At 72.5% G+C, this 115343-nt stretch carries 97 protein-coding genes and 1 pseudogene (1 of these 98 running past the window's edge); 42 read left to right on the plus strand and 56 right to left on the minus strand.

Annotated elements, in window-relative coordinates:
- A partial coding sequence (locus FLV34_RS03435; RefSeq protein ID WP_147942346.1) for an HNH endonuclease signature motif containing protein occupies nucleotides 1–1957 on the plus strand: 1957 nt, incomplete at its 5' end.
- A gap of 395 nt (nucleotides 1958–2352) precedes the next feature.
- A complete protein-coding gene (locus FLV34_RS03440) occupies nucleotides 2353–2883 on the plus strand; it encodes a GNAT family N-acetyltransferase (protein ID WP_147942347.1) in 531 nt (176 codons plus the stop codon).
- 116 nt (nucleotides 2884–2999) lie between these two features.
- Here the strand turns inward: FLV34_RS03440 and FLV34_RS03445 are convergent, their stop codons facing one another.
- Genes FLV34_RS03445 through FLV34_RS03460 form a run of 4 tightly spaced genes read right to left on the minus strand, consistent with a single transcriptional unit; the run spans nucleotide 3000 to nucleotide 8592 of the window.
- On the minus strand, nucleotides 3000–4148 hold the full coding sequence (locus FLV34_RS03445; protein WP_142645355.1) for an acyl-CoA dehydrogenase family protein: 1149 nt from the start codon (nucleotides 4146–4148) through the stop codon (nucleotides 3000–3002).
- 1 nt (nucleotide 4149) lies between these two features.
- Nucleotides 4150–5034: a hydroxymethylglutaryl-CoA lyase gene (locus tag FLV34_RS03450; RefSeq protein ID WP_147942453.1), complete on the minus strand. Its 885-nt coding sequence runs from the start codon at nucleotides 5032–5034 to the stop codon at nucleotides 4150–4152.
- A complete protein-coding gene (locus FLV34_RS03455; protein ID WP_147942452.1) occupies nucleotides 5034–7004 on the minus strand; it encodes a biotin carboxylase N-terminal domain-containing protein in 1971 nt (656 codons plus the stop codon). The genes FLV34_RS03450 and FLV34_RS03455 overlap by 1 nt, the downstream gene beginning before the upstream one ends.
- Nucleotides 7005–7017: 13 nt before the next feature.
- A complete protein-coding gene (locus tag FLV34_RS03460; protein ID WP_147942348.1) occupies nucleotides 7018–8592 on the minus strand; it encodes a carboxyl transferase domain-containing protein in 1575 nt (524 codons plus the stop codon).
- 46 nt (nucleotides 8593–8638) lie between these two features.
- Here FLV34_RS03460 and FLV34_RS03465 point away from each other — a divergent pair, with 46 nt between their 5' ends.
- Nucleotides 8639–9229, plus strand: coding sequence for a TetR/AcrR family transcriptional regulator (locus FLV34_RS03465; RefSeq protein WP_142645357.1), 591 nt, complete (start codon nucleotides 8639–8641; stop codon nucleotides 9227–9229).
- A 366-nt stretch (nucleotides 9230–9595) separates the two neighbouring features.
- Here the strand turns inward: FLV34_RS03465 and FLV34_RS03480 are convergent, their stop codons facing one another.
- Entirely contained in the window at nucleotides 9596–11809 is a 2214-nt protein-coding gene (locus FLV34_RS03480) for a thiamine pyrophosphate-dependent enzyme (protein ID WP_142645358.1), read from the minus strand.
- Nucleotides 11810–12020: 211 nt separating this feature from the next.
- Between FLV34_RS03480 and FLV34_RS03485 the strand changes: the two genes are divergently transcribed.
- Nucleotides 12021–13358 carry a hypothetical protein gene (locus FLV34_RS03485; protein WP_142645359.1) on the plus strand — a complete coding sequence of 446 codons (1338 nt, stop codon included), beginning with the start codon at nucleotides 12021–12023 and terminating at the stop codon, nucleotides 13356–13358.
- A gap of 140 nt (nucleotides 13359–13498) precedes the next feature.
- Here the strand turns inward: FLV34_RS03485 and FLV34_RS03490 are convergent, their stop codons facing one another.
- The gene (locus tag FLV34_RS03490) at nucleotides 13499–14590 is read right to left on the minus strand and encodes a magnesium and cobalt transport protein CorA (protein WP_240970901.1); all 1092 of its coding nucleotides are present in this window, start codon (nucleotides 14588–14590) and stop codon (nucleotides 13499–13501) included.
- 201 nt (nucleotides 14591–14791) lie between these two features.
- Entirely contained in the window at nucleotides 14792–15286 is a 495-nt protein-coding gene (locus FLV34_RS03495) for a GNAT family N-acetyltransferase (protein WP_142645360.1), read from the minus strand.
- 84 nt (nucleotides 15287–15370) lie between these two features.
- Between FLV34_RS03495 and FLV34_RS03500 the strand changes: the two genes are divergently transcribed.
- Both FLV34_RS03500 and FLV34_RS03505 read left to right on the plus strand, forming a co-directional pair.
- A complete protein-coding gene (locus FLV34_RS03500; protein ID WP_142645550.1) occupies nucleotides 15371–16081 on the plus strand; it encodes a M50 family metallopeptidase in 711 nt (236 codons plus the stop codon).
- 41 nt (nucleotides 16082–16122) lie between these two features.
- Nucleotides 16123–16296: a MerR family transcriptional regulator gene (locus FLV34_RS03505; RefSeq protein WP_147942349.1), complete on the plus strand. Its 174-nt coding sequence runs from the start codon at nucleotides 16123–16125 to the stop codon at nucleotides 16294–16296.
- A gap of 29 nt (nucleotides 16297–16325) precedes the next feature.
- On the opposite strand, the gene FLV34_RS03510 is transcribed toward FLV34_RS03505, so the two are convergent.
- Nucleotides 16326–17108, minus strand: coding sequence for a GntR family transcriptional regulator (locus tag FLV34_RS03510; RefSeq protein ID WP_142645361.1), 783 nt, complete (start codon nucleotides 17106–17108; stop codon nucleotides 16326–16328).
- A gap of 86 nt (nucleotides 17109–17194) precedes the next feature.
- Here FLV34_RS03510 and FLV34_RS03515 point away from each other — a divergent pair, with 86 nt between their 5' ends.
- Entirely contained in the window at nucleotides 17195–18478 is a 1284-nt protein-coding gene (locus FLV34_RS03515; RefSeq protein WP_222709401.1) for a hydroxyacid-oxoacid transhydrogenase, read from the plus strand.
- Between the two features lie 236 nt (nucleotides 18479–18714).
- Here the strand turns inward: FLV34_RS03515 and FLV34_RS03520 are convergent, their stop codons facing one another.
- Together FLV34_RS03520 and FLV34_RS03525 are read right to left on the minus strand one after the other, a co-directional pair.
- Nucleotides 18715–22224: an AAA family ATPase gene (locus FLV34_RS03520; RefSeq protein WP_147942351.1), complete on the minus strand. Its 3510-nt coding sequence runs from the start codon at nucleotides 22222–22224 to the stop codon at nucleotides 18715–18717.
- A gap of 115 nt (nucleotides 22225–22339) precedes the next feature.
- The gene (locus FLV34_RS03525; RefSeq protein WP_142645364.1) at nucleotides 22340–23440 is read right to left on the minus strand and encodes an exonuclease SbcCD subunit D; all 1101 of its coding nucleotides are present in this window, start codon (nucleotides 23438–23440) and stop codon (nucleotides 22340–22342) included.
- A 127-nt stretch (nucleotides 23441–23567) separates the two neighbouring features.
- On the opposite strand from FLV34_RS03525, the gene FLV34_RS03530 reads away from it, so the two are divergent.
- Together FLV34_RS03530 and FLV34_RS03535 are read left to right on the plus strand one after the other, a co-directional pair.
- Complete coding sequence (locus FLV34_RS03530; protein WP_147942352.1) at nucleotides 23568–25073, plus strand: S9 family peptidase; 1506 nt, start codon at nucleotides 23568–23570, stop codon at nucleotides 25071–25073.
- 99 nt (nucleotides 25074–25172) lie between these two features.
- Nucleotides 25173–26699 carry an LCP family protein gene (locus FLV34_RS03535; protein WP_142645366.1) on the plus strand — a complete coding sequence of 509 codons (1527 nt, stop codon included), beginning with the start codon at nucleotides 25173–25175 and terminating at the stop codon, nucleotides 26697–26699.
- A 43-nt stretch (nucleotides 26700–26742) separates the two neighbouring features.
- On the opposite strand, the gene FLV34_RS03540 is transcribed toward FLV34_RS03535, so the two are convergent.
- The 7 genes from FLV34_RS03540 to FLV34_RS03580 all read right to left on the minus strand — a co-directional run bounded on the left by FLV34_RS03540 (nucleotide 26743) and on the right by FLV34_RS03580 (nucleotide 36422).
- Nucleotides 26743–27738, minus strand: a complete 996-nt coding sequence (locus FLV34_RS03540) for an enolase C-terminal domain-like protein (RefSeq protein WP_147942353.1) — start codon at nucleotides 27736–27738, stop codon at nucleotides 26743–26745.
- Between the two features lie 107 nt (nucleotides 27739–27845).
- Entirely contained in the window at nucleotides 27846–29201 is a 1356-nt protein-coding gene (locus FLV34_RS03545) for an MFS transporter (RefSeq protein WP_261985641.1), read from the minus strand.
- A gap of 29 nt (nucleotides 29202–29230) precedes the next feature.
- Nucleotides 29231–30364 carry a VWA domain-containing protein gene (locus tag FLV34_RS03550; RefSeq protein WP_147942355.1) on the minus strand — a complete coding sequence of 378 codons (1134 nt, stop codon included), beginning with the start codon at nucleotides 30362–30364 and terminating at the stop codon, nucleotides 29231–29233.
- The gene (locus tag FLV34_RS41270) at nucleotides 30364–32934 is read right to left on the minus strand and encodes a DUF5682 family protein (RefSeq protein WP_222709402.1); all 2571 of its coding nucleotides are present in this window, start codon (nucleotides 32932–32934) and stop codon (nucleotides 30364–30366) included. The genes FLV34_RS03550 and FLV34_RS41270 overlap by 1 nt, the downstream gene beginning before the upstream one ends.
- Nucleotides 32924–33991, minus strand: coding sequence for an AAA family ATPase (locus FLV34_RS03570; RefSeq protein ID WP_142645370.1), 1068 nt, complete (start codon nucleotides 33989–33991; stop codon nucleotides 32924–32926). Before FLV34_RS03570 ends, FLV34_RS41270 begins: the two co-directional genes overlap by 11 nt.
- Nucleotides 33988–35373 (minus strand): DUF5691 domain-containing protein, encoded by a 1386-nt coding sequence (locus FLV34_RS03575; RefSeq protein ID WP_147942356.1) that lies wholly within the window; start codon nucleotides 35371–35373, stop codon nucleotides 33988–33990. Before FLV34_RS03575 ends, FLV34_RS03570 begins: the two co-directional genes overlap by 4 nt.
- On the minus strand, nucleotides 35370–36422 hold the full coding sequence (locus FLV34_RS03580) for an SWIM zinc finger family protein (protein WP_261985656.1): 1053 nt from the start codon (nucleotides 36420–36422) through the stop codon (nucleotides 35370–35372). Before FLV34_RS03580 ends, FLV34_RS03575 begins: the two co-directional genes overlap by 4 nt.
- A 224-nt stretch (nucleotides 36423–36646) precedes the next feature.
- Between FLV34_RS03580 and FLV34_RS03590 the strand changes: the two genes are divergently transcribed.
- From FLV34_RS03590 to FLV34_RS03600, 4 genes and pseudogenes are all read left to right on the plus strand, one after another.
- Nucleotides 36647–37189, plus strand: coding sequence for a DinB family protein (locus FLV34_RS03590; RefSeq protein WP_261985642.1), 543 nt, complete (start codon nucleotides 36647–36649; stop codon nucleotides 37187–37189).
- 459 nt (nucleotides 37190–37648) lie between these two features.
- A pseudogene (locus FLV34_RS42165) lies at nucleotides 37649–38056 on the plus strand (AAA family ATPase); the annotation flags it as partial.
- Nucleotides 38057–38414: 358 nt separating this feature from the next.
- A complete protein-coding gene (locus FLV34_RS41275; protein ID WP_261985643.1) occupies nucleotides 38415–40580 on the plus strand; it encodes a helix-turn-helix transcriptional regulator in 2166 nt (721 codons plus the stop codon).
- 38 nt (nucleotides 40581–40618) lie between these two features.
- Complete coding sequence (locus FLV34_RS03600; protein WP_147942358.1) at nucleotides 40619–42124, plus strand: aldehyde dehydrogenase family protein; 1506 nt, start codon at nucleotides 40619–40621, stop codon at nucleotides 42122–42124.
- A gap of 376 nt (nucleotides 42125–42500) precedes the next feature.
- Here FLV34_RS03600 and FLV34_RS03610 read toward each other — a convergent pair whose 3' ends face one another.
- Nucleotides 42501–45470 (minus strand): AAA family ATPase, encoded by a 2970-nt coding sequence (locus FLV34_RS03610; protein WP_147942359.1) that lies wholly within the window; start codon nucleotides 45468–45470, stop codon nucleotides 42501–42503.
- Nucleotides 45471–45483: 13 nt separating this feature from the next.
- Nucleotides 45484–46152, minus strand: a complete 669-nt coding sequence (locus FLV34_RS03615) for a hypothetical protein (RefSeq protein ID WP_142645376.1) — start codon at nucleotides 46150–46152, stop codon at nucleotides 45484–45486.
- A gap of 436 nt (nucleotides 46153–46588) precedes the next feature.
- On the opposite strand from FLV34_RS03615, the gene FLV34_RS03620 reads away from it, so the two are divergent.
- Together FLV34_RS03620 and FLV34_RS03625 are read left to right on the plus strand one after the other, a co-directional pair.
- On the plus strand, nucleotides 46589–46915 hold the full coding sequence (locus FLV34_RS03620; protein WP_142645377.1) for a carboxymuconolactone decarboxylase family protein: 327 nt from the start codon (nucleotides 46589–46591) through the stop codon (nucleotides 46913–46915).
- Between the two features lie 52 nt (nucleotides 46916–46967).
- Nucleotides 46968–47717, plus strand: a complete 750-nt coding sequence (locus FLV34_RS03625; protein ID WP_147942360.1) for an SDR family oxidoreductase — start codon at nucleotides 46968–46970, stop codon at nucleotides 47715–47717.
- A gap of 1 nt (nucleotide 47718) precedes the next feature.
- On the opposite strand, the gene FLV34_RS03630 is transcribed toward FLV34_RS03625, so the two are convergent.
- Nucleotides 47719–48957 carry a nucleotide sugar dehydrogenase gene (locus FLV34_RS03630; protein ID WP_147942361.1) on the minus strand — a complete coding sequence of 413 codons (1239 nt, stop codon included), beginning with the start codon at nucleotides 48955–48957 and terminating at the stop codon, nucleotides 47719–47721.
- 193 nt (nucleotides 48958–49150) lie between these two features.
- Here FLV34_RS03630 and FLV34_RS03635 point away from each other — a divergent pair, with 193 nt between their 5' ends.
- Nucleotides 49151–50293 carry a glycosyltransferase gene (locus tag FLV34_RS03635; RefSeq protein WP_261985644.1) on the plus strand — a complete coding sequence of 381 codons (1143 nt, stop codon included), beginning with the start codon at nucleotides 49151–49153 and terminating at the stop codon, nucleotides 50291–50293.
- Nucleotides 50290–51411: a hypothetical protein gene (locus tag FLV34_RS03640; RefSeq protein WP_187280531.1), complete on the plus strand. Its 1122-nt coding sequence runs from the start codon at nucleotides 50290–50292 to the stop codon at nucleotides 51409–51411. Before FLV34_RS03635 ends, FLV34_RS03640 begins: the two co-directional genes overlap by 4 nt.
- Nucleotides 51412–51417: 6 nt before the next feature.
- On the opposite strand, the gene FLV34_RS03645 is transcribed toward FLV34_RS03640, so the two are convergent.
- Nucleotides 51418–52638 carry an ABC transporter ATP-binding protein gene (locus FLV34_RS03645; protein WP_142645382.1) on the minus strand — a complete coding sequence of 407 codons (1221 nt, stop codon included), beginning with the start codon at nucleotides 52636–52638 and terminating at the stop codon, nucleotides 51418–51420.
- 136 nt (nucleotides 52639–52774) lie between these two features.
- Here FLV34_RS03645 and FLV34_RS03650 point away from each other — a divergent pair, with 136 nt between their 5' ends.
- A complete protein-coding gene (locus FLV34_RS03650; protein WP_260617063.1) occupies nucleotides 52775–53764 on the plus strand; it encodes a LacI family DNA-binding transcriptional regulator in 990 nt (329 codons plus the stop codon).
- Here the strand turns inward: FLV34_RS03650 and FLV34_RS03655 are convergent.
- Complete coding sequence (locus tag FLV34_RS03655; protein ID WP_142645384.1) at nucleotides 53754–54242, minus strand: glutathione peroxidase; 489 nt, start codon at nucleotides 54240–54242, stop codon at nucleotides 53754–53756. The genes FLV34_RS03650 and FLV34_RS03655 overlap by 11 nt on opposite strands.
- A 318-nt stretch (nucleotides 54243–54560) precedes the next feature.
- Between FLV34_RS03655 and FLV34_RS03660 the strand changes: the two genes are divergently transcribed.
- Entirely contained in the window at nucleotides 54561–55118 is a 558-nt protein-coding gene (locus tag FLV34_RS03660) for a transglycosylase SLT domain-containing protein (protein WP_240970904.1), read from the plus strand.
- Between the two features lie 19 nt (nucleotides 55119–55137).
- Here the strand turns inward: FLV34_RS03660 and FLV34_RS03665 are convergent, their stop codons facing one another.
- Nucleotides 55138–55830: a TetR/AcrR family transcriptional regulator gene (locus tag FLV34_RS03665; protein ID WP_142645385.1), complete on the minus strand. Its 693-nt coding sequence runs from the start codon at nucleotides 55828–55830 to the stop codon at nucleotides 55138–55140.
- 105 nt (nucleotides 55831–55935) lie between these two features.
- Here FLV34_RS03665 and FLV34_RS03670 point away from each other — a divergent pair, with 105 nt between their 5' ends.
- From FLV34_RS03670 to FLV34_RS03680, 3 genes are all read left to right on the plus strand, one after another.
- Nucleotides 55936–57048 (plus strand): ferritin-like domain-containing protein, encoded by a 1113-nt coding sequence (locus tag FLV34_RS03670; protein WP_142645386.1) that lies wholly within the window; start codon nucleotides 55936–55938, stop codon nucleotides 57046–57048.
- Between the two features lie 91 nt (nucleotides 57049–57139).
- Complete coding sequence (locus FLV34_RS03675) at nucleotides 57140–57703, plus strand: hypothetical protein (RefSeq protein ID WP_147942363.1); 564 nt, start codon at nucleotides 57140–57142, stop codon at nucleotides 57701–57703.
- Nucleotides 57703–58677, plus strand: coding sequence for a hypothetical protein (locus FLV34_RS03680; protein ID WP_147942364.1), 975 nt, complete (start codon nucleotides 57703–57705; stop codon nucleotides 58675–58677). The genes FLV34_RS03675 and FLV34_RS03680 overlap by 1 nt, the downstream gene beginning before the upstream one ends.
- A gap of 157 nt (nucleotides 58678–58834) precedes the next feature.
- Here FLV34_RS03680 and FLV34_RS03685 read toward each other — a convergent pair whose 3' ends face one another.
- Genes FLV34_RS03685 through FLV34_RS03695 form a run of 3 tightly spaced genes read right to left on the minus strand, consistent with a single transcriptional unit; the run spans nucleotide 58835 to nucleotide 60417 of the window.
- Nucleotides 58835–59161, minus strand: coding sequence for a DUF202 domain-containing protein (locus FLV34_RS03685; protein WP_142645389.1), 327 nt, complete (start codon nucleotides 59159–59161; stop codon nucleotides 58835–58837).
- Nucleotides 59162–59168: 7 nt separating this feature from the next.
- Entirely contained in the window at nucleotides 59169–59504 is a 336-nt protein-coding gene (locus FLV34_RS03690) for a YidH family protein (RefSeq protein WP_142645390.1), read from the minus strand.
- 52 nt (nucleotides 59505–59556) lie between these two features.
- Nucleotides 59557–60417, minus strand: coding sequence for a helix-turn-helix domain-containing protein (locus FLV34_RS03695; protein WP_147942365.1), 861 nt, complete (start codon nucleotides 60415–60417; stop codon nucleotides 59557–59559).
- A gap of 79 nt (nucleotides 60418–60496) precedes the next feature.
- Between FLV34_RS03695 and FLV34_RS03700 the strand changes: the two genes are divergently transcribed.
- Nucleotides 60497–61969: an MFS transporter gene (locus FLV34_RS03700; protein ID WP_147942366.1), complete on the plus strand. Its 1473-nt coding sequence runs from the start codon at nucleotides 60497–60499 to the stop codon at nucleotides 61967–61969.
- A gap of 27 nt (nucleotides 61970–61996) precedes the next feature.
- On the opposite strand, the gene FLV34_RS03705 is transcribed toward FLV34_RS03700, so the two are convergent.
- Both FLV34_RS03705 and FLV34_RS03710 read right to left on the minus strand, forming a co-directional pair.
- Nucleotides 61997–62362 carry an NAD-glutamate dehydrogenase gene (locus tag FLV34_RS03705; RefSeq protein WP_142645392.1) on the minus strand — a complete coding sequence of 122 codons (366 nt, stop codon included), beginning with the start codon at nucleotides 62360–62362 and terminating at the stop codon, nucleotides 61997–61999.
- 5 nt (nucleotides 62363–62367) lie between these two features.
- Nucleotides 62368–63168, minus strand: a complete 801-nt coding sequence (locus FLV34_RS03710) for a ferritin-like domain-containing protein (RefSeq protein WP_185948912.1) — start codon at nucleotides 63166–63168, stop codon at nucleotides 62368–62370.
- Nucleotides 63169–63327: 159 nt separating this feature from the next.
- Between FLV34_RS03710 and FLV34_RS03715 the strand changes: the two genes are divergently transcribed.
- Nucleotides 63328–63588, plus strand: coding sequence for a ubiquitin carboxyl-terminal hydrolase 14 (locus FLV34_RS03715; RefSeq protein ID WP_142645393.1), 261 nt, complete (start codon nucleotides 63328–63330; stop codon nucleotides 63586–63588).
- An 81-nt stretch (nucleotides 63589–63669) separates the two neighbouring features.
- Here the strand turns inward: FLV34_RS03715 and FLV34_RS03720 are convergent, their stop codons facing one another.
- Nucleotides 63670–65259: a Na+/H+ antiporter gene (locus FLV34_RS03720; protein WP_142645394.1), complete on the minus strand. Its 1590-nt coding sequence runs from the start codon at nucleotides 65257–65259 to the stop codon at nucleotides 63670–63672.
- Between the two features lie 61 nt (nucleotides 65260–65320).
- The gene (locus FLV34_RS03725) at nucleotides 65321–66559 is read right to left on the minus strand and encodes a hypothetical protein (RefSeq protein ID WP_147942367.1); all 1239 of its coding nucleotides are present in this window, start codon (nucleotides 66557–66559) and stop codon (nucleotides 65321–65323) included.
- Nucleotides 66560–66784: 225 nt separating this feature from the next.
- Here FLV34_RS03725 and FLV34_RS03730 point away from each other — a divergent pair, with 225 nt between their 5' ends.
- Nucleotides 66785–68863: an ATP-dependent DNA helicase gene (locus FLV34_RS03730; RefSeq protein WP_147942368.1), complete on the plus strand. Its 2079-nt coding sequence runs from the start codon at nucleotides 66785–66787 to the stop codon at nucleotides 68861–68863.
- Between the two features lie 52 nt (nucleotides 68864–68915).
- A complete protein-coding gene (locus FLV34_RS03735) occupies nucleotides 68916–69170 on the plus strand; it encodes a hypothetical protein (RefSeq protein ID WP_142645397.1) in 255 nt (84 codons plus the stop codon).
- 40 nt (nucleotides 69171–69210) lie between these two features.
- Here FLV34_RS03735 and FLV34_RS03740 read toward each other — a convergent pair whose 3' ends face one another.
- The 9 genes from FLV34_RS03740 to FLV34_RS03780 all read right to left on the minus strand — a co-directional run bounded on the left by FLV34_RS03740 (nucleotide 69211) and on the right by FLV34_RS03780 (nucleotide 77159).
- The gene (locus FLV34_RS03740) at nucleotides 69211–70011 is read right to left on the minus strand and encodes an SGNH/GDSL hydrolase family protein (protein ID WP_142645553.1); all 801 of its coding nucleotides are present in this window, start codon (nucleotides 70009–70011) and stop codon (nucleotides 69211–69213) included.
- 14 nt (nucleotides 70012–70025) lie between these two features.
- Entirely contained in the window at nucleotides 70026–70460 is a 435-nt protein-coding gene (aroQ, locus tag FLV34_RS03745; RefSeq protein WP_079314096.1) for a type II 3-dehydroquinate dehydratase, read from the minus strand.
- Nucleotides 70457–71533, minus strand: coding sequence for a 3-dehydroquinate synthase (gene aroB, locus FLV34_RS03750; protein ID WP_147942369.1), 1077 nt, complete (start codon nucleotides 71531–71533; stop codon nucleotides 70457–70459). Before aroB ends, aroQ begins: the two co-directional genes overlap by 4 nt.
- A complete protein-coding gene (locus FLV34_RS03755) occupies nucleotides 71530–72033 on the minus strand; it encodes a shikimate kinase (RefSeq protein WP_221889855.1) in 504 nt (167 codons plus the stop codon). Before FLV34_RS03755 ends, aroB begins: the two co-directional genes overlap by 4 nt.
- A 23-nt stretch (nucleotides 72034–72056) precedes the next feature.
- A complete protein-coding gene (aroC, locus tag FLV34_RS03760; RefSeq protein WP_205829781.1) occupies nucleotides 72057–73235 on the minus strand; it encodes a chorismate synthase in 1179 nt (392 codons plus the stop codon).
- A gap of 92 nt (nucleotides 73236–73327) precedes the next feature.
- Nucleotides 73328–74038: an A24 family peptidase gene (locus FLV34_RS03765; RefSeq protein ID WP_147942370.1), complete on the minus strand. Its 711-nt coding sequence runs from the start codon at nucleotides 74036–74038 to the stop codon at nucleotides 73328–73330.
- Nucleotides 74039–74426: 388 nt separating this feature from the next.
- Nucleotides 74427–74993, minus strand: coding sequence for an SseB family protein (locus FLV34_RS03770; RefSeq protein WP_147942371.1), 567 nt, complete (start codon nucleotides 74991–74993; stop codon nucleotides 74427–74429).
- Between the two features lie 124 nt (nucleotides 74994–75117).
- Nucleotides 75118–76224, minus strand: coding sequence for a ring-opening amidohydrolase (locus FLV34_RS03775; protein ID WP_147942372.1), 1107 nt, complete (start codon nucleotides 76222–76224; stop codon nucleotides 75118–75120).
- Nucleotides 76224–77159, minus strand: a complete 936-nt coding sequence (locus FLV34_RS03780) for a carbamate kinase (RefSeq protein ID WP_261985645.1) — start codon at nucleotides 77157–77159, stop codon at nucleotides 76224–76226. Before FLV34_RS03780 ends, FLV34_RS03775 begins: the two co-directional genes overlap by 1 nt.
- A 204-nt stretch (nucleotides 77160–77363) precedes the next feature.
- Between FLV34_RS03780 and FLV34_RS03785 the strand changes: the two genes are divergently transcribed.
- Nucleotides 77364–78005, plus strand: coding sequence for a TMEM175 family protein (locus tag FLV34_RS03785; RefSeq protein ID WP_168065610.1), 642 nt, complete (start codon nucleotides 77364–77366; stop codon nucleotides 78003–78005).
- Here FLV34_RS03785 and FLV34_RS03790 read toward each other — a convergent pair.
- From FLV34_RS03790 to FLV34_RS03800, 3 genes are all read right to left on the minus strand, one after another.
- Nucleotides 77989–78369, minus strand: a complete 381-nt coding sequence (locus FLV34_RS03790; RefSeq protein WP_147942373.1) for a type II toxin-antitoxin system death-on-curing family toxin — start codon at nucleotides 78367–78369, stop codon at nucleotides 77989–77991. The two genes, FLV34_RS03785 and FLV34_RS03790, sit on opposite strands and share 17 nt — an antisense overlap.
- Complete coding sequence (locus FLV34_RS03795; protein ID WP_142645405.1) at nucleotides 78366–78569, minus strand: ribbon-helix-helix protein, CopG family; 204 nt, start codon at nucleotides 78567–78569, stop codon at nucleotides 78366–78368. Before FLV34_RS03795 ends, FLV34_RS03790 begins: the two co-directional genes overlap by 4 nt.
- 61 nt (nucleotides 78570–78630) lie before the next feature.
- On the minus strand, nucleotides 78631–79806 hold the full coding sequence (locus tag FLV34_RS03800; protein WP_147942374.1) for a pyridoxal phosphate-dependent aminotransferase: 1176 nt from the start codon (nucleotides 79804–79806) through the stop codon (nucleotides 78631–78633).
- Nucleotides 79807–80296: 490 nt separating this feature from the next.
- Between FLV34_RS03800 and FLV34_RS03805 the strand changes: the two genes are divergently transcribed.
- The 3 genes from FLV34_RS03805 (at nucleotide 80297) to fxsT (ending at nucleotide 88880) form a co-directional block, all read left to right on the plus strand.
- Nucleotides 80297–82603 carry a tetratricopeptide repeat protein gene (locus FLV34_RS03805; protein WP_147942375.1) on the plus strand — a complete coding sequence of 769 codons (2307 nt, stop codon included), beginning with the start codon at nucleotides 80297–80299 and terminating at the stop codon, nucleotides 82601–82603.
- 117 nt (nucleotides 82604–82720) lie between these two features.
- The gene (locus FLV34_RS03810) at nucleotides 82721–84937 is read left to right on the plus strand and encodes an FxsB family cyclophane-forming radical SAM/SPASM peptide maturase (RefSeq protein ID WP_147942376.1); all 2217 of its coding nucleotides are present in this window, start codon (nucleotides 82721–82723) and stop codon (nucleotides 84935–84937) included.
- A gap of 13 nt (nucleotides 84938–84950) precedes the next feature.
- Nucleotides 84951–88880, plus strand: coding sequence for an FxSxx-COOH system tetratricopeptide repeat protein (gene fxsT, locus FLV34_RS03815; protein WP_147942377.1), 3930 nt, complete (start codon nucleotides 84951–84953; stop codon nucleotides 88878–88880).
- Nucleotides 88881–88898: 18 nt separating this feature from the next.
- Here fxsT and FLV34_RS03820 read toward each other — a convergent pair whose 3' ends face one another.
- Nucleotides 88899–89702: an alpha/beta fold hydrolase gene (locus FLV34_RS03820; RefSeq protein ID WP_205829782.1), complete on the minus strand. Its 804-nt coding sequence runs from the start codon at nucleotides 89700–89702 to the stop codon at nucleotides 88899–88901.
- A 264-nt stretch (nucleotides 89703–89966) separates the two neighbouring features.
- Here FLV34_RS03820 and FLV34_RS03825 point away from each other — a divergent pair, with 264 nt between their 5' ends.
- Genes FLV34_RS03825 through FLV34_RS03850 form a run of 6 tightly spaced genes read left to right on the plus strand, consistent with a single transcriptional unit; the run spans nucleotide 89967 to nucleotide 94862 of the window.
- Nucleotides 89967–91652 (plus strand): RyR domain-containing protein, encoded by a 1686-nt coding sequence (locus FLV34_RS03825; RefSeq protein ID WP_147942378.1) that lies wholly within the window; start codon nucleotides 89967–89969, stop codon nucleotides 91650–91652.
- Between the two features lie 4 nt (nucleotides 91653–91656).
- Complete coding sequence (locus FLV34_RS03830) at nucleotides 91657–92142, plus strand: hypothetical protein (protein WP_315985116.1); 486 nt, start codon at nucleotides 91657–91659, stop codon at nucleotides 92140–92142.
- A 31-nt stretch (nucleotides 92143–92173) separates the two neighbouring features.
- A complete protein-coding gene (locus FLV34_RS03835; RefSeq protein WP_142645412.1) occupies nucleotides 92174–93229 on the plus strand; it encodes a DUF418 domain-containing protein in 1056 nt (351 codons plus the stop codon).
- Complete coding sequence (locus FLV34_RS03840; protein ID WP_142645413.1) at nucleotides 93159–93950, plus strand: carbon-nitrogen hydrolase family protein; 792 nt, start codon at nucleotides 93159–93161, stop codon at nucleotides 93948–93950. Before FLV34_RS03835 ends, FLV34_RS03840 begins: the two co-directional genes overlap by 71 nt.
- A gap of 10 nt (nucleotides 93951–93960) precedes the next feature.
- Nucleotides 93961–94419 (plus strand): hypothetical protein, encoded by a 459-nt coding sequence (locus tag FLV34_RS03845; protein ID WP_240970906.1) that lies wholly within the window; start codon nucleotides 93961–93963, stop codon nucleotides 94417–94419.
- Nucleotides 94416–94862, plus strand: a complete 447-nt coding sequence (locus FLV34_RS03850) for a hypothetical protein (protein ID WP_147942379.1) — start codon at nucleotides 94416–94418, stop codon at nucleotides 94860–94862. Before FLV34_RS03845 ends, FLV34_RS03850 begins: the two co-directional genes overlap by 4 nt.
- 68 nt (nucleotides 94863–94930) lie before the next feature.
- Here the strand turns inward: FLV34_RS03850 and FLV34_RS03855 are convergent, their stop codons facing one another.
- From FLV34_RS03855 to FLV34_RS03875, 6 genes are all read right to left on the minus strand, one after another.
- A complete protein-coding gene (locus FLV34_RS03855) occupies nucleotides 94931–96433 on the minus strand; it encodes a carboxyl transferase domain-containing protein (protein WP_147942380.1) in 1503 nt (500 codons plus the stop codon).
- Nucleotides 96430–97611 carry a CaiB/BaiF CoA-transferase family protein gene (locus tag FLV34_RS03860; protein WP_147942381.1) on the minus strand — a complete coding sequence of 394 codons (1182 nt, stop codon included), beginning with the start codon at nucleotides 97609–97611 and terminating at the stop codon, nucleotides 96430–96432. Before FLV34_RS03860 ends, FLV34_RS03855 begins: the two co-directional genes overlap by 4 nt.
- Nucleotides 97612–97750: 139 nt before the next feature.
- Nucleotides 97751–97906 (minus strand): hypothetical protein, encoded by a 156-nt coding sequence (locus FLV34_RS40170; RefSeq protein WP_168065612.1) that lies wholly within the window; start codon nucleotides 97904–97906, stop codon nucleotides 97751–97753.
- Between the two features lie 148 nt (nucleotides 97907–98054).
- Nucleotides 98055–99887: a hydantoinase B/oxoprolinase family protein gene (locus FLV34_RS03865; RefSeq protein WP_142645417.1), complete on the minus strand. Its 1833-nt coding sequence runs from the start codon at nucleotides 99885–99887 to the stop codon at nucleotides 98055–98057.
- Nucleotides 99877–101922, minus strand: coding sequence for a hydantoinase/oxoprolinase family protein (locus FLV34_RS03870; RefSeq protein ID WP_147942382.1), 2046 nt, complete (start codon nucleotides 101920–101922; stop codon nucleotides 99877–99879). The genes FLV34_RS03865 and FLV34_RS03870 overlap by 11 nt, the downstream gene beginning before the upstream one ends.
- Nucleotides 101923–102016: 94 nt before the next feature.
- Nucleotides 102017–102679, minus strand: coding sequence for a DsbA family protein (locus tag FLV34_RS03875; protein WP_142645419.1), 663 nt, complete (start codon nucleotides 102677–102679; stop codon nucleotides 102017–102019).
- A gap of 125 nt (nucleotides 102680–102804) precedes the next feature.
- Here FLV34_RS03875 and FLV34_RS03880 point away from each other — a divergent pair, with 125 nt between their 5' ends.
- A complete protein-coding gene (locus FLV34_RS03880; protein WP_147942383.1) occupies nucleotides 102805–103452 on the plus strand; it encodes a PadR family transcriptional regulator in 648 nt (215 codons plus the stop codon).
- A gap of 138 nt (nucleotides 103453–103590) precedes the next feature.
- Nucleotides 103591–104778, plus strand: coding sequence for an NAD(P)/FAD-dependent oxidoreductase (locus FLV34_RS03885; protein ID WP_147942384.1), 1188 nt, complete (start codon nucleotides 103591–103593; stop codon nucleotides 104776–104778).
- A gap of 192 nt (nucleotides 104779–104970) precedes the next feature.
- On the opposite strand, the gene FLV34_RS03895 is transcribed toward FLV34_RS03885, so the two are convergent.
- A complete protein-coding gene (locus FLV34_RS03895; RefSeq protein ID WP_142645422.1) occupies nucleotides 104971–105657 on the minus strand; it encodes a carbon monoxide dehydrogenase subunit G in 687 nt (228 codons plus the stop codon).
- Nucleotides 105658–106166: 509 nt separating this feature from the next.
- Here FLV34_RS03895 and FLV34_RS03900 point away from each other — a divergent pair.
- Genes FLV34_RS03900 through FLV34_RS03915 form a run of 4 tightly spaced genes read left to right on the plus strand, consistent with a single transcriptional unit; the run spans nucleotide 106167 to nucleotide 109260 of the window.
- The gene (locus FLV34_RS03900) at nucleotides 106167–107630 is read left to right on the plus strand and encodes a cytochrome ubiquinol oxidase subunit I (protein WP_147942386.1); all 1464 of its coding nucleotides are present in this window, start codon (nucleotides 106167–106169) and stop codon (nucleotides 107628–107630) included.
- Between the two features lie 11 nt (nucleotides 107631–107641).
- Complete coding sequence (cydB, locus tag FLV34_RS03905; RefSeq protein ID WP_147942387.1) at nucleotides 107642–108553, plus strand: cytochrome d ubiquinol oxidase subunit II; 912 nt, start codon at nucleotides 107642–107644, stop codon at nucleotides 108551–108553.
- Nucleotides 108554–108610: 57 nt separating this feature from the next.
- Nucleotides 108611–108871, plus strand: coding sequence for a type II toxin-antitoxin system VapB family antitoxin (locus FLV34_RS03910; RefSeq protein ID WP_147942388.1), 261 nt, complete (start codon nucleotides 108611–108613; stop codon nucleotides 108869–108871).
- The gene (locus FLV34_RS03915) at nucleotides 108868–109260 is read left to right on the plus strand and encodes a type II toxin-antitoxin system VapC family toxin (RefSeq protein ID WP_142645426.1); all 393 of its coding nucleotides are present in this window, start codon (nucleotides 108868–108870) and stop codon (nucleotides 109258–109260) included. Before FLV34_RS03910 ends, FLV34_RS03915 begins: the two co-directional genes overlap by 4 nt.
- Before the next feature lie 5 nt (nucleotides 109261–109265).
- Here FLV34_RS03915 and cutA read toward each other — a convergent pair whose 3' ends face one another.
- From cutA to FLV34_RS03945, 6 genes are all read right to left on the minus strand, one after another.
- Entirely contained in the window at nucleotides 109266–111650 is a 2385-nt protein-coding gene (gene cutA, locus FLV34_RS03920) for an aerobic carbon-monoxide dehydrogenase large subunit (protein ID WP_142645427.1), read from the minus strand.
- Nucleotides 111647–112135, minus strand: a complete 489-nt coding sequence (locus FLV34_RS03925) for a (2Fe-2S)-binding protein (protein WP_142645428.1) — start codon at nucleotides 112133–112135, stop codon at nucleotides 111647–111649. Before FLV34_RS03925 ends, cutA begins: the two co-directional genes overlap by 4 nt.
- On the minus strand, nucleotides 112132–113007 hold the full coding sequence (locus tag FLV34_RS03930; protein WP_147942389.1) for a xanthine dehydrogenase family protein subunit M: 876 nt from the start codon (nucleotides 113005–113007) through the stop codon (nucleotides 112132–112134). Before FLV34_RS03930 ends, FLV34_RS03925 begins: the two co-directional genes overlap by 4 nt.
- 27 nt (nucleotides 113008–113034) lie before the next feature.
- On the minus strand, nucleotides 113035–114417 hold the full coding sequence (locus FLV34_RS03935; RefSeq protein ID WP_142645430.1) for a uracil-xanthine permease family protein: 1383 nt from the start codon (nucleotides 114415–114417) through the stop codon (nucleotides 113035–113037).
- Nucleotides 114418–114561: 144 nt separating this feature from the next.
- Nucleotides 114562–114789, minus strand: a complete 228-nt coding sequence (locus FLV34_RS03940) for an RNA-binding S4 domain-containing protein (protein WP_167538717.1) — start codon at nucleotides 114787–114789, stop codon at nucleotides 114562–114564.
- A 9-nt stretch (nucleotides 114790–114798) separates the two neighbouring features.
- Nucleotides 114799–115343, minus strand: the 3' end of a protein-coding gene (locus FLV34_RS03945; protein WP_142645557.1) for a PucR family transcriptional regulator. Its footprint extends 1033 nt past the window's final position; only the last 545 of its 1578 coding nucleotides appear in the window; its start codon lies beyond the right edge, outside the window — the gene reads right to left on this strand; its stop codon occupies nucleotides 114799–114801.

Here is a 115343-nt window from a genome sequence, read left to right on the forward strand (position 1 = left end):
GGCCCAAGAGCTGGCGCTGACCCCGCTTCCCGATGACGTGGACATGTGCCTGGCCGAGGCGGAGGAGTTGCTGTTCGCCCGGGATCGGATCACCAGCGCGCTGGCCGACCGGGTGGGGCGGGTCCACCGAGCAGGTCAGGCCAGGCAGCATGGGCATGCCTCCACCCGCTGCTGGCTACGCACCGCCGCCGGGATGACGGTGGGCGGTGCGGGCCGCCTGCTCACGTTGGGGGCGGAACTGCCGCGCCTCCCTAAGGTGCGGGAGAAGTTCGCTGCGGGTGAGTTGGCGGCGGGGGTGGTGGAGGCCATCTGCGCCGCTGTCGCCGGACTAACCGACGAGCAAGCCGGCCTGGCGGAGCCGATCCTGGTGGACCTGGCCAGCAAAGCGGGGGCGGCGGAAGTCGCCAAGGCCGGCCGCCACCTGCGGGCGGTGCTCGACCCCGATGGGGAAGAACGGGATGAGCGGGCCGATTACGGGAGGCGGTTCCTGCGGGTCCGCCCGGGCAAGGGCGGCGGCGTGGAAGGGGAGTTCTACCTGCCGCGTGAGGCCGGCGCCCGGTTGATGGCGTTGTTGCAGGCGTATGCCAAGCTGAGGGCGCAGGGGGATGACCGCCCGCTGACGGTGCGTCAGGCGGACGCGCTGATCGCCCTGCTGGAGCAGAAGATCGTCACCGAGCTCCTCGTCGTGGTCAGCGCCGAATCCCTCCCCACCGACCCCGACAACACCAACCCAGAAACCACCGACCCCACCGCCGACCCGGCCACCGCCGACGAGGTCAGCGACCACTTCGCAGACCTCGGCGACAGCGCCCCCAGCGACTACGTCCCCGACCCTGCCGGAAGCACTGACGAGCCGGGCCAGGCCGACGACACCGCCGACCATGTCGAAAACGCGCGGGACGCCGGGGGCTTCGGGGAAGGCCGGGACGACACGGGCGATCCGACGCCCGCCGAAGCCGACGAGTTCGACGCTGCCGAGGCAGGTGCCGGTACGGGTAGGGATGCCGGTGAGCGGCGGCCCGGCGAGTGCGAGCCGTCCGACACCGCAAGCACCGCCGTTGCCGAGGGCGACCACATCGCAAGCACCGCCTCCGCCGAGGGCGGAGAGACCGTCAGCACCAGCTCTGCCGAGCGCCACGAGACCGCGCCCGCCACAGGCGGCGACGGCGACCGCGCTGCGGCCCCGTCTGGAGCACCGCACACCACACGGCGCGGGGCAGCATGGCCAGCCGACCGTGGAGGGCATTCGGACACGGCGCCTTCGGACACGGCGTCTTGGGACACGGCGTCTTCGGAGGCGGCGTGGCCGGATCCTCCTCCCGAGGACGCCTCCGCACATCACACCCACGCCGGGCCTCGGCCTGCGAGGGACTGCCGGCATGGCCAGGGCACGCCAGGGACGTCGGAAGGGGCGTCACCTGGAGCAGGGCAGGGTGCGTCGCGGGGTGCGTCGGCGGGCACGATGCCCGGGGCGTCGCTGGGGACGGCGCTGGGAGCGTCGGCAAGCACGCTGCTAGGGGCGTCTCTGGGAGGGGCGTTGGGGATGGTGCCGGGGCTGTTGCTGGCGACCGGGCAGGTGCTGCCCGTCTCCAGCGTGCACCGCCTCGCCCGCACCTCAACCCTGGTCCGGATCGTCATGAACGCCGACGGGCAGGTGCTGGACATGGGGCGCAAGGTCCGCCTGGCCACCCCCGCCCAGCGCCGGGCCATCTACGCCCGCTATGACACCTGCTGGATCGACGGCTGCCCGCTCCCGGCGACCATGTGCCAGATCGACCACGCCGACAACTGGAGCACCGGCGGCCTCACCGACCTGAAACTCCTCGGACCGGCCTGCCAGTTCCACAACCGCGACCGCTACCAGCACCCCGAGCGCTACACCCGCCGCAACGTAGGCGAAGACCGCTGGGCCTTCACCTACAACCGCCTCGGAAGAACCCGACGACCACACGAGTGAGGCCGAAGACACGGGGGTGGGCGATGCGCAGGGAAGCCCGGGCGACGCACGGACCGGCCCGGCGGCTGCGTGCATGACCCTCCAAGCCGCAGGCCGAGGGCGGACGCGAGAGTCGCCGGTGCACTGTCCGCTGGGCTTCACCGTGCGCTGCTGGGCTTCACGCTGCTCGACGGGGCTTCACACTGCTCCCTAGGGCCACACTGCTCCCTAGGGCCACAATGCTCCCCGGGGCTTCACCTGTGCCGTAGTGCCGCATGGGGCTTCACAGGTGGGCTCGGACCGGGTCCGCGTTCCGGCTCGCCATGATCCCTACCCTGGGCAACTGGCTCGGCCGGGTGGGCATCGCGTTCCACCCGCGTTCGACGTCGTCCTATGGGGTTGTTAGCGTGCCGCGCATGTCAGACCTTGGACATGTCCCTTGGCCGCCTGAGCCGATCCGGACCGAGCGGCTCGTGCTCCGTGAGCCCGAGGCGCGGGACCGTACGACGTTCGCCGAGCTGCTCGCCTCGCCGGAGGTGCACACCTACCTCGGCGGTCCCCGCCCGCGTGACGTGCTTGAGCGTGAGCTGCCCGATGTGCCCGAGCGGTGGCCCGGGAGCTTCGTCGTCGAGCTCGACGGGGCGATGATCGGCCACATCCTGCTCAGGAGAGCGACCGAGCACCGTCGCCCGGCCGCCGTGGGGAAGGCCGATCTCGGTTACCTGTTCCTGCCGACCGCTTGGGGGCACGGGTACGCCGCCGAGGCATGCGCGGCGGCGCTTGGCTGGTTCGATGCCACACTTCCCGGCGAGCCGGTGGTGCTCACCACCCAGAGCGCCAACATCGCCTCGATGCGCCTCGCGGCGAAGCTGGGGTTCAGCGAGGTCGAGCGGTTTCATGCCTGGGACGCCGAGCAGTGGCTCGGCATGCGCCTCCCGGCCACCTGACAAGACCCAAGCCGATCAGGACGACGAAGACTCCCCGCCGGTCCCTGGGGACGGCGGGAAGGAATCCAACGCGCGAGCCGCCGAGGCCGGGTGGTCCGGCCACGGCGGGATGGGGTTCAGGCGGGCAGGCCGAGCTCGCGGGCGATGAGCATGCGCTGCACCTCGCTGGTGCCCTCACCGATCTCCAGGATCTTCGCGTCCCGGTAGAAACGGCCGACGGGGAACTCGTTCATGAAGCCGTAGCCGCCGAAGATCTGGGTCGCGTCGCGGGAGTTGTCCATCGCCGCGTTGGACGAGACGAGCTTGGCGATCGCGGCCTCCTTCTTGAACGGCAGGCCGGCCAGCATGCGCTCGGCGGCGTGGTAGTAGGCCAGGCGGGCGGTGTGCACCCGGGCCTCCATGTCTGCGATCTTGAACTGGATGGCCTGGTAGTGGCCGATTTCGTGGCCGAAGGCCCGGCGCTCCCGCACGTACCGCAGCGACTCGTCCACGCAGCCCTGGGCGAGGCCGACCGACAGCGCGGCGATGGCCACCCGGCCCTCGTCGAGCGTCTGGAGGAACTGCGCGTAGCCCCGGCCGCGCTCGCCCAGCAGGTTCTCCTCCGGCACCCGGCAGTCGGTGAACGACAGCTCCCGGGTGTCGGAGGCCGACCACCCGACCTTGGAGTATTTCTTCGACACGGTGAAGCCGGGCGTGCCCGACGGCACGAGGATCGTGGAGATCTCCGGCCTGCCGTCCTCCCGGCGGCCGGTGATCGCCGCCACGGCGACGACGCCGGTGATGTCGGTGCCCGAGTTGGTGATGAACGCCTTCGAGCCGTTGATCACCCATTCGCCGCCGTCGAGGACGGCCGTGGTGCGCATGCCGCCCGGCACGTCGGAGCCGCCGCCGGGCTCGGTCAGGCCGAACGCCCCGAGGATCTCCCCCGTGGCCATCTTCGGCAGCCAGCGCTCCTTCTGGGCGTCCGTGCCGAACCGCAGGATGGGCATCTCGCCCAGCGAGACCGCCGCCTCCAGGGTGATCGCCACCGACGAGTCGACCCTGGCCAGCTCCTCCAGGGCGAGGCACAGCGCGAAGTAGTCGCCGCCCATGCCGCCGTACTCCTCCGGGACGGGCAGGCCGAACAGGCCCATCGCGCCCATCTTGCGGACGATCTCGTACGGGAACTCGCACCGCTCGTAGTAGTCCCCGATGACGGGGGCCACCACCTCGCGGGCGAACTCCTCGACCGACTTGCGCAGCTCGATGTGCTCGTCGTTGAGCATCTCAGATCTCCTTCGCCAGGGCCTGGACGACGCGGGAGGGGCTCGGCCGGCCCAGGATCTCGGCGAGCCAGAGGCTGGTGGCGGTCAGCGACCTGACGTCCACCCCGGTCTCGACGCCGAGACCGTCGAGCATCCACACCAGGTCCTCGGTCGCGAGGTTGCCGGTGGCGCTCTTGGCGTACGGGCAGCCGCCGATGCCGCCCGCGGAGGAGTCCACGACCGTGATCCCCCGCTTGATCGCGGTGAGCGTGTTGGCCAGGGCCTGGCCGTAGGTGTCGTGGAAGTGGACGGCCAGCCGGTCGGTCCCGACCCCCGCCTCGGCGAACGCGTCGAGCAGCGCCTCGACGTGCCGGGGCGTGCCGACGCCGATCGTGTCGCCGAGCGACAGCTCGTAGCAGCCGAGGTCGAGCAGCCGGCGGCCCACCCGGGCGACCTGCTCGGGCGCGACCGGCCCCTCCCAGGGGTCGGCGAAGCACATCGAGACGTACGCCCTGACCCGCATGCCGTGGGCGAGGGCCCGTTCGACGACGGGGGCGAACATCTCGAACTGCGACTCGACGGTCCGGTTGAGGTTGCGCCGGGCGAACGACTCGGTGGCGCTGCCGAAGATCGCGATGTCGGTGACGCCCTGCTCCAAGGCACGGTCGAGCCCCCGCTCGTTGGGGACGAGCACCGGGTAGCGCACCCCGGGCACCCGGGGCAGGCTCTCCAGCAGCTCCCCGGCGTCGGCGAGCTGGGGGATCCACTTGGGGTGGACGAAGCTCGTCGCCTCGATGGTCGTCAGTCCGGCCTCGGCCAGCCGCCCGATGAACTCGCGCTTGACCTCGACGGGAACGATGGCCGACTCGTTCTGCAGGCCGTCGCGCGGGCCGACCTCGTAGATCATCACTCGCACGGCGTCACCTTCGCCACGATCGCGTCCAGCTCCACCGTCTGCCCCGGCCGGACCCGCAGCTCGGCGAGCACGCCGTCGGCCGGCGCCGTCAAGGTGTGTTCCATCTTCATCGCCTCCACGACGACCAGCGGCTGCCCGGCGGTGACCCGGTCGCCCTCCGCCGCCTTCACCAGCAGCACCGTCCCCGGCATCGGGCTGCGTACGGCTCCGTCGCCGGCGAGCGCCCCGCCCTGCCGGTCCTTCGGGTCGCCGGGTTCGTGCCGGGTGACGGACCATGCCCGGCCGCCCTCGGCGAGCCAGACCGTGTCGCGGTCGCGGGCCACGGCGTACTTCCGGGTGACGCCGCCGAGGGTGACCGCCGCCTCATCCGTCGCCTCATCCGTGCCCGTCCACTCCAGCCGGGCCCGGCCAAGTGAACGATCGTTAACTTCGATCTCCGCGTCGCCGGCCGCGCCCCGGACCCGTACGGGCACCCCGAGCCGGTGCACGGTCCAGGCCGGTTCCCCGATCCGCCAGCCGTCCGCGACGTCCCACGGGTCGCCCGAGGCGGAGCGGACCACACCGGAGCGGTCGAAGCCGGAGTGGACGACGAGCGCGGCGGCGGCGAGCACCTCGTCGGGCACCTCGCCGCTCACCAGGCCGCCGAGCCGCCGTTCGACCAGCCCGGTGTCGAGCCGCCCGGCGGCGACCTCCGGGTCGGCCAGCAGCGCGCGCAGGAACCCGATGTTCGTGGTGACCCCGAGGATCACGGTCGAGCCGAGCGCCCGGTCGAGGGCCGCGAGCGCGCCCGCCCGATCGGGGGCCCAGGCGACCGCCTTGGCCAGCATGGGGTCGTAGTCGCTGCCGACCACCGTGCCCTCGGCCGGCCCGGAATCGAACCGGACGCCCTCGCCCGCGGGCTCGCGCAGCCGCAGCACGCGCCCGCCCGTGGGCAGGAAGTCGCGGGCCGGGTCCTCGGCGTACACGCGGGCCTCGACGGCGTGGCCGCGCAGGCGCACCGCGTCCTGCCCGAACGGCAGCGGCTCCCCCGCGGCGATCCGCAGTTGCAGCTCGACCAGGTCGAGGCCGGTGACCATCTCGGTGACCGGGTGCTCGACCTGCAGCCGGGTGTTCATCTCCATGAAGAAGAACTCGCCGGGCCGGTCACCGGGGACGATGAACTCGACCGTCCCGGCGCCGACGTAGCCGACCGACCGGGCGGCCTCCACCGCCGCCGCGCCCATCCGGGCCCGCGTCTGTTCGTCGAGCAGCGGCGAGGGCGCCTCCTCCACGATCTTCTGGTGGCGGCGCTGCAGGCTGCACTCGCGTTCGCCCAGGTGGACGACGTTGCCGTGGCCGTCGGCCATGACCTGGATCTCGATGTGCCGGGGCCGGTCCACGAACCGCTCGATCAGCAGGGTGCCGTCCCCGAAGGCCGCCGTCGCCGTACGGCGGGCCGACTCGACGGCGGCGGGCAGGGCGTCGGCGGACTCGACCCGCAGCATGCCCTTGCCGCCCCCGCCCGCGGACGGCTTGATCAGCACGGGGAAGCCGACGCGCGCGGCGACCTCGGCCAGGTCGTCGTGCGGCTCCGCGCCGCCGGGCACGACCGGCACGCCCGCGCGCGCGACCGTCTCCTTGGCCCGGATCTTGTCGCCCATGGCCTCGATGGCCGCGGCGGGCGGGCCGACGAACACCAGCCCCTCGGCCGCGCAGCGCCGGGCGAACCCGGCGTTCTCGGCGAGGAAGCCGTAGCCGGGATGGACGGCCTCGGCACCGCTCACCCGGACCGCCTCGATGATCCCGTCGATGTCGAGGTAGCCACGCGGGAGCCGTACGGCGAGGTCGGCCTCGCGCACGTGGCGGGCATCGCGGTCGGCGTCGCTGTGCACGGCGACCGCGCGCACGCCCAGGGCCCGCAGCGTACGGATGATCCGGACGGCGATCTCGCCCCGGTTGGCGATCAGCACACTGGTGAACATCACGAGCTCGACCTCACATCCGGAAGACGCCGTAGCCGACGGGTTCGAGGGGGGCGTTCGCGGCGGCGCCGAGCGCCAGGCCGAGGACGGTCCTGGTGTCCGCCGGGTCGATCACCCCGTCGTCCCACAGGCGCGCGGTCGAGTAGTAGGGGTTGCCCTGGTGTTCGTACTGGGCCCGGATCTCGTCGGCGTCGGCGTCGCCGACCATGGTGAGCACGGTGGCGGCCTGCTCGCCGCCCATGACCGAGATGCGGGCGTTCGGCCACATCCACAGGAAGCGGGGCGAGTAGGCGCGGCCGGCCATCGCGTAGTTGCCCGCGCCGAACGAGCCGCCGATGATCACGGTGAACTTCGGCACCCGGGCGCAGGCGACCGCCGTCACCATCTTCGCGCCGTGCTTGGCGATGCCCCCGGCCTCGTACGCCTTGCCGACCATGAAGCCGCTGATGTTCTGCAGGAACACCAACGGGATCGACCGCCGGTCGCACAGCTCGACGAAGTGCGCGCCCTTGAGCGCCGACTCGCTGAACAGGATGCCGTTGTTGGCCACGATCCCCACCGGGTGCCCGTGGATCCGGGCGAACCCGGTGACGAGGGTCGGGCCGTACTCGGCCTTGAACTCCAGGAACCGGCTGCCGTCGACCACCCGGGCGATCACCTCGCGCACGTCGTACGGCCGGCGGGTGTCCTGAGGGACGATGCCGTACAGGTCGCGCGGGTCGTGCAGCGGCGGTTCGGCGGGGGCGACGTCCCAGGGGCGGGGGCCCTTCGGTGCGAGCGTCGACACGATGTCGCGCACGATCTTGAGGGCGTGCGCGTCGTCTTCGGCGAGGTGGTCGGTGACGCCGCTGACGCGGGCGTGCACCTCGCCGCCGCCCAGTTCCTCGGCCGTGACGGTCTCGCCGGTCGCGGCCTTCACCAGCGGCGGCCCGCCCAGGAAGATCGTGCCCTGGCCGCGGACGATCACCGCCTCGTCGCTCATCGCCGGGACGTACGCGCCGCCGGCGGTGCAGGAGCCGAGCACGGCCGCGATCTGCGGGATGCCCCGCGCCGACATGGTGGCCTGGTTGTAGAAGATGCGGCCGAAGTGCTCGCGGTCGGGGAACACCTCGTCCTGTTTGGGCAGGAAGGCGCCGCCCGAGTCGACCAGGTAGACGCACGGCAGGTGGTTGTGGAGGGCGACCTCCTGGGCGCGCAGGTGCTTCTTGACCGTGATCGGGTAGTACGTGCCGCCCTTGACGGTGGCGTCGTTGGCCACGATCACGACCTCGCGCCCGCTCACCCGGCCCACGCCGGTGATGATCCCGGCGGCCGGGGCCTGGTCGTCGTACATGCCGGTGGCCGCGAGCGGGGACAGCTCCAGGAAGCGCCCGCCGGGGTCGAGGAGCGTGTCGACGCGGTCTCTGGGCAGCAGCTTGCCGCGCTGGACGTGCCTGGTCCGAGCCCGCTCGGGGCCGCCGCGCGCCGCCGCCGCGAGCCGTTCCCGCAACTCCGCGACCAGGCGTTCGTTCGCCTCCGCGTTGCGCTTGTACGGCTCGCCGCCCGGGTCGCACCGGCTCTCCAGCACCGGCCAGTCACTCGTGCTCATGCTCGGATGTTAGTCATCATTAACAGACTCCGTCTACCATGGTGCCGTGAAGACCGGGAGGACCGAGAAGACCCCTACCCGCAATCGGCGGGCCGAGATCCTGGAGGCTGCCGCGGACCTCTTCGCGGCGCGTGGCTTCCACGGCGTGTCCATCGAGGACATCGGTGCGGCCGTGGGGGTGTCGGGACCGGCGCTCTACCGGCACTTCAGCGGCAAGGAGGCGCTGCTCACCGAGATGCTGCTCGACATCAGCGAGCGGCTGCGCGAGCAGGGGGCGCGGCTGGCCACCACCGCCGACCCGGACACCGCGGAGGCCGCGCTCGACGCGCTGCTGTCCGGGCACATCGCGTTCGCGCTGACCCATCCCGCGCTCATCCGCGTCCACGAACGCGAGCTCGACAACGTGCCGGAACAGGCCCGCCGGGCCATCCGGCGGCTGCAGCGGCTCTACGTGGAGGAGTGGGTGACCGTGCTGTCCGAGCTGCACCCCGCGTGCCCGCCCGCGCGGCTGCGCGCCGCCACCCACGCGGTCTTCGGCCTGCTCAACTCCACCCCGCGCAGCGCCGGGGAACTCGCCCCCGAGGCCATGGCCGGCCTGCTCCGCGACATGGCCCGCGCCGCGCTGGCACGCCTCTGACCGGACGGAACATTTCTCCAAGACACCCAGGTCCCGCGCCTGCGACGCTCGACGTCCGGCACGGCCCCAGGCAGGGGCCGCGCAGTGAGGAGCGGCAGGAGGGACGATGACGAACAACGCGGACAGCACGGACAACGCGCCGGGGTCCGGCCTGCCGGTGCTGGTCTGGATCCACGGCGGCATGTTCACCAAGGGGTCCGGATCCGTCCCCGGCTATCGCGGCACCTCCTCCGCCCGCGACGGGGTCGTGTGCGTCACGATCAAAAGAACGGCTGGCCGCCGAGACCGGATGGAGCCGCAAGCGCCTCTGGTCGCGGTTCCGCGCCCAGATCGGCCTCACCCCCAAGCGCGTCGCTCGGCTCGCCGTCAGGCGAGCAGCTTGCGGGCGGCGCGTTCGATGTCGGACTCCGACAGCAGTACGGTGCCCGCGGCCGGGCCTAGCGGCACGAAGCTGTCCTGCGAGGTCACCCGGGCGATCGGACCGCGGAAGCCGTTGTCGACGAGTGCCGCGATCACGCTCTCGGACACGCCGCCGCTCTGGCGGGTCTCGTCGGCGATCAGCACACGGCCGGTCAGCTCGGCCGCGCGCATGAGGTCGTCGACCGGCAGCGGCGACAGCCACCGCAGGTCGAGCACCCGGCAGCCCATGTCCTCCGCCGTGAGCCTGACCGCCGCACGCAGGCTCATCCGCAGGCCGTTGCCGTACGTGACGATGGTCAGGTCGCGGCCGTCACCGTACGAGCGGGCGCGGCCCACCGGCACGTGCGTCTCGGCCCAGCGTGCGGGCGGCGCGTACGGCGCGAGCCAGCCGTCGTCGCCCTCCTCGAAGAGGTCACGCGTGTGGTAGAGCGCTATGGGTTCGAGGAACACGCAGACGCTGCCGTCCGTGCGGGCGGCGGCCAGGCAGGTGCGCAGCATCGCGGCCGCGTCGTCGGGCCGGGCCGGGGACGCGACGATCACCCCGGGAATATCGCGCAATGCGGCAATTGAGTTGTCATTGTGAAAATGTCCCCCAAAGCCCTTTTGATAGGCATATGAGGCGACTCGTACGACCAATGGATTGCGATACGCGCCCTGCGAGAAGAACTGCATGGTCGACGCCTCGCCACGAATCTGGTCAAGCGCGTTGTGCAGGTAGGCGAGGTACTGGATCTCCGGCACCGGCAGCAGCCCCGACACCCCTGCCCCGAGCGCGAGACCGAGGATCGCCTGCTCGTCCAGGAGCATGTCGAAGACCCGCTCGGCCCCGAACCTGCGCAGCAGCCCGCGCGTCACGCCGTACACCCCGCCCTTGCGGGCCACGTCCTCGCCGAACACCAGGACACCGGGGTCCACCGCCATCGCGTCGGCCAGCGCGCGGTTGATCGCCTGGGCGACCGTCAGCCTGCCCTCCTGCTCCGGCAGGGTGGTGAAGGCGCGCTCACGCGCCTCGGCGGGCGCGGACCGCACGACCTCGCCGGCCACCGCCTCGGGACGGCGCGGCGCGAGCGGGGCCATCACCTCCGCGGCTGTCGTGAGCCGGGGCCGCCGGGCGCACTCCGACGCCAGCTTCAGCACATGGTCGCGCTCGGCCTCGTAGCGCGCCAGCAGCTCGTCGGGCTCGGCCAGGCCCGCCTCCACGAGCAGCCGCGCCGTACGGACGAGGGGGTCGCGCTCCAGGTCGGCGGCGATCTCCTTGCGGGTGCGGTAGCCGATCTCCACGTCGGAGCCGGCGTGGCCCATCAGGCGCACGGTGCGCAGGTGCAGGAACGCCGGGGCGCGGTTGGCGCGCACGTGCTCGACGGCGCGCCGCGCCACGTCGTAGGTCTCGGCCAGGTCGCAGCCGTCGGCCTGGAAATACTCCAGCAGGGGGTGCCGGGCCTGCGTGACCCACTCCGGCGGCGTCTTCACGCTGATGCCGAGGCCGTTGTCCTCGCACACGAAGAGCACCGGGATCTGCAGCCCGCGGAAGCGGCCGTACGCGGCGGTGTTGAGCCCCGTAAGCGCGGAGGCGTGGTTCATCGAGGCGTCGCCGAAGCTGCAGACGGCGACGGCGTCCCCGGGCCAGGGCGAGGGCAGGCCGAGCATGCGCGCCCGTTCGATCGCGAAGCCGACGCCGACGGCGCGCGGCAGGTGGCTGGCGATCGTGGAGGTCTGCGGGATTACCGCGAGGTCAGGATGGCCGAACACCTTGTGCCGGCCGCCCGCGATCGGCTCCTCGGACGACGCGGCGATACCGAGCAGGACGTCGCGCAGCCCCTCCTCCGCCAGCCGCCCGGCCTGGGCCGAGCGGGTCAGATAGAAGGCGCCGGACCGGTAGTGCAGCAGCGCGGGGTCGTCCACCCGGAGCGCGGCGGCGACGGCGGCGTTGCCCTCGTGCCCCGACGACCCGATCGTGTAGAAGCCCTCGTCGCGCTCACGCATGACGCGGGCGGCGACGTCGAGGAGACGGCTGCCCAGTTGCACCGCGAACAGCTCACGGCACCGCGTGCCCGTCAGGCTCGTGCCCGGCCGTACCGGCAGGTCCGGGTCCCGGGCCGGTCCGGGCGTCAGCGCCCCGACGGCCTCGGCGAAATGGGTCTCCACAGCGTCGCGCACCACACGGACGATTATGTCGCAGGATGCACGCTCCGTCCCGCACAGCGACAAGTCCGTATACAACCGGTTATCGATCATGTGCTGTGACACAAATCGATGACGATAAGTTCTAAGGCTAAACCACGGAGGGTATTCGCCCGTCTACTCATTACGAAAGACGTGGCACCCTCATGCCGCGTTCAACGTTCGACCACCGGAAGGATGGTTCACCGGAATGTTGAAACGCATCCATGCCGTGATCGCGGCAGTGGCCCTGGGAGGGGCGGTCCTCGTCGCGCTCCCGGCCACCGCCGGCGCGGCGACGGCAGCAGGTCCGAGCGACCTGGCCGTCTCCCCCAGCCCCGTCGTCGTCGCCAGTGGCGCCGGCACGACGGCGACCTTCACCTACAAGGCGCCGGACAAGGGCGCGGCGAGGCTGGTCGACCGCGACGGCCGGACCGTCCCGCTCGATCCCGCCCCCGCGGGCTACGGCGCCTACACGGCCAAGTACGGCTTCACCTTCAGCGACGAGCCGGGCGTCTGGACGTTGCAGGTGCGGGCCGGCGGCGGGGTCGCGACCAAGGAGTTCCAGGTCCACTGGACCACCGACCTCGACTTCGACGCCGCACCCGACGTCGTCGACAAGGGCGACCGCATCAAGCTGTCGGGCACGCTGACCTACCGGAACGGCGCCGGCCCGCAGGCGTACGACGGGCAGAAGGTCTACATCGCCTTCAAGCCGGTCGACGGCTCCTACAGCCGGGTCGGCTCGGTGACGACCGACCGCAACGGCCGCTTCTCGCTCGACCAGACGGCCGACAGGACCGGCTGGTGGCGCGCCGAGTTCGAGGGCGCGTCCGACGCCGAGCCCGCGACGAGCGACAGCGACAAGGTCGACGTCAAGGTCAAGGCCAGCCGCACCAGGATCACCGGCTTCGACGCCTCCCCCGAGCCCGTCGACGCCGGTAAGACGCTGCGTCTGCGCGGCAGGCTGGAGATCTCCGGCTTCGCCGGCTGGAGCGGCTACCCGGGCCGGCAGGTGAAGATCCTGTTCAAGCCGGCCGGCGGTTACAGCTGGCAGCACGTCACCACCGACTGGACCGACTCCAACGGCCGCTTCTCGGCGGACGTCAGGGCCAGGATCTCCGGCTGGTGGCGGGCCGAGTTCGAGGGCGCCACCGGGGCGGGCTACTCGGCGAGCGCGACGGACTACGTGACGGTCCGCGTGCCGCGGCCGACGCCTCCGCCGCCCGCGCCCAAGGCCCACACCCGGATCGTCCAGTTCAACGCCTCGCCGGAGCCGGTGAAGTATCACCGATACCTCACCTTCACCGGCCAGCTCCAGGTGTGGGACCACCCCTGGGAGGGCTACGGCCACCAGAAGGTGACCGTGTGGTTCAAGAAGCCCGGCGGCTCCTGGCACTACGCCAAGACGCTGTGGACCAACAGCACCGGCAGGTTCTGGGGCAAGACCACGGCGTCGGCGTCCGGCTACTGGAGGGTCGTCTTCGGCGGCAACGGCGAGGCCGACGGCTCCAAGAGCCGGATCGACTGGGTGCGCGTGAAGCGCTAGACGATCCTGCGTGAGGATCCGTTCAAGGGTCACTGAGCCGGCCCGGGGCGTGCCGTACGCCCCGGGCCGGTTCGCGTGCGCACCCAAGTCACGCGCCCGGGTCACGCGCCCGGGTCACGCGCCCGGGTCACGCGCCCGGGTCAGAGCCAGTCGCGGCGTTTGAAGACCAGATAGAGCGTGACGCAGACGACGCCCATGAGCATGATCGCCATGGGATATCCGAGCAGCCAGTGCAGCTCGGGCATGTGGTCGAAGTTCATCCCGTAGATCGTGCCGACCAGCGTCGGGGCGAACAGGATGGCCGCCCACGCCGAGATCTTCTTGACCTCGTCGCCCTGGGCGATGCTCGCGGCCGTGAGCTTGGTCATCTCCTCGTTCTGCTGCTGGCTGACGAGCGTGGAGTTGACGACGAGGATGTCCTGGAGCATCTGCCGGAAGCCCGCCACCCGCTCGGTGACCGTGATGACGTGGTCGGACACGTCGCGCAGGTAGCGCTGCAGTTCCTCGTTCACGCCATATTTGGGCGAGCCGGCGATGAAGCCGTCGAGCATCGGGACCAGCGGGCTGGTCGCCCGCTGGAACTCGATGACCTCCCGCGACAGGCTGTAGATGCGCCGGGGCGCGGCCGGGTCGCCGCCGAAGACCTGCACCTCGATCTCGTCGATGTCGTTCTGCAGCCCGGCGACCACCGGGGCGTAGCCGTCCACCACCGCGTCGAGGATCGCGTACAGCACGGCCTGCGGCCCCTGCCGGAGCAGGTCGGGGTCCGACTCCATGCGCCTGCGCACCTTGGACAGGTCGGGCGCCTCGCTGTGCCGTACGGTCAGCACGAAGTCGGGGCCGACGAAGACGTGCAGCTCGCCGAAGGCGACCTTCTCGGGCTGGTCGAGATACTGGGCGGCCCGCAGCACCACGAACAGCGTGTCGCCATAGCGGTCGGCCTTGGGCCGCTGGTGGGCGACGATGGCGTCCTCGATGGCGAGCTCGTGCAGGCCGAACTCCTCGGCCGCCTTGATCAGCTCGGTCTCCTCCGGCCGGTAGAGGCCGATCCACGCCATCGCCCCCGGCCGCGAGCGCAGCGAGGCGATCGCGTCGGCCAGCGACGGCGGCGAGTCCACACGCTCGCCGTCCATGTACACGGCGTTGTCGACCACGCTCTGCCGGAACGGCTCCCCCAGGTCCGCGCGGGGATCCATGGAGTGCTCGGGAGCCTGCTCCGGTTTCGCCCTCATCAGCCCGCCCAATCCACTCAATCCGCGCAGTCCACGCATACGCCGCTCAGCCACACGTAGAAGGTAACCGCCCTCGTCGCCCTTACCCAGGCGGACCACGCGGACCGGCTGGTCATCGCGGCGACCCTGCTGTTCCTGCCCGGCGGGCCCGGCCTTCGGGCGGCTCGTCGAGGACGGCCGCACACCGTCTCGGCCGTCGCGCTAGAGGAGCAGTTCGAGTTCGAGTTCGTGGCGGATCGGGATGCCGTCGGCGTGGATGGGGATCGAGGGCTTCAGCCGGCGCGCGGCCTCGACCGCGTCGCGGTGGACCGCCACCAGGTCGAACCCGTACCGCTGGTAGAAGCGCAGGGCGCGGGTGTTCTCGTTCGTGGTGACGAGCCAGAGCCGCCTGACGCCCGCGCGCTCCGCCTCGGCGCGCACCCCGTCCAGCAGCGCCCGCCCGACACCCCGCCCTGCCTCCGTCGCGTCGAGTGTCACGATCTCCCACTCGGCGTCCGACACCGCCCGGTACGTCAGCAGTCCCACGGGCCGCCCCTCCACCCTCGCGAGGAGCGCCCGCTGCGCGGACGCGTCGATGAGTTCGCCGTGGACGGCGACGTGAGGGCCGCCCCACGACTCGGCGAGGATGCTCCCGACGGACTCCGTGTCCGCCGGCACCACCGGATCGACGGTGACGGCTCGCTCGGCGGTGGACATGCCCGGAGTGTACCGATCAACGCCGGCCGGGTGGACAGGTCCGCGGCCGGCGGGCCGCCGCCGTACGATCTCGGGGTGAACCCCCTGAACGCCCTGTGGAACCACCTGACCGCCGTCCAGATCGCGCCCCCGCTCTGGCTGGTCGTACTGACCGGGTTCGCCGCTCTCGTCGTCATCGCCTATCCGGCGTCATGGCACATCTCACGCGGCCTGATCACGATCGCGCACGAGGGGGGCCACGCGCTGGTCGCGGTGCTGACCCGGCGCAAGCTGCGGGGCATCCGCCTTCATTCGGACACTTCGGGCGTGACGCTCACCAGGGGCAGGCCGACGGGCCCCGGCATGATCGCCACAGCCGCGGCGGGATACGTCGCGCCCTCGCTGATCGGGCTCGGATCGGCCTGGCTGGTCTCCGACGGCCGGATCACGATGCTGCTGTGGGCCGTGCTCGCGCTGCTGACCTGCATGCTGCTGATGATCAGGAACTTCTTCGGCGCCGTGACGCTGCTCGCCGTGGGCGGCGCGGTCTTCGCGCTGTCGCGGTTCGCGCCGCCCAATATCCAGTCGGCCTGCGCGTACGCCGCCGCGTGGTTCCTGCTGCTCGGCGGGGTGCGGCCGATCCTGGAGCTGCAGGCCAAGCGCCGCCTCGGCCGTGCCCCGGACTCCGACGCCGACCAGCTCGCCCGGCTGACCCGCGTGCCCGGCACGCTGTGGGTGCTGCTGTTCCTGCTCGTCTCCGCCGCCGCGTTCGTCTACGGCGGCTATCTCCTCACCGCCCGCTGGCTGCCCTTCTGAGCCGTTGACCTTGACGCGACGTCAACGTCTGTAATGAGACCATGCGGATCGGAGAACTCGCCGCGCTGGCCGGGGTGTCCACCCGTACCGTGCGGCACTACCACCACCAGGGCGTGCTGCTCCAGCCGCCGAGACGGGTCAACGGCTATCGCGAGTACGGCCTGCGCGACACCCTCCGCCTCGCCCGGGCCCGCAGGCTGACCGGCACTTCCTGACCTGTCTCGTAAGGCGGCCGACCGGCCCTTTACGTTGTAGATTCGTTTGCTGCGTCGCGGATGAGGGCGATGTCGGCGGGGTCGGCGGGCAGGCCGTTCTCGGCCGCGGCCTGGGCCACAAGGAGCTCGCCGGTGTGCGCCACGTGGGCGCGCATCGCCGCGGCGGCGGCGTCCGGGTCGCCGCCGAGGACGGCGGCGAGGATCGGCTCGTGCTCCGCGGCGACGTCCGCCAGCGAGCGGGAGCGGTCGACCGTGGAGGCGCCCAGCGTCACCGTGGCGTCCCTGAGCCCGGCGACGACCCCGGCGAGCCGCCGGTTGGCCCCCGCGGCGAGGATCGCGTCGTGGAACGCCCGGTCGTGCCGCATGAAGCGCGGCTCGTCGTGTCCGGCCGCGGCGGCGCGCATGGCCTCCAGCTCCTCGCGCAGCGCCCGGGCGAGGCCGGGACCGGCGTCGCGGGCCGCCCGCCTGGTCGCCGGCACCTCCAGCAGCATCCGCAGGTGGAACACCTCGGCGATCTCCCGGGGATCGCGGCGCAGCACCCGGAAACCCCGGCTCCGCTCGAACCGCACCAGGCCGGCCTCCGCCAGCCGGAGCATCGCCTCGCGTACGGGGGTGCGGGAGACGTTGAGCTGCTCGGCCAGCCGATAGACCGAATAGAGCTCTCCGGGCCGCAGCTCCCCCGAGTGGATGGCCTCCCTGACCGCCTCGATGACCTGCTCGGTGAGACTGGACGTGCCGGCGACCGCTCGCACCGTCTGATCACCCTCCGGAGTGGGCCCGCCCGCGTACGGCGGCGCATTGACATGCAGCATGCTACATGCCAGGTTCCCATCGGGAACGCCCCGCAACCGGCATCACGCCCTGCCCGCGTGAGCCCCCGGATGGAAGGCCAGCGATCGTGATCGTCCCGAGCAATCCCGAGTCCGTCTTCACGTACGGCGCGCCCGCCCTCAAGTTCGGCCCCGGCGCGTCCGCCGAGATCGGCTTCGACCTCGGGCAGTACGGCGCGCGCCGCGTGCTGGTGGTGACCGACGCGGGCGTGGCGGCGACGGGCGCTCCGGCACGGATCGCCGAGCAGATCGCCGGGTTCGGCATCCACGCGGAGGTGTACGACGGCGTGCACGTCGAGCCCACGGACGAGAGCCTGCTCGCGGCGATCGGGCACGCCCGCGCGAGCGGCCCCTGGGACGCCTTCGTGGCGGTCGGCGGCGGATCGAGCATCGACACGGCCAAGGCCGTCAACCTGCTGACGACGAATCCGGGCGAGCTGATGGACTACGTCAACGCGCCGATCGGCGCCGGGCGTGCCCCCTCCCGCCCGCTCAAGCCGCTGGTCGCGGTGCCCACGACCACGGGCACCGGCTCGGAGAGCACGACGATCTGCGTGCTCGACGTGCTCGGCCTGAAGGTCAAGACGGGGATCAGCCACGCCCGGCTCCGTCCCGTGCTGGCCGTCGTGGACCCGGATCTCACGATGACGCAGCCGCCCGAGGTGACCGCGGCGGCGGGGATGGACATCCTCTGTCACGCCCTGGAGAGCTACACCGCCCGGCCGTACACCTCATACGAGCGCAGGCGGCCCGAGGAGCGCGTGCCCTACTGCGGGTCGAACCCGGTGGCGGACATGTGGTCGGAGCAGGCGATCCGGCTGCTCGCGGGCTCGTTCCGCACCGCCGTACGGCACGGCGACGACGCGCGGGCGCGGGGCGCGATGGCGCTGGCGGCGACGTTCGCCGGGCTCGGGTTCGGCAATGCGGGCGTGCACATCCCGCACGCCAACGCCTATCCGATCGCGGGCCGGGTGAAGGACTTCCACCCGCGCGGCTACCCCGGCGGCGAGCCGATGGTGCCGCACGGCATGGCCGTGGCGCTGACCGCTCCGGAGGCGTTCCGGTTCACCTTCGACGCGGACCCGGCGCGGCACCTGCGCATGGCCGAACTGCTCGATCCGTCGGCGGCGAAGCCGGACGAGCCGTCGGAGTTCCTGCCCGGCGTGCTGACCACGCTCATGCGCGACGTCGGCATCCCGAACGGCATCGGCGGCGTGGGATACGCGGAGGCCGACGTGCCGGCCCTGGTCGAGGGGGCGATGAAGCAGCAGCGGCTGCTCACCACCGCCCCCAAGCCCGTGCGAGAGGAGGACCTCGCCCGCATCCTCACCCGCTCGCTCGCCCTCTGGTAAGAGGGCCACGCATCGGCCGCCGTCCGGTGCGGGCCGGCTCCGGGGTCGCTCTGCGGTGCGGTGCGCAACCCACGCTCGCTTCACGTGCGAGCGAGCTGTCACAGTCGCCTCGCGGCATGGGCTCCGGCGGCGGGGCTGCGGTTGGGCGGGGCTGCGGTGGCGGGGCTTCTCGGGCAGGGCTTCTCGGGCAGGACTTCTCGGGCAGGACTTCTCGGGCAGGACTTCTTGGACAGGGCTCAGTGGTGCGAGAGGGTGGAACCGGAGCGGCCCTTGACCACGCGGAGCTGCGCGGGGATGCGCACCCGGAGCTCGGCGACGTGGCTGACCACGCCGACTGCCCGGCCGCCCTCGCGCAGGCCGTCGAGGATGTCGAGCACGTCGTCGAGCGTCTCGTCGTCGAGCGTGCCGAAGCCCTCGTCGACGAAGAGGGTGCCGATCTCGGCCCCGCCCGCCTCGTCGGTCACCACGTCGGCCAGGCCCAGCGCCAGGGCGAGCGAGGTGATGAAGCTCTCGCCGCCGGAGAGCGTGGCCGGGTCGCGTTCCACACCGGTCCAGGCGTCGAGCACGCGCAGGCCCAGCCCGCCGCCCGACCGGCCCCGGTCGCCCGCGGACCGGTTCAGGTCGTGCCGCAGCAGATAGCGCCCGCCCGACATGTGGTCGAGCCGCTCGTTCGCGGCGTCGACGACCTGGCGGAGGCGCTCGCCCAGCACGTACGCCGACAGCCTCATGTGCCACCGGTTGTCGCCGGACGTGCCGGTCGCCAGCTCGGCGAGCCGGCGCGCCAGGCGGTGCCGTTCCTCTGCGGGCCGGTAGGCGCGCAGCGCGGCGTCCAGTTCGGCGGCGAGCCCCGTGAGCTGGTCGAGCCTGGCCTTCGCCCGGTCGTGCGCCGAGGTGCGGGCGGTGTGGTCGCGCTCGGCGCGCTCGTGACCGGCTTCCAGCTCCGGCAGGTCGGCGGGGGGCTCGGCCGCCGCCGCGACCAGTTCGGGATCGGCGAGCAGCCCTTCGACCGTGGCCCGTTCGGCGTCCAGGTGTCCCAGCCGCTCGGACATCGCCTCCCGTTCCTCCGGCGTGCGCACGGCGGCCGAGGCGTGCTCCACGCTCGCGAACCCCTCCGCGCGGGCGGCCCTGGCCGCCTCGGCCAGCGCGGTCTCGCTCTCGCGATCGGCGGCGGCCGCCGTGGCCGCAGCCTCGGCGGCCTCCCTGAGCAGATCCGCCTCCTCACGCAGCCGGTCGAGGCGGGCGGCGAGCGAGGGATCCTCGCCCCGGGCGGCGTCGATCACCTCGGCCAGCCTGCGCTCGCCGGCCTCCAGCCCGTCCCGGTGCGCGCGGGCCTCGGCGAGCGCCGCACCGGTGCGCGCGGCCCGCGCGCCCAGCTCCTCCAGCTCGGCCGCGAGCCGGGCGGCCTGGGCGGCCAGTTCCTCTTCGGCGGCGGCCAGGGAACGGGCGCGTTCCAGCTCCGCCTCCGCCGTCGCGAGGTCGCCCTCCAGCCCGGCGGCGAGCCGCTCTCCCTCCGCGAGCAGCGCGTCCCGCCTGGTCCTGGTCTCGGTCAGCAGCCCGGTCAGCTCGGCCGCCCGGTCGCGGGCCGACTCCAGCTCCGCCGCGAGCCGCCCGGCCTCCGCTTCGGCCGCCGCGACCGCCGTCTCGGCCGCGCGCAGCCGCGCCAGCTCGTCGCGGGCGTCGGCGAGGGCGGCGGACGCGTCGTCCTGGGACAGGCCCCCCGCACGCGCCGCGGCGTCGCCGAGCCGCGACGAGAGCGCGGCGACGGTCGTCTCCGCCTCCTCGCGCGCCCGCTGGGCGGCCTCGAACGCCTCCTGCGCCGCCTGCTCGTCGTCCGCGGTCGCGGCCCGTGCGGCGGGCGCGGCGGGGCCGGGGTGTTCGGTGGCGCCGCAGACGGCGCAGGGCGCCCCGGGCACGAGCCCGGCCGCCAGCTCGGCGGCCATCCCGTCGATCCTCGCCTGGCGGACCTCCTGCAGCCGGTCGCGACGCTCCTGGGCCAGGTCGACGGCGGCGCGCCGGTCGTGCTCGGCCTCCTCCAGCTGGGCGGTCAGGGCGTCGCGCAGCCGCGCGGCCTCCAGCCGGTCCCCCGCCATCTGCGCGGCGGCCTCCAGCGCGGGGACGCGCGCGGCCATGTCGCGCAGGCCCCTGAGCCGCTCCTCGGCCCCGGCCAGCAGCTCCGGCAGCTCCGCCTGCGCGGCCCGGGCCCGCGCCTCGTCATCGGCGAGCCGGGCCAGTTCCGCGTCCAGCCGCGCGGCCTGCCCGGTGACCTCCCGCAGGCGCAGCGCGGCGTCCCTGACGGCCGTCAGGCCCGGCAGGCTCGCCGCCGCCGCACGCGCCCCGGCGAGCCGTTCCTCGACGTCGAGCCGCTCGGCCGGCAGGGCCGCCAGCCGCCGCGTCAGCTCCGCCTCCTGCTCGGTCAGCTCCGCCAGCGCGCGTTCGGCGTCGGCGCGCTCGCCTCGCACCTGCCGCAGGCGCTCCTCCTCCGGGAGGATCTGGCTCACCCGGGCGATCTCGTCGCGCCGCTCCCGCTCCAGCACGGCCAGCCGCTCCGGATCCGGCAGCTCGGTCTCGATTCGCTCCGTGTCGATTCGCTCGGTCTCGATTCGTTCCGTGTCGATTCGTTCCGTGTCGAGCCGCACGGCACCTTGCCGCGTGGCCTCCCGCCGGTCCGCGTCCGGTTCCCCGTCGGGCTCCGGACCGAGGCCGGGGAGCACGCGGAGCACGGCGTCGGCGGCCACCCACCGCGCCTTGGCGGCGGTCTCCGTCCGCTGGACGGCCTGCCGGATCAGCGGCGCCACCCGGTCGGCGCGGGCGGCCTCGTCGAGCATCGCCTCCAGGTCCGACCGCTCGTCCGCCGCCGCGTCGAGCTCCTGCCGCCGGGCGAGTGCGGCGGCGTGCCTGCGCTGCCGGTCGGCCAGGGCACGGCCCTCCTCCAGCCGGGCACGGGCCGACAGCAGCGCCTCCTGACTGGCCGCGCGGGCCGTGACCGCGTCGGCGAGCGCGCCGCGGGCGAGGCCGAGCGTCTCCCCCGCCCAGGCCGCGGGATCGCCGGCCTCCTCGGGCAGCGGCAGGTCGTCGCCCGCCGCGCCGCGCATGCGGTCGAGCACCGACTCGACCCGCTGGCCGAGCTCCTGCGCCTCCCGCCACGTGCGCGTGCGATGGTCGGCCAGCCACCGCTCCACGTCGCTGAACACCCGCACGGAGAAGAGCCGTTCCAGCAGCTCCCGTCGCTCCTCGCCGCCTGCCCGCAGGAACTTCGCGAACTCGCCCTGCGGCAGCATCGCGACCTGGCAGAACTGGGCCGCGGTCATGCCCGTCAGCGTGTTCACGAAGTCGCCGGCCTCGTCGCTGCGGGTGCTGCGCACGACCCACTGCCCGCCGGGCTCGGTCAGCTCCTCGACGCGGGCCTTGGCCTTCTCCTCGACCAGGCCGGAACCCCGCAGCTTCGGCCGCATCCAGGCGGGCGAACGGGTGATGCGCAGCCGCCTGCCCCGGATCGTCAGCTCCAGCGTGACCGACGGCCCGCGGTCGGGCGGCGCGTGGTCGCAGCGCAGGCTCCGGGCGCTCTCCCGCTGACCGGGCACCCTGCCGTACAGGGCGTAGCAGACGGCGTCGAGCACGGTCGTCTTGCCGGCGCCGGTCGGCCCGTGGATCAGGAACAGGCCCGCCTCGCCGAGCGCGTCGAAGTCGACCTCCTCGGTGCCGGGGAACGACCCGAACGCGACCATGCGCAGCCGATGCAGCCTCACCGGACCTCCTCGCTCGCCCGCGGGAAGCCCCCGCGTTCCCGAACCTCAACCCGCCCGGCGGACGACGGCCTCGCCCGCCCGGCCGCCGCGCCGTACCTCGCGGCGGGGCGGCCGTTCACGCGCTCTCCTTGATGCGGCACGCCTCGACCGCCTCCTGCAGCAGGCGCCGTTCGTCGTCGTCCGCGGGCTCGCCGCGAACCTCGCGGACGAAGTCGAGCGCCACCTCGATCTCGGCCCGGCCGGCGATCCTCGCCCGGGCCGCGGGCCCCTCGGACGCGCCGTCCGGCTGGAAGACGAGCGCCAGCGTGTGCGGGAAGCGCCGGCGCAGGCGCTCCATCGCCTCGCGCGGACGCACCGGGTCTGTGAGCGTCACCTGCAGCCAGTGGTCCTCGTAGCGCTCGAAGCGCCCGTCGGTAAGCAGGTCGTCGATGCGGCCCCGCACCGTGCTCACCGGCCGGGGCACCGGGGCGGGGACGAACTCCGTCAGACCCGAATCGAGGTCGGCCAGCCAGGAGCCCTTGGTATGGCCTGCCTCGGAGAAGGAGTAGGCGATCGGCGAGCCGCTGTAGCGGACCGTCTCGCTCATCACCTGACGGCCGTGCAGGTGCCCGAGCGCCGCGTAGTCGACCCCCGAGAACGCGCTCACCGGCACGTGCGCGACCCCGCCGACGCTGATGTCCCGCTCGCTGTCGCTGGCCTCTCCCCCGGTGACGAACGCGTGGGCGAGCACGACCTTGCGCGCCGCCGGGTGCGCCCGCACCCGGTCCATCGCGTACGTGATCGCGGCGGTGTGGCTGCGCTCGGCCAGCTCCCACGGCCCCTTGACCAGCTCGGGCTCCAGGTAGGGGATGCCGAAGAACGCCACGTCTTCGATCATCACCGGCTCCCAGGCCCTGGCGGGGTCGGTGCGCAGGTGCACCCGCTCCATGAGGTCGGCGCCGAATCCCAGCCGTACGGCGGAGTCGTGGTTGCCGCTGATGAGCACGGTGTGCACGCCGAGCGCCTTGAGCCTGGCCAGCGCCTCGTTGCACAGCGCGACCGCGTCGACGGGAGGCAGGGCGCGGTCGTAGACGTCGCCGGAGACCACGACGACGTCGACGTGCTCGGCACGCACGGTCTCGACCAGGTGGTCGACGTACGCCGCCTGGGCGCCGAGCAGGCTCTCCCGGTGGAACGACCGGCCGAGGTGCCAGTCGGAGCTGTGCAGGACACGCATGTCGCAGGAAGCTAACAGGTCCCTCCGACAAACGCGGCCCCAACGGCCCCTCTGGTGCATGACGCAAAGAAGGAGTAATGACTTAGCCTAGGTTCGGTATCACGAGTACGCATGGGGGAGCGGCCTCATGAACGTCGGCCGGGGCACTCTCGGAGTGATCGCCGGTGTGCTGATGGTGGCACTCGCCGCGGTCGGTCACTTGCTCTCCCCGCCGGCCTTCGACCCGCCACCTCTGTCCGCTTCGCCCCAGTTTCGCGACTTACCTCCCCAGCCCGCCGCGGAAGTGCGGCCGGTCGCCCGCACCGACAGGTTCCGCACCGAGACGCTCCTCGTGCCGGCGAAGAACGAGACGCTGAAGGCGACGATCAGGGCGCCCCTGTCCCCGGGACGCCATCCCGCGATGGTGTTCGTGCAGGGCTCGGGGTCGGGCGACGGCGGGGAGTTCACCCAGCAGGCCGAGTGGCTGGCCGGCGCGGGCATCGTCACGCTGGCGTACGACAAGCGGACGGTGGGCTACTCCTTCCGCAGCCGCGACTTCGGCCTGCTCGCCGACGACGCCCTGCGCATGCTGCGGGTGCTGCGCGCACGGCCCGACGTCGACCCGGCGCGCGCCGGCCTGTGGGGCGTCAGCGAGGGCGGCTGGGTCGTCCCGATCGCCGCCGCGCGTGATCCGCAGGCCGCGTTCGTGGTGCTGGTCTCCTCCCCGAACGTCTCACCGCTGCGCCAGGTCGCCTGGGCGCTGAACGAGCAGTTGCTGCGCCTGCACGCGCCGACCGGCGTACGCGACCTGCTCACCCGGGCGATGGGCGGGGTCGGCTTCGACTTCCTGCGGTACGACGGGGTGCCCGCCCTGCGCGGGATCACCCAGCCCGTCCTGGCGTTGTACGGCACCGACGACCCGTCCATCCCCTTCGTGGAGAGCACCGAGACGCTCACCGCCGCCCTGACCGAGGGCGGCAACACCGACTACACGATCCGCTTCCTCGCCGGGGCCGACCACGCCATGCGGATCCACGGCGGGCCGTACGTCCCGGACTACCTGCCCACGCTCGCCAACTGGATGAAGGACCTGCCGCGTACGGCCAAGCCCTCGGTGGCGATCGCGGGGGCGACGCCGGTGCAGCGTTTCGAGGCCGCCGACGTGCCTGCCGCGCCGTGGTGGGGCAACAGCACGATCCTGTGGCTCACGCTCTGCCTGGCCGCGGTCGGCTACGTCGCGGCGCCGGTCACCGAGATGGTCGTCCGGCTGCGCGGGCGCGACCTGCGGCTGCAGGCCAGGATGGAGGCCACCGTGCAACTGTGGCCGGCCCTCCGGCGGCGGCTGCGCAGGATGGCCTGGACCGGCCTCGGGGAGCTCGCCGCGGTCCTGGCGTTCATCACGCTCATCGTGCTGTTCTCGGTCAACCAGGCCGGCGCCTGGCCCGCCGTACAGGCCGGGTGGCTGGTCGTGCGCCTGCTCGCCCTCCTGATGCTCGTGCAGACGGTCACGACGTTCGCGGCGGTGACCGGCGGCCTGCGGGACGGCTGGGAGCCGACGCCCTGGCAGAAGAGCGTCCTCGCCGGTGTGCTCGGCGGGACCGCGCTGCTGCTGCTGACCGCCGCCTACTACGGGCTGTTCGACTTCCCCTGGTAGGCCGGCCTCAAGGTCGAGTCCCGGTCAAATGCCGGTATGGACTGTTCCCGCTCGTGCCGCCGACGGGTTTTCCGGGGCCCGTGTCGCTTCAATTGACGCGTGGTCACCCCTGATCTCGCACCCCGGAACGGCGCCCGGCCGTCGACGCGTCGCGGCCGCCCGGCGTCCGCGGCCACCGCCCTCATCGGCTGGGTGGCGCTGTCGGCGGTGCTGCCCGGGGCGGCGCACCTGCGCGCGGGCCGGTGGCGCACCGGGCTGCTCCTGCTCGGCGGCTACCTGACCGTGGTCGTCGCCGTCGTGTGCGTGGCCCTCGGCGCGGACGCCGGCCTCGCCGGACGCGCGCTCGGCTGGCTGGGCCAGATCTCGCTGGTGTTCGGGGCCTGTGCCGTCGCCTGGTTCTGGCTGGTCATCCGTTCGTACGTCGTCCTGCGGCCCGGCCGGCTGCCCCGCAGGGGGCAGGTCCTCACCGGCCTGGTCGCGGGCGTGCTCGCGGTCACCGTCGCGGTGCCGTTCGCGATCGCCGCCCGATATGCGCGCGTATCCGAGGAGACCCTCGACTCGCTGTTCGCCGCGCCGGCCGGGACCGGCCAGGCCGCCGGTGTCGTACGCCGGGAGGACCCGTGGGCGGGCCGCGACCGGGTCAACGTGCTCCTGCTCGGGGGCGACTGGGGCGACAACCGGATCGGGATGCGCACCGACAGCATCAACGTCGCGAGCGTGGACGTGCACACCGGCAACACCGTGCTGCTCGGCCTGCCGCGCAACCTGGAACACGTCCGGTTCCCCCCGGGCAGCGCCATGGCCGCCCGCTTCCCCTTCGGCTTCCAGCTCCCGGAGTATCACCCCGGCTGGCGAGAGGACCTGCTGTTCTCGGTGTGGCAGTACGCCGACGACCATCCCGAGCTGTTCGGCGGGCGGCGGAACATGGGCGCCGAGGTCCTCAAGGAGACGGTCGGCCACATCCTCGGCCTGCGGATCGACTGGTACGCCCTGGTCAACATCTGGGGCTTCGCGAAGATGATCGACGCCCTCGGCGGGCTCGTGGTGTCGGTGGACCGCGACATCGTCTACGGCCTGCACGACGAGGGCGTCGTCAGGGCGGGCACCCGGCGGCTGAACGGCACCGAGGCGTTGTGGTACGCGCGCTCCCGCACCCTCAGTGACGACTTCGACCGGATGCACCGGCAGCGGTGCGTCCTCGGGGCCCTGCTCTCCCAGGCCGACCCGGCCACCGTGCTGACGCGGTTCACCGAGATCGCGGCGGCCACCCGCAGGCTGCTCAGCACCGACGTGCCCCGGCCCATGCTGGAACACCTGGTGCCGCTGGCCTGGAAGGTCAAGCACGCCGCGATCACCAGCCTGCAGTTCGTGCCGCCGCTGATCAACACCGCCTATCCCGACTGGGACCGGATCCGGCTGCTCACCGCCAAGGCGATCCACGCCTCCGAGCACGCCCAGGCCGGTCCGTCCGCCCCACCGTCCGGCGCCCCGTCCGCTCAGGGACGGCACCGGCATCGGCACCGGCACTCGCCGCCGCCCTCCCCCACGCCCGTGCTCTCGCCCGAGGGAACGCCGAGCCCGATCGACGACGGCTGCGGGGCGCCGAGCGCGGCGATGACGAGCTGAGCCGGGCTCTTCCGGCCGCGCCCGCCTCAGACAGGAGCGCGGGTCAGACGCGGAACGACGCGCGGGCCATGCGGCGCACCCGGTCCTCGTCCACCGTGTGCCCGAGACCCGGCTGGGTGAGCGGCACCGCGACGACCCCGCCGGACGCGCCGACGGGCGGGAGCACCACCTGCGCGCTCTTCGGCGGCTCTGCGACGTCGCTGGGCAGCGAGCAGCCGGGCAGGCTGGCGACGGCGACCGTCGCGGCCCGGGCCAGCCCCGCCCCGAGGCCGCCGGTGCAGACGATGTCCCACCCGGCCTCCACCGCACGGTCGTGCGCGAGCCGTACGGCGCCGAGCGAGCCGAACTTCGCGGGACGCAGCAGCAGCGCCCGGCCCGCGTTGAGGCTCACCGCCTCGTCGAGCTCGGCCACCGAGGCCACCTCGACGGCGACCTGGGCCGACACCCGGTCTTGCAGGTCGGCGCTGGTCAGCAGGTCCTTGAAGGGGCGCTCGATGGCCACCACCCCGTAGGCGTCCAGCGCCTCCAGCTGCGCGATCTCCGTGTAGGCGCCGCGCCCGTCCACCGCGATGGCCAGGCCGGGATAGGCGGCGCGCACGGCGCGCAGCGGCTCGACGTCCCAGCCGGGGTGGACGTCGAGGGTCACGTGCCCGTAGCCCGCGCACACGTGCCGGTTCACCCGGGCGACCATGCTCTCCAGGGAGCGGTCCGCCGACAGCCTGACGGTCGCGATCAGCGACGTGCGGCTGCCGCCGAGGGCGTGGGAGAGCGGGACGCCGTTCATGCGGCCCCACAGGTCCCAGCAGGCCATGTCTCCGGCCGCGCCGCCGGGGATCTCCCCCAGCTCCGACGGGTGCTCCCAGTCGATGCCGATGAGCGCGGGCAGGGCCCGCTCGAGCGGGCCGGCCTCGGCGGGATCGACGGCCTCGCCCCACCCGACCATGCCGCCGTAGTCCGTGATCTTCACCAGGACGGTCTCCGGACGCCTGCCGTACGGCAGGGTCATCCTGAAGACCTCCAGCTCCCGGACACGCGGCACTCGGATCCCCTCGCTTCTCCCCCCGGACCCGCCGAAGGCCGCCCCGGCGGCGCCTCGGTGGCGCTACGTCCGGCCGGCCTGCTCTACGGCGGGATATCCGGGATTCCCTAGACCTCCATGGTGCCCGGTTCGCGGCGGTGCTCGAAACGGCCGCCCACGAGAGTGGCCGTGCCCGCCATGACGACCAGCAGGCCGAGGCAGGTCACGTACACCCACGGACGGCTCCCGTACGCGGCGAAAACGGCCCCGGTGACCGCGACGGCGACGACGGAGAAGACCGACTCTCCGATGCTCAGCGACGAGCTGTTGCGGCCCTCCTCCCCCGGCGCGGACAGCTCCAGCACCAGCACCGACAACGTCGGGAAGATCATCCCGATGCCCAGGCCCGCCACGATCCAGCCCCCGAAGACCACGAGGGCCGGCGTGGCGGGGATCACGATCAAAGCGGTGACGCAGATGCCGGCGGCGATCAGGGTCGCGCCGAGGCGGATGGTCATCGCCCGCGCGTGGGGCCTGCGGCCCTGGATCCACGAGCCGAGCGACCAGGCGAGTGCCCCGCCGGTGAGCGCGAGCCCGGCCTCGGCCGTGTTCAGGTGCCGCTCCTGCACCAGCATCAGCGGGACGAACACCTCGGCGGCGAAGAACGCTCCGGCGGCCAGGCCGCGCAGCGCGATCACGGTGGGCAGCCCGCGGGCGGCGCGCAGCGTCCCCTTCGGCAGCAGCTTCGGCAGCGTCAGCGCGAGGATCGCCAGCCCGGCGACCGCGAGGACGATCCCCGCGCCCGCCGCGCCGCTGCCGTACTGCAGCAGCGCCGCGCCGATCGCGGCGCAGACGCCCCAGGCGAACCGGGGCAGAAAGGCCCGGCCCATCGCCTCCCTGGGCTGCCCCTCCCCGGCGGGCAGTCCCCGATACATGATCAGCGCGGCGGGGAGCGACAGCACCGCCACGCCCAGGAAGATCAGGCGCCAGCTCCAGGTCTCCGCCACGAAGCCGGTGACGGCCGGGCCGACCACGGACGGCAGCACCCACGCCGCGGCCAGCACGGAGAACACCCGCGGGTGCATGGCCGAGGGGTACGCCTGGGCGACCAGGACGTACAACGCCACGTTGAACAGACCACCGCCGAGCCCCTGGAGGAACCGGCCCACGAGGAAGACCTCCATGTCGGGCGCGAACCCGGACACCGCGAGCCCGGCGAGGACCCCCGCCACTCCCGTCCACAGGGCGGGGTACGGCCCCCGGGCGTCGCTCCAGCGTCCCCCCACCACCGTGGCGATGACGTTCGCCGCCATGCCGCCGCTGAACGCCAGGCCGTAGAGGTGGTAGCCGTTCAGCTCCCGGCCGATGAGCGGCATCGCGGTGGCCACCGCCAGATATTCGAACGCCACGAGCATGACGAGAGCCACGATCCCGACGCTCAGGGCACGGTAGCGCCGGCTGAAGACGGCGGCTGGAGCGGTCATTACCGAAGACATGATACGGACATTACATATCACCGTCCGGGCGCGGGAATGCGACCTTGGTCGTACGACCGGCGCTCTATGGCGGCCGCCATGAGGCCGGGAAAGGCGTCCGGCGAGCAGGCGAAGACCGGCACGCCCATCGCGGCCAGCGCCGCCGCGTTGTCGTGGTCGTACTGCGGCGTGCCCTCGTCCGACAGCGCGAGCAGCACGATCACCTGGACCCCGGCGGCGGTCATGGCGGCGATCCGGCGCAGCATCTCCTCACGCGGCCCGCCCTCGTACAGGTCGCTGATCAGCAGGAAGATCGTGCCGGCCGGCCGGGTGACGAGCCGCTCGCAGTAGGCCACCGCGCGGTTGATGTCGGTGCCGCCGCCGAGCTGGGTGCCGAACAGCACCTCGACGGGGTCGTGCAGCCGATCGGTCAGGTCGGCCACGGCCGTGTCGAAGGCCACGAACGAGGTCTTGAGCGAGCGCATCGACGCGAGCACCGCGGCGAAGACCCCCGCGTACACCACCGATGCGGCCATCGAGCCGCTCTGGTCGACGGCCAGCACGACCTCCCGCTGGACGGCCCGCTGCCCCCGGGCGTACCCGACCAGCCGGGACGGCACGACGGTCCTCCGCTCGGGGAGGTAGTTGCGCAGGTTCGCCCGGATCGTACGGTTCCAGTCGACCTCGGCCGTCCTCCTGGGCCGGTGGGTCCTCGCCGAGCGGTCGAGCGCGCCGCTGACGGCCGTCAGGGTGCGCCGCGTCAGCCGGGCCTCCAGCTCCCGCACGACCGTGCGGACGACGGCCCTTGCCGACTCGCGTGCCCGCTCCGGCATCAGCCGGCTCAGCGACAGCAGCGTGCCCACCAGGTGCACGTCGGGCTCGACGGCCTCCAGCATCTCGGGCTCCAGCAGGAGCCGGGTCAGGTCGAGCCGCTCGATGGCGTCCTTCTGCATGACCTGCACGACACCCGCGGGGAAGCACTCCCGGATGTCCCCCAGCCAGCGGGCCACCCGGGGCGCGGACGCGCCGAGGCCGGCGCCGCGTTGCTCCTGCGCGTCGTAAAGGGCCGTGAGGGCGGCGTCCATCCGGGCGTCCACGCCTTCGAGCGTCCCCTCCGCCGCGCCGCCCAGCACCAGCCGCCAGCGGCGCAGCCGCTCCTCCTCGCCGTCCATCAGGCCCTCCCCGCGTGTCCCAGGATCTCGCGCACGGTCCGTACGGCCGCCGCGGCCGGCCCGTCGTCGTACCCGGCCTCCTCCTCGCCACCGGACGCCGCGCCGGAGCGGACCCTGCGGCCGATCATCCGCCGCTCCGGCGCGGGAAACGCCCCGAACGTGCGCCGCAGCAACGGCAGCACGTCCACGAACGCCTCGGGTGACAGGCCGGTGAGCCAGGCGTCCACGACGGCCAGCAGGCGCGGGTCGTGGACGAGCAGCAGGCCGCCCCCGGACAGGAAGCCCTCCATCCAGGCCGCCGACCGGGCCGGGAGGTCGCCGGACGACATCGCCCGCGCCATGCGGGCGGCCACGTCGTCCTCCAGCGCCTCGGCGTCGAACAGGATCCGCACGATCCGGCCGTCGAGCAGCCCCGGCAGGTCGTCGCGCCGGGCGATCCCCGCCAGCGTCGCGAGCCACCGGCCGCCGCCCATCAACCCGGCGGCCGTGTGGACGCCGTCCATCAGCGCCGCCATCTCCCGGGCCGCGTCCTCGTCCAGCCCCGTGAGGGCGGGCGACAGCCCGGCGCAGATCCGCGCGAGCATCGACTCGGTGACACCCGCGAGGCCCTCGGTGCCGCGCACGTCCCCATAGCGGCGGGCCCGCACGAGCGCGGGCAGCGCCCCCATGAGGTGGCGCACCTCGCCGTCGAGCGCCGCCCGGTCCTCTATCCGCCCCAGGACATACGTCAGCGCGTCCGGCAGGTGGGCGAGCAGGCAGCGCTCGACCAGCGCGGCCAGCTCGGGCAGGCCCGCGCCGTTCGCGAGGTCGCGGACGCGGGCGGTCGCCGCCGCCTCGACCGTGATCCCCCACACGGCCGCCTCGATGAGGGCCACGTCGAGCTCCGGACGCCACTCCAGCGACCACGACTCCTTGAACGTCCCCTTGCTCCGGGCCCGCCGTGGCGTCCCCCAGGGCACGCCCAGCAGGGCGAGCCGGTGCAGCAACCGGCTGCGGCCGAGGTCGAGCGGCCTGCGCAGGTCGAGGTCGTGCTCCCCGGCCATGACCTCGGGCTTCATGCGCAGCCGCCGCTGCTCGTCGCGCAGGTCACGCCGCAGCGGCACCATCGGCGTGGCGTCCGGCACCCGCCCGAGCCGCTCCCCGACGACCATCCGCCGCCGGACCAGCTCGACCGGCAGCTCGTCGCCGCCGCACAGCACCGCCCTGACCGCGTCGGTGACCTCCGACAGACCGGCGAGCGGCCTGCCGCGCAGCGCCGCCAGGCCCTCGGCCAGCCGTACGGCCTCGATGACGTGCGCGGAGGAGACGGGCAGGCCCTCCTCCCGCAGGATCGCGGCGGCGCGGGCCAGCCAGCGCTCCACGGGGTGGTCGGGCGCCGTGAACAGGTGCTCGTACCACCCGGGCGCGCCGACCCCCGCGCCGTAGCCCGCTCCGGCGGCGAGCCGTCCGTGGGTCCACGGCACCCAGGTCACCTCGACCCTGACCTTCGGCAGGCCGCGCAGCAGCCGCTCGTCCTCAGCCGCGGAGGGCAGCCCGCCGGGCCCGTCCGGCGTGCCCGGGCCCGGCCCCGCGGTCCGGCCGGTCTCCCGGGCATGTCCCCCGGGCACTCCCGGTGCAGGCGAGGCCGGTGCAGGCGGAGTCGGCGTGGGCAGGGTCGGTGCAGGCGGAGTCGGCGTGGGCAGGGTCGGTGCAGGCGGAGTCGGCGTGGGCAGGGTCAGTGCGGGCAGGGTCAGTGCGGGCAGGTGCCAGGCCCCGCAGACCACCGCGATCCGGGTGAAGCCCTCGCGCGTCGCCTTCCGCAGCGTCCTGCGCATGTACGCCTCGCGCCGGGCCTCGACGCCCTCCGCGACGTGCCCCTCACGCGCGGCCCGCATCGCCTCGGCGACCACGTCGAGCGTCCCGGCCTCGCCCCGGTGCTCGACCAGGTCCTCCCACCACCGCTCCGGGTCGTCGTATCCCGCCGCGCGGGCGAGCTCGCCGATGGGATCGCGGCGTACGGGGTCGGCGTCGAGCGCGAGGCTGTGCGCGGCGGGCAGGTCGCAGAACCGCACCTCGACGCCCGCCCTGACGGCGTAGGCGATCGCCTGCCACTCCGGGGAGAACTCCGCGAACGGCCAGAAGGCGGCCCGCGACGGCTCTCCCGGCACGTACGCCAGCAGCGCGACGGGCGGGCGCATGCCGGGATCGGCGGCGAGCGCCACCAGGGCGTCGGCCTCGGGCGGGCCTTCGACGAGCACCAGATCGGGCCGGATCCGGTTCAGCTCGTCGCGCACGGCCCTGGCCGATCCCGGCCCGTGGTGCCGCACCCCCAACACCGACACCCCCGGCACCGGCACCCCCGGCACCGGCACCCCCGGCACCGGCACCCCCGGCACCGGCACCCCCGGCACCGGCACCCCCGGCACCGGCACCCTCGGCACCGGCACCTCCTGCGCCGGATCCTCCGGCCTGCTCCCGCCACCCGAGTGGCCCCGGTCGTCGTGGTCGTCGCCACTCCGGGAACCGCCCCGGCCGCCACGCCGGTCGCCGTCCGGGCCGGGGAAGGCGCCGGCGGCGATCTCAGCCGGCATCGCGGCAGGCCCGGTAGAAGTCACGCCAGTCGTCGCGGTCGCGGACGACCGTCTCCAGGTATTCCTGCCAGACCACGCGGTCGGACACCGGGTCCTGGACCACCGCCCCCACGATGCCGCCCGCGACGTCGGCCGGGCGCAGCACGCCGTCCCCGAAGTGGGCGGCGAGCACGATCCCGTTGGTGACGACCGAGATGGCCTCAGCCGTGCTGAGCGTGCCGCTTGGCGACTTGATCTTGGTCCGCCCGTCGGAGGTCACGCCCGCGCGCAGCTCCCGGAAGACCGTCACAACGCGGCGGATCTCCTCCAAACCGGTCACGGTCTCCGGCAGCTCCAGGGCGCGGCCGAGCTGCGCCACCCGCCGGGCCACGATGCCGACCTCCTCCTCCGTGCTGGCGGGCACCGGCAGCACGACGGTGTTGAACCGCCTGCGCAGCGCGCTCGACAGCTCGTTGACCCCGCGGTCGCGGTCGTTGGCGGTGGCGATGACGTTGAAGCCCTTGGCCGCCTGCACCTCCTCCCCCAGCTCGGGGATCGGCAGCGTCTTCTCGGACAGCACGGTGATCAGGGCGTCCTGGACGTCGGACGGCATGCGGGTCAGCTCCTCGATCCTGGCCAGCCGTCCCTCCGCCATGGCCCGCATGACCGGGCTCGGCGTCAGCGCCCCTCGGGACGGGCCCTCCGACAGCAGCCGCGCGTAGTTCCACCCGTAACGCACGGCCTCCTCCGCCGTGCCGGCCGTGCCCTGCACGAGCAGGGTCGAGTCGCCGCTGATCGCCGCGGCGAGATGCTCGGACAACCAGGTCTTGGCCGTGCCGGGCACGCCGAGCAGCAGCAGTGCCCTGTCGGTGGCGAGCGTCGCCACCGCGACCTCGACGATCCTGCGCGGGCCGATGTACTTCGGCGTGATCTGGCCGCCGTCCCCCAGCACGTAGGTCGTCACCGCCCAGGGCGACAGCCGCCAGCCCGGTGGGCGCGGCCGGTCGTCGGTCTTCGCGAGGATCGCCAGCTCGTCGGCGAACTGGTCCTCCGCGTGCGGGCGCAGAATGCCGGTCACTCAAGCTCCTTCAGCATCTCGGAACGGAAGCGCAGGGTCGCGGCCAGCTCGGGGACCTCCCCGGCGTGCTCGTGCATCGCGGGGTCGAACCGCTCCCCCGCCAGCCGGATCAGCTCACCGGCGTTCCACGGCTGCGTCCGCGTGGTCTCGACGATCTTCTTGAGCACGGCCCTCGCCAGCCGGTGCCCCCACGGCCGCGGCACGCCGCCCAGCATCATGCCCATCTGGCCGTCCACGGGATGGCCCGCCACGAGCTCGGCCGCCCGGCGCGACCGCTCCTCCGGCGGGAGCACGGCCAGCAGGTCGGTCAGCGGCTCGGCCTCGAACAGGGCACGCGCCCACGTCGCGTCCCGCTGCAGGATGGCGGCCCTGGTCCAGCCCATGCGGACCTCACGCTGCCAGTCGCCGATCCGGGCCGCCGCGATCTCGTCCGGCGGCATGCCGAGGTGATCCGGCCAGAACGACAGCGGCGTGTGCGCCACCACCTGCTGGAGCCACCAGCCCCGCGCCTCCATCCCGGCGGGCGGCCGCGCCCTGACGCCGTCGCGCTCCATCTCGCCGTCGCACTCCGGCGGCGGCTCGGCCCGCAGCCGCGAGCCGTCCCCGGTCACGAGACGGCGCGCGCGTGCGGTCATGCGCAGGGCCAGCCGCGACCGCGGCAGGCGGGTGAGGAGGTCGGCGGCGGCCTGCCGCACCTCGCGGCGCCGGTCGTCGAGCACCGCCTCCAGGAACGGTTCGTCGGCCATGCCGAGGCCGTCGGCGAGGATCGTCACGAAAACAGCCCGGTCTTCCGGCGTCTCGGCGCTCCAGCCGCGTTCGAGCAGCTCCCGCGCGGCGGCCGGGTCACGGCGCCGCAAGGCGGCCAGGAAGGCACGCCTGTCGCCGCTGGTGCCGAGCTCCCACACCTTGTCGGGCGGCACGTGCGCCGGCTCCGCCAGCAGATAGGCCCATGCCGCGTTGAGACCGGCGAGCCAGCGGCCCCGGGCTCCGGTGACCGCCCCCAGGCAGGCGCGGATCGACCGGTCGCGGGCCCCGAGGTCGAGCAGCCCGGGAATCATCTCGGCCGGGACCCGCCCCCGCCGCGCCGCCGCCGTCTCCAGCCACTCGGTCAGCAGCCTGCTCTGCTCCCCCGCGAGCATGCGGGCCAGCCGGTCCGCGGCGGCGCCGGGTACGAGAGGCATCGTCTCCGCCGGCGCGGGAACCGGCGGACTGCCCCTGCCCGGTCGCCGTCCCGCGCGCATCCGCACCACCTGCTCGGCGGCCCGCTCCAACAGGCTCTCCGGCGGGACGGCGCGGCGGCCGGCGCCCACCAGCGCGGTGGAGACCAGCTCCTCCCACGAGACCCGTCCGGCCTCCCATCGCCCGGAAACGGCACGCGTCATAACCGCACCGCCCCGCCGTCCTCGTTCCACACCGTCAGCGGGAGCAGCCCACGCGGCGTCCACTCGGCGGCGACCGTCACCGGCCGCCCGCCGGAGACGGCCAGCAGGCGCCACGGGACGCCCGCGGACGGATGCAGCGGAAGTGCGTTCCCCTCGTCGTCCGCGAGGCCGTCCGGGCACGGCACGGCCCCGTCGAGCACCAGCGGCCAGGAGTCGGTCCAGGGATCGGCGGCGAGCACCTCGGCGATCAGCGCGGGCACCTGGGAGACCTTTGTGCCCGGGGGCGGCCCGGCGTCGACATGGCCCCGCCGCCCGGCCACCAGGGCGCGCAGGGGCGAGGCCCCCGGATAGAAGGCCAGGTCGGCGTCGATCGTCGTGCCGGGCGGCGGAAACGTGTCGAGCGGCTGCCCGGCCGGCGCGAACGACAGCACCATCGCCAGACGGCCCGTCGTGCGTCCGGCCAGCCACACGCGACGGGCGACCAGCCGGTCCTGCTCCTCGTCGCGGCAGCCGACGACATCCCAGTGGTCCCGAACCGCCGGGGTGGCCAGGACCGACTCCCTCGTGACGGGGAATCCCACCCGCGCCCGCACGGTCTGCCGCAACGGCCCGGGCAGCGCGGCGGCACGGCGATGGGCGACCGCGAGCAGGTGAAGCAGCGCGTACTCCCCGAGCAGCAGGCCCGGCCAGTCTTCGGCGCCGAGCACCCGCGAGAGCCGGGTGACGGTCCCCGCCACACCCGGCGCCTGCGCGTCGACCAGGCGTCTCGCGAGATCCTCCCAGTCGGCCGGCCCCGTCTGACGGGCCTGCGCGATCCCCTGCCCGATCTGGTCGGCCAGCCACCGCTCCAGCTCCGACAGGCCCGCGGCGACCCTGCTCTCCCGCTGCTCGGCCTGGCTGCGCCCGGCCGCCACCCGGCCACCGGCCCCGGCCCCGGCCCCAGCGCCGGCCCCAGCGCCGGCATCGGTCTCGGCATCGGTGCCGGCACGGGCGCCGTCCACCCCCGCGTCACCCGTGTCCCGGGTCGCGGCCTGGCCCCACCGTGTCATCACCCGCCGCACAGTAGCCCCGGGCTCCGACAATTAGCCGCGCCCGCGAAACGGGGCCGATCCGGGCCCGGCGGCGGGGCGGAGCACGTCCCTTCTCACCCACGCGAAAGCGGATGGGCGGAAGGCTCCCGGCGTGCCGGAGAGCCTGGCGCTTCCTCCCCCATGTGAGCGGACGGGCCCGCGCCCGGGCGAAAGTGTCGGAGCCGTCTGGCAGAGTCGGGCCCGTGAACGACATACCCGAGGTGAACTATTCGAAGAAGTGGGACGGCGATCGCCGGTCCACCCCGCCCCTCGTCGGCGACGAGCGGGAGATCCTCACGGCCTTTCTCGAATGGCAACGCGAGACGTTCGCGATGAAATGCGCGGGGGTCCCCGGCGATCGGCTGTCGGACAAGGGAGTGCCGCCGTCCGGGCTCAGCCTCCACGGCATCCTCCGGCACGTCGCGGGCGTGGAGCGGTGGTGGTTCCGCATCCAGTTCGCCGGTGAGGACGTCCCGCTCCTCTACTACTCCGACGACGACCCCGACCAGGACTTCGAGGATCTGGACGGAGACGTCGAGGAGGCGTTCGCCGTGTGGCGGGCGGGGTGCGCGCGCTCCCGTGAGATCGTCGCCGCCCACTCGCTGGACGAGACCGGCGTCCCCCGCGCCACCGGGCAGCCGATCTCGCTGCGCCGCATCCTGGTGGACATGATCGGCATCTACGGCCGCCACAACGGGCACGCCGACCTGCTCCGCGAGCGGATCGACGGCGCCACCGGATATTGAGGGCTGCGGGAGGCACAGCGGGTTCTCGCCCTCGATGGACCGGGAGCTCACGTCGTCGCAGATCGTGGTGACCGGCGATCTCGCCGTTGGCGCGGACGACCACGTCCGGCTCCGGCTCCGGGACGTCCCAGGACGAGTCGGGCCGTACGGCGATCGCCTGCCCGTGCCCGCGCCCCCGCCGGCCGAGCGACTTGAAGAACAGCTCGGGGTGGGGGGCGTCATACGCCTTCTCGTAGACGTCGGGGCCGCGGCTCTCCTCTGTGGGGGTCCGGACGGCGGGCCCGGGCCGGTGCCGCTGCTGGGCGAGCACCTCGGCACGGCCGGCCACCGGAACGGGTGGGCGCCGACGTCGGGGGCACGGTTTTGTCGGGGCCGCGTGTCATACTCGCCTGCGTGGTTGCGCGTACGCCGCAAAGAGTGCTGATCGGGCGTTCTGCCGAGCTCGATCGGCTCCTGGGCGTGCTCGACTCCGCGGCGGCCGGGCTCGCGGGGGTCGCCCTCGTGGGCGGCGACGCGGGGATCGGCAAGACGCGGATCGTGACCGAGCTGTGCGACCTCGCGCAGCGGCGGGGCTTCGTGACGCTCACCGGCCAGTGCGCCGAGCTCGGCGACGCCCTGCCCTATCTGCCGCTCGCCGACGCCCTGCGCGGAGCCGCCGACGCCGACGGACCGGTCGGTCCGGCCGTCACGGCCCGTCCCGCGCTGCGGCGGCTGCTGCCCGGCGACGAGGCGGGCCCCACGGAGGCGACGACCGGGGGGCTCGCCCAGCAGCGCCTGTTCGGGTCGGTGCTCGACATGCTGTCGGAGGTGGCCGGGCGGCAGCCGGTGCTGTTCGTGTTCGAGGACCTGCACTGGGCCGACCGCTCGACCCGCGACCTGCTGGTCTTCCTCACCCGCATGCTGCAGCGCGAGCGGGTGTGCCTCGTCGGCACCTACCGTACGGACGACCTCCACCGCCGCCACCCGCTGCGCCCGGTCCTGGCCGAGCTGCGGCGGCTGCCGCTGGTCACCTCCGTCGAGCTGCCGCCGCTCGGCGACGACGACATGGCGGAGTATCTCGCCGTCCTCGACCGGTACGGTGAGGGCCCCGCGGGGCCGGTGGCGGAGCGCGGCCTGACGACCGTGATCGAGCGCGCCGGCGGCAACCCGTTCTTCGCCGAGGAGCTCCTGGCGGCCGGCGCGGGCGCGGCTGCCCGGAACGCTCGCAGACCTGCTGCTCGCCCGGGTGGAGACCCTGTCCGACACCGCCCGCCAGGTGCTGCGGGTCGCCGCGGTGGCCGGCCGCCGGGTCGGTCACGACCTGCTGCGCGACGCGACCGGGCTCGGCGACCTGCCGCTGGAGGACGCGCTGCGCGAGATCGTCTCGCAGCGGCTGCTCACGGCGGGCAGCGACGGCTACACCTTCCGGCACGCGCTCCTTCAGGAGGCCGTCTACGACGACCTGCTGCCGGGCGAGCGGACCCGCCTGCACACCGCGTTCGCCGCGCTGCTCGCCGAACGCGGCGGCGCCCCCGCCGAGCTGGCCCATCACCATCTCGCCGGGCACGACCTGCCGGGCGCGCTGCGGGCGTCGGTGGAGGCCGGGCGGATGGCCGCCGGGCTCGGCGCGCCCGCGGAGGCGCACCGGCACTACGGGCGGGCGCTGGAGGTCTGGGACCAGGTGCCGGAGGCCGAACGGCTGGCCGGGGCGAGCCGGCCGAGGATCGCGCTGGCCGGCGCCGCCGCGGCGGCCGCGGCGGGCGACTACCACCGGGCGGCGGAACAGGTGCGGCGGCTGCGCCATGAGACCGACGACCCGGCCCTGATCGCGGAGACCGGCGAACGCCTGTCCTATTACCTGGCGGACGCGGGCGGCGACGAGGCCGAGGCGGTCGCGGCCGCCCGGGAGGCGGTGGACGCCGCGCCGCACAGTCCGCTGCTGGCCAGGGCGCTGGCCACCTACGCCCGCGCGCTCTTCCGGCAGTACCACGACAAGGAGGCGGCGGCGACGGCGGCCAGGGCGCTGGAGGTCGCGGAGGCCACCGGCGCCCGCGACGCGGAGGCCAGCGCGCTCGTCTCGCTCGCCCTGCTCGAGGAGGAGTTCGGGACCAGCGTCGAGCAGGCCGTCGATCTCCTCACGCGCGCCACCCGCCGCCCCTCCGGCGACCTGTCCATCGACCTGCGGGCGCGTTTCAACCTCGCCCGCATCCATTACGAGAACGGCGCCCTCGCTGTGGCCGCCCGCATCACCGAGGACGGCGTACGGCTGGCCGAGGAGACCGGGCTCAACTGGAGCACGTTCGGCACGGACCTGCGCTTCCTGAACTACCTGGTGCACTACGCGGACGGCGACTGGGACGCGGCGGAGCGGCTGGCGGGAGGGTTCGGCGTCCGGGTCGGCACCAGGGCCGAGGCCCAGTTGTCGTCGTTCGCCCTCTTCGTCGAGGTGGGCCGGGGGCGCCCGGGCGCCGAAGAGAGACTGCGGTGGCTGTCCCGCTTCTGGTCGGACGACCTGATCAGCTACATGGGCCGCGGCATGGCGGCCGAGCACGCGCTGTGGCGCGGCGACCCGCACACCGCGCTCGACCACGTCAACGCGATCGTCGCGGTGCTCGAACCGTTCGATCCCAGCCTGATCCGCATCGCGGCCACCGGCCTGTGGGCGCTGGCCGACCTCGGCCGGACCGGCGAGCCCTGCGACGACCTGCTGCGCCGGGCACGGTGGGCGGCGGAGAACGGGCCGAACGGCCCGCGAGGCCGGCTGGGGCCGGAGGGAGTGGCCTGGCTGGCACGGGCGGAGGCCGAGTGGCACCGCGCCAACGGCACGGAGGATCCGGAGGTCTGGCGGCGTGCCACCGAAGCCTTCGGCTTCGGCTTCGTCTACGAGGAGGCGCGGTCGCGGTGGCGGCTGGCCGAGAGCCTGCTGCGGGCGGGTGACCGCGCGGCGGCCCGCGTCGAGTGGGAGCGCGCGGTGCACGTCGCCGCCGCGCTCGGAGCCCGGCCCTTCCTCGAAACGCTGAGGGCGGTCGGGGCACGGGCCGGATTCCCCGACCCGACGGCGGCCACCCCAACGGCGACCCCCACGGTCACCCCAGCGGACGCCTCGGCGGTCTCCACGTCCGCCCACGACGGCGAGGCGCAGGAGACCGCCGCCGGTGAGCCGCCGGGAGCGGCACGCGAGCCGGGGCGGCTGGCCGCGCTCACCACGCGTGAGCGGGAGGTGCTGGCCCACGTCGCGGCCGGCCTGGCCAACCGGGAGATCGGCGATCGGCTGTTCATCTCGCAGAAGACGGTGAGCGTGCACGTCTCGAACATCCTGGCCAAGCTCGGCGTGACCAGCCGCACCCAGGCCGCCGCGGTCGCCCTCCAGGAGGGCCTGTCGCCGGGTGCCCCGGACGGAAATACTGTGTAATCAAGGCGTGGCACCAGCAACAATTCCGGAGGTCAGCGGTGGCTGTGCAGATCGTTTCCGTCGTCGCGGGTGAGGAGCTCGCTTCGGGCACGCCGTACGAGTCCGTCAACCCGGCGCGGCCCGCGGAGACGGTGGCGACCGTCCTGCTCGCCGGCGCGGACGACTTCGCCGGCGCCAGCCGCGCCGCGTCGGTCGCCCAGCGGGAGTGGGCGCGCGTCCCCGCTCCGGTGCGCGGCCGGGTGATCGCCTCGATCGGCCGCCTGGTCGAGGCCAACACCGAGGCGCTGGCCCGGCTGGTGACCGAGGAGATCGGCAAGCCGTACGCCGAGGCGCTGGGCGAGGTCCGCGAGATCGTGGACACCTGCGACTTCTTCCTGGGCGAGGGCCGCCGCCTCTACGGGCAGACCGTGCCGTCGGAGATGCCCGACAAGAGCCTGTTCACCTTCCGCGTCCCGGTCGGCGTGGCGGCGGTCGTGACCGCGGGCAACTTCCCGGTGGCGGTCCCCTCGTGGTATCTGGTCCCGGCGCTGCTGTGCGGCAACGCGGTGGTGTGGAAGCCGGCCGAATACGCCGCGGCCTCCGCGCACGCGCTCTATCGGCTGTTCGCGGCGGCCGGGCTGCCCGACGGCGTGCTCAACATCGTCTTCGCCGACGGCGAGCAGACGTACGCGGGACTCGACCGCGCGCTCGGCGAGGGCACCGTGCAGAAGGTCGGCTTCACCGGGTCGAGCGCGGTCGGCCGGGCCGTCGGCGAGCTGTGCGGGCGGCACCTGCAGTCGCCCTGCCTGGAGCTCGGCGGCAAGAACCCGATGGTCGTCATGCCGGACGCCGATCTCGATCTCGCCGCCGAGGGCGCGCTGTTCTCCGGCTTCGGCACCGCCGGTCAGCGGTGCACCTCCCTCGGCACGGTCATCGTGCACGAGGACGTCCACGACGAGTTCCTGCGCCGGTTCACCGCCCTCGTGCGCGACGCGAAGATCGGCGACCCGAACGGCGACGTGCTGTACGGCCCGCTGCTCGACCACAAGTTCGCCGAGCGTTACGAGGAATACCTGGGCTGGATCCAGCCGCACCACACCGTGCTGCCGGGCCCGGTCGGCCGGATGGACGGCGAGGGCCTCTACTACCACCCCGTGGTGGTGGACGGCGTCCGTCCCGATGACCGGCTGTTCCTGGAGGAGACGTTCGGTCCGATCGTGGGCGTGACGACGTTCGCCACTCTCGACGAGGCGATCGACCTGGCCAACCGGCCCGGATATGGCCTGTCGTCGTCCATCTACACCTCCGACCCGAAGGCGGTGTTCCGGTTCCGCGAGGGCGTGTCGGCCGGCATGGTCAGCGTCAACAACTCCACCTCCGGCGCGGAGGCCCACCTGCCGTTCGGCGGGAACGGCAGGTCGGGCAACGGCAGCAGGCAGAGCGGCATGTGGGTGCTCGACCAGTTCACCCGCTGGCAGGCGATGAACTGGGACTACTCAGGCCGCCTGCAGAAGGCCCAGATGGACGTGGCGGAGATCACGCCCGATCTGGGCTTCCGCCTCTGACCCGGAGGACCGTTCACCGCGCGTTCTCCCAGGCCACGGCCGGGGCGTCCTGCCCGGGACCCGGGAGAACGTCCCGGACTCGGCTCGAAGAGCCGTGACCGGAAGAGCCTGGGCCGGAGAACCACGGCCCCCGCGGGCCCTTCGCCGGGCGCCTCTTCCGGGCCATGCGCTCGGCGCGCCGTCCGTCCACGATCGCGGCACCGGCGGCCGTGGCGCGGACGGGAAACGGATCCGGGTGGCGCTCCACCAGGCCCACGCGCTCCGGCTTGGTCACCATCTGGGTGATCGCCGACGCGGTCCCGGAAACGCCGATCCCCGGCGGGCGGCGCCCACCGGGGATCGGATCGCAGGGCCGGACGGCCAGGACGTCTCAGGCTCAGGACTCCGGGCCTCGCCTGCCGTCGTAGCCGAGCAGCCGCATCGCGACCTCGGGGTCCATGGCCGCCGCGAGCAACTGCGCGCGTTCGGCGGCCCGGTCTCTGGCCTCCTCGGCCCGCCGCCGCCCCGCCTGGTGTGAGCGGACCAGCAGGAACGCGACCGCGATGCCGCCGATCACCGCGACCAGCGCGACGGCCAGCAGGACGGCCGTGCCCGCGGGCACGCCCGCGACGGAGGCGCCCGCCGCGCCGGCCGCGCCCCGCGGCGCGGCGAACAGCAGCACGCCCAGGAGCATGAGCAGCACCACCGCCACGACCACGCCGACGACCGCCCACAGCGCGCCGTACGACGCGCGGGACGGCTCCGCGGACGACCGGGCGAACGGCGGGGCCGGGGCGACCGGCGGCGGCGAGCCGCTCCACGGCACGAAGTCCGGCTGCGCCGGGGCGACCGGCTGCGTCGCCGGGGGGTGCCCGTTGCCGCCGGCCAGGCCGTTGGGCGGCGGCGCGACCAGCACCGGCGCGGTGCCGCCCGAGGACGCCGGCACGACCGACGCCTCGATGACCCGGCTCCGGGGCAGCGGAAGCTCGACCGGGACCTCGCTGTGCGCCTTGTGGGCCGCCGCCGCGGCCGCGTGGTAGGTCTCGATCTCCTCGTAGAACTCGTCGGAGGTGTAGACGGTGCCGTCGATCAGCGGGCCCATCCTGCCCTCGATGACCGCGACCACGTCGTCGCCGTTCAGCGTCTTGTGCTGCTCCAGCGCGTGCGCGACCGACAGCACCTCGCGGCGGTTCTCGCGCAGCAGCTCGGCCGTCTTCTCCAGCAGCCGGCTGAGGTTGAACTCGATCCGCTCGGGGAGCATGTCGGGCACCATCTCGTCGCGCCGGCCCGCCGGAGTGCCGGTGAAGCCGATGCCGCCGCCTCCCGGCTGCGGCTGGGCCGCCTTGCCCTCGCGCAGGCCGAGCTCCTGCAGCGCCGGCAGCGACGCCACCCCGATGCCCATGCCCCAGTGGGCCTCCATGAGCCCGGTGATCGCGGTCGCGCTCTGCAGGTCGCCGGAGACGCCGGAGGAGTTGTCCTCGCCGAAGAACATCCGCTCCCCCGCCAGCGAGGCGAGCGACACCATGATGTCGGCCTCGTACTCCGACTTCCACCGGGTGAACTGGTCCTCCGGCTTGATGCTGGCCACCATGCCGAGGTAGTCGGCGCCCTTCTCGATCGTCGCCAGGTCGATCTCCAGGTGGTGGCGGGTGCGGTAGGCGGCGACCGCGTGGCACGCCTCGTGCACCGCGACCGCGTGCCGCTCACGCTCGATGTATTCGACGTCCTCGGGCGGCCCGAGCTGCTTGAGCCGCTTGGCCCGCATCACGTCCGACCAGGTGATGGTCTCCCGGCCGTCCCGGATCGCGGTGATCAGCGACTCGTTGACCAGGTCCTTGATGGTCGCACCGGTGGCGTACGGCGTGATCGTGGCGAGCTTGTCGATCTGCTCGTCGGTGAGCTGGTGGCTGACCTTGTCGAAGTAGCCCTTGTACGTGCGGATCCGGCCCGCCTTCGAGGGATAGCCGACCTTGTAGATGCGGTCGATGCGGCCGGGCCGCAGCAGGGCGTCGTCCAGCGCCTCGGGCAGGTTGGTGGCCATCATGATGAGGATGCGGTATTTCGGCGGCGGCTTGGGCCGCATGCCGAGCAGCCTGCGCACATAGCGGTTGACGAAGCCGCGCGGCTTCTTCAGGCCGGAGATCTCGGTGAGCAGCGCCTCCAGCGTGCCCATGCCGCCACCGCCGCCGCCCATGCCCGCGCCGTACACGAGGCGGTTGACGAAGGCGCCGGTGCGCGGCATCCGCGCCGGCGCGGCCTCGGCGGCCGGGCCCGCTGCGTGACGGCCGAGCACCGTACGGGTGTGCGGGTCGAGGTAGGCGAAGCCGTTGCAGCCGGAGTCGGCGAACGGCGCCGGGACCGACCTGCCCCAGCCGCCGGGTCCGCCCTGCGCCAGCGCGCCGCGGCGGCCGAGCGAGTCGGCCTCGTCGAAGAACACGATGACGCCGCCGTACCGCAGGGCCAGCTTGCGCAGCTTGCGGAACAGCGACTTGACCTTGAGGACGCCGACGCCGAAGAACATGTTGATGAACGCGCCCGGGTCGACGAACACGTACGGCTTGCCGGTCGAGCCGGCGACCGCCTCGGCCATGAGCGTCTTGCCGGTGCCGGGCGGGCCCCACAGCAGGATGCCGCTGGGCACGTAGCCGCCCCTGGCCTCGATCTCGTCCGGCTTCTCCAGGAAGACGATGTTCTCCTTGACCCGCTCGACCACGTGGTCCTGGCCCCAGACGTCGGAGAAGCGCGTCTTGATGTCGTCGGGGTAGTAGACGTCGACGCCGCCCCGCGACAGGAACCAGAAGATCGCGACGAACTGGCCGACCGCGACCACCATGATCAGCATGAGCTGCAGGACCATGGGGAGGAAGCCCCATACCGTGGCCGGCACGCTGTACAGCGCCTCAAGCGGCGAGACCTGCTGCACCTTGCCCAGCACCAGCGCGATGATCGCGATCCACACGGCCCACTTGATCGCGCGGGAGATGCGGTAGCGGTTCCAGTCGTTGAACCTGCGATGCGACCAGCGGTTCCAGCCGCCGAAGACCCTCTGCGTCCAGAACCGGTGATAGCCGGCCGAGCGCTCGCTGATGAGGAAGTGGATCTGCCGGACCACCTCGATGCCCGCCAGCCACAGCACCCACGACGCGTTCCGGACGGTCATCACCGCGGCGTCATAAGGGGAGATGATGCCCTCGTACGTCGCGATCTCGTTCCAGTACAGCACGCCGAACGCGACGGCGAGCAGGATCAGGAACTTCGTCCGGTCCCACAGCGGCAGACGTTTCCTGGTGAGCGGGTCGCGGTCCACCGGACCCGACCCCGGCTCGCGAAGCCCCTCGTGGTGCTTCGGTGGGAGGGCCGTACTCATATGAGGGGCTCCTTCACGGGTTGATGAGGTGCTTGACCTTGAAGGACTTGACGACGGTGCCGATCTCGGCGGCCCGCTGGCGGTAGCACGCGGGCGAGCAGCGGATCAGCAGAGTGGACGCCGTCGTCCCGTCCGCCGACAGGTAGGCCGTCCTGTCGAACGTCTGCACCGTGTCTCCCACGCGGTAGTTGTAGACGGTGTGGACGCCGCGGACGCCGTCCGTGATGGGCAGCACCTCGTCGGCGAGCAGCTCGAACCCCGTCAGGCCGCTCGCCTCGAACTCCTTCTGCTGCTCCTCCGTCAGCGGCACCGGCATCGGAGGGGAGACACGCAGCAGATTGAGCGACGCCGCGTTCTGCTCGGCCTCGCTGAGCTTCTGCACCTTGGCGAACACGAAAGGCTTGTCGTCGTTGCCCGCGGAGCCCAGGACAAGGTGCGTGAGGGACGGCTCGTCGTAGGCGTCGAACGCCGCCGTCCACATCGCCTGCCTCGCGAGTTGTGCGGTGGCGGAGTCGGCATCGCCGAAGAGTTCCTTGTCGAGCGTCTTCTGGTCGATCTGCCGCCATGACGCGGGGACCTTGAAGTAGGTGCCGCCCGTATCGTCGCGTACGTAGGTGTATTCGGGGCCGGCACAGCCGGACAGCACAGAGGCGGCCATCGCCGCCCCCACGACCGTTCCCACCACCCCGGTCCTTACCCGCGGTCTTTCCACCAGGGCCCAACCTCCGCTTTGCGGGTCTACGAGGTAGTAGTGCCCGTTTTCCAACTATCCTTCCCAACGGTAAGTCTGCGACGCGCCGGAAAACTAGACCAAATCTTGCTCGGATCTTGGCTCATCCTGTTATCCGGACCCTCTCGCCCCACCGGCTCCGATCGGCCGCGGACCCACCCTTGATGCCGTACCCCGAAGGGCGACCGGCGAAAGCGGTTTCCGGCACATCCGGCGGTCCCGGCCTGCGCGGGGGATCCGCTTTGCCCACGCGGGACATGACAATCGGAAGACCCGCGTAGTGAGATCGGCCGGGGTCGGATGAGCGGATCGATGTAACACCTGACTGCCCCGAACACGACATCTGGATGCATGACGTCAGGAATCACCGTGGGGAGGGCTGGCGCAGATGAAGCAGGTCTACGAAGAGGACGGCACCGGCGAGGGGCCGGACGGCTTCTTCGGAGTGACGGCGGAGCGCATGTTCTCCGAGGTGTGGTCCCGGCAGGTCCTCACGGTCAGGGAACGGCGGTTGCTGCTGCTCGGCCTGCTCGTCGGCCAGGACATGGACGACATGCTGGAGCTGCACCTCGAGACCGCCCTGCGCTCGGGCGAGCTGAGCCCGGCCGAGCTGCGCGAGACGGTCGTGTTCCTCACCCTGTACGCCGGGTGGCCCCGCGCCGCCCGGCTCAGCGCGAAGGTGGAGGAGCTCATCGCCCGCACCTCCGAGGCGTGAGCGCCGTTCCGGCGCCGGACGAGGGGACCTCCATGGTGGGTACGCTGCCGTCATGCCCACCGCACTCATCACCGGCGCGACCGCCGGGATCGGCGCCGCCTTCGCGCGCCGCCTGGCCGCCGACGGATTCTCCCTGGTCCTGGTGGCCCGTGATCAGGAGCGGCTCGCCGCCTCCGCCGAGGCCCTGCACAAGCGGTACGGCGTGCCGGTCGAGCCGCTGCGCGCCGACCTCGCCACCGACGAGGGGATGGCGGCGGCCGAGCGACGGCTGACCTCCGGCATCGACCTTTTGATCAACAACGCCGGGTTCGGGCACCACGGCGGCTTCCTCGACACCCCCGTGGAGGACGAGGTGCGGATGCTGCGGCTGCACTGCGAGGCGGTGCTGCGGCTGACCCGGGCGGCCCTGCCGTACATGATCTCGAAGAGGCGGGGCGGCGTGATCAACGTGGCCTCGGTCGCGGCGTTCCTCCCCGGCGGCACCTACAGCGCCAGCAAGGCGTGGGGGGTGAACTACAGCGCCTCGGCGGCCGACATCGTCAACCGGCACGGCGTGCGGGTCATGGCGCTGTGCCCGGGGTTCGTACGGACCGAGTTCCACGACCGGGCCGAGCTCGACATGTCCGGGCTGCCGCGCTTCGCGTGGCTGTCGGCCGACCGTGTCGCCGCCGACGCGATGCGCGACCTGGCGCGCGGGGCGTGGGTGAGCATCCCGTCGGCCCGTTACAAGGCGGTCGCGACGCTCGCCCGGCTCCTGCCGCTCAACCTGACCGGCCGCGTGGCGAGGCTGCGCTACCGCTGAGTCACAGCCGTTCGACGTTCGGGCCGCGGCAGCGGCCCCGGGTGTCGAAGACGAACCGGCTGGCCCGCTGCACCAGGTCGTAGTCGTAGCAGTCCTGCCCGCCGAGCACGACGACCGCGTCGGCCCTGGCCAGCTCGGCGGCGTCCGGCTCGACCACCTCGACCCCGGCGGGTACGACGAAATCGTCGGGGCAGCGGTCGTCGGCACGGGGGTCCGCGGCCCGCACCCGGGCGCCGAGCCGGCACAGCGTCTTGGCGACCTCGACGGGCGAAAGCCCCAGCAGCAGGATCCTGCTGCCCCTGATCGAGCGGCACCTGCGGTTCAGCGCGAGGCCGAGCCGGTCGACCACGTGGGCGGGCATGTGCGCGTTGACGTCGTTGGCCGCCTCGACCAGCCGGAAGCCCCGCCCGACGCCGCGCCGGATCCCCCACGGCAGGTATGTCACGTCGAGCGGCAGGCAGGGATCCTCGATCCCCGGGCAGGGCACCGGGGTGGCGTGCCCGAAGGGCGTGGTGGCGGCGGCCTCGACCGCCTCCCACACGTCGACGCCGAGTTGCGCGGCGAAGATCGACAGCTCGTTCGCCAGGGCCGCGCCGACGTGCGCGCGGGCGGTCTCCAGCAGCGCGCACATCTCCGACACCCGGGGCGAGGAGACCGGGACGGTCTCCCGCACGAGCCTGCCGTAGAAGTCCGTCACCGCCCGCAGCGAGGCCGCGTCGACGCCCGAGACGACCTTGGGGGTGTTGCCGAGCCGCCAGCGCGGGTTGCCCGGCTCGGCCCGGTGCGGGCTGTGGCCCAGATGGAAGTCCTCCCCCGCGCGCAGCCCCGACCCCTGTTCGAGCAGCGGCCGTACGAACTCCTCGGTGGTGCCGGGATAGGCGGTGCCCTCCAGCACCACGGTCGCCCCCGGCCGCAGGAACGGGGCGATCCGGCGGACCGCCGAGCCGAGCGGGCCGAGGTCGGGCGCGCCGCCCCGCATCCGTACGGGCGGGGTGAGCACGCAGACGTCGAACCCGGTGGCGTCGTCCGCGTCGGCGCTGGCCGCGTACCTGCCGGAGGCGTGCGCGGCGGCGAGCGCGTCCGCGCCGACGCCTTCGGCACACGGCTCCCCCGCGTTGAGCCGCTTGACCCGCCACCCGTCCTCGTCGAGGCCGACGACGCGGAATCCCGCCTCCACGGCGCGCATCGCCAGGGGCAGCCCGGCCGGGCCCTGGCCCACGACCACCAGCTTCTCCGCCACGCTACGACTGTAGGAGTGATCCCTCCGCCACCCCCGGGATTGGCGGACGGGACGGCTGTAAGGCTTGGGTACGGATAGGGAAAAGTCTCTTCCGGCGGCGTCCGGGAGCCCAATCGGAAGTGGGACCGCGGACTAGCTTCTCCGACATGATCAGGGAGGAGCCAGCATGAAACCGGACGACCGGATTCGTGTCATGGAAATAATCGCCCGGATGAACGTGAGCGGTCCCGCCACCCAGGTCACGGGGTTGTGCGAGCGGCTCAGCCCGGTGGAGTTCGACCACCGCCTCTACACCGGATACGTCGACGGAGGCGAAGGCGACCACCTGCAGCTTCGCGACGCGACGATCCCGGTCCACCGGGTGCCGGGCCTCGGCCGCGCGATCAAACCGGCCGACGACTATCGGGCCCTGTTCCGGCTGACGAACGCGATGCGCGAGTTCAAGCCACATATCGTGCACACCAGGACCACCAAGGCGGGTGCGCTCGGCCGCCTCGCGGTGCGGCTGTCGGGGGTCGGGGCCGCCCGGGTGCACAGCTATCACGGCCACCTCCTCGACGGACAGCTCTCCCGCCTGCGGCGGGCCGCCTACGTCCGCACGGAGCGCCGGCTGGCGAAGATGACCGACCGCCTCGTCACGGTCGGCGCCCGGGTGCGCGACGACCTCCTCGCGGCCGGGATCGGCCGGCCCGAGCAGTACGTCGTCATCCCGCCGGGCGTCGAGCTCGCCCCGCTGCCCGAGCGCTCCCAGGCCCGCGCCTCGCTGGGCGTCCCGCTGGACGCGCCGATCGTGGCGTACGTCGGCAGGCTGAAGAAGACCAAACGGCCCGACCGGCTCGCGGAGGTCGCCAAGGCCGTGCTGGCCCGGCTGCCCGGCGCCCGGTTCCTCGTCTGCGGCAGCGGTGAGCTGAAGGAGGAGGTGGAGCGGGCCGTCATGCCGATGTGGGAGTCCTTCCGGCTGCTCGGCTGGCGGCGCGACGTCGAGACCGTGTACGCCGCGGCCGACGTGGTGCTGCTCACCTCCGACAGCGAGGGCACGCCGCTGGCGCTCGTGGAGGCCGGCATGGCGGGCCTGCCGGTGGTGGCCACGCGAGTCGGCAGCGTTCCCGAGGTCGTCATGGACCATCGCACGGGATTCCTGACCGAGCCCGACCCGGACGAGATCGCCGACCGCCTCGTACGGCTGCTGGTGGACCCCGGCCTGGCGCGGCGGATGGGCGAGTCGGCCCGGACATGGACGGGCCGGGCGTTCTGCGTGGACCGGCTGGTGGCCGACACCGAGGCCCTCTATCGGACGCTGCGCGGCGCGACGCGATCGGAGGTGGGCAGCCGATGACGCCCTTTCCGGCACTGGCGCCCGCGCTCGCGGGAGCGGTCGCCTGCCTGCTCTCCGCCGTGTGCCTGCGCCCGGTGCGGCGCATGGCGCCCTACCTGACCGGGATGGCGCTCGCGGCGGCCACGGCGGGCGCCCTGATGACGGCGTACGGCGCGCCGGACCGGTGGGTGAGCGCGATCCTGCTGGCCGCCGCGGCCGTGGCGTTGCTCGGCCTCATCGCCGACGTGGGCGCGCTGCCGCTCGTCACGCGGCTCATCGTGGAGTCGCTCGCGGCGGGCGGTGTCGTGCTGTGCGGCGTCCAGGTGACGCTGACGGGCGACTGGCTCGACGGCCCGGTCAGCGTGATGTGGATCGTCGCGATGACCAACGCGTACGGGCTGCTCGACCGGCTCGGCGGCGCGCTGGCCGCGGTCGCCGCCGTCACCGGCGCGTTCCTCTCCGTGACGGCGCTCGTGCTGGGCGACCCGGCACTCGCGGTGCTCCCGGCCGCCCTGACCGGGGCGTGCCTCGGCGCCATCCCGTACGGCAGAGCGCGGGGCAGGGCACGGCTCGGTCCGTCCGGGTCGCTGTTCGCCGGGTTCGTCCTGACCTGCACGGCCGCCGGGCTGACGGCCGGGCGCGGCACGGCCGTGATCGCGGCCGGGCTGCTGCTGCCGGCGCTGGCCGCCATCGTGGGGGCCGGGGCGTACGCCGCCCGCCGGGAGGCCCGGCGGGCGAGCCGGGCGACCGGACCGGCGCGGAAGGCGGCGCCCGCGCTGTGCGGCGTCTCGGCCGGCACCGGGACGGCCGGGCTCGCGGTCGCGCTCGGCTGGGTGCCCGCGGGCGCCGCGGCCACGGCCACCGCCGCGACCGCCGCCGCGGTGCTCTGCTGCACGCCCCTCAGGCACGGCCTCTTCACGCGCCTGCGGCGCGGCTACCCGGCGCGCCCTCGGCAGGCGTTCAACCCGGCGCGCCTCCGGCACGGGTTCGACTCCGCGCGCCTCCGGCACGACCATTCCGAGCGTGCGAGGTGGGCATCGTCGCGGATGACGGCCGGCGACGACCGGTCGCGCGGGCCTGTGCCGCCCCCGCGCTCCGCGGCCGGAAATCCCCCGCCGCGCGTCGTGCGGCGGGGGTGACCGGGATCAGCGGCCGATGTTGGCCTCGTGGCCGATGGACAGGCCCGAGTCGACGTCGAAGAAGTGCAGGTTGTGCGTGTCGACGACGAGCTCGATCTCCTGGCCGGGACGGACGTGGCTGCGGGCGTTGACACGCGCGGTCCACAGCGACTTGTCGCCGGTCAGCGGCAGCGTCGTCTCCTCGTCGTCGCCGTCGTGGGCGGCGGCCACGGTGTCCTTGTGCTCGACCGGCGGGGCGTCGATCGTGAACAGGACGTTGATCTCCGAGCCCAGCTCCTCGGTGACGTTGGCGCGGACCGGGATGCGCACCCACCCGGCGCTGTTGCCGCTGGCCGAACCGGCGTCCTCGAAGTCGGAGGGCCGGATGCCGAGGATGATCTTGCGGCCGATGTAGCGGTCGAGGCCCGGCTTCTCCGCGAAGGTCGAGTCGGGGACGGGGAGGCGGTAGCCGGCGAAGGCCACGGCCGCGCCGCCGTTGTCGCGGACCAGCTCGGCGTAGGTGAAGTTCATGGCCGGGGAGCCCATGAAGCCCGCGACGAACAGGTTGACCGGGTCGTCGAACAGGTTCTGCGGGGTGTCCACCTGCTGGAGCACGCCGTCGCGCAGGACGCAGACGCGGTCGCCGAGGGTCATGGCCTCGACCTGGTCGTGGGTGACGTACACCGTGGTGACGCCCAGGCGCTCGTGCAGCTGGTTCAGCGAGGCGCGCATGGAGACGCGGAGCTTGGCGTCCAGGTTGGACAGCGGCTCGTCCATGAGGAAGGCCTGGGGCTCGCGGACGATGGCGCGGCCCATCGCGACACGCTGGCGCTGACCACCGGACAGGGCGGCCGGCTTGCGCTTGAGGTACTGCTCGAGGCCGAGCATGCGGGCGGCCTCGTTGACCCGCTTCTGGATCTCCGGCTTCGACATCTTGCGCAGCTTGAGGCCGAAGGCGAGGTTCTCCTCGACGGTCATGTGCGGGTAGAGCGCGTAGTTCTGGAAGACCATGGCGATGTCGCGGTCCTTCGGGGGAAGGTGGTTCACGACACGGTCACCGATGACGATCTCGCCGCCGCTGATGTCCTCCAGGCCGGCGATCATCCGCAGGGCGGTGGACTTGCCACAACCCGACGGGCCGACCAGCACCATGAACTCGCCGTCCTTGATCTCCAGGTTGAGGCCGTTCACGGCCTTCACCCCGCCCGCGTAGATCTTGTCGACGTTGTTCAGAACGATTGAAGCCATCCCCAGTCCTTCGCGTTCCCGAGCCAAGATGATGTGGATACGTTTTCATGACTCTCCCGTGAAATACCGCCTATTGTCAAGATTTCGGTAGCAAGACCCATGGAACCATGGTGGAATCGTTTCCATGAGTGGTCCAGTGCAGCGACGGATAACCATCAAGGAAGTGGCGGAGGCCGCCGGGGTCGGGGTGGCCACCGTGTCCCGTGTCCTGTCGGGCGGCTCGGCGAGCGCGGAGACCCGCGAGAAGGTGCTCGCCGCGGCGGCGCGGCTCGACTACCGGCCGAGCGCGCTCGGACGCAACCTGAGGCGCCAGCGGACGGGCGGCATCGGGCTGCTGGTCCCCGACATCACCGACAGCTTCTACGCGCGGCTGGCCGACGGTGTGCTCTCCTGCGCCCGCTCGTACGGCGAGCCGGTCACGGTGGGGGTCACCGGCGACGACCCCGAGCGGGAGGCCGAGCTGATCGGCACGCTCATCGAGCAGAGCATGGACCGGCTCATCGCGGTGCCGTCCGGGGACGGCGAGATGTGGGGGCCCGCGCTGCGCGCCGGGCTCAACGTCGTGTTCGCCGACCGGCGGGTGCGCGCCGACGTGCCCAGCGTGGTGCCCGACGACCGGGCCGGGGTGCTGACGGCCGTGGAATACCTGGCCGGGCTGGGCCACCGGAAGATCGCCTACCTCGGCAGGCACGGCCAGTCGCAGCGGGTCGCCGCGTTCACCTCGGCGATCGCCTCGCTGGGCCTGCCGGCCGACCGGGATCTGGTCGTGCACGCCCGGTCGAGCCGCGACTCCGCGTACGCGGCCGCCGCGGGCCTGCTCCAGCACCGCGCCGACGTCACGGCGGTGATCGCGGGCGGCAACGTGCTCGGTGAGGCGGCCGTGCTGGCCGCTCGCGAGCTGGACGTGCGCATCCCGAGGGACGTGTCGCTCATCATGTTCGACGACGTGCCCTGGGCCGAGCTGTGCTCCCCGCCGCTGACGGTGATCTCCCAGCCGGCCCAGGACATCGGCTACCGCGCCGCCGAACTGGTGTTCCGGCAGGGCAGGCGCCCTCCTGCCGTCACGCTGCCCACCCAGCTCGTCGTGCGGGCGAGCTGCGGGCCGAAGGCGTCGGCTAGGAGATGACCTTCTCGATCGCCTCGGCGATCTCCGGGGCCTCGGGGACCACGCGGGGGCGGAACCGGGCGACCACCTGGCCGTCGGCGGCGACGAGGAACTTCTCGAAGTTCCACTGGATGTCGCCCGCCTCGCCCTCCGTGTCGGGGGTCGCGGTCAGCTCGGCGTACAGGGGGTGCCGGTCCGGGCCGTTGACCTCGGTCTTCTCCAGCAGGGGGAAGTCCACGCCGTACGTCGTGGAGCAGAACTCCTTGATCTCCTCCGCCGAGCCGGGCTCCTGGCCCATGAACTGGTTGCAGGGCACGCCGACGACCGTGAACCCCTTCCCGGCGTACGCCTTGTGGAGGGCGACCAGGCCCTCGTATTGCGGGGTCAGCCCGCACCTGGACGCCACGTTGACCACCAGGGCGGCCCCGCCGCCGAGCAGATCGCCGAGGGTCGTGCTCTCGCCGTCGATCGTGGTCACCGGAATGTTGAGAACGCTCATGTCCGCACCCTAAACGAGCGTCGCGTGCGGTCTCGCCGCAGGGCGTGCCGCGCCGCGCACGGTAAGCCGCGCCTCGTGGAAGGGTCGGCGTTGGGGGGCGGATCGGCAAAGAACCGTCCGCGGCGTGCCGCAGATGCCGTCGCGGAGGCGGGCGGCCGTATTTCAATCCGCGTGAGGACCCGTCGCGGTGCCCGCCGGAAGCTCTTGATGATCCGGTGCGGGCCGAGCGGACGGCGGCGCCCACGCCATGGGCGCGCGACCGCGCGGCGGGCGCACGCGCGCCCGCCTTCCGCACGCGACCCGACGACAAGGACCGATTTGGACAGCAACAGCGTTCTACGCAGCACAGTCGCCGCCGTCATCGCGGCCACCGTCGCCGGTGGCGGAAGCGGAGTGGCCTGGGCCGGCGAGTGGGCCGCCCAGGCCGGGACCGGAGAGACGGCGCAGACCGGAGAGACGGCGCAGACCGGGGAGACGGCACGCACCGGAGAGAGCGTGCGGCCCGTCATCCACGTCGGAGTGTGGAAGACGCCGGTGACGGCACAGCCGCCGCGGTTCCGCCGGGCGCCGGCGAAGCTCCGCAGCAAGGCGTACGCCTTCCGGCTCGTCACCCGCAACACCTGGTCGGGCGAGCAGTTCCAGTGCCTCGACAGCCTCTGGACCAGGGAGAGCAACTGGAATCACCGGGCCTACAACCCGGGCTCGGGCGCCTACGGCATCCCGCAGGCGCTGCCCGGTCACAAGATGGGCTACGCCGGCAACGACTGGCGGTTCAACCCGCAGACCCAGATCAAGTGGGGGCTGCGATACATCAAGGGCCGATACGGCTCGCCGTGCGGCGCGTGGGGCCACTTCCGGTCCCACAACTGGTACTGACCCGGCGGAGGCGCCCGGCCTACTGCCGGGCGCCTCCACGACCGGCCCGCGCGCCGCCGCGCTCGCCCTCCCCGGCGCCGGTATGGGCGTCCGCCCGCGCCGCGGCCCGTACGGCCATCGCCTGGACCAGCAGTTCCAGGCCGAACTCGAACTCCTCGTCGTGGTCGCAAGAGTCCAGATGCGACCGCAGCTCGCTCAGCACGGGAAACAGCGCCGGATCCACCTCGGCGACCGTCGCGCCGCCCCGTACGGGAGCGAACGTGGGGGTCACCCCCACCTCCCGCAGCAGCGAGCCGACGACGTACGCGATGAACATCCGCAGCATCCGGACGGCCTCCCGGCTGTCGAAGCCCGCCTCGCGCAGGGTCGCCAGTGCGCGCTCCACCGGGAGAAGGCCCGCCGTCGAGTTCAGCTGCCTGCTCACCACGACCATCGTGCACCGGGGATAGTGATGGGCGATGCGCCGGAAGGCCCGCGCCTGGATGCGCACCCGCTCGGTCCAGTGGGCGGACGGGTCGTCGGTGAAGCCGATCCGCGACAGCACGTCCTCGGCGACCGCGTCGAGCAGCGCGGCCTTGCTGGGCACGTGGTTGTACAGCGACATGACGCCGACGCCCAGCTCGGCGGCGATCCTGCGCATCGAGACGGCGTCGGCGCCCTCTCTCTCGATGAGCTCCACGGCGGCGGCCACGATGCGGGTGCGGTTGAGCATGACCGAATCCTCTCGCCGCCACATGGTCTCCGTCCATTGACGTACGTACAGCGTACGTGACACGCTCGCAGGGATACGTACGGTGTACGTCGAGGGAGGTCCCCCGTGTCGACCCACGAGCTCTACACCATCCCCGCCGAGCTCTCCACGTGGGACGTGGAGATGACCGGAGCGGCCCGGTTCACCTGGGAGTACGACGAAGGCCGCGACCGGATGCTCGCCCTCTACCAGAAGGGCAAGGACAAGCAGTGGGACTCCGTCAAGCGGATCGACTGGGACCTTGAGGTCGATCCCTGCAACGTCCTCGGCGTCCCCGACACCACGCTCGCCATCTACGGCTCCCCGCTGTGGGACCGCATGGACGCCCGGCAGCATGACGAGGTGCGCAGGCACAACGCCGCCTGGCAGTTCTCCCAGTTCCTCCACGGCGAGCAGGGCGCGATGATCTGCTCGGCCCGGATCGTGGAGTCGGTGCCCGACCTCGACTCCAAGTTCTACGCCGCCACGCAGACGATGGACGAGGCGCGGCACGCCGAGACGTACGCGCGGTTCCTGCAGGAGAAGGTCGGGCTCGCCTACCCCATCAACGAGCACCTCAAGGCGCTGCTCGACAGCACGCTGAACGACTCGCGGTGGGACATGCCCTACCTCGGCATGCAGGTGCTGATCGAGGGCCTGGCCCTGGCCGCGTTCGGGGTGATGCGCGACATCGCCACCACGCCGCTGCCCAAGCAGATCCTCGCGTACGTCATGCAGGACGAGGCCAGGCACGTGGCGTTCGGCCGGATGGCGCTGCGCGACTACTACCGGAACCTGTCCGAGGCCGAGTTGCGCGAGCGCGAGGACTTCGTCATCGAGGGCTGCTACCTCATGCGCGACCGGCTGCGCGGCGCGGAGATCTGGGAGACCATGGGGCTGTCGCGGCAGGAGTCCGCCGAGGCCATGGAGTGTGTGGACCGGTCGGAGTATCTGCGGCTGTTCCGTGCGCTGCTGTTCAGCCGGATCGTGCCGTGCGTCAAGGACATCGGCCTGTGGAGCCCCCGCCTCCAGAAGGCGTACGCCGACATGGGCGTGCTCGAGATGGCCGGGCAGAGCCTCGACGCGCTGATGCGGCAGGACGAGGAGATCGCCGAGCGGCTCGACGCGGAGCGCTTCGCCCGCGAGGAGGAGGAACGGGCGGAGGAGGTCGCCGAGACCATCGCCGCCGCGGACGACTGACCAGGGCTCGTGACCCCCACGGCCGCGGACGTCGGAGAGATTCGCGGGCTTTGTCCACCTGTGCAGGGAATCCTTGTCATACTCCGTCTTCGTGACTGTGGAGCTGACGCAGAGTGGCCGCGGGTCTCGCCGCGTCGTGATCGGGGTGATCGGCCTGGTCCTCTTCCTGCTCGCCGGCGCGGGCGGGTTCGCCGTCGCGTCCGGCTATCGCGCACAGGACACGAAATACTGCGGCCACGAGTGCGTTCCCGGGTTGAAGATCGGCACCGTGGTCGAGGCGCTGCAGGGCCGGGGGCACACCTGCGCCGACAACAGGCAGCTCTGGTCCTGCGAGCTGAAGATCGGCAAGGTGCGGTTCGAGGCGGACCTCTTCCGGGTCGCCAAGGTGACGGACTTCTACGAGTACATCGGCAAGATCGAGGCCAGGATCGTCGACCCCGGCACCACCACGGCGGCGGCCGGGCTGGATTACATGTCGTGGTTCGCGACGCTGCCGCACCGCGACGACCCCTCGACGGCCAAGAAGGTCGGCGGCTGGCTGGCCGAGCAGCTCGCGGGCGACGGGGATGTGACCTACGTGCTCGACTGGGAGTACACGCTGGAGCGGAAGCCGGGCACCCGGTCCGTCGAGCTGACGATGAAGCGGAGACACTGATGGCGGCTCCACCCCCCGGCCGGCCGTACTCTCCCGACGGCAGGTTCTGGTGGGACGGCGCCGCCTGGCAGCCGGTTCCGGTGCAGCAGCCGGTGCAGGCCGCGCCTCCGGGCACTCCCCCACAGCCGGGCTTCCCCGTGCCGCCCCCTCCGGGGCCGCAGGCGCAACCGGGCTTCCCCGTTCCACCGCCCCCGGGCTCACAGGCGCAACCGGGCTTCCCCGTGCCGCCGCCCCCAGGCTCGCAGGCGCAACCGGGCTTCGCCGTGCCGCCGCCTCCGGGGCCGCAGACGGCTCGGCCGTACGCCGCCGGGCCGCAGGCGTGGACACCGGCGCACGATCCTGCGGGGCCGCCCGGTTCCGCGGCTTCCGTCCCGGTCCCGCCGGACGCGCCGCGCCGCCGGGGGACGGCGGTGTTCGCGCTGGTCACGGCCGGCGTGCTGATCGCGGCGCTGGCCCTGGGCGGGGCCGCGGGCGCGGCCGTGGGACTCGCGACCACCGAGCCGGTGACGGACGACCGCGCGCCTTCCTTCCCCGGGAGTTTCCCCTCGGAAAAGCAGCGTTACCTGCCCAAGGTGACGTTCGGCATGCTCGCGGTGGACTGGCTGCAGGGGGCCGGCTCCTGGACCTGCGCGACGTCCACGGCGGCCGACCCGGTGACCGGCGCCACGAAGAACACGATCTGCCGGCCGGGCGACGCCTCCCGTCTCCACATGTCCGTCTCCATCTGGTACGACGCGCCGGACAAGGTGCTCTCCGTGAAGGCCCGCTGCGATCTCGGCGTCGGATCGAAGGCGTGCACGAACCTGTTCGCCATGATGGCGGACACGCTGCTGTCTCCCGACCGGACCCTGCGCGCACGGGCGGCGAGCTGGGCGAAGAAGAACGCGGCCAAGGCGGCGGTGACGTCCGTCGGCGGCGTCCGGCTGGAGACCGCCCTGCGCCCGCACACCATGGAGGCCGTGCGGGCGATCTGACCTCCGCTGCCGCCTGGGCGCCCGCCTCGCCCGGGGGGATTCACGCGCTCGCGCCACGATCCCCGCCGGGAAGACCCTCTCCTCACCGACGACCCGGCGCGATGACGCCTCGTGGCGCGCGGGACGGTCTCGCCCGCCTGCGCGGGACGTGCGGTGTTCAGAGGGCCATCGTGAGCACCATGATCAGCGCCGCGGCGGCGACGGCGAGCGCGCCGGCCCAGACGATGCGGGCGTCCCTCCGGCCGTCGACCAGGCTTCCCTGCCGCAGCGCCCGTTCCAGGCGGCGGTGGCGGATCCCGGTGCGCAGCAGCAGCACCGCCCCGGCCAGCGCGGCCGCCGCGAAGGGGACGGCGAGAACGGGCAGATCCTGGCGCACCGAGATCCCGGCCGCCGCGATGCCCGAGCCCGCCATCGTCACGGCCGTGCGGACCCAGGCCAGCCGGGTCCGCTCGCTGTGCAGCCCGGGCCTCGGCTCGCCGCTCACGCGCCGATCACCGTTCCAGGACGATGAGGAGCAGGGCCAGTACGGCCACCCCGGCCACGCCGTACCCGAACATGGGGGCCAGGGCGGGCGGCGGGAGCGCGCGGTCCTGCCGGAGCGCCCGGTCGATGTGCCGCCAGCGGGGATAGGCCGAGCCCGCCGCCACGGCGGACAGCAGCACGAGCACGACGGCGAGCAGCGTGCGCACCCACGGCACGAAGACGTCCTCGGGGACGACCGCGATGGCGATGCCGCCCGCGCTCAGTGCGAGGGAGGTGCTGATCCAGGTGAGGAACGTGCGCTCGTTGGCGAGGACGAAGCGGGGGTCGGGTTCGTTCTCTTCCATGCGATAACGCTATTTCTGCCCCTTTTCCCCTAGATTTGCCGGGTTGCCACTTCTACCGTGCGTGGGGCGACGCCGTCCGCGTCGTCGTGGCGGCCAGGTGCCGCAGCCTGTCCTCCGACTCCGAGCCGGGCTCGGCGGCGAACAGGTCCATCCCCTGCAGTTCGGGGTCGCCGGGCAGGCCGACGAGCTCGGCCGACAGCCGCAGCTCGCCCACGACCGGGTGATCGAGGACGTAGTCGCGGTGGGTGGCGGCGGCCACGTGATGCTCGTGCCACAGCCGCCCGAACTCGGGGCTCTGCCGGCAGATCGCGTCGACGTGCTCCATGATCTGCGCGTTCCGCGGATAGCGCGCGGCCAGCACGCGGAGCCGGGCCACGTGCTCCCGGGCGAGCCGCGGCCACCCGTCGCCGTGCATGCGCCTGAACCCCTCGTCCAGGAAGATCAGGTGCCCGATCGTCCTGCGCTCTTCCGGCATCGCGGCGAAGTCGGCGAAGACCGCGGCCGCCAGCGTGTTCCAGGCGACCACGTTGACGTGCCGTCCGAGGACGAGCGCGGGGGTGAGCACCAGCGAGTCCAGGACCCGCTGCAACCCCGGCCTGACCGGCGCCTGCGCGACGTCGTGACCCCGGTGCGCCGGGCGGGCCAGCGCGTGCAGGTAGGCCCGCTCGTCCCCGGTGAGCCGCAGCGTGTCGGCGATCGCGTCCAGCACCTCGGCCGAGACGTTCCGGCCGTTGCCCTGTTCCAGGCGCGTGTAGTGGCTGACGCTGACCCCCGCCGCCAGCGCCAGCTCCTCGCGGCGCAGGCCGCGCACGCGCCGCGTCCCGTCGGCCCTGTACGGCAGGCCGACGTCCTCCGGCCGCACGCGCGCCCTGCGGGACTTGAGGAACTCGCTCAGCTCGACCCCTCGATCCACATCGTCAAGCCTAGGCAACTTCTGAGTAGTCAGAACGCGGTGCTGGCTGAGGTGCCGGGCCCGCGATCAGGCTGCCCGCATGAGATCTGCGTTCCCGCTCATGCTGCTCGGACTGGGCAGCTCGATCACCGCCCTCGACTTCACCGTCGTCTACGTCGCACTGCCGCAGATCGCCCACGAGGCCGGGTTCTCCCCGTACGCGCTGCAGTGGGTGGTCAGCGGCTACGCGGTGCCGTTCGGCGGCTTCCTGCTGCTCGGGGGCCGCCTGTCCGATCGGCTGGGCAGGCGGCGCATGTTCGTCGCCGGCCTGCTGCTCTACGGCGTCGCCTCGCTGCTCGGGGGGCTGGCCTCCTCTCCTGTGCCGCTGATCTGCGCCAGGGCGCTGCAGGGGCTCGGCGGTGCGGTGCTGATGCCCGCGACCCTCTCCCTGGTCGTCACCATGTTCGAGGAAGGACCGGCCCGCAACCGGGCGATGAGCGTGTGGGCGGCGTGCGGCGCCGCCGGGCTCAGTCTCGGCGCGCTGCTCGGCGGCGTCCTCACCGGCGCGTTCGGCTGGAAGGCGGTCTTCTTCGTGAACGTGCCGCTGACCGCGGTGGGCGCCGCCGCGGCGTTCGCCGTGCTCACCCCCGACGGGCCGCGGCGGCCGGGCGCGATCGACCTGCCGGGGGCGCTCACCGGCACCACGGGCGTCACGGCACTCGTGTTCGCCGTCGCGCAGGGCCCCCGGTGGGGGTGGCTCTCCCCCGGCGTCCTGGCGTCCGCCGTCGCGGCGGCGGGGCTGCTCGCCGCCTTCCTCGTGATCGAGGCGCGCGGCCGCGACCCGTTGCTGCCGCCGCGGCTGCTCGCCGTCCGGAACACGGCCACCGGCGCCGGGGTCATCCTGGTCTACGGCCTGACCCTGCAGTGCGTGCCGTACTTCCTCACGCTGCACTTCCAGGACGTGCTCGGCTACGACGCCGTCACGTCGGGCCTGGCCTTCCTCGGGCCCACCCTCACGATCACCGTGGGCAACCTGGCCGCCGAACGGCTCATCCCGCGCCTCGGGCTGCGCGGCACCCTGGTCTTCGGCGTCGCCGTGGGCGCGGCCGGAACGGCGGTGCTGGCGTGGCGGCTGTCGGCCGACGGCTCCTACCTCGGCCTGCTGGCCGGTCTGGCCGGCTTCGGCCTGGGCGCGGGCGTGTGGTTCTCCGCGATGTTCATCCTTGCCTCGACCGGTGCGGCCCCGCAGGAGCAGGGCGTGGTCTCCGGCCTGTCCTCCACCGTGCTGCAGGCGGGCAGCGCCGCGGGCCTGGCCGTCCTGGTCGCGGTGGCCGGTCGCGACACCGCCGGCCTGACCGGAGAGGCGCTGCGCGCGGCCACCTCGGACGGCCTGCGCTCGGCCGTCCTGGTCGCCGCCGTGGTCTCCCTCGCCGGTGCGGCGCTGGCGGCGCTCCGTCCGGCCCGGAGGAACCGCGCCGGAGGAGACCGTACGGTGAAGGACCTTGCGCAAGGAGACCCGGCCGGAGGGGACCCGGCGGGAGGGGACTCGGTCGCCCCCGCGGGCCGCGCCTGAGCGGACGGCGCGGCGCGGGCGGCCGGGTCAGAGACAGGCCTGGCTGACCTCGCGCAGGTAGGTCGCGCCGTCGGTGGCGACCTTCTGCGCCGCGTCCACCGCCGCGTTGGCGTCGTCGACATCGAGCTTCTGGAGGCTGTCGGCCAGCCCCTGAAGGGCGTCCCTGAGCGTGGTGTCGGCGGCCTTGTTCGCCATGTCCTCCAGGTCGGCGGCACCGTCCTCGATCTTCTTGCGCATGGCGTCGGGGTCGTTCACGACCGCGCCGATGTCGCTGATGGTCCGGCTGACCAGCCGCGTCGCATCGGCGCACGTCTGCGCCTTCCCCGCGCTCGCGCAGCCGGAGGCGAACAGGACGGCGGCCGCGCAGACGGCGGCGAACGGGAGGAGTCGCATGCCGATCACCCTACCCAACGGCGGCCCGGCCGCCGTGGCACCCGATCATGCCCATGGGGGCCTCCGCGCCCATCCCTGGTCACGCGTCCATCAGTCGTCATCACCTCGGCGACGATCGCGCGGAAGTACCCCGCGACCTCACAGGCGAATGCGGTCCTGGACAGTCCGGTCCCGCGCAGGGCCTCGCCGTGATCAAGGACGACCACGGCCAGCACTCCCGCCAGCAGCGACCACCACAGGGCCGAGGCGATCGCCCGCGAAAGCCGTGAGGATCTCCGGAAGGACGCCCGCAGCCGGTCGCGGTGGAAGGGCACGTGGCGCAGCTCGTCGGCGAGGATCCGGCCCGCGACCTCCGAGGCGAGCAGGTCCCGTACGCCGTCGCGCACCGCGCGGTAGTAGCCGAGCGCGACCACCTCGGCGAGCATCAGGACCATCAGCTCCATGCGGAGACCGAGGAGCCGCCGGAGCCGTACGAAGACCGCGTCGGTCCAGTGACCGGCGATCGTCGCGGCACCCGCCGCCTCCAGGAGCCGGCCCAGCAGGCGGGCGTGCTCGCCCTCCTCGGCCACGAACAGGCGGACCGCCTCCGCGTAAACGGGGTCGCCCGCCCGGCGGGCCTTGTCCATGAGGCGGGCACCGTCGCCGTCCTCGCCGACCTGGAACCGCTGGAGGCTCCGTACGAGGGCGGGCTCCAGCCGTGCTCCCGCGCCCCAGTCGGGGTCGCCCCAGGTGCGCCGCAGCAGCGCCGCGCCCTCGAAGTCGTGTAACCAGGCGGTGAAGTCGCCCGTGTCGACCGTCGTCGTCATGGTCCCCGAACCTACGGAAGCGATGTGCAGATCACGAGGGGGAGTTCGTGGAGGTTCGGCGCACCCGGCACCCGGCACCCTGCACCCTGCACCCTGCACCCTGCACCCGGCGCCGGGGAGGGCGCCGGGCACGGGATCGCGCGCCGTAGCATCTGCGGCATGGGGAACTGCGAACACATGCTCGTCACGGCCGACCCGGACCCGCTCACGCCCGGAGGCTGCCAGGAGTGCCTGGAGCGCGGCATGCGATGGGTCCACCTGCGCAAGTGCCTGGAGTGCGGCCACATCGGCTGCTGCGACTCCTCTCCCGGCAAGCACGCCACCGCCCACTTCAAGGAGACCGGCCACCCGGTGATCCGCTCGTTCGAGCCGGGAGAGGACTGGCGCTGGTGCTACGTCGACCAGCGCCTGGGCCAGTAGACCGCGCCGCCGAGCCAGTAGACCGCGCCACCGGGAGCCCGCGGACCGCGCTCGGCGCGTGGACCGCGCGTCCGAGCGCGCTCAGCCGCGTTCGAGCGCCGCCTCCTCGAAGTCGAGCTCCTGCATGACCCGGTGGAGGACCTCGTCGTCGATGCGCCGCTCGTCGCGCAGCCGCACGAACACCTCACGTTCCGCGGCGAGCATCTCGCGGCGCAGCCGCCGGTAGAGCGAGGCGGGCGTCTCCTCGCCCTCGGGGCCGGTGCCGCCGCCGAGCCGCTCCCAGGCGTGCAGGGCCCGGCGCTCGGCGCGGGTGCGCAACTGGTCGACGACCTCCTGGTGGACGTCCAGCACGCCGTCGGCGGTGAGCTCCTCCAGCCGCGCCAGGGCCGCGGCCGCGGCGGCCTGCTGGGCACCCGCCTCCGCGAGGTCGTCGCCGTACCGCTCCTGGGCGGTGGAGACGCCCAGCCGCCTGATCAGCCAGGGGAACGACAGCCCGTGGACGATCAATGTGCCCACGACGACCGCGAACGTCAGGAACAGCAGCAGGTTGCGCTGGGGGAAGTTCTCGGGGAGGGCGAAGGCCGCGGCCAGCGACACCACCCCGCGCATCCCCGCCCAGCTCGTCAGCACCATGTTCTGCACCGACGGCGCTCTGGGCTCCTCGGCGCGCACCCGCTTCGACAGCATCCGCGGCAGGCAGGTGCTGGCCGGCACCCACACGAACCGCACGAGGACGACCACCAGGAACAGCACGATCGCGTACGTCGCCAGCTCCCCTGGCCGCTCGCCGCCCAGCCCGGCGATGATCGGGCGCAGCTGCAGGCCGATCAGGGCGAACACGATCGACTCCAGCACCAGGTCGGCGACCTTCCAGACCGCGTTCGACAGCAGCCGCGTGCCGTACGTCGTCCGGCTGAGCTCGTGGCCCAGGTAGATGCCGACGATCACGACGGCGATCACACCGGAGGCGTGCACGGCCTCGGCCGCGAGATAGGCGGCGTACGGCACGAGCAGCGAGACCCCGTTGGCGCTCAACGGGTCGTCGAGCCGTCGCAGCACGAAGCCGGACAGGTAGGCGATGGCGAGGCCGATCACGACGCCGAGCCCGGCGGCGAGGAGGAACTGCCCGCCGATGCCGAGCAGGCCGGCGGCGGCGCCGGTCAGCGCGCCCACCGCGGCCCGGTAGGCGGTCAGCGCGGTGGCGTCGTTGAACAGGCTCTCGCCCACGAGGATGGTCAGCGCGCGTCGCGGCAGGCCGAGCCTGCGGCCGATGGCGACCGCCGACACGGCGTCGGGAGGGGCGACGATCGCCCCGAGCGCGAAGGCCGCGGCGAGCGGGAGATCGGGGATGATCGCGTGCGCGACGAAGCCGACCACCACCGTCGTCGCCAGGACGAGCCCGACGGCCAGGAGGCCGACGGGCCTGGCGGCGTCGCGCAGCCGCAGATATGAGCTGTCGAGTGCCGCCGAATAGAGCATCGGCGGCAGGAAGACCACCAGGACGATGTGCGGGTCGAGGCTGTAGTCGGGGACCCCGGGCACGTAGGACGCGGCCAGGCCCGCCACCACCAGGAGCAGTGGGGCCGACCAGTCACGCCATCGAGCCAGGGCTGCGACGCCGAGGGCGCCGGCCGGGAGCAGGAGGAACTGCAGTGCTGTTGCTGTGTCCATCAACCGATGAGGTTACTTACAGCTGGAACTCCCGCCGACCGTGGCCCTCAAACCGTGGTCCTCACCACCCGCGCGACGCCTCCCAGCCCTCTCCGTCCTCGTCCGACCACGGGATCGGGGAGTCCCCGGAGGGCCGCCCGCCGCGTCGCCCTCGGCGCTCGCGCTCGGGGTGCTGGTCAGGAGCCTGACCCGCCGGCCACTGCTCCGGCCGCAGGCGCTCGCCCGTGGTGTAGAGCGGCGGTTCGGTCGCGTACTGCTCGTTCGGATACTGGTCGTTCGCGTACTGCTCGTTGACGTACGGCCGGGCCGGGCCGAGGCCGAGGGGGTCGCTCGGGTCGACCGCTCCGGGCTGCGGGGCCTGGGGTTGCGGGGCCTGGGGTTGCGGGGCCTGCGGCGCCGGGCGGTAGGCCGGCTGCGGGCCGGTCTGGGCCGCAGAGGACGCGACGAGGCGGTCCTGGGTGGGGGTGCCCCGGGCGACGAGCACGTCGTTGGGGCCGAGCGCGGCGGGCGCCGGGGAGGCCTCGGGGGCCGGGGCGGGCGGCGGCACCGGCGGGGGGGCGTACTGTCCCGTTCCCGGATAGTCGGGGTACTCGTAGTCGGACGGGGCGGCCTGCTCCGGATAGCCGGCGTCGCGCCCAGCGTCACGCGACGCGCGGCGGCCCCGTGGGGCGTAACCGTCCTCGCCCTGCGCGTAGCCGTCGCCGGCCCTGCCGTACCCGTCCGGGGCCTGGCCGTAGCCGTCGGGTGCGGCGGCGTGGCCCTCGTCGGCGGCGTAGCCGTCCCGGCCCTGGCCGTACGGGGCCCGGGACACGGCGTGCGGCCCGGTCTGGGGCGCGCCGTAGAGGTCCTGGCCCCCGTATCCGTCACCGGGCTGCCCCGCGTACCCGTCCGGAGCGCCGTAGCCGTCCTGGCCTCGCCCCGCGTACGGATCGTGGACCTGCATGGCGTACGGGTCGTGCACCTGGGTCGCATAGGGGTCCTGCCCCTGGTCCTGCGGGTGCGCGGGATACGACGCGTCCTGGGGGGCGTAGCCGTCCTGGCCCGGCGCCCCCTGCCGTGGGAACGGTCCCGTCCCGGCGTCCTGTTCTTCGCCGCCGGCCTCGGCGAAACCCTCGTCGAGGGTGTCGATCAGCCGTCCCACGTCGTTCATGGGCATGCGGAAACTGGCCGTGCACATCTCGCCCCGCCACAGGCTCAGCACCAGCGTGCCGTCGTGCCACGTGACCCGGAGCACACGGTCCTGGCCTCGCGCGTCGAAGAACACCTCGCCGAACGAGGGCAATGGGACAACTTCCGACATGGCAGACATAGTGCCTTTACCTGCCCTTTTCCGTCCACTCGATCTCGGGAACCCTCGCGAAACTTCCGTTTCTTCCCTTTTCGACCTCACTGGGTAGATCGTTGTTGACCTTGAGAGCACTGACATCTCAGTGTGCCATGCGCGCCGGGAGGGAGTTCCTGGAACGCCAGGATGTGGTGGGGCGGACACGCACAGGATGTCGGTCACACCGGGTAGCGTTCTTCCGTGCCCAAGGACTGTGCCGATCTTCCGCCCGTCGAAGAACTCCTCACCGCCGCGGTGACCGCGCTCGGCGGGGTCGAGCGCCCTGGGCAGGTCAAGATGGCGCAGGCGGTGCGCGACGCCATCGAGAGCGAGGAGCACCTCGCGGTGCAGGCCGGCACCGGCACCGGCAAGTCCCTGGCCTATCTCGTGCCCGCGATCAGGCACGCGGCCGAAAGCGGCGACGCCGTGGTGGTGTCCACCGCCACTATCGCGTTGCAGCGCCAGCTGGTCGACCGCGACCTGCCCCGGCTCGCGGACGCGCTGGAGGGCCTGCTGCCGCACCGTCCCGAGTTCGCGATCCTCAAGGGCCGCCGCAACTACCTGTGCCGCCACAAGATGGCCGCCGGGATGCCCGACGACGAGGACGACCAGCTCTTCGACCCGCGCGAGGTCAGCGCCACCGGCCGGATGGTCCAGCGCATCCAGGAGTGGGCCAACGACACCGAGACCGGCGACCGCGACGAGATCGTGCCCGGGGTGAGCGACCAGGCGTGGCGGCAGTTCTCCGTGACGGCCCGGGAGTGCCTGGGGGCCCAGCGGTGCCCCAGCGGCGCCGAGTGCTTCGCCGAGCTCGCACGGGAGCGCGCGGGCGCGGCCGACGTCGTGGTGACCAACCACGCGCTGCTGGCGATCGACGCCATGGAGGACTTCGCCGTCCTGCCCGAGCACGACGTGGTCGTGGTGGACGAGGCGCACGAGCTGGTCGACCGGGTGACGTCGGTGGTCACCGGCGAGCTGTCGGAGAGCACGGTGAACCTCGCCGCCCGCCGGGCCGGGCGGCTCATCGAGCAGGGAGTGGCCGACCGGCTCCAGGAGGCGGGCGAGGACCTGCGGGCCCTGCTGGCCGTCGCCCCGCCCGGCCGCGTCGACACCCTGCCGCAGTCGCTCGGGATGACGCTCGCGCTGGTGCGCGACGCCGCCTTCGCCTGCATCACCGCCCTCGGGCCGCGCAACAAGGACAAGGACGACCCCGAGAACGCCGGGCTCCGCAAGGCCGCGTTCACGGCGCTCGACGAGGTGCACGACACCGCCCAGCGGATGCTCGACGCCTTCGGCCCGGCGGCCGGCCGCGACGGGGCCGGGGACGACGCGGAGGACACCGGCGATCCGGAGGACGCGCGGGATTCGGCGGCTTCCCGGGGCGGCGGGGGCGCGGACGCCCGGTCCGAGGAGGTCCACCGGGCCGAGGTCGTCTGGCTGGAGGAGGGGCGCGGGCGCGTTCCCCCCACCCTGCGGGTGGCGCCGCTGTCGGTCGGCGGCATGCTGCGCGACAAGCTGTTCGGCGACCGCACCGTCGTTCTCACCAGCGCCACGCTCGCGCTCGGCGGCTCGTTCGACAGCCTGTCCCGCCAGTGGGGCCTGCGGTCCGGGGAGTGGACCGGCCTCGACGTCGGCTCGCCGTTCGACCATCCGCGCCGGGGCATCCTCTACGTCGCCACGCATCTCCCCCAGCCCGGCCGCGACGGCCTCCCCGAGGCGTACGTCGACGAGATCGCCGAGCTCATCGAGGCGGCCGGCGGCCGGACGCTCGGCCTGTTCTCCTCGATGCGGGCCGCGAAGGCCGCCACGGAGGCGCTGCGCGAGCGGCTCGACGTGCCGCTGCTCTGCCAGGGCGACGACTCGACCTCGCAGCTCGTCAAGCAGTTCGCGGGCGACCCCGCCACCTGCCTGTTCGGCACGCTGTCCCTGTGGCAGGGCGTCGACGTGCCGGGCCCATCGCTGACCTTGGTGATCATCGACAGGATCCCGTTCCCGCGTCCCGACGACCCGCTCGCCTCGGCCCGGCAGCGGCACGTGGCGGCCACGGGGGGCAACGGCTTCATGGCGGTGGCGGCCACCCACGCCGCGCTGCTGCTGGCGCAGGGCGCGGGCCGGCTGCTGCGGTCGATGGACGACCGGGGCGTCGTCGCCGTTCTCGACCCGCGGCTCGCCACAGCCCGTTACAGCGGCTTCCTGCTCAACTCGCTGCCGCCCTTCTGGCGCACCACCGACCCCGCGAAGGTCCGCGACGCCCTGCGCCGCCTCACCGCCGGCTCCTGACCGGGGCCGAAGATCAGGCAGGGCGTCAGGCCCCCGCGTAGAGTGCGGGGGCATGAGCGCTGACGCCCCTGCCACGCCGGTATGCCTCACTCAAGGCGGCCGGCCGGCCTTCGTCGTGAACGTCGAGGTCTTCCTGGAGCAAGACGGCCGGTGGCTGCTCATCCGGCGCGGGAAGCAGGAGGCTCACGCGCCCGGCACGCTCGCCGGTGTGGGCGGCAAGGTCGAGACCGACGGCGATCCGGGCTGCCCGCCGTGGACGGCACGCGGCCTGCGCCGCGCGACGGCACAGTCCGGCACGCCGAGGTAACCGCCGGATCGGCGCGCGCCCCGGGGCAGGGGAAGAGAGATCAGGACGTGGGGGCCGGGGGCAGCGGGCCGAGTTCGGGCCGCTTGGGGGCGAGGCCGTCGCCGGAGGAGGTGCCACGCAGGCGCCGCCCGATCCACGGACCGAAGTGTTCCTTGAGCCACTGCATGTCCTCGCGGCGCTTGGCCCTCGGGTCCACCCGCTCCCGGGGCGGCCAGGTCTTGCGCCAGTCGTCCTCGCCTGGCAGGCCCAGCACGTGCAGGACCCGGGCCGCGACCAGGCGGTGGCCCTCGGCGTTCATGTGCAGCCGGTCGTCGCTCCAGGCCCGCCAGTCCCGCAGCCCCTGCATCGACCACATGTCCACCAGGTGGCAGCCGTACAGGTCGGCGATCGAGCGGACGTGCATGAAGAAGATCGCGAACTTGCCGCGCAGCTGCCGCATGATCGGGGTGTCCCGCGGGTCGGTCCCGGTGAACAGCACGACGTCGGCGCCGGTGGCCCGCAGGGTCCGTACGGCGGCGGCCAGCTTCTTGGCCATCTGGTCGGGGTCGGTGCCGGGCCGGATGAGGTCGTTGCCGCCCGCGCAGAAGCTGATCAGGTCAGGCTTCATCTCGACGGCCACGGGCACCTGGTCGGCGACGATCTGGTCGATGAGCTTGCCCCGCACCGCGAGGTTGGCGTAGCGGAAGTCCGGGTCGAGCCGGGCGAGCCGCTCGGCGACCCGGTCGGCCCAGCCCCGGTAGCGGACCACCTCACCCGGCGCCGGAGGGGGCGCGTCCGGGAGGGGGTCGTTGAGCCCCTCGGTGAAGCTGTCTCCGACCGCCACGAACGACCGGTAGCCCATGATCCCTTCTTTCGTCACTCGCCCATGTCCGCGATCGCGCGCAGCGCGAGCTCGTACGACCGCATGCCGAACCCCGCGATCGTCCCGGTGGCCACCGCCGCCACGACAGAGGTGTGGCGGAACTCCTCCCGCGCGTTCGGGTTGGAGATGTGCACCTCGACCAGCGGAGCCGTACGCTGCGCGATCGCGTCGCGCAGCGCGTACGAATAGTGGGTGAAGGCGGCGGGGTTGAGGACCACGGGGGTCCTGCTGTCGGCCGCCTCGTGGATCCAGCTCACCAGCTCGGCCTCGTCGTCGGTCTGCCTGACCTCCACCGACAGGCCCAGCTCGCGGCCGGTCTCGCGGCACAGGGCCGCCAGGTCGTCGAAGGTCTGCGCGCCGTAGACGTCGGGCTCACGGCTGCCGAGACGACCCAGGTTGGGCCCGTTCAGCACGAGCACCTGCCTCATCGGGCGACCTCCCGGTAAGCGGCTTCGAGCAGCTCTTCTGACGGGTTCTCCAGGCGGGCCGGCTTGGCGATGTCGTCGAGCACGACGAACCGCAGCACCGCTCCCCTGGCCTTCTTGTCCACCCGCATGTGGTCGCGCAGCCGCGGCCAGGCGTCGGCGCGGTAGGTGGTGGGCAGCCCGACCGACTCCAGGATCGAGCGGGTGCGGTCGACGACGTCGCGGCCGATGCGGCCGTCGAGATGGGACAGTTCCGCCGCGTAGACGAGCCCGATGGCCACGGCCTCGCCGTGCCTGATGCGGTAGTCCTCGACCCGCTCGATCGCGTGGGCGAGCGTGTGGCCGTAGTTGAGGATCTCCCGCAGGCCGCTCTCGCGCAGGTCGGCCCCGACGACGTCGGCCTTCACCCGGATCTTGCGCTCGACCAGCTCGCGGGTGTGCTCGCCTTCGGGAGTGCGGGCGGCGGCGGGGTCGTCCTCGACCAGCATGAGGATCGTGGGGTCGGCGATGAACCCGCCCTTGATGATCTCGGCGAGGCCGGCGACGTAGTCCTCGCGCGGCACGCTCGCCAGCGTGGCCAGGTCGCACAGCACGCCCTTTGGCGGGTGGAAGGACCCGACCAGGTTCTTGCCCTCGGGGGTGTTGATGCCGGTCTTGCCGCCGACCGCCGCGTCGACCATGGCCAGCAGCGTGGTCGGCACCTGCACGACCTGGACGCCGCGCAGCCACGTCGCGGCCGCGAACCCGGCCAGGTCGGTGGTCGCGCCGCCGCCGACGCCGACGACCGCGTCGGAACGCGTGATGCCGTAGCGGCCGAACGCCGACCACAGCTCGGCCGCGACGTGGACGGACTTGGCGTCCTCGCCGTCGGGCACGGGCAGGGCGACGACCTCGAACCCGGCGCCCTCCAGGGTCTCGCGCACCGGCCTGGCGATCTCGGGCAGCCCGGCGGGGTGGATCACGGCGACCGTGCGCACCTTCGCGTCCAGCAGCCCCGGCAGCTCCGCCAGCACGTCGGTGCCGACGACGACGTCGTACGGGCTCTCGCCCCGCACGGTGATGCGCGTCGCGGTCACAGCGCCGCCTCGATCTCGGTCACCACGTCCTCGGGCTCGCGGCCGTCGGTGGCGACGGTGATCGCGGCGAGGCCCTCGTAGATCGGCCGGCGCTGCTCCATCAGCTGCCTGAGCCGGCTGCGCGGGTTCAGCACCAGCAGCGGCCGGGCCGAGGCGAGGCCGACGCGCTTGACCGCCTGGTCGAGCCCGACCTGGAGGTACACGACCCGATGGCCGGACAGCAGCTTCTGGGTGTGCTCGTGCAGGATCGCGCCGCCGCCGAGCGCGAGCACGCCGGAGTGCGTCTCCAGCGCGTCGCGTACGGCCTGCGCCTCCAGCTCGCGGAACCGCTCCTCGCCGTCCTCCACGAACACGTCGCTGACGGTCTTGCCGGCGACGGCCTCGACGTCGGCGTCGGTGTCGCGGAACGGCAGGCCGAGGCGGTCCGCGAGGAGCCGCCCGACCGTGGACTTGCCCGAGCCGGGCGGGCCGATGAGGACCGCGGCGGGTCCTTGGGACACCGATTGCATGATCACAAACCCTATTACTTGATGACCAGGGACGACAGGTAGCCCGACAGGTTGCGCGCGACCTCTTCGACGGAGTCGCCGCCGAACTTCTCGACGGCCGCGTCCGCGAGCACCAGCGCCACCATCGCCTCGGCGACGACCGCGGCGGCCGGGACCGCACAGACGTCCGAGCGCTCGTGGTGCGCCTTGGCCGGCTCGCCGGTCAGCACGTCGACCGTGGCGAGCGCCCGGGGCACGGTGGAGATCGGCTTCATCGCGGCGCTGACCCGCAGCGGCTCGCCATTGGTCATGCCGCCCTCGACGCCGCCGGCCCGGTTGGTGATCCGGCGCACGCCCTGGGGGGTGTTCTCGATCTCGTCGTGGGCCCGGGAGCCGGGGCGGCGGGCGGTCTCGAAGCCGTCGCCGACCGCGACCCCCTTGATCGCCTGGATGCCCATGAGCGCCGCGGCGAGGCGGGCGTCGAGACGCCGGTCCCAGTGGGTGTAGCTGCCGAGACCCGGCGGCAGGCCGTAGGCCACGACCTCGACCACACCGCCGAGGGTGTCGCCGTCCTTGTGCGCCTTGTCGATCTCGGCGACCATCGCCGCGCTCGCGGCCGGGTCGACGCAGCGCACCGGGTCGGCGTCCACCGCCGCCATGTCGCCGGGACCGGGCAGCACGTCGCGGGGCGCGCTCGCCTCGCCGATCGAGACCACGTGGCTGACGATGTCGACGCCGAGGGCCTGCTTGAGGAAGGATCGGGCGACCTGCCCGAGCGCCACCCGGGCGGCGGTCTCCCGCGCGCTGGCCCGGTCGAGCACCGGCCGGGCGTCGTCGAAGCCGTACTTCTGCATGCCGGCGAGGTCCGCGTGGCCGGGGCGGGGGCGCGAGCGCGGCGCGTTGCGCGCCTGGCCCTCCAGCACCGCCGGGTCGACCGGGTCGGCGGCCATCACGGTCTCCCACTTCGGCCACTCGGTGTTGCCGATGCGGATCGCGACGGGCGACCCGAGCGTGCGGCCGTGCCGTACGCCACCGGAGATCGTCACCTCGTCCTGCTCGAACTTCATCCGCGCCCCGCGGCCGTATCCGAGACGGCGGCGCCGCAGCGCCTCTGCGAGGTCGGCGGTGGTCACCTCCACCCCGGCGGGCAGGCCTTCCAGGATCGCGAGAAGCTCGGGGCCGTGTGACTCCCCGGCGGTCAACCAGCGCAGCATGGGGACAAGTCTTCCATGTGCACCCGACTGCGGCGTCCCCCTGACACCCCCATGACCGTATGCGGATGCCCCCAGACCGGAAACCGCACGTGCTAGCCACCGGGGAAAACCCCTGGGAAGACCCCTGGGAAGACCCCGGTGAGAGCCACCGCGGCGAGGGCCCCCACGAGCATGAACGGGCCGAACGGGAACTCGGTCGTGCGGGTGGCCCTGCGGGCCAGGAGCAGCCCCACGGCGTACAGCGCACCGAGCACCTGGCCCGCCATCCCGGCGACGACCGTGGCCTGCACGCCGAGCGCGCCGGTGAGCAGGCCGATCAGCCCGGCCAGCTTCACGTCGCCGAGCCCGAGGCCCGTGGGACGGGCGAACCACAGCACGGCGTAGACCGCGCCGAGCGCGCAGCCCGACGCCACCGCGGGCAGCAGGCGGCCAGACGGCGCGAGCAGGGCCAGCACGATCGGGTAGGACGGCAGCGTGATCGCGTCGGGCAACCGCCAGGTCTTCCGGTCGATCTCCGCGAGGGCGGCCCCCACCGCCACCGCGTACAACCACGCGGCGAGCACCCAGCCGTCGTGGACGCGCCAGGCCACCAGCGCCGCGGCGAGCGCGGTCGCGCCCTCGACCGCGTACGGCGGGCGGGGCAGCGGCACGGTCCGGGCCGCCGCGGCGAGGGCGGCCCGCGCCTCCGCGCGGCGGCTCTCGCGCCGGGCGTCCTGCTCCGGGCCGAAGCCGCCGGCGACCGCACGCGCGTACGCACCGGCGATCAGGCCGAGGACGGCTGCGGCGAGGACGACGAGGGGCACGCGGCCGACCCTAACGCCCGTACGCCGCCCGGGACCGGTCCGCGGACTCCCCTGTGGACAACCACGTTCCTGTGTACGGCCGGGCGGCCGGCTGCCGGGCGGCTCGTCCCCGCCCACAGCGGGTCACGGGTCACCGGACATCAGGCCAGGGCCAGGCGGACGGTCCGGGCGCAACGGCGCAACGGCGCGCCGGGCGTCCGCGGGCGATGGCTTCACCAGCGGCCGAGGCGGGGCTCACGCGCGGCGGCGGTCACCCGGCGGCCGACGCGGACTAAGGCGACGCGGACTGAGGCGAGGCGGACTAAGGCGAGGCGGGCTCAGACGCGGCGACGGTCAACGAGCGCCGGTAGCGCTCAAGCGCGACGGCGGTCACCAGCGCCGGCGCCGCTCAGGCGCGGCGGCTCCACCAGCGGCGGCGGCGCTTGTCCTCCGCGGTCCCCAGACGGGCCACCGTGGCGCCCGGCACCTCGCGGGCGAGGCGGTCCACGGCGGAGGCGTCCCTCTTGGCCTCCTCCACCGTGGCGAGTGCCTGCAGCATGCCGCCCTCGATCACGAACGGGACCGGCCCGGCCACGTCCACCACCACGGCCGCCGCGCTCTCGTGCCGCGCCGCCTGGCAGACCTGCGGAGCCGTGGCCTGCACCGGCCGGGCGTCCGGGCGCCATCTGCGCATCGGCTCGGTCCCGGTGAAGGCGAGCACGGCCTCACGACCGTCCTTGCCGACCAGTTTCGGGAGGGCCATCTCGCTCTCCTTCTCCTGGCGCAGGCCGTGCTCCCCCACTTCCGACTCGGTGAGCAGCGCGACCACGGGCACCAGCAGCCGCGCCCCGGCGAGCGCCGCCAGGACGTCGGCCGCCGTCGCCGTACCGGCCTGGAACGCCGACAGCGCGGACGCGACGGGCGCGTCGGTGGCGCCGTCGTCGTCGGGGCGCAGCGGCTGCGGAATGACCGGCATGTCTGCGACCTTACCGCCCGCCCCTGGCGGTGCCGCACACGCTCGGCCCCGCCCGGACAGCCCGGCCCGGGAGGCCGGAACAGCCAGGCTGGGAGGCCGGATCTGCCCAGGCCGTGCGGCGGGATCAGCCCAGGTCGGCGATGGCGATCACCGGGCCGCCGCCGGACGGGCCCTGGTGGACCGCCGCCACGGAGACGAACACGGCCGGGTCTCCGGTCACGCCGGCCGCCACCCCTCCGACGGTCGCCTTGATCTGGCGGTGCCAGTGGACGTCGGAGTCGTCGAGCATGATGTTGCGCCGCCCGCGTACGCGGCCCGACGGGTCGGCCTCGCACTTGATGAACAGGTTGACCAGCCGGTCGCCGAGGTCGCTCGGATGCGGCCGCTCGGGCAGCTCGATGCCCGCGCTGCGGATGGCCTCCCAGATCCCGTCGGTGTCCAGGGCGTCCTTCATGACCGAGTGGCCGGCGCGGTAGCGGCCACCGATCCCGCGTACGTTGCCCACCACGACGATCTGGGCCCGGTCGAGCTCGACGCCGCTGGAGCACGAGGCGACCGACGAGTAGAGCGACAGGTCCTTGTGGATCTGCTCGGCCGAGGGCGTCTCGATCTCCCCGAGTGCGACGGCGATGCCGAGCGCCGTGGTGGAGTTGGAGATGTCCATCGACTTCAGCGTGTCCTCGGTGACGACCGTCTGGCCGCGCTCCTTGGCGTCGGTGATCGTGGACAGCGTGAGCAGCGGCGTCTTCGTCTGCACGTAGTGGACGTCGGCCGGGTCGTCGATACCGGCGATCTTCATGGCCTCGCGCACCCCGGCGGCCACCTTCTCGACCATGGCGGGCCTGCCGATGTCCTCGGGGAGGATCACCTCGCTCATGGCCACGCCGACGCTCACCCGCGGCTCGTCGGTCCGTACGGCCGTGGCCGGGTCGACGGTCGCGAAGATCGTCGCATGCGGGCTGAGCACGCCGTCGGTGCCACCGGACCACACGAGGGGCACCTGCGCGACCTCCTCGGCGGTGCGCGTGCCCTTCGCCACCAGCACCTCGCGGAAGGCCCGGTCGGCGAGGATCCGCGTGTAGTCGTTCACGCCGCCGTTGCCCTCGGTCTTGCCGATCACGGCAAGCACGCGGTCGGCCTCGATCACGCCGTCGTCGATCAGCCTCGCCAGCCCGGAGGCGTCGGTGACGCTCTCGATGGGGACCTTCCGTACCTCGATCGGATCCGGCACTATCTCTCCACCCCTCTGTACACCCTCGTACCGATATTTCCTGACAGCGCGGCACCGATGTGGTGCAGCGAGGTGATCACGGCCCGGCCCCCGGTCTCCTCGGCGAAGCGCAGGGCGGCCTCGACCTTGGGTCCCATGCTGCCTCCGGCGAAGTGACCGGCCGCCTGCAACTCGCGCAGGGCGGCCACGTCGATCTCCCCGATCGGGCGGGCGCGGGGCGTGCCGAAGTCCACGGCGGCGTTCGGCACGTCGGTCGCGATCACGAGGTCGGTGGCGCCGACGGCGACCGCGAGCACGGCGGCGGCGAGGTCCTTGTCGATCACGGCCTCGATCCCGGTCAGCGTGCCGTCCTCCTGCCGCACGACCGGCACTCCCCCGCCTCCGGCGGCGACCACGGTGAATCCGGCGTCGATGAGCGCGACGGCGGCGGAGGCGTCCAGGATCTCCACGGGACGCGGCGAGGCGACCACGCGGCGCCATCCGCGGTCGAACCTCCGCCAGGCCTGGCCGTGCCCCTCGAAGCGGCGCGCCTCCTCCTCCCCGAAATACCGCCCGATCGGCTTGACGGGGTCCTGGAACGCCGGGTCGGCCGGGTCCACGAGCGTACGGGTGACGATCGCCGCCACCCGGGCGTGCCCCAGCTCATGCTGCAGGGCGTTCATGATGAGCGTGCCGATCGTGCCCTGTGTCTGGGCCACGCACCAGTCGAGCGGCACGGGCGGCACGACGTGGGCGGCGAGCTGGTTCTTCAGCAGGAGGTTGCCGACCTGGGGGCCGTTGCCGTGGGTGAGCACCACCTCGTGCCCGGCCCTGCTGAGCGCCGCCACGTGGGCCATCGCCTCGCCGATCGCCCGCTCCTGGTCGGCCGGGGACGCGCTCCCGTCGGGAGCCGTCATGGCGTTGCCGCCCAGTGCGATCAGTACGCGTCCGCCCACATCCGGAAACTATCCAGCCCCATCCGGGCCTTCATTGGCGAGTCTCGCCCACCCCTGCCGCATCCATGGGCAGATTTCACCAAGCCACAGCGAAGAAGCCGGGCGGCCTCCCGGGTGAATGGCCGCCCCGCCGCTTGCCGGCTCCCGTCCCAGGCGGCTTCTGCCAGAATGCTCGCCTCTGCCCCCCTTATGTTGGAGATCCGCATGGCGATGGCACAGGCGCGTCCCGGGCTCACACATGAACGTGTCAGCATCTTCGCCGACGCGATATTCGCGATCGCGATCACGCTGCTCGCCCTGGAACTACCGCGCCCGGAGGGCGAGGACTTCCGGCGGCTGGGATCGTTCTTCGGCGACCACGTCGGCTCCTTCATGGCCTTCGCCATCGCCTTTCTCATGCTCTGGTTCACGTGGCGGGCCCATCACACGCTGTTCGACCAGATTGAGCGGGTGTCCCAGCTGACTCTCCTGCTGCACATCCCGCTGCTGTTCTTCGTGGTCTTCCTGCCGTACACGACGTCGCTCTTCGGCGAGACCAACGCCAGCCGGCTGCCGGCCGAGGCCGACGGCAGGGCCCTGGCGACGGGCCTGTTCGCCGGCAACGAGGCCATCCTGCTGCTCGCCCAGGGCGCGCTGTTCACCCTGGTGCTGGCGCAACGCCTGCACCGGCCGGACGCGGACGTGCAACGCCTGCGCGCCAACGCCTTCATCTACTGGGCCATCGGGATCTACTGGCTGCTGACCGCCGCGGCGAGCGCGTGGACGGTCGACGCGGTGCCCTTCCTGTGGCTGGCTACCCCGCTCGTCGCCGCCGGCACGGTCCGGGTGCTCAGGATGAGACGATGAAGCCGCGCAACACGTCGGCGATCTCGTCGACCTCGGTCAGCTTCCCCGACGCCACCGCGCTCACCAGGTCGTAGGCCGAGTCGTCATCCATGTCCACCTCCACGCCGTTGTAGGCGAGGAAGACCACAGTGGAGACCCAGGCCACCCGCTTGTTCCCGTCGACGAAGGGGCGGTTGATCGCCAGTGAGTGCAGCAGCGCGGCCGCCTTTGCCAGGAGATCGGGGTATGCCTCCTGGTCGAACATCCTCGCCCGCGGCCGGTGGACGGCCGAGTCGAGCAGGCCGAAATCCCGGAGCTGGGGTGTGCCCTCAACGGCCAGTTCGGCCAGATCCAGAACCTGCTCGACCGAGAGGTAGCGGGTCACTGGGCGAGGCGGTCGAGCACCGGCTTCCAGCGGCGCACCGCCTCGACACCGAGGCGATGTACCTCCTCGTCGGCGGCATGCCGGGAGAGGTACTCCTCCACCGCGGCGACGACGATCTGCTGCATGCTCCGGCCCTCCTTCTCGGCGAGCCGCCGGAGGGCCTCGGTCTGCTCGTCGGTCAGGCGAAGCGTCATGGCCATGCCCGCATCCTAGGGATGCCGTGTCGCGCCGGCACCGGAATTGAGAGCCGGCGCTCCGCCATCACGCCACGTCCGCGCCGAGGCGGCGCAGGCGGGTCACCGCCTCGTCGATGACCTCGTCCCGCTTGCAGAAGGCGAACCGCAGGTAGTGGCGCCCCCGTTCGGGATGGTCGTAGAAGACCTGGGTCGGAATGGCCACCACTCCCGCCAGCTCGGGCAGCCGGCGGGCCAGTTCCAGGCCGTCCTCGAAGCCGAGCGGCCGGATGTCGGTCTGCACGAAGTAGGTGCCGGCCGGCCGCAGCACGTCGAACCCGGCCTCCGTCAGGCCCGTCATGAGGCGGTCCCGCTTGGCCTGCAGGGCCGCCCGCTGGGCCGCGACCCACTCCATCTCCTCGCGGAGGGCGTACGCGACCGCGACCTGCCAGGGGGCGTTCGCGGTGAAGGTGAGGAACTGCTTGACGGTCTGCACGGCGGCGGTGAGCGGCGCCGGAGCGCACACCCAGCCGGTCTTCCAGCCGGTGACGCTGAAGGTCTTGCCCGCGGAGGAGATCATGACCGTGCGCTCGCGCATGCCGGGCAGCGTGGCGAGCGGAATGTGCTCGACGCCGTCGAAGGCGAGATGCTCGTAGACCTCGTCGGTCACCGCGATCAGGTCGTGCTCCTGGCAGACCCGCGCGACGCACTCCAGCTCCTCGCGGGTGAACACGGTGCCGGTCGGATTGTGCGGCGAGTTGACCAGGATGACCCGGGTGCGGGGCGTGATCGCGGCCTCCAGCTCGGCCGGGTCGAAGGTGAACCTCCCCGCGTCGACACGCAGCGTGACCGACCTGCGTACGGCTCCCGCGAGCGCGACGGCCGCGGCGTACGAGTCGTAGTAGGGCTCGAAGAGAACCACCTCGTCGCCCGGCTCGCAGAGCGCGAGGATCGCCGCGGAGATGGCCTCGGTGGCGCCGACGGTGACGAGGACCTCCCCGTCGGGGTCGTAGGCGAGGCCGTACCACTGCTTGCGGTGCTCGGCGACCGCCTGCCTCAGCTCTGGGAGGCCCGGTCCTGGCGGGGACTGGTTGAGACCGCCCCGCACGGCCTCGATCGCATGCTGCAGCATGCGCTCCGGCCCGTCGGTGTCGGGGGAACCCTGACCCAGGTTGATCGATCCCGTCTCCACGGCCAGCTTCGTCATCGTGGCGAACACGGTCGTCCCGAACTCCCGCATCCGCCGCACCAGCGGCTCTCTCACTCCGTTACTCTATCCGGAAGCCAATAAGCGAACAAATGATGCCACCGAGCCTCAACAGCCAATACCTCCGACACGGGGAACCGCCTGCCGTTCTTCCCATAGTCGTAGGTGAATTAGCTTCTCGGAACATGGCGATCCTGCTACCATCCTCGTCCATTGCGAGTGCCCGAAGTCCTCAGCTCACGATTGGCACTGGTTGCATGAACGACACTCCCACGCTACATACTTCGATCGCCGACTACGCCGATATAACACTGGAGGAGCTACCCGACAGGCAGGCAATTGAAGCGTCTACTGTTACGTTCAATTCAACCAGTTGATTGGTGTGCATCAAAACACCTTTGACGACGAAGGTTGCAGTGGCCGGCTGCGACCTGGCTACCGTAGCTCCGCAGTTGCCTGAAAGCCTCGTCATGGACGCATCCTACGAGTAACCTGCCAAGAAGGCGGTGGGACCGCCTTCCGGGAAGAACGTTCGAAGGAGCCGGTCTTGCCACGTCGTCGGACCTCCTGGGTTCTGACTACATCAATCATCGCGGTCGTCCTGCTGCCGACCGCGACCAATGTCGCCTCGAACGCCCTTCCCGATTCCTGGCGATCGAACCTTTGGCTGGCATGGCCCATCTGCATACTGCTCGCGATTCCCGTACTGGTCATGGAGCTGCGCACACGTCATGGCGCCCCTGCCGAGCATGCACCTCCCCCGGTGACGGTCGCTCCGAAGACCGACACTCAAATATGGAATATTCCAGCACCCGTCAAGGAATTCAGCAATCGCAGAGCGGAGTTCCGCAGGATCGGCACCATACTGATGCGAGGAAGCGGTCGGGCGCTTCTGCTGTGCGGCATGGGAGGTATCGGGAAAACGCAACTCGCTCTCGCTTACGCACACCGCCGGCGCTCGTCCCTCACTCTGGGGTGGCGGGTGTCCGCGGGCAGCCGAACGTCGGTGGTCTCCTCCCTGGCCGAGTTGGGCCGCCAAATGAACCTGGCTTCCACCACTGCCGAGTCCACAGCCAGGAAAGTCGTCGACCTGCTGAGCGAGCGAGAGGGATGGCTCCTCATATTCGACGATGCAAAGAGCTGCGAAGATCTCCTGGATCTGATACCCGTCACATCAGGCGGGCAGGTCCTCATAACTTCCAGAAACCCACAATTCGATCGTCTCGCGGAAACGCTGCTCCTCGAGGTGTTCCCCCAGGAGGAGGCCGCCCGGTTCTTACGCAACCGTGCCGGAGACGCCGACCAGGACTCCTCCGCGGAACTGGCGACGAGGCTCGGGGGTCTGCCTCTCGCACTGGAGCAAGCGGGCGCCTACTGCCGTGACTCCGGCATCGGGCTCCGCGACTACCTGCAGCGGTACGACTCCAGTCGCGCGCGTCTGCTTAGACAGGGCTCGGGCCACAGTCGTGTCAGCGTGGAGGCGACTCTCGATCTTTCCTTCGACTGGGTGATGCGGCGCAACCCTGCAGCCATGCAGCTCCTTCGCGTTCTCGCGTTTATGGCGCCCGCTGACATTCCTCGAAACCTGCCCATGATGAGTCCGTCCGTGCTCCCTCGTGCGCTCGCGCGCGCCTGCGCCGATGTCGTGGCCCTCGATGAGGCCATCGCGACGCTCCTGCAGGCCTCCCTTCTCACCTCGGCCACCGCCGAGCATATCCGCGTGCACCAGTTGATCTCAGACGTGCTTCGCGACCGGATCACGGCCGACGGAAATCGCGGACTGCGATGGTTGCGCGGCTTGCGAGCGGTGTTCACCCCGAGGAGAGACCCGTCCTCGTCCTGGAGCGTCTCACGCTGGCTGAAGGCGGCCCTGACTCTCCTGTGGGCGGGCGTGCAGGTGAACGAGCGGGACCCGGACGGTTGGAGCCGCGCCGCCACACTGCTTCCCCATGCTGACCGGGTCTGGACCTACCTGGTGAACGGAGAGGTGACATTCCGTCAAAAAGAAATGGTTCTTGCCGCCCAGCTGTTCGGCGAGCTTGGCATTCGGCTGTTCCGAAAAGGCGACTACGCGGTGGCCGAAGAGTTGTGCCGCCGAGCCTGGCGGATCGGCCAAGAGGTGCTTTCAGAAACGGATCCACGCCTGCTGCGCCTGGCGAACTGCCTTGCCCAGGTGACCCACGGCCTTGGAAAGTTGAGCGAGGCAAAAGACCTTTATGAACAGGCACTCTCTGTTTATCGCCGCGACTATGGGGAAGATCATCCAGACACGATCCAGACGATGAATGATCTGGGCGGTGTCCTCCTGGAACAGGATGAGCACCTACTCCAGGCGAGACGCATCTACGAGCAAGTCGTTACTACGCGGCTTCGCACACTCGGCCAGCGTAACGTTCACACTCTCATGTCAATGAACAACCTCGGCAAGGTGTGCCGCTATCTTCACGATCTCCCCACTGCACATGCTCTTGCCACGGAAGTAGTGAGAATCGGGAGCGAGTTGCTGGGAGAGGAACATCCCGACAATCTTGTCTGGATAAACAATTTGGCGGAGGTCTCGCGCGCTCAGGGAGACTTAGAAAAGGCTCGCGCGCTCCATGAAAAGGTCCTCACACTGCGACGCAAGGTACTCGGCGAGACACATCCTGCGAGCATCGTCTCCATGAACAACCTCGCCCGGGTCATCCGCCTGCTCGGGGACGTGCCTTCCGCCCTCCAACTGTACGAAGAGTCCCTGGCACTGGCCCGCCAGGTCTTGGGGGAAGATCACCCGTCCTTTACCGCAGCAGAAAAAGGGGTGCAGGAGTGCCTGGCGGACCGTCACCTGCTGGACGACGGGAATGACTCCTCATAGGGTCGGCCGCGAAGTAGGTCCGCTCCACCAGGGTCCTGGATACCTGCGCAACCTGGAGGGCGTCGCAAGGGCGAGTTAAATAATTACCAAACCTGTCGGGCCCACAGAACCGAGGCTATGAACTCAATGGCACTCAAGCGGCCGCCTCTAGCCACCCTGCCCTTCCGCCAGTTCGTGCTCAAGGTGGCGAGCAGGTGTGATCTGGCCTGCGACCACTGCTATGTGTACGAACACGCCGACACCAGCTGGCGGGGACGGCCGGTGGTGATGTCCGACGAGACCGCCGTCCGGGCGGCGGACCGGATCGCAGAGCATGCCGCCGAGCATCGAATCCAGACGACGCACGTCGTCTTCCACGGAGGCGAGCCCCTCCTCGCCGGGATCGAGCGGCTCCGGCGTTTCGCACGGACGCTCCGCCGGGCGGTCGAGGGTGTCTGCAACCTCGACCTGCGCATCCACACCAACGGCGTGCTCCTGTCACGAGCGTTCTGCGACATGTTCACGGACGAGGGCGTCAAGGTCGGCGTGTCGATCGACGGCGACCGCGTGGCGAACGACCGCCATCGGCTCTACGCCAACGGCCGCAGCAGCTACGACCAGGTCATCCGGGCGATCACCCTGCTGCGGGACCATTACCCGCATCTCTATGCCGGGCTGTTGTGCACCATCGACGTCCGCAACGATCCCATCGCGGTATACGAGGCGCTCGTCGCGCTGCGCCCTCCGCGCGTCGACTTCCTGCTGCCGCACGCAACGTGGGACAACCCCCCACTGCGGCCCGCCGGCCGGGACACCGCCTACGCCGACTGGCTGATCACCGTGCACGACCGGTGGCGCGCGGACGGCAGGCCGGTCCCGGTCAGGATATTCGAGTCGATCATCCTGACCGCCTCGGGCGGGGACAGCCAGACCGAGTCGCTCGGCCTGCGGCCCTCCGACCTCGTCGTCATCGAGACCGACGGTTCCTACGAGCAGGCCGATTCGCTCAAGACCTCCTTCGACGGCGCGCCCGCGACCGGATATGACGTCTTCCGTCACTCGCTGAACGAGGCCGCGGGGCATCCCGGCTTCGCGGCGCGTCAGGGCGGCCTGGACTCCCTGTCCGAGGAGTGCCGCCGCTGCCCGCTCGTCGCCAGCTGCGGCGGCGGCCTCTACGCGCACCGCTACCGGACGGGCTCGGGCTTCGCGAACCCCTCGGTTTACTGCGCCGACCTCTTCCGGCTGATCTCCCACCTGGTCGCCTACGAGCGCCGGCGCCCGGCGACCCCCGTCCACCGGCTGCCGGTCGCCACCGTGGACGCCATGGCGTCGGGAAGCGTCACGTCTGACGACGTCGCCCTCCTGCGCGCCCCGCAGCTCAGCAGAGCACGGCTGGCGGCGCGCCGCACGGCGACGGTCGTCGCCGACGAGGAGTCCTGGTCCGTCCTCGTGGACGCGGAGCGGGCGGACCGCGCCGCGGTCGACGACCTGCTGAGCCACCCCTACGTCCGTGCCTGGGCGGCGCGCTGCGCGGCCGTCGATCCCGCCTCGCTCACCACCGCCGACACGGGTCATCTCGCCGCCGTCGCCGCGGTCGCCGCCGTACGGACCGGTCTGGCCGTGAAGGTGACGGTGCCGGTCGTCCAGGACTTCATTCATCTGCCCGCCCTCGGCCGCATGCGCGCGGCCGGAGAAGACCGCGCCGATGTCGAAGCGCACGACGGGTCGTTCGCCGTGAGGGTCGGCGGCCGATGGCATTCCGAGGACAGCGGGCTCTGGGAGCCCGTCCGCCTGGTCGGCGGCGCCGGGATCCGTCTGCTGCTCGACGACGTCGATCCTTATCGCGACTGCTACGGCCTGCCCGTCGAGGACCGGCTCAGCGCCGAGACCGCCGCCGGATGGGACGAGGTCGTCCGTGCCGCGCTCGACCTCCTGACCGATGATCAGCGGGCCGCCATGCGCGACGGCCTGCGCGTCGTGACGCCCCTCTCTCCGTCCGCGACGGGCGCGACGAGCCGCGCGGCGTACGGCGCGATCGCCCTGCCGCTGAGCGCCGGCCCCGAGACGACGGCCCGGCTGCTCGCCGAGCATTTCCACCGGGCCCAGCTCGGGGCGCTGCTCGACCTGCTCGACCTCGCCGGCGGCGACGCGAACCACGAGCGCCTGCTGTGCGATGCCTACGGGCTCCTTTCTGTCGCCGATCTCCTCGGTGAGAAGGAACTCGAGCGGCTGATGGAGACGATCGGCCAGATCACCGACTGGGCGCTCCCCGCTGTGGGGCGTCGGTTCGCCAGGCAACTGGCCGACGCAGCCGCCGCTCGCGGCAGCCGACTCACCACGACGCGGCGGGAGTGAAGCAGGGGAGACAGTGAGCCAGTTCAGAAACGGCCACATCGTCACGTTCTACTCCTACAAGGGAGGGACGGGAAGGACGATGGCGCTGGCCAACACGGCCTGGATCCTCGCCTCCAACGGCCACCGCGTGCTGGTCGTGGACTGGGACCTGGAGTCTCCCGGCCTGCACAAGTTCTTCCGGCCCTTCCTCGACGGAGACATGATCAGCGGCACGACCGGCGTGATCGACCTGATCAAGGAGTTCGCCTGGGCGGCGACCCGCCCCGAGCCGCGTCCCGCCGACTGGCACACCCGGTACGCCGACGTGGGGCGGCACGTCCTGTCGGTCGAGTGGCCCCACTTCCCCGACGGCGGCTCCCTCGACTTCCTGCCCGCCGGACGGCAGAACCGCGACTACTCGTCGCTGGTGTCCACGTTCGACTGGGACAACTTCTACGAGCGGCTGGGCGGAGGGCAGTTCCTCGATGCCCTGCGGGTGGACATGCGTCGCGGCTACGACTACGTGCTCATCGACAGCCGCACCGGCCTGAGCGACATCGCCGACATCTGCACGGTCCACTTCCCCGACACCGTGGTGACCTGCTTCACGCTCAGCGCCCAGAGCATCGAGGGGGCCGCGCGGGTCGCGTCGGAGATCGCCGAACGGTTCCCCGACCGCCGCATCAGGATCCTGCCGGTCCCCATGCGCGTGGACGACGCGGAGAAGGAGAAGCTCGACGCGGGCCGGGCCTTCGCCCGCAGCCAGTTCGAGGGGTTCCCCAGCGACCTCGGCCAGGACCAGGCCGGCAGCTACTGGGGGGCCGTCGAGATCCCCTACAAGCCGTTCTACGCGTACGAGGAGACCCTGGCGACCTTCGGTGACGCGCCCGGCTCGCCCGGCTCGCTGCTGGCCGCCTACGAGCGGCTCACGGGCGTCATCACCGGAGGCCGGGTCTCGTCCCTTCCCCCGCTGGACGAGGAACTGCGGCTGAGTCACCGGGAGCTGTTCGTCCGGCGCCGCCCGTCGCTGTCGAACGACGTCAGCCTGAGCTACGTCCCCGAGGACCGGTTGTGGGCGGAGTGGATCGCCGCCGTGCTCACCCAGGCCGGCATGCGGGTCCGTACGCAGGGGGGCGAACGCGAGGAGGACGAGAGCGGGCAGGCGCGGACGCCGGAGGCCGCGGGCCGCACGGTCGCGCTGCTGTCCCCCGCCTACCTGCGCTCACGGCAGGCCCGGGAGACCTGGCACGCCGCCGAGGGGCCCGCCACCCTGTCCGCTCACCTCCTTCCCGTCCGCGTGTCGGACGTCCGGGTCCCGCAGACGTACGCCGACCCGCCCGCGCTGGACCTGTTCCGGCTGGACGAGCAGCACGCGGCCGCCGCGCTGCTGCGCGCCCTCGACCGCCCGGCGGGCACCGAGGCCGTGGGGCAGGGAGGGACGCCGCGGTATCCCGGCATCCAGCCCGCCATCCTGAACCTGCCGACCAGGAACGCCGCCTTCACCGGCCGGGGCGAGGTGCTGGAGCGGCTGCGGGACCAGTTGGTCGGCGGCAGCCAGGCCGTGGTGACCCAGGTGCAGGAGGGCCGCACCCAGGCCCTGTTCGGCCTCGGCGGCGTGGGCAAGACACATCTGGCCATCGAGTACGCCCACCGCTTCATGAGCGACTACGACGTCGTGTGGTGGGTGTCGGCCGAGCAGCCGGAGCTGCTGAACGGAGCGATGGCCGATCTGGCCGAGCGGCTGGGCATCAGGATCGGCGACAACCTGGCGGAGGCGGCGCTCGCGGCCAAGGACGCCTTACGGCGGGGCGAGCCGTACGCCCGCTGGCTGCTCATCTTCGACAACGCCAACAGCGCGGACGACGTGCAGACCTACCTGCCCGGCGGCTCCGGCCACGTGCTGATCACCTCGCGCAGCCAGACCTGGTCGCAGATCGCCAAGCCGCTGGAGATCGACGTCTTCACCCGGGAGGAGAGCCTGGAGCACCTGCGGCGCCGGGTCGCCGATCTCAGCGACGAGGAGGCCGACCGGGTGGCGGCCGCGCTCGGCGACCTGCCGCTCGCCATCGAACAGGCCGGGGCGTGGCTGCAGGAGACCGGCATGAGCGTGGACGAGTACGTCGACAAGCTCGCGAAGCAGCCCGTACGCACGCTCGCGCTCGGAGACTCCCCGACGACCTATCCGACGCCCGTCGCCGCCACCTGGAACGTGTCGTTCCAGCGACTGCGGGAAAAGTCGCCCGCGGCGGTCCGGCTGCTCCAGTTGCTCGCGTTCTTCGCCGCGGAACCGGTGTCGCTGTCCATGCTGTACGGCGACGAGACGGTGCGCTGCCTGGTCCGGTACGACGACTCGCTGCGTGAGAAAATCATGATCGGGCGGCTGGTGCGCGAGCTGAACAGGTTCGCCCTCGCCAAGGTCGACCAGCGCAACAACTCGGTGCAGGTGCACCGGCTGGTGCAGGCCGTGCTGCGCGACCAGATGGACGACGACGAGCGCGAGCGCACCGTCCACGAGGTGCACCGCATCCTCCTGGGTGCCCGCCCGCGCGAGGGCGACACGGACGACCCCGGCAACTGGCCGCGCTACGACGAGATCTGGCCGCACCTCGCCCCGTCCAACGCCGAGGAGTGCGACGAGGAGGAGACCCGGCAGCTGCTGATCGACCGCGTGCGCTACCTGTATCGGCGCGGCGAGTTCGACCGGGCGCTGAGCCTCGGCCGCCGCCTGGAGGAGCTGTGGATCAGGAAGCTCGGCGACTACGACCGGCAGACGCTCTACCTGCGGTTCCACATGGGCAACGTGCTGCGCTCCCAGGGCAGGTACCTCGAGGCGTGCGATCTCAACCGGGCGATCCTCGAAGACCAGCGCAGGGTCCTGCCCGACCCGCATCCCCACACCCTGCAGACCGCGGGGAGCCTCGCGGCCGACCTGCGCGCGCTGGGCGAGCTGAGCGAGTCGCTGCGTATGGAGCAGGAGACCTACGCGCGGACCAAGGAGCTGTTCTTCGACGACCACCCGCGCGTCCTCGCGGCGGCCAACAATCTGGCCGTCGCCCTGCGGCACGTCGGTGACATCGGCGCCGCGCGCCGGCTCGACCAGGAGACCGCGGACAAGCGCCGCGAGGTGCTCGGTCCCGCCCACCCCTTCACGCTCCTGTCCGAGACGAACCTCGCTCTGGACATCCGGGAGGCCGGAGAGTACGCGAAGTCGGCCGACCTGCTGCGCGAGACGCTGAACAGCTACGGCGAGGTGTCCGGCCCCGAGCTCCCCGACACGCTGAACACCGCGCGCAGCCTCGCCGTGTCGCTGCGCGAGACCGGCGCGCTCGCCGAGGCGCGGCGGCTCACCGAGACGACCTACGAGCGGTGTCTCCAGCGCTTCGGTCCCGAGTCGCCCGACACCGTCGCCTGCAAGCTGAGCCTCGCCTGCGACCTCGCCGCGTCGGGCGACAGGCGACGGGCGTACGAACTCGCCTCCGAGGTCAGGGCCAGCTACGAAAGCAAGCTGGGCGCGGACAACCCCTACACCCTGATCGCGGCCAACAACATCACGATCTACCTGCGGCACCTGGGGGAGCTCGCCGAGAGCCGGGCGCTGGGCACCCGGACCCTCGCGACGTTGCGGCGCAAGGTCGGGCCCGACCACCCCTTCTCGCTCGCCTGCGGTGTCAACGTGGCCAACACCCTCGGAGACCTGCAGGACTACCCCGAGGCCGAGAAGCTGCAGCGGGACACGCTCGACCGGCTGCGCGCGGTGCTCGGCCCCCATCACCCCACCACGCTGATCTGCGAGGCCGACCTGGCCGTCACCCTCCGCGACGTCAGGCGGACCGACGAGGCGCGGGTGCTGCGCGAGCCGCTGCTCGTCCAGCTCCGCCGGATCCTCGGGGAGGCGCACCCGGTCATCGCGGCGGTGCTGGACTGGCGCCGCGTCGACCGCGAGCTGGAGCCGCTCCCCTGGTGACCCGGGCGGCCAGGCCGATCAGGCCGCCCGTTCGTCCCTGGCGAGCCAGCCGAGCAGGTCGGGCAGCACGTGCAGGGCGTGGAAGTGCGCCGCGCCCCGCTGGATCCGCACCGTGGCGGTAGGTATCCGCCCGGCCAGCCAGCGGGAGTGGCTGACCGGTGAGAACACGTCGTCCTCGCCGTGCCACAGCAGCGTGGGGACCCTGATGTCGGCGGGGTCGAACCCCCATGGCGAGCAGAAGGCCATGGCGTCGTCGATCCAGCCGTACGCGGAGTTGCGCACGGCCTCCGCGTAGTTCTGGACCAGCATCGTCCGGATACCGGCGTCCGCGATCACGCTCCTGTCCGGCTCGGGCAGCTCGTCGTAGAGGGCGTTGACGAGCCGTACGGGGTCCTCGCGGATCTCGGCGGCGGTCGGGCCGAGCCGCGCCGCGAGCCGCGCCCGTCCCTGCATCGCGGTCATGTACTCCGCGATGTTGCCCTCGGACATGCCGTCGAACCAGTCGAGGCCCTCCGCCTCCCGCGGCGCGAGCCCGACGAGCACGGCGGCCCGGGTCACCCGGTGAGGGATCAGGGCGGCGCAGGCCAGCGCGTGCGGCCCGCCGCCGGAACGGCCCACCACCGCGAAGCGGTCCAGCCCGAAGTGGTCCGCGATGGCGGCCACGTCCGCGGCCACGTCCCCCACACTGCGGCCCTCGTGCCGGTCGGAGTCGCCGTACCCCGGGCGGTCGTAGGTGATGAGCCGCACGCCGAGCCGATAGAGCAGTCCTTCACGTGGAAGGGGGCCGATCCTGCTGCCGGGCGTCCCGTGGAGCAGGAACACCGGTCTTCCTCCGTGGATCTTTCCCCGTTGCGCGACCGCGAGGCGCCGCTCGCGATCCGCCGACCACACCCCGTCCGTCAACGCCGGGCCCTCCGTGTCGATCGTCGAAGGATCTCAGGCCCAGGATCCTCCGAACCGGTGTGACGCGAAAGGGCCCGGCGGCCTCGGAACGGCAACACCTTTCCCGGACGGCCCCTGGAGCGCTCCCTTTTGGCGGGTTATTTTCGATAAAGGCACGTGCCGCCCAGCGAAGGACGAGGATTTATGGCCTTTCCCGCGAGCTACGTGGTGCGTGCGGTATTCGCGGGCCTGGCGGTGGCCGCACTGGTGACCGGATATATCGGCCTTCAGACCTATGCGAAAACGCTGAATCTGCCGTCGGGTCCCCTCGATCTCCTCTACTGGGACCTGCAACTGTTCGTATTCGACTCCGCGCCGCTCGACGAGCCGAAACCGCTGCCGGGCCTGCTGGAGTTCGCGCGTTTCGCCGCGCCCGGCGTGACGATCTACACCCTCGTCGACGGAGCCCGCCTGCTGTTCGCCGCCGAACTGCGGCGGTTGCGGGCGCGCAGGTCGAAGGAGCACGTGGTCGTGTGCGGCACGGGATCGCCGGCGCTGGCCCTGGTGGAACGGCTGCGCGCGACGAGCACGCGGATCGTGATGATCGGGTCGGCTCCGGTGGCCGCCACCGGCGATCGCAGGGTGCTCTACGTCAGGGGCGACGCGCGCAGCCCCGCCACCCTCCGCGCCGCCGGGATCCAGCGGGCCTCCGTCCTGTACGCCTGCGAGCCGGACAGCTCGGCCAACACGGCGATCGCCCTGGCGGCGCACGGCGTGGCCAGAGCCGACGGCAGGCGGCCCCTGTCGGCGTACGCGCTGATCTCCGATCCCGACCTGTGCGCCGCGCTGCGGGCCCGCCGGCTGAGCCTTCCCGGCAGGCCCCGGCTGCGTCTCGACTTCTTCAACCTGGACGAGCTCGCCGCCCGGGTGCTCCTGGACCGGCACCCGATAGTGAACGAGCAGCCTGTCGTCGTCATCGGGCTCGACGCCTTCGGCCGCAGCCTGCTGGTCGAGATGGCGCGCAGGCGGCGGCTGATCCCCGCGCCGTACCCGCTGCCCGTGACGGTCATCGACGCCGACGCCACCAAGACCGTCGAGGCCGTGTGCCGCAGGTTCGAGTTCGTGGCCGAGACGTGCGCGCTGACCACGCACGACGCGCCGCCCGGCGACCTGCCGCTGGGAGAGCTGCTGCCGTCCGAGCCGCCGCAGCGGGTGTTCGTGTGCCATCGCGACCAGGACCTCGCGCTCAAGACCGCGCTCACCTCGCTGCGCCTGTGGAACTGCGGGCCGGGATCGCTCGTGGTACGGGTCGAGGAGGCCGGCACCTTCAGCCGGGCCTTCGATGACGTCCATCTGCTGGAGGGGCTGTCCGGCGCCCTGCGCGTCTTCGCGGTCAACGAGGAGGCCGGCGACCCACGACTCATCGGGGAGGACCTGGTGGAGACGCTCGCCCGGGCGATCCACGAGAGCTACATCGTGGAGAACACCGCGCGGCGCCACGTGCGGGCGACCAACCCCTCGCTGGTGCCGTGGGAGAGCCTGCCGTCCCGTCTGCGGGCGGCGAACCGGCGGCAGGCCGAGGACATCGGCCGCAAGCTGACGAGCATCGGCTGCGCCCTCGCTCCCCGCGTGGAGCCCGAGCTGCACTTCGCCTTCAAGGACTACGAGATCGAGCAGCTTGCGATGATGGAGCACGAACGGTGGCTGCGGGACCTGGTCGCCGACGGATGGACCCGCGGCCCGGTCCGCGACGACGAGAGCAGGAGGCACCCCGACCTGGACAGCTGGGACAACATCTCGGACATGGCGAGAGAGAAGGCCCGCGACACCGTGCGGAACCTGCCGCGCATCCTGGCCACCGCGGGTTTCCAGATCGTACGGGTCGGCTGAGCGAGTGAGCGGGGTGCCCACGATCGCGTTCACCGGCCACCGGGGCCTGCCCAGGGACACGGCCGTCCGGATCCGCCGCGCCCTTCGGGCCGTTCTCGCCGGCCGGGGCCGGCCGCTCGTGGGCCTGTCCTGCCTGGCGGAGGGGGCCGACCAGCTCTTCGCCCGCGAGGTGCTGCGTGCCGGCGGCGAGCTCGACGTGATCGTGCCCTCCGCCGGATATCGGGAGAGCCTGCCCCGCGCGGCCCGGGCGGGATACGACGAGCTGCTCCCGCTCGCGCGGCACGTGCACACGATGCCGTTCGAACGGCCGGAACCGGTGGCGTACATGGCCGCCTCGGTCTTCATGCTGGAGCGGGCGGACGAGTTGCTCGCCGTCTGGGACGGGCTGCCGGCGCGCGGGTACGGCGGGACTGCCGACGTCGTCGCGCACGCCCGCGAGCAGGAGATGCGGGTGCTGGTGCTCTGGCCGCCCGGCTCGCGGAGGGACTGACACGAAGACGGGCACGAAGGGGACGGTCGGGGTGAAGGCGGCGGCGGACAGGATCCGGCGGGTCGACGCGCTGCGCGGGTTCGCGGTGTGCGGGATCATGCTGGTCAACGCCTGGCAGCAGAGGGTGCGGCACGGGCCGACCTCGATCGACTGGGTGATGACGAACCTGTTCCAGAGCCGCTTCTACCCGATGTTCGCGTTCCTGTTCGGGCTGTCCTTCGCGCTGTTCCTGCGCTCGGCGGGGCTGCGCACGCGGCGCCCGCGCGTCGTCATGCTGCGGCGCCTGGCCGTGCTCGCGGCCCTGGGCGCGGCGCACATGCTGATCGACCCCGGCGAGGTGCTGCTGCCGTACGCGCTGCTGGGGGTGGTCCTGTTGCTTCCGGCGAGCCTGCTGCCCCGGGGGGCCGTGCTGCTGGTGGGCTGCGGCGTCCTGGTCGCCTCCGTGCTCGACCCCCATCCGTACGTGCTGATCACCGCGCTGTTCCTGCTCGGCCTGGCCGCCGCGCCCGGCGGGGAGGCGAGGAGGGGCGCCGGGCGCCTCGGCGGGGCCGACGGCCTGGGCAGCGGGCCGCTCCTCGGCGCCGTGTGCGGTACGGCGGCCCTGCTCGCGGCCGGGCTGACCTGGTGGTGGAACCACGCGCCGCCCGGCGGCGGGGTCTACCAGGCGGCGGCGCTGTGCGGCGCGGCGGCGTACGCCACGGCGTTCCTGCTGGTCGCCCGTCGTACGGCGGTGTTCGAGGCGCTGGGCAGGATGACGCTGACCAACTACGTGACGGGCACGACGGTGATCGTGGTGGCGATGCCGCTTCTGGAGGCCGACCACACGGGTGCCGCCGTCGTGGTGCTCACCGTCGTCACCGTGGCCGTGCAGGCGGTCTTCTGCAGGTGGTGGCTCGCCCGGCACCGGTACGGCCCGCTGGAACGGGTGTGGCGCACGCTCACGTGGTGGGGCACCTCCCTGGACGACTCCGGAGGCACCTGGTGGGGCACGGCGGCGACCGGGCAGACTGTGATCCGTGACCCGCGTAGCGCTGTGCCAGATTCCCGTCGACCACGACCCGGAGACCAACCTCTCGACCGTGCGTGACGCCCTCGCACGGGCGCGGGGGGCGGACCTCGCCGTGTTCCCCGAGGCGACGCTCGCCCGGTTCGGCCCGGGAATCCTCGAGACCGCCCAGCCCCTGGACGGCCCGTTCGTCACCGGCCTGGCCGAGGCCGCGCGCGAGCACGGCACGGCCGTCATCGCCGGCGTCTTCGAGACCGCCCCGGACGGCAGGGTGTGGAACTCGGCCGTCGCCCTGCGGGAGGACGGCTCGCTCGCCGCGGCCTACCGGAAGATCCACCTGTTCGACTCCTTCGGCGCGAAGGAGTCGAAGCTGGTCGCGCCGGGGGACGTCCCGGAGGTCGTGGAGCTGGCCGGGCTCAGGATCGGCCTGATCACCTGTTATGACGTCCGCTTCCCCGAGCTGGCCCGCGCGCTGGTGGACCGGGGCGCGGACACGTTCGCCGTGATCGCCGCCTGGGGCTCGGGCCCGCTGAAGGAGGACCACTGGACGACCCTGGTGAGGGCCAGGGCCATCGAGAACACAACCTGGACCATCGCGGTCGGTCAAGCCCCCAATCCCGCCATACCGGACGGGTTCGGTGTGGGCCGCAGCATGCTCGTCGATCCGATGGGCGTCGCCCGGCATGACCTGGGCACGGGCCCCGGCGTGCTGATCGCGGAGATCGACACGGCCTGGACCGAGACCGCGCGCGCCACCCTCCCCTCGCTCGAACACCGCCGGCTCGGAGTCGGCAGATCGTAAACTTGGCCCCATGAGCGAGCCGGGACGCAGGACGCGGATGCAGAAGGTGGTTCCGCCGCGGCTGCTCGTGCCGTACCTGTCGGGCCGTCGCACGATCATCTCCGGCTACGTGTACCGGGTGCAGGACTGCGACCGCCTCACCACACCCGCCGCGCTCGTCGAGGCCCTCGACCTGAGTTTCGACGGATCGGAGCTGACGCCGGACGTGCCCGAGCTGTACATCATGCGCTGGGACGCGCGGGACATCGACACCTACGTCGTCCCGTACGGCCCGCACATGGGCGGTGATTGGAGCGATGCACCACCCTTCACCGGGAACGGCTTCACCGCCTCGCGCGAGCAGGTGGTGCCGCAGTTCCACACGATGCCCATGCCGGTCCCCGCGGGCGCGGAGATCGTCCACCTCACCGCGGCCGGGGAGCGTCCGTTCGCCGGATACGACGGCCTGACCTGGCGGCCGGCGCGATGAGCGACATCGAGCCGGTCGGCCTGGGATTCGTCGCCCGCTACCGCGACCGGGACTACGCCGCCGCGGTCGGGCCCGGCGGGAACGACGTCGTGCTGTTCAGCGAGACGCCGCAGGAGGGGTTCACCGACGCGGGCGGCTACTGGCGGCTGCGGGGGAGCCGGGCGGCGCTGGACCGGCTCACCCTGCTGCGTACGGTCGGGGCGTTCGGCGGCGAGCCGTGCCTCGTGCTGGACGAGGACGACGGCGGCGACGGCGGGGAGGGCGGCCTGCACATCGCCTACACCGGCCACAACGGCCTGAAGGCCGAGGCGCTCGGCTACTGGCTGGTGGACCACGGCGCCTACGAGGTGGTCGTGCCCCGCGAGGAGGTCCACGCGATCCGGGTGGAGCGCGTGCCGGTGCCGCTCACCGTTGACCGGCCGGACGGTCACGAGGGCCCGTGAGGGCCCCGCCCCGCTGGGACAACCGGTTCAGACGGCCCGGTTCAGACGGCCCGGTTCAGACGGCCGGTTCAGGAGCCGAGCGACCGATAGCGAGCGAATCGGGCCGCCGTCCGCTCCTCCGCCGGGCGGTCCAGCAGGCCCGCGATCTCGTGTTCGAGCGTGCGGCCGACCCTGCGGCAGAACTCCTCCGGCTCGTACGCCGCATCGGGCCGTTCGGGCACGATCCGGTCCACGATGCCGTCCCGCCGCAGGTCGGCGGCGCGTACGCCCTGGGCGGCGGCGATCTCCGGGGCGAAATCGACGGTCCGGTACATCAGGGCCGAGGCGCCCTCCGGCGGGAGCGGGGACAGCCAGGCGTGCTGCGCGCTGACGACCCGGTCGGCCGGGAGCAGCGCCAGTGCGGCGCCGCCCGCGCCCTCCCCCAGCAGCAGGCACACGGTCGGCGCGTCGAGCATGACGAGGTCGGCCAGGCAGCGGGCGATCTCGGCGGCCAGGCCGCTCTCCTCGGCCGCCTTCGACAGCTCCGCCCCGCCGGTGTCGACGACCGTGACCAGCGGCAGGCCCAGTTCGCCGGCCAGGCGCATGCCGCGCCTGGCCACCCGCAGCCCGGCCGGGCCGAGCGTGCTGCCCGTCCGCTGCCGCCGCCGGTCCTGGCCGAGGACGACGGCGGGCGCGGCGCCGAACCTGGCCAGCGCCAGCAGCAGGCCGGGGTCGCGCTCCCCCACGCCGGTGCCGTGCAACGGGGTCACGTCGCGTGCGCCGTACTTGAGCAGCTCGCGCACGCCGGGGCGGTCGTCGCGGCGCGAGCGCGTGATGGCCTCCCACGCCGGCACGGGTTCGGCCGCCTCATCGGGTTCCCCGCCGGGGTCCAGCCCCTCGCGCGGGGCGCAGAGCACGGCCAGCACCCGGATGGCGATCTCCCGCGCGTCCTCGGCCGAGACGACGGCGTCGACCAGCCCGTGGGAGTAGAGGTTCTCCGCGACCTGGACCCCTTTGGGGAAGGGATAGCCGTGCAGCGACTCGAAGACCCGCGGCCCGAGGAAGCCGATGAGCGCGCCCGGCTCCGCGGCCGTCACGTGCCCGAGCGATCCCCACGAGGCGAGCACCCCGCCCGTCGTGGGATGGCGCAGATAGACGACGTACGGCAGGCCGGCGGCGCGGTGCGCGGCGACCGCCGCGGTGATCTTCACCATCTGGGCGAAGGCCGGCGCGCCCTCCTGCATGCGGATGCCGCCGCTGGCGGGGGCGGCGAGCAGCGGCAGGCGCTCGGCGGTGGCCCTCTCGACGGCCCGGACGAGCCGCTCGGCCGCCGCCGTCCCGATCGAGCCCCCGAGGAAGGAGAACTCGCAGGCGACGACGGCCACCCGGCGCCCGTCGAGCGTGCCCTCTCCGGTGACGACCGACTCGTCGTACCCCGTCCTGGCCCGGGCGCGGACGAGTTCGGCTGCGTAGTCCGAGCCGGGCTCGGCCCGGTCGCGCGGGGGACCGTCCCACGACTTCCACGAGTGCGCGTCGAGCACCCGCGCGATCAGCGTCCGCGCGTCCGGCCTGGCCGCGTCAGCGTTGCTCATGGCGAACGCCGCTCCCGTTCGGCCAGCCAGTCGAGCACGGCGTCGTTGTCCTGGCCCAGGGCGGGAGGCGCCGCGTGTCCCTCTCCGGCCGCCGGGGTTCCTGCTTGATCGTCACGGTCGAAGCGTAGCGGCGGGCCGGGCAGCTCGATCGGGCCGAGCACCGGATGGTCGACGGTGACGACCAGGCCCTGCGACCGGACCTGGTCCCAGGCGTACACCTCGTCGATCGACCGGATGGCGCCCGAGGGCACGCCGACCTCGTGCAACGCCGCGAGCCAGTGCTCGCGGTCGTGGGCCGCCAGCGCCTTCTCCATCTCGGCGATCAGCTCTTCCCGATGCGCGAACCTATCCCTGTTTGTCGCATATTTTGGCATTTCGGGATCGATGTCCAGTAGCTGGGCGACCTTGCGCCACTGCCCGTCGTTGGCCGCCGCGATCTGGATCATGCCGTCGGCGCAGGTGAAAGCGCCGTACGGGGCGATGGAGGTGTGGTGGTTGCCGCCCGCCCTCGGCACCGTGCCCGCGACGGTCCAGGCGGTGCCGTGATAGGAGTGCACACCCACGATCGACGCCAGCAGGGACGTCCTGACGACCCTCCCGCGGCCGGTGCGCTCGCGTTCGTACAGGGCCGCGACCACCCCGTACGCGCCGTGGATGCCCGCGAGCAGGTCGGCGATCGAGGTCCCGACCCGGTAGGGCTCGTCGGGCGAGGGCCCGGTCAGCGACATCAGCCCGGCCTCCCCCTGGGCGATCTGGTCGTAGCCCGGCCTGCCGCCCTCGGGACCGTCGTGCCCGAAGCCGGTGATGGACAGGATCACCAGCCGGGGGTTGATCGTGTGCAGGCGCTCGACGGGGAACCCGAGGCGGTCGAGCACGCCGGTGCGGAAGTTCTCCACCAGCACGTCGCTCTGCCGTACGAGCCGCTCGACCAGAGCGCGGCCCTCCCCGGACTTCAGGTCCACCGTGATCGAGCGCTTGTTGCGGTTGGCCGCGAGAAAGTAGGTGGATATGGCATGATCCGGGCCGACGAAGGGGCCCCACTCGCGCGACTCGTCGCCCGCGGGGTGCTCCACTTTGATCACATGGGCGCCCAGATCGCCGAGCATCTGCGTGCAGTGCGGCCCGGCGAGGGCCCGGGACAGATCGAGGACGACGATGCCGCTGAGAGGTCCCTGCACAACCAGCCTCCACGGGGGTTGCTAAGGAGAACGTCCTTCGGTCTCCACCGGCAAGACTGTCAAATCACCCCGCCCGAAGACAGCCCCCGACCGCGTCTCCCGGTGCCCCGGGCGGCACGGAGCTGCCCGGGGTTCCGGGTCAGTGATGCGTGCGATGGCCGCGCCACTGGTCCATCAGCCGGCGCATTCGCTGCCGGTTCTGCGGATCACGCGCCATGGTCTTGGCCTTCTCGACGTTCTCGCGCCCCTTGGGGGTGTGCAGGTATTCCCTGATGCGCTGGACGATAGATGCCATTTGTAACTCACCATCCCGATTGTGCCGTTATTGAACGGCTACCCACGGACACCGCCCCCAACCACCGCCGCCCAGGCAGCCTGGGGCGGCAGTGCCCCCGTACCCGTTCCGCTGAGATGGGCGAATGAGCCGCTTTCGCGGGGGCGCGTCAGAGGGTGTCCACCTCCGCGTGCGGGAGGCCGCCGGAGAGCTTGGGATAGCCGGGGCCGCGGTCGAAGAAGGCTGCGGGGCGGGTCTCGCGCAGGCGTTCCCGCAGGCGCTCGGTCGCCTCGGCGTCGACGACGACGTCGTCGCGGGTGCCGGTCAGCACGACGCCGTAGTCCTCCCGCGCACCCTCGAACGACACCTTCCCGTCGCGCACGTCGGCGGCCACCTTCTCCACGGGCCGGTCGTACGGGGAGCCCCAGCCGCCTCCGCCGGTGGTGCGGATGCGGATGACCTGCCCGGCGCGTACGGGGAAGTCGTCGACCAGGCCCTCCATCTCCACCCCGTCCACGGTGACCTGGAAGCGGCGGCCCGCCCGGCCGCCGTTGACGCCCCAGCACGACAGGATCGAGCGGTCGGCGATCGACATGAAGGAGGCGTCGCGGAGCATGCGGATGTGCTTGTCGTAGCCGAGGCCGCCGCGGAACTCCCCCGGCCCGCCGCTGTCCACGGCCAGCCCCAGCCGCTCGACCCGGAACGGCCAGCGTGCCTCGGCGAACTCCACGGGGATGTTGCGGCTGTCGGGCACCACGTGGATGGTGTCCTCCCCGTCGGCGTACCAGCGCCCGCCCGAGCCGCCGCCGAGCACCTCGCGCATGAGATAGGGCCCGTCGTCCGATTCGCCGTACACGCCGGTGTAGCGGATGGTCTCCTGATCGGCGGGCATGCGGCCGCCGGTCGCCTTGGCCAGGACGCCCGCGAGAACGCCGAGCAGGCGCAGGATCACGAACGTACGGGCGTTGGTGGGCGCGGGGAAGATCGGCGTCAGCAGGGTGCCCTTCTCCGGGAAGACCATCTTGATCAGCGGCACGACGCCCTCGTTGACGTCGAGCTCGGCCATCCGCTCGGGCGTGTCGGCGAGGTTGCGCAGGATCGGCGCCAGCCACTTCTTCAGGAAGACGCCGTCGGCGTAGTCGCCGGCGTGGTTGATCGGCCCCTTCGCCTGGGGCGAGGTGCCGGTGAAGTCGATGGTCAGCGGGGTCTCCGCCGAATGATCGACGGTGAGCGTGATCCGCTGGGCGTGCAGGCGCGGCTCGTCCACGCCGTCGTGCTCGGCGTAGTCCTCCCAGACGTGCACACCCTCGGGGATCTTCGCGAGCAGCTCGCGGCGGAACGTCTCGGTCGTCTTGTCGATGATCGCGTCGAAGCACGCCTCGACCGCCTCCCGGCCGTACCGGCCGAACAGCTCGCCGAGCCGCCTGGCGCCCATGAGGCAGGCCGAGCACTCCGCGTCGAGGTCCCCGGCCAGCGAGTCGGGCATCCGGGAGTTGCGCGTCATGATCGTGAGCGCGGCGCGGTTGGGCACCCCCTGGTCCCACAGCTTGATCGGCGGGACCATCAGGCCCTCCTCGAACGCGCTGCGCGCGTGCGACGGCATCGACCCCGGCACCGCGCCGCCGATGTCGTCATGGTGGCCGAACGCCTGGACGAACGCGACGACCTCGCCGCCGTGGAAGACCGGCACCGTCACGCACAGGTCGGGCAGGTGACCGATGCCGCCCTCGGAGAGGTAGACGTCGTTGTGGAAGAACACGTCGCCGGGCCGCATCGTCTCGATCGGGAAGTCGCGGACGACCGGCTGCACCAGCGCCGAGTAGGACCGCCCGGTCAGCTTGCGCAGCCGCACGTCGTGGATGCCGGCGCGGAAGTCGTGGGCGTCGCGGATCATCGGCGACCTCGCCGTACGCGCGATCGCCGTCTCGACCTCCTTCTCGACCGAGGCGAGCGTGCCCTCCACGATCTCCACGAGCACGGGGTCGGCGGTCCTACCGGTCATCGCTCACCACCACGAGGTTGCCGTAGTCGTCCATGGTCGCCGTGAAGCCGGGATGCACCGGCAGGGTCGAGCCGTACTCCTCGATCACGGCCGGGCCGCGCACCACCGCGCCCGCGCCGAGGTCGGCCCGGCGGTAGATCACGGTCCTGGCCCACTGCTCGAAGAACACGTCGCGGGTCGCGACCGGGCTCGGCTCGTCCTCCTGGAGGGGCCTGCGCGCGATCTTCGGCCGGGTGATCGGGCCGATGCCGGACACCCGCAGGTTGACCCACTCGACGGCGTGGCGGGGGTCGTCGCGGTAGCCGTACCCGTAGAGCCTCTCGTGCTCGGCGTGGAACCGCTCGGCGACCTCGGCGAGCCATGCCGCGTCGACGGGGCCGTCGGGGGCGGGCACCCGCACCTCGTACGCCTGGCCGTAGTAGCGCAGGTCGGCGCTGCGCGCGTACACGTGCCCGGTGAAGCCCTCGCGGTCGAGCGCGGCGGCGGCCTCGGCCTCCAGGCCGGCCAGGATTCCGGCGACCACCTCGGGCGAGGGGTCGCGGGCGACGTACGTGCGGACGTAGTCGTTCTTCACGTCCACGGTGAGCAGGCCGAACGCGGACACGTTCCCGGGATCGGGCGGGACGATCGCGGCCCGCAGCCCGAGGACGTCGATGAGCCGGCAGGCCAGCAACGGCCCGGAGCCGCCGAAGGCGACCATCGGGAAGTCCCGCACGTCGAGGCCGCGCTGCACGGTGATCTGCCTGATCGCGTTGGACTGGTTGAACGCGCTGATCTCCAGGATCCCGGTGGCGCAGCGCTCCGGGGTCAGCCCGAGACGGCCCGCCAGCGCTTCGACGCCCGCCCGGGCGGCGGCGACGTCGAGGGGGATCTCGCCGCCGAGCAGGTGCGGAGGCACCCGGCCGAGGAAGACGTGCGCGTCGGTCACCGTCACCTCGGTGCCGCCCCTGCCGTAGCAGATCGGCCCGGGGGCCGCACCCGCCGATCTCGGGCCGACCTTCAGCGTGCCCTCGGGGGAGATCCAGGCGATGGACCCGCCGCCCGCCCCGACCGTGACGATGTCGATCATCGGGATCTTGCACGGGTAGCGGCCGATGCTGCCCTCGGTCGTCAGCGACGGCTCCCCGTCCACCACGACGGCCACGTCGGTGGAGGTGCCGCCGCCGTCGAGGGTGATGACGCTCGGGTGCCCGGCGGTGCTCGCGATAAGCGCCGCGCCGAGCGCCCCCGCCGCCGGACCGGACAGCACGGTCGTGATCGGCTGGTGCACCACCTCGGCCGCCGACAGCACGCCGCCGTTGCTCTTCATGACCGAGAACGGCCGGCCCAGCCGCTCCGACAGGTTGTCGATGTATCGCCGCATGATCGGCTTGACCGCCGCGTCCACCAGCGTGGTCACCGACCGCTCGTACTCCCGGTATTCGCGCAGCACGTCGCTCGACAGCGACACGACCGCCTCGGGGTGCTCGCGCTCCAGCACCGCGCGCATCCGCCGTTCGTGCTCCGGGTTGGCGTAGGAGTGCAGGAAGCACACCCCGATCGCGGTGACGCCGCGCGCCTTGAACCACCGCGCGGCGTCCGCGGCCTGCTCCTCGTCGAACGGCCGGACCTCGCGGCCGAGGTGGTCGAGCCGCCCCCCGACCGTACGCACCCGGTGGACGGGCACGATCCGCGGCGGCTTGACCCAGAAGTAGGAGTTGCCGTACCCGTCCGGCACGCTCTGCCGGGCGATCTCCAGGACGAACTCGAAGCCCTCCGTGGTGACGAAGCCCAGGTGCGACGTGCCGTCCGGGCGGTCCTCCAGCAACTGGTTGGTGGCGACGGTGGTGCCGTGGACGAGTGCGGACACGGCGTCGAGGGCGCGGGACCCCGCGTGGGCCTCGAGCACCTTGTGCACGCCTGCCATGAACCCGTCGGCCGGGTTGGCAGGAGTCGAGGGAGTCTTGGTCGTGACGATCCGGCCGGACTCCTCGTCGACGAGCACGACGTCGGTGAAGGTGCCGCCAGTGTCGACCCCGATGCGCACGCTGGACATGCTCCGTGTTTACCGATCGCCGCCGATCGGAAGAACCGGCGCACTCTGCCGAAGAATCGCCGTCCTGTCGTCAGACCCTGCCCGGACCAGCGGCCTACACCGCGCAGGCGCCGTCGTCGCAGCCGTCGCCGCCCGGCACGCGTGCGGCCCTCTCCTGCGCCGTACGCTGCTCGACCTCACGCAGGGCGGCCACGAGCGTCTCGACGGGCTGCGCGCCCGACACGGCGAACTTCTCCTCGAACAGGAACAGCGGGACGGCGCGGATGCCGAGCTCGCGGGCGCGGGCGAGGTCCGCGCGCACCTCGCCGGCTCCCTCGCCCGTGTCCTCGACTCCCACCTCGGCGGCGAGAGTGGCCAGCGTGGCGGGGTCGCCGACGTCGAGGCCGTCGGTGAAGTGCGCCCGGAAGAGCCGGTCGGTCATGTCCGCGTCGCGCCCGGCGCGGCCGGCCAGCCCGATCAGCCGGTGCGCCTCGAAGGTGTTGGCGGCGATCGCGCGGTCGAAGCGGAGCTCCAGCCCGTCCTGCGCCGCCACGCCCGCGACGTGACCGGTCATCTGCGCCACCTGGGCGGCGCCGCCGAACTTGCGCTCCAGCGCGCTCAGCAGCGGCTCACCGCTGGAGACCCCGTCCGGGTCGAGCTGGAACGGGCGATGGGCGATCTCTACGGGCCCCTCGTAGAGGCGTACGGCCTGATGGAGACGGTGGTGACCGATGTAGCACCACGGACACACGACATCGGAGAAGATCTCGACTTTCACGACATGTCCCAACCAGCGCCTCCGGCAGTGGATTCCCCGCCGGCGGGGATTCGATCGGCCTTGCGACCCGCGTACTCGCATCCGTATATTCGTGTGCGAGTAAACGGACAAGAGGGTGATCGTCCATGGCGAAGCGGCGCAAGGTGGCGAACCTGCTGGCGCTGGCGGTGCTCTCCGCGCTCGCGCACCGGCCGATGCATCCGTACGAGATGGCGGCGGCCCTGCGCGGCTGGAACAAAGAGCACGACATGGGGATCAAGTGGGGATCCCTCTACACGGTCGTCGGAAACCTGGCCAAGCACGGGCTGATCGAGGAACTGGAGAGCGGCCGCCAGGGGCGCCGCCCGGAGCGGACCGTTTACCGGATCACCGAGGCGGGCCGGGAGGAGCTGGTCGACTGGACCCGGGAACTGCTCGGCGTCCCCCAGATGGAGTTCCCGCGCTTCCGCGCCGGGCTGTCGGTCATGGCCGTGCTCCCCCCGGACGACGTGGCCGGGCTGCTCACCGACCGGCTCTCGGCGATCAGGAGGGGGATCGCCGAGCTGGAGGAGTTCCATGAACGTGACGACCTGCAGGTGCCGCGTCTGTTCCTCATCGAGACGGAGTACGACCTGGCGATGCTCAGGGCGGAAGAGCGCTGGGTCGCGGCCCTGCTCGACGAGCTGACCTCCGGCACGTTCCCCGGCCTGGCGGAGTGGCAGGGCTTCCACGAGGCCGGCGGGCTGTCAGCGGAGATGAAGGAGCTCGCGGAAGAGAAGATCACTGACCTTTAGTCCTGGTGGCGGTGCTGCAACACCGCCACCAGGCAGACCTTCGAACCGGCATGTGGTGGCCCGAAGATGCAGCGAATCGAGGATAACGGGTCTCCTCCCATGGCGGTTCGGCGTGCACGTCAATCGACAGGAGGAGAAATGAAGCACGTCGCGATCATCGGCGGTGGCATCGCCGGCCCGGTCACCGCGCTGGCGCTGCGCAGGGCGGGCATGGACGTCACCATCTACGAGGCCTATCCGACCAGCGCCGACGAGGCAGGCGGATCACTCGGCCTCGCCCCCAACGGCCTGGCGGCGCTGGAGATCGTCGGTGTGGCCGGCGCGGTGCGGGCGGCCGCGCAGCCCGTCACGCGCTCGGTCATGTCGCTCGCCGGCCGCACGCGCCTGGAGCTGCCCAGCCTGTCCGAGGTCGGACCGATGCACATGGTCCGGCGCGCCGACATCTACCGGGCGCTGCGCGACCAGCTCGTGAAGCAGGGCGTCGCGGTCGAGTACGGCAGACGGCTCACCGGGGTCGAGGGCACCACGGCGATCTTCGCCGACGGCGGCCGGGCCGGGTTCGACGTCCTGGTCGGCGCCGACGGCGTCCACTCCACCGTCCGCCGGCTCATCGACCCGCACGCGCCCGGCCCGAAGTGGACCGGGATGATCGGCGTGGAGGGCGTCTCGACGTACGAGGTGCCCGAGGATCCGGAGACGACGGTCTTCGCCTTCGGCAGGCGCGGCTACTACCTCTACTGGCGCAACGCCGCGGGCGGCACCACCTGGGGCGTCAACCTGCCCTACGACCGGCCCCTGTCCCTCGCCCAGGCCCGCGAGGTGCCGCGCGAGGAGTGGATGCGCACCCTGCGGAAGACGTACGGCGACGACGTGCCCGGTGGTGACCTCATCCGGCACACCCCGGTGACGTCGATGCTGGTGACGGGGGCGCTCTACATCATGCCCAGCGTGCCGCGCTGGCACCGCGACCGGATGGTCCTGGTCGGCGACGCCGCCCACGCGCCGTCGAACAGCTCGGGGCAGGGCGCGTCGCTCGCGATCGAGAGCGCCGTCCAGCTCGCCCGCTGCCTGCGGGACATCGAGGACGTGCCGCGGGCGTTCGCCACGTACGAGCGGCTCCGCCGCAGCCGGGTGGAGAAGGTGGCGGCGCGCACCGCCAAGATCAACCATGCCAAGACACCGGGCCCGGTCATGCGGAGGCTGATTCCGCTTCTCATGCCGCTGATGCTGAAGACGGTCATGAATCCGGACAAGACCGTGGGCCCGGAGCAGCGCTACCGCATCGACTGGGACGCGCCCGCCGCCGTCGCCTCCCCGGTCCGCTGACCACGCTCGCCCAGGTTGCCGCGGGTGAGGACTTTCCCGGCTCGGTGTGCGGCGACCACACCGCACCCCGGCGGGAAAGCCCTCGACACCTCTGCGTCGTCGGGGAGGGCGGGAGCATCCGCCGCGCGGCCGAACGCTTCCAGGTCTGCCACACCACCGCGGCTCGCGGCGTCCGCCCTTGCCCGCGGCGGCCTACCCGCGGCGGCTCCGGCGGCCGAGGAGCCAGCCGATGACGGCGCTGCCGAGCGCCACCCCGGCGCCGGTGCCGAACGCCGCGAGCATCGTCCAGGCCGGCACGCCCTGGCGACGCGCCGCCGGGGCGGCCTCGCGCGTGAACACGCGTGGCGCGGCCTCCCCTGTCACGGCCGCCGGCACCACCGCACGCTCGTCACCGGCCGCCGCTCCCGGCCCCGCCGCGACGACGGCCGTGCCTGCGACGGGGACCGACAGCAGGTGCCGCTCGACGGCGGAGAAGAACTCCCCCGCGGTCTTCTTCGCGACCGAGGCGAGCATCCGCTGCCCCACGCCGCCGATCATGCCGCCGACGACGGCGTCGGCGTCGTAGTCGACCCGGGTGCCGCCCTCGGCGTCGCTGAGCCGTACGGCCACGGTCGCCTCGACCGTGCCGGGCGCGCCCTGACCGCGCGCGCCGAGCGTGAACCGGTCGGGCTCCTCCTGGTCGCGCAGCGCCACCTCGCCCTGGTAGACGCCCTTGATCGAGGCGACCCCCGCCGTCACCGTCATCGCGTACACGTTCTCGCCGATCGTCTCCAGGCGCTCGCAACCGGGGATCGTCCTGACCAGGACGCCGGGGTCCTGGAGGGCGTCCCAGACCCGCTTGCGCTCCACCGCGACCAGCGCGCTGCCTGAGACCTTCATGCGCCCACCTCCGATGCCGAGCACCCTAGAGAATCACCGGTTCGGCGAGAACGGCAAGATCTGCCCCGGCACGGCGTCGTGCTCGTGCAGAGTTCACATGCCCGGCGGCGCGGCCGGCTATCGGCCGTTCTCCGCCGTCGCCGCGCAGAAGTGCCCCGGCGCGTACGCCCGTCCACCGATGCCGGCCCCCGCATGGTCAACCGCGCGGCGTACGGGGGAATCACCCGCACGACGGACGCGGCACTTGCCCTCGTTCGCCCATCCTTGATCGCGCGCCTCCCCAGGAGGCGCTCCCGGCGGTCCGGGACCGTCAGTCCCCGGCGACCGGGACGATCCGGCCGGCATGGCCGGCATGGCCGGCACTGCAGGCGACGGGGACACCGCGAACGGGGCGGGACTTCGCCCGGCTGTGACGAAGATCGCACACCGCGGAACCCTATTGCTCTACAGCTTGTAGTACTACTGAACATAGAACTACAAGCTGTAGAGCTCTCTGGCGTGAGGGAGACATGGACGCGCTTGACCTGGCACGGTGGCAGTTCGGGGTCACCACCGTCTACCACTTTCTCTTCGTACCTCTGACGATCGGGCTGGGCGTCTACGTCGCCGGGCTCCAGACCGCCTGGCTGCGGACGGGCAAGGAGCACTACCTCAGGCTCACGAAGTTCTTCGGCAAGCTCTTCCTGATCAACTTCGCCATGGGCGTGGTCACCGGCATCGTCCAGGAGTTCCAGTTCGGGATGAACTGGAGCGAATACTCGACCTTCGTCGGCGACGTGTTCGGCGCGCCGCTGGCGCTGGAGGCGCTGCTCGCGTTCTTCCTGGAGTCGACGTTCCTCGGCCTGTGGATCTTCGGCTGGGACCGGCTGCCCAAGCGCGTCCATCTCGCCTGCCTGTGGGCCGCCGTCATCGGCTCCAACCTGTCGGCGTACTTCATCCTCGCGGCCAACGCCTGGATGAAGCACCCGGTCGGCTACGAGGTCGTGGACGGCAGGGCCAGGATGACCGACCTGTGGGCGGTGCTGACCAACTCGACTGCCCTCGCCCAGGTGCCGCACGTCGTCGCCGGCTCGTTCGTCGTGGCGGGCGGGGTCGTCATCGCCGTCGCGGGCTACCGCATCCTGCGCGAGCGCGGCCTGCGCGTGCTGCCCGGCCGCCGGAGCGCCCAGGCCGTCCAGGACGAGACCGTGCCGATGCGCCGCGTCCCGGACATGTGGCGTACGAGCCTACGCGCCGCGCTCGTCATGACGGCGATCGCGGGGGCGGTCGTCGCCGGCACCGGCGACCTGTCCGGCCGGTTGCTGCACGAGCAGCAGCCGATGAAGCTCGCCGCGGCGGAGGGCCTGCGCCACGACACCGCCGGGGCGCCGTTCTCGATCGTGCCCGGCGTCGAGGTGCCCGGGCTGCTCAGCCTGCTCTCCGCGCACGACCCCGGCGCGACCGTCCAGGGCGTCGACGACATCCAGGCGCGCTATGCGAAGGCCTTCGGACCGGCCGACTACGTCCCGAACCTGCCGGTCGTGTTCTGGTCGTTCCGCGTGATGATCGTCTTCGGCATGACCACGGTCGGCCTGTCGGTGCTCGGCCTGTGGCTGACCCGGCGGCGCCGGCGCGGCGGAACGGCGAAGCCGGTGCCCGGCTGGTTCGCCCGCCTGTGCGTTCTGGCGCTCCCGCTGCCCATCGTCGCGATCATCTCGGGCTGGCTGCTCAGCGAGATCGGCCGCCAGCCGTGGACCGTCCAGGGCGAGCTCATGACGGCCGCGAGCGTGTCGCCCGGCGTCTCGCTCGGCGAGGTCGCGATCACCCTGGCGGTCTTCACGGTCCTGTACGGCGTGCTGGCGCTGGCCGAGGGCGTGCTGCTGGTGCGGCACGTCAAGGCGGGCCCGGAGCTGCCGCCGGTCGAGAACGCGCCCTCGGGCACCGTTCCCACCCGCCCCGACGAGGCGCGGCTCACGCCGACGCTCATGTACTGAGGAGCCACGAGATGACGACCTTCTGGTTCATCGTGATCGCGTTCCTCTGGACGGGTTACTTCGTCCTGGAGGGGTTCGACTTCGGCGTGGGGGCGCTGCTGCCGCTGCTGTCGCGGTCGGAGGCCGACCGCAGGCAGGTGCTCGGCACCATCGGGCCGGTCTGGGACGGCAACGAGGTGTGGCTGATCACCGCGATCGGGGCGATGTTCGCCGCCTTCCCCGCCTGGTATTCGGGCCTGCTCAGCAGCTTCTACCTGCCGGTCTTCCTCGTCATCACCGGCCTGATCCTCCGTGGGGTGGGCCTGGAGTGGCGGGGCAAGGTCCACTCCCGGCGCGAGGTCGCGCTGTGCGACGCCGGGATCGTCACCGGCAGCGTGCTCCCGGCGTTCCTGTGGGGCGCGATCTTCGGCAACCTGCTGTTCGGCACGGCGCTGGCGACCATGCTGGGCGGGGCCCTGTCGCTGTCGGTGGCCGTGCTGCACGGCGCGGTGTTCGTGGCGCTCAAGACGACCGGCGGGGTCCGCGCCCGCGCCCGGCGCGCCGCGCTGCTCGCGGCCGCCGGCGCGCTGCCGGTCGCGCTCGCCGTGCTGCCGTCCGTGCCCGGCATGGGGCCGATGTGGACGCTCGGCACGGCCCTGCTCGCCGCCGCGGCGCTGGCGGCCGGGATGACGCTGGTGTGGGGCCGCCGGGAGGGCTGGGCCTTCGTCGCGACCGCGACGGCGATCGCCGCCACGACCGCCACCGTCTTCGGCGTGCTGTGGTCCGCTCCCCTGCCCGGGCTCACGCTGGCCGAGGCGGCCTCGGCGCCGTACACGCTGACCGTCCTCACCTGGATCGGCCTGTTCGCCCTGCCGGGCGTCATCGCCTACCAGGCCTGGACCTACTGGGTCTTCCGCAAGCGCCTCACGGCCCAAGTCTCCTGATCCAGGAACGGCAGAAAGGGTAGAGTCCTAAGGTAGACAGGGTAGAAAGGGGCGGCCATGAGCTTGAACATCAAGAATCCCGAGGCCGAGCGATTGGCGGCCGAGATCGGGGCGCTCACTGGCGAGAGCAAGACCGCCGCCGTCATTTCCGCCCTGCGGGAGAGGCACGAGCGGCTGCTCGCCAAGCTTCGGCAGACCGAGGACGCCGCGATGGCAGACGACATCCTCGCCCTTGCCGCGAGGATCCGCTCGCGAGTGGGTGGGGTCGAGCTGTCAAGCGACTTCCTCTACGACCCTGAGACCGGGCTTCCGTCGTGATCATCGACACGAGCGCGATCATCGCGATCATCAACGGAGAGCCGGACGCCGTCGACCTGGCCAGAGCCATCAGAGACGCGCCGACGCGACGGATCTCGGCGGGGACCTACGTCGAGCTGGCCGCGGTGGTCGAGCGTGCGCGTGACCCTGCTGCGTCACGGCTCCTGGACGACCTTCTCGCCCGGATGAGGGCGCAGATCATGCCGGTCACGCCTGAGCAGGCCCGGACCGCGCGCCGGGCCTACTGGGACTACGGCAGGGGGAGCGGTCACAAAGCGGGACTGAACTTCGGCGACTGCTTCTCCTACGCGCTCGCGAGAGAGTGCGGGGAACCACTCCTGTTCAAGGGTGACGACTTCGTTCACACGGACGTGACTCCGGCGCTCTGACGGGGTCAGCGGTCGTGGCGCAGGGTGTAGAGGTCGGAGGGGGAGATGGGCATCCGGGTGATCGTGATGCCCTCGGCGTCCTCGACCGCGGAGGCGATGACGGCCGAGACGGGGATGACCCCGGCCTCCCCCGCGCCCTTGATGCCGAGCGGGTTCAGCGGCGAGGGCGTCTCCAGGTGGGCCGTCTCGATGCGCGGCACCTCGGTGGCATAGGGCATCAGGAAGTCCATGAACGAGGCGTTCAGCAGCTGGCCGTGCTCGTCGTAGGCCATCTTCTCGTAGAGCGCGCCGCCGACGCCCTGGGCGACCCCGCCGTGGATCTGGCCCTCGACGATCATCGGGTTGATCAGCCTGCCGCAGTCGTGGACGACGGCGTACCGCAGGATCCTGATCTCGGCGGTGTCGGGGTCGGTCTCCACGATGGCCGCGTGCATGCCGGCCGCGAAGGTGGACCTGATCGGCGAGTAGTAGTCCCGGCCCTCCAGCCCCGGCTCCTCGCCCTCGGCCACCGGCGGCCGGTCGTCGGAGGCGGGACCGGCGAACTGCGTGGCCCGTCTGGCCTCCTCGTCGAAGGCGTAGCGCAGCGGGTTGGACAGCACGGCGACGGTCGCCAGCGGGATCGACGCCGACGGCACGCCGGCGACGTGGACCATCCCGTCGGTGATCTCCAGGTCGCGCGGGTCGGCCTCCAGCGCCTCGGCGGCGATCCGCAGTGCCTTCTCCCTGACCTTCCGGCAGGCGAGCGCGATCGCGTTGCCGCTCATCACTGCCGCCCGTGAGGCGAAGGTGCCCACGGCGTACCCGAAACGCCGGGTGTCGCCGGTGACGACCGACACCTTCTCGATGGGCACCCCGAGCTCGGCGGCCGCGATCTGCGCGAACACGGTCTCGTGCCCCTGCCCCTGCGAGGTCAGCCCGGTCGAGACGTGCACCCGGCCGTCGGAGGTGACCTGCACGTGCCCGCCCTCGTACGGCCCGACGCCGGTGCCCTCGACGTAGCAGCCGACGCCGATGCCGATCCGGCGGCCCTCGGCCGCCGCGCGGGCCTTCTCCTCGGGGAAGGAGTCCCAGCCGATCAGCTCCTTGAGCAGGCGCAGCGCCTCGGGATAGTCGCCGCTGTCGTAGATCAGCGGCCGTCCGTCCTGGAACGTCAGGCCCTGGTCGTACGGGAACTCGTCCGGCTGGATGAAGTTGGCCGCGCGGACCTCGGTGCGGTCCCTGCCGAGATGGGCGGCGATGCGGTCCATCGTCCGCTCCATGCAGTACACGCCCTGCGGGCGGCCCGCACCCCGATAAGGCGTGACCTGGACGGTGTTGGTGTAGATCGAGGAGAACTCGACCCGGTAGGCCCCCACCTTGTACGGCCCGAGCAGCTGCGTGGAGGTGATGATCGGCACGATGATCCCGTACGGCGTGTACGCGCCGTGGTCGTGCAGGATCTCGACGTCCAGCCCGAGGACGCGCCCCTCGTCGTCGAACCCGACCCGCACGTGCTGGACCTGGCCGCGCTCGTGGGAGGAGGAGATGAAGTGCTCACGCCGGTCCTCGGTCCACTTGACCTCACGGCCGAGCAGCCGGGCGGCCCACGGCACGAGGACCTCCTCCGGCCACGGATGGACGATCTTGACGCCGAACCCGCCGCCGACGTCGGGCGCGATCACCTCCACCTTGGGCAGCGGCAGCCCGAGCTTGGCCGCGATCGCCATCCGCACGCTCGTGGACGTCTGGGTGGAGGTGTAGACGCGCAGCGACTCGTCGTCGGCGTCCCATCGGGCGTACACGCCCCTCCCCTCCAGGGGCATGCTCGCGCTGCGCTCGATGTCGAGGCGGAACTCCAGCGTGTGCGGGGCGGCGTCGATCGCCTCGCGCGCGGTCACGCCGCCCGGTCCCGCCACCTCCTGCACGAGGTGCGCGCCGACGTTGCCCGGCACGTCCTCGTGCACGAGATGGACCCCGCGCACGGCCTCCTCGATGCCGACGACCGGCTTGAGGATCTCGTAGTCGACCCGGATCAGGGCGCAGGCGTCCTCGGCGAGGTAGCGGTCGCGGGCGACGACCATCACGACCGGCTCGCCGACGTGCCGCACGATCTCCCTGGCCAGCGGGTACGCCGTACGGCCGTGGGTGAGCGCGGGATGCGGGATCAGCAGCGGCAGCGGCTCGGCCAGCGCGCCCGGCAGGTCCTCCCACGTGTAGATCGCGACCAGTCCCTCGACGTCGACGGCGTCCGACACGTCGATGTCGAGGATCCGCGCGTGGGCGTGCGGCGACCTGACGAAGGCGGCGGCCAGCGCGCCCTCGCCCAGGTCGTCGAGGTAGCGCCCCCGCCCGGTGATCAGCCGGTCGTCCTCGCGCCGCCGGACCGGCTCGCCGAACAGCTTCGTCGTCACCGGCCCTCCTCCGCCTGCAGCTCGGCGGCGCGGTGGACCGCCTTGAGGATGTTCTGGTAGCCGGTGCACCGGCACAGGTTGCCCGCCACGGCCTCCAGCGCCTCCTCCTCGGTGGGCACGGGGTTGTCGCGCAGGAACGCGGTGACCGTGCACAGGAACCCCGGGGTGCAGAACCCGCACTGCAGGGCGTGACACTCGCTGAAGGCCCGCTGCACCGGCGACGGCTCGCCGTCGCGCGCCAGCCCCTCCACCGTCGTGATCTCGTGGCCGTCCGCCGTGACGGCGAACGTCAGGCACGACCGCACCGGCTCTCCGTCGAGCAGCACCGTGCAGGCGCCGCAGACGCCGTGCTCGCAGCCCACGTGGGTGCCGGTGAGGCCGAGGTCGTGGCGCAGGCAGTCGGACAGCAGCCGCCGCCCCGGCACCGTCGCCTCCCGCACGACGCCGTTGACCGTCAGCGTCACGTGATGGCGTGTCTCGTTCACGATTCCTCCCCGCGGGCCGCGAAGGCCGCGTCCCGCAGCGCCCGTGCGGCGAGCACCCCGGTGAGGTGCCGCCGGTAGTCAGCCGTCGCGTGGATGTCGCCCTCCGGATCGACCCGGTCCCGTACGGCTCCCGCCACCGCCTCCCAGTCGGCCTCGGCGGCCGGGCCAGGGCCGCACGCCGGGGTCACGTCCACGACGACGGGGACCGGTCCCACGCTCACGCAGGCGACACGGGCGGCGGCGACGCGCAGGTCCTCGCCGAGCGTGACGGCGGCGGCCACCCCGGCCACCGCGTAGTCGCCGTGCCGCCGGGCCACCTCGTGGAAGGCAGTGCCCGACCGCGGGGGCAGCGCAGGGAAGAACGCCGACACGGCCAGCTCACCGGGCCGCACCGCCGACTCCATCAGGCCGGTGAAGAACTCCGCGGCCGGCACCTCCCGCTCCCCGTCCCGGCTCGCCAGCCGTACGGACCCGCCGAGCAGCGCGAGCACGGCGGGCATCTCGGCGGCGGGGTCGGCGTGCACGAGGCTGCCCACCACCGTGCCGCGGTTGCGGATCACGGGATGGGCGACCAGCCGCAGCGCCTGCCGCAGCAGCGGCAGCACGGCGGCGGCCTGCGGCGAGCGCTCCACGGCGGCGTGCCGGGCCAGGGCCCCGACGCGTACGCCCGCAGGCCCGGCCTCGATCCCGTCCAGGCCGGGCACGCGGTTGACGTCGACGATGTGGGCGGGCGCGGCCAGGCGCATGTTGAGCAGCGGGATCAGGCTCTGGCCGCCCGCCAGCACCTTCCCGCCGGGCCCGGCCTCGGCGAGGACGTCGAGCGCCTCGCCGAGGGTGACCGGGCCGTGGTAGTCGAACGGAGGCGGTTTCACCGCGATCGCACCCGCGGCGCGGGCCGCTCAGACCGCCGGGTCGCGTTCGAGCCCGATCTCCCCACCCGTGACCTCCTTCGCTCGTCTGCTCGCGATGGCGCGGAGCAGGTGATAGCCGGCGAGCACCACGATCGTGCCGAGCGCGATCCCGGCGAGCGAGAAGTCGCCGGTGATCTGGTGGGTGACCGGCCCGATCGCGAGGATGATGCCCGCACCGATCGGCACCATGTTGACCGGATCGGCGAAGTCCACGCGGTTCTCCACCCAGATCTTCGCGCCGAGCAATCCGATCATGCCGTACAGGATGACCGTGACGCCGCCGAGCACGCCGCCGGGCGTGGCGGCGACCAGCGCGCCGAACTTGGGGCACAGGCCGAACAGGATCGCGATGATCGCGGCGATGTAGTAGGCGGCCGTCGAGTAGACCCGGGTGGCCGCCATGACGCCGATGTTCTCGGCGTACGTCGTGGTGGGCGAGCCGCCGACGGCGGTCGCGACCGCGGTGCCGACGCCGTCGGCGATGATCGCCTTGCCCATCTGGGGGTCGACGTCCGCGCCGGTCATCTGGCCCACGGCCTTGACGTGGCCGACGTTCTCCGCGATCAGGGCGATCACGGCGGGCAGCACCACCAGCACGGCCGACGCCTGGAACGACGGCGCGTGGAAGTGCGGCAGCCCGATCCAGTCGGCGTCGGCGACGGCCTGGAAGCTCACCCGGGGATGGGTGTCGATCTTCCCGGTGCCCGCGTTGTAGGCGGTGATGTTCCCGAAGACCTTGTCGGCGAGCCACGACACGACGAACCCGAAGACCAGCCCGAGCAGCACGCCGATCCGGCCGAGGAAGCCGCGGAACAGCACGATGAACACGAAGGTCGCGACCATCGTGATCAGCGCGATCCACGGGTCCTGCGGCCAGTAGACGTCGGCCACGACGTACGCCAGGCCGAAGCCGATCAGCATGACCACGGCGCCGGTCACGACCGGCGGGAAGATCCGGTGGATGATCTGCACGCCGAGCACGTGGATCGCCACGCCGCACAGGGCGAGCACCAGGCCGGCGACGAGGATCGCGCCGGTCACCACCTGGTCGGCCCCCGGGGTGTCGCCGCCGAACGCCGCCCGCACCGCCACCACGCCGCCGACGAACGACGCCGACGTGCCCAGGTAGCTGGGGATCCGCCCCTGGGTGAAGAGCAGGAACAGGATCGTCGCGACACCCGACATCATCACGGCCGTGTTCGGGTCCAGCCCCATCACGAGGGGGAAGACGAAGGTCGCGCCGAACATGGCGATCACGTGCTGGGCGCCGATGCCGACCATGCGCGGCCAGCTCAGCCTCTCATCGGGCTTGACGACCTCCCCGGGAGCCAGCCCTTTCCCGTTGCCGTGCACCGTCCATCTGAAAGCCATATACGCCCCTCTTGCTCACCGGGCCGTGGGCCGGTCGGCCACCCCGCAGGCGTCCCTCCGCGGCGTTCACCGTTTGGGGCACTGTAGGACTGGTATGCGCGACAGACATGGGCATGATCTGCCAAACCGGTGAGCTCCCGGGCGTCACACCACGCGGATCGTGTACCCCTCGCCGGTGACGACCTGGCCCGCCCGGATTTTGCAGGCCTTACGCAGCTCCACGCGCCCGTCGACGCGCACCCGGCCCTCCGCGACGAGGTGCTTGGCCGCGCCGCCGCTGTCGGTGATCTGGCAGAACTTGAGGAGATCGCAGAGCGGGATGTAGTCGCCGTCCAGCTCGAAGGTGATCGCTGGGGCCTTCGCGTCGTTCACGCCGCCAGCCTAGATGCCCCTCATGCGCAGCACGTGCAGGGCCAGGGTGAGGTTGAGCCGCAGATGGGCGTCTTCGGTGAAGTTGCCCAGCATGCGCTCCAGCTTCCCGATCCGGTAGCGCAGGGTGTTGTAGTGGAAGTGCAGGCGGCGCGCGGTCTCCGCGACGTTCAGGTTCGTCTCCAGCAGCGCCTGCAGGGTGCGCCGCAGGTCGGCGTTCTCCGCGTCGTCGTCCCCGGCCAGCGGGCCGAGGGTCTCGCGGACGAAGGCGTGCAGCTCGTCGGTGTCGTTCACCAGCGACAGCAGCCGGTAGACCCCCAGCTCGTCGAAGTGGGCGACCGCGCCGGCCCCGTGGAGCTGCCGGCCCACCCTGGCGGCCTTCAGCGCCTGGCCGTACGCGCCGGGCAGGGAGTCCACGCCGGAGGCGACCCGGCTGAGGCCGGTCGAGAAGGTGCCCTCGGAGACGGCGGCGAGCGCGTCCCTGGCCACCTTCGCCGGGTCGGCCGCCGCCCCGACGATCGCCACCACCTCGTGGGAGAAGCCGGCGACCGCGCCGC

The sequence above is a fragment of the Microbispora sp. CSR-4 genome (assembly GCF_008033685.1).
Classification (GTDB): Bacteria; Actinomycetota; Actinomycetes; order Streptosporangiales; family Streptosporangiaceae; genus Microbispora.

Bases quoted from the DNA above. Each gene is read 5' to 3' on its own strand.
- FLV34_RS03725 (WP_147942367.1), bottom strand. From the start codon at position 66,559: ATGTCGGAAGTTGTCCCATTGCCCTCGTTCGGCGAGGTGTTCTTCGAC.
- FLV34_RS03620 (WP_142645377.1), top strand. From the start codon at position 46,589: ATGAAGCAGGTCTACGAAGAGGACGGCACCGGCGAGGGGCCGGACGGC.
- FLV34_RS03870 (WP_147942382.1), bottom strand. From the start codon at position 101,922: ATGTCCAGCGTGCGCATCGGGGTCGACACTGGCGGCACCTTCACCGAC.
- FLV34_RS03575 (WP_147942356.1), bottom strand. From the start codon at position 35,373: ATGACGCGTGCCGTTTCCGGGCGATGGGAGGCCGGACGGGTCTCGTGG.
- FLV34_RS03795 (WP_142645405.1), bottom strand. From the start codon at position 78,569: ATGGCCATGACGCTTCGCCTGACCGACGAGCAGACCGAGGCCCTCCGG.
- FLV34_RS03850 (WP_147942379.1), top strand. From the start codon at position 94,416: ATGAGCGACATCGAGCCGGTCGGCCTGGGATTCGTCGCCCGCTACCGC.
- FLV34_RS03460 (WP_147942348.1), bottom strand. From the start codon at position 8,592: ATGAGCACGAGTGACTGGCCGGTGCTGGAGAGCCGGTGCGACCCGGGC.
- FLV34_RS03445 (WP_142645355.1), bottom strand. From the start codon at position 4,148: ATGCTCAACGACGAGCACATCGAGCTGCGCAAGTCGGTCGAGGAGTTC.
- FLV34_RS03655 (WP_142645384.1), bottom strand. From the start codon at position 54,242: ATGAGCGTTCTCAACATTCCGGTGACCACGATCGACGGCGAGAGCACG.
- FLV34_RS03900 (WP_147942386.1), top strand. From the start codon at position 106,167: ATGGACGCGCTTGACCTGGCACGGTGGCAGTTCGGGGTCACCACCGTC.
- FLV34_RS03935 (WP_142645430.1), bottom strand. From the start codon at position 114,417: ATGGCTTTCAGATGGACGGTGCACGGCAACGGGAAAGGGCTGGCTCCC.
- FLV34_RS03895 (WP_142645422.1), bottom strand. From the start codon at position 105,657: ATGAAGGTCTCAGGCAGCGCGCTGGTCGCGGTGGAGCGCAAGCGGGTC.
- aroC (WP_205829781.1), bottom strand. From the start codon at position 73,235: ATGCTGCGCTGGTTGACCGCCGGGGAGTCACACGGCCCCGAGCTTCTC.
- FLV34_RS03610 (WP_147942359.1), bottom strand. From the start codon at position 45,470: ATGAGTACGGCCCTCCCACCGAAGCACCACGAGGGGCTTCGCGAGCCG.
- FLV34_RS03525 (WP_142645364.1), bottom strand. From the start codon at position 23,440: ATGCGTGTCCTGCACAGCTCCGACTGGCACCTCGGCCGGTCGTTCCAC.
- FLV34_RS03485 (WP_142645359.1), top strand. From the start codon at position 12,021: ATGTTGAAACGCATCCATGCCGTGATCGCGGCAGTGGCCCTGGGAGGG.
- FLV34_RS03720 (WP_142645394.1), bottom strand. From the start codon at position 65,259: ATGGACACAGCAACAGCACTGCAGTTCCTCCTGCTCCCGGCCGGCGCC.
- FLV34_RS03690 (WP_142645390.1), bottom strand. From the start codon at position 59,504: ATGGAAGAGAACGAACCCGACCCCCGCTTCGTCCTCGCCAACGAGCGC.
- FLV34_RS03715 (WP_142645393.1), top strand. From the start codon at position 63,328: ATGGGGAACTGCGAACACATGCTCGTCACGGCCGACCCGGACCCGCTC.
- FLV34_RS03580 (WP_261985656.1), bottom strand. From the start codon at position 36,422: ATGACACGGTGGGGCCAGGCCGCGACCCGGGACACGGGTGACGCGGGG.
- FLV34_RS03680 (WP_147942364.1), top strand. From the start codon at position 57,703: ATGGCGGCTCCACCCCCCGGCCGGCCGTACTCTCCCGACGGCAGGTTC.
- FLV34_RS03700 (WP_147942366.1), top strand. From the start codon at position 60,497: ATGAGATCTGCGTTCCCGCTCATGCTGCTCGGACTGGGCAGCTCGATC.
- FLV34_RS03550 (WP_147942355.1), bottom strand. From the start codon at position 30,364: ATGGACGGCGAGGAGGAGCGGCTGCGCCGCTGGCGGCTGGTGCTGGGC.
- FLV34_RS03635 (WP_261985644.1), top strand. From the start codon at position 49,151: ATGGAAATAATCGCCCGGATGAACGTGAGCGGTCCCGCCACCCAGGTC.
- FLV34_RS03735 (WP_142645397.1), top strand. From the start codon at position 68,916: ATGAGCGCTGACGCCCCTGCCACGCCGGTATGCCTCACTCAAGGCGGC.
- FLV34_RS03910 (WP_147942388.1), top strand. From the start codon at position 108,611: ATGAGCTTGAACATCAAGAATCCCGAGGCCGAGCGATTGGCGGCCGAG.
- FLV34_RS03825 (WP_147942378.1), top strand. From the start codon at position 89,967: ATGGCCTTTCCCGCGAGCTACGTGGTGCGTGCGGTATTCGCGGGCCTG.
- FLV34_RS03625 (WP_147942360.1), top strand. From the start codon at position 46,968: ATGCCCACCGCACTCATCACCGGCGCGACCGCCGGGATCGGCGCCGCC.
- FLV34_RS03865 (WP_142645417.1), bottom strand. From the start codon at position 99,887: ATGACCGGTAGGACCGCCGACCCCGTGCTCGTGGAGATCGTGGAGGGC.
- FLV34_RS03490 (WP_240970901.1), bottom strand. From the start codon at position 14,590: ATGAGGGCGAAACCGGAGCAGGCTCCCGAGCACTCCATGGATCCCCGC.
- FLV34_RS03855 (WP_147942380.1), bottom strand. From the start codon at position 96,433: ATGAGCAACGCTGACGCGGCCAGGCCGGACGCGCGGACGCTGATCGCG.
- FLV34_RS40170 (WP_168065612.1), bottom strand. From the start codon at position 97,906: ATGGCATCTATCGTCCAGCGCATCAGGGAATACCTGCACACCCCCAAG.
- FLV34_RS03450 (WP_147942453.1), bottom strand. From the start codon at position 5,034: ATGATCTACGAGGTCGGCCCGCGCGACGGCCTGCAGAACGAGTCGGCC.
- FLV34_RS03880 (WP_147942383.1), top strand. From the start codon at position 102,805: ATGGCGAAGCGGCGCAAGGTGGCGAACCTGCTGGCGCTGGCGGTGCTC.
- FLV34_RS03530 (WP_147942352.1), top strand. From the start codon at position 23,568: ATGAACGTCGGCCGGGGCACTCTCGGAGTGATCGCCGGTGTGCTGATG.
- FLV34_RS03505 (WP_147942349.1), top strand. From the start codon at position 16,123: ATGCGGATCGGAGAACTCGCCGCGCTGGCCGGGGTGTCCACCCGTACC.
- FLV34_RS41270 (WP_222709402.1), bottom strand. From the start codon at position 32,934: ATGCCGGCTGAGATCGCCGCCGGCGCCTTCCCCGGCCCGGACGGCGAC.
- FLV34_RS03770 (WP_147942371.1), bottom strand. From the start codon at position 74,993: ATGCCGGTCATTCCGCAGCCGCTGCGCCCCGACGACGACGGCGCCACC.
- FLV34_RS03645 (WP_142645382.1), bottom strand. From the start codon at position 52,638: ATGGCTTCAATCGTTCTGAACAACGTCGACAAGATCTACGCGGGCGGG.
- cydB (WP_147942387.1), top strand. From the start codon at position 107,642: ATGACGACCTTCTGGTTCATCGTGATCGCGTTCCTCTGGACGGGTTAC.
- FLV34_RS03710 (WP_185948912.1), bottom strand. From the start codon at position 63,168: ATGACGACGACGGTCGACACGGGCGACTTCACCGCCTGGTTACACGAC.
- FLV34_RS03810 (WP_147942376.1), top strand. From the start codon at position 82,721: ATGAACTCAATGGCACTCAAGCGGCCGCCTCTAGCCACCCTGCCCTTC.
- FLV34_RS03705 (WP_142645392.1), bottom strand. From the start codon at position 62,362: ATGCGACTCCTCCCGTTCGCCGCCGTCTGCGCGGCCGCCGTCCTGTTC.
- FLV34_RS03455 (WP_147942452.1), bottom strand. From the start codon at position 7,004: ATGTTCACCAGTGTGCTGATCGCCAACCGGGGCGAGATCGCCGTCCGG.
- FLV34_RS03545 (WP_261985641.1), bottom strand. From the start codon at position 29,201: ATGACCGCTCCAGCCGCCGTCTTCAGCCGGCGCTACCGTGCCCTGAGC.
- FLV34_RS03885 (WP_147942384.1), top strand. From the start codon at position 103,591: ATGAAGCACGTCGCGATCATCGGCGGTGGCATCGCCGGCCCGGTCACC.
- FLV34_RS03740 (WP_142645553.1), bottom strand. From the start codon at position 70,011: ATGGGCTACCGGTCGTTCGTGGCGGTCGGAGACAGCTTCACCGAGGGG.
- FLV34_RS03845 (WP_240970906.1), top strand. From the start codon at position 93,961: ATGAGCGAGCCGGGACGCAGGACGCGGATGCAGAAGGTGGTTCCGCCG.
- FLV34_RS03665 (WP_142645385.1), bottom strand. From the start codon at position 55,830: ATGCTCAACCGCACCCGCATCGTGGCCGCCGCCGTGGAGCTCATCGAG.
- FLV34_RS03785 (WP_168065610.1), top strand. From the start codon at position 77,364: ATGGCGATGGCACAGGCGCGTCCCGGGCTCACACATGAACGTGTCAGC.
- FLV34_RS03510 (WP_142645361.1), bottom strand. From the start codon at position 17,108: ATGCTGCATGTCAATGCGCCGCCGTACGCGGGCGGGCCCACTCCGGAG.
- FLV34_RS03640 (WP_187280531.1), top strand. From the start codon at position 50,290: ATGACGCCCTTTCCGGCACTGGCGCCCGCGCTCGCGGGAGCGGTCGCC.
- FLV34_RS03495 (WP_142645360.1), bottom strand. From the start codon at position 15,286: ATGTCCACCGCCGAGCGAGCCGTCACCGTCGATCCGGTGGTGCCGGCG.
- aroQ (WP_079314096.1), bottom strand. From the start codon at position 70,460: ATGAGGCAGGTGCTCGTGCTGAACGGGCCCAACCTGGGTCGTCTCGGC.
- FLV34_RS03440 (WP_147942347.1), top strand. From the start codon at position 2,353: ATGTCAGACCTTGGACATGTCCCTTGGCCGCCTGAGCCGATCCGGACC.